This is a genomic window from Acinetobacter sp. V102_4, from assembly GCF_031799005.1.
Taxonomy (GTDB): domain Bacteria; phylum Pseudomonadota; class Gammaproteobacteria; order Pseudomonadales; family Moraxellaceae; genus Acinetobacter; species Acinetobacter calcoaceticus.
Genome location: NZ_JAVQNR010000051.1, coordinates 230685 through 346027, shown reverse-complemented (window position 1 = coordinate 346027; position 115343 = coordinate 230685). Strand labels below are relative to the sequence as shown.

Here is a 115343-nt window from a genome sequence, read left to right as displayed (position 1 = left end):
GAATGGATATCGAACAACAAACCCTTTTCTGTAAATTGAACATAAAAGTCAAAAAAAGGAAGGTAGCTATTGATGCGAATAGTTGTTTTGTTTGAAATAAACTTTTTCGCTTGCAAGCGAAGGACACCATCGTGGGTGAGAATAAATGAAAAGAAAGTTTCTAAAATAATTAGAACAATATTCAGCAACAGACGGGGATGTTTTTGTCTTTGTTGCGTTTCACTCATAAAAGTTTATCCTTACAAATAGCAGTTAACCGAAGAATGGGACATCCTATCCCAAACTTTAATAAATGTCCTGTTAAATATATTTACACGACTTAATTGCTTTGTAGAACAGTTTTGTAAATGGATCAAGTCTTTACTTTGATATTATAGAAATATTTTGTGGTCAAATCAGTCATCATCTCTCTCATCTGATTAGGAGCTTAGATCAATGGATAATGCAAATATAGATACCCCGACAGAAGAGTCAGAAGAAAAAAACAAATTAAAATCAAGAAGTTCAAGAAAGTCGGCTTTGGATTTTAGAAAGTATACCAAGCAAATTTGGTTAGCAGGGCTAGGGGCTTTTTCACGCGCAGAAGAAGAAGGTAATAAGCTATTTGACTCTTTGGTTAAGGTAGGTGAAGAGCTAGAATCTAAAACAGGAGACTTAGCAGACACTACTGTTGGTAAGGTCACAGAAAAAGCAAAAGAATCTGTATCTGAAACAAAAGATAAAGTAGAAAAAATTCTTGATACGAGTGTTAACCATTCTTTAAACCGGATTGGACTGGTGACTCCGAAGGATTTACAGCACATTGAACAGCTCTTGGTACAGCTTCATATTAAGGTGGATGCTTTAATAGAAGAAAACCAGCAATTGAAAGAAAAATTGAATAAAAAGTAAAAAATGTTGGGATTTAGCAAATATATAACAGTTTTTTAGCATTTATTTTCGCTAAAAGCCCTGCTCTAGTATTGCGTTTTCCCCCAAAGCATTGCTATAAAGGCGTCATGGCCTTTTAAACTATAGCCTTGGACCTTAAACAAACGATATTAAGAGGATGTTTTATTCATGAATAAATCAGAATTAATCGATGCAATTGCTGAAAAAGGGGGAGTATCTAAGACTGATGCAGGCAAGGCACTCGATGCGACAATTGCGTCAATTACTGAAGCACTTAAAAAAGGTGACACAGTAACTTTAGTTGGTTTTGGTACTTTCAGTGTTAAAGAACGTGCTGCACGTACTGGTCGTAACCCTAAAACTGGTGAAGAGCTTCAAATTAAAGCAACAAAAGTACCTAGCTTCAAAGCTGGTAAAGGTCTTAAAGATTCAGTAGCTTAATCTTTTAAGATGATTAAACGCGCCAATATAGGCGCGTTTTTTATTAAAAATCTGAATTGACCAATATTGCTCATTCATTGATTGTGGTTTTTCAGTTAAAATTCGCCTCGAAATAAAATATTGGAATACTTATGGAATCGTTTCGTACAGTCATTAAGGGTTGGCTCGGCAAAGTCCTTCTAATTTTGTTTTTGACCCCTTTAGCACTTGTAGGTATTGAAGGATATTTTAATAGGGGAAACAAGGCTGATGTTGCAAAGACAGTAAATGGCCAAGAAATATCTAAAAAAGACCTTGAAACTTTAACTCAGTCTTACAAAGAACAATACTTAGCTGCTGTTAAAGGTGATGAGAGTTTACTTAATTTGCCTGTTATTCAGGCTAAGGCACTCGATATTTTAGTGTCGCGTAATTTACTAATTCAACAAGCTGAAAAACTAGGTATTTCACTGAGCGATACTCAAATTGAGCAGATGTTAGCTCAGCAGCCTAGTTTGCAAGAGAATGGGCAATTCTCGCAAAAACTCTATGAAAATTATTTACGTTCTATTGGTATGACAAGTCAGGGCTTAATATCTAGCCTTCGTCAAGATCATGCTTTAAAAATGCTAACATCAACTTTTTCTGATTATTCTTTAGTAAGTAAAGTTGATTTAATGCAAATTGCGAATTTGCAAACTGAACAACGTACATTACATTTGGCTAGTATTAAATTAGATGGTTATAAAACTGGTTTAACTGCCTCTAATCAAGAAGCTACAGATTATTACAACAAACACCAAAATGAGTTTAAGCAACAAGCTTCTGTTGACGTGGATTATGTTGTTGTGTCTCCATCACTGATGGCTAAACCAGCTCCTGCAACTGAAGCTGAACTTCAGCAAGCATATAGCAAGTTCGTTGAAACTCAGAAAAAAGATGCTAAACGGACTGTGAAGCATATTTTAATTACTACAGATGCTCGTGATGATGCAGCAGCTCAAAAACTTGCTAAAGAAGTATATGCGAAAATTCAAGGCGGCCTTACATTTGCACAAGCTGCATCTCAGTTCTCTGAAGATCCAAGTTCGAAAGCAAAAGGCGGTTTAGTTGAAGCATATGCACCGGGTGTTTTTTCCGATGCGTTTGATAAAACTGTAGTGAGCTTAAAAAATGGACAAATTTCTCAACCAGTAAAAACTCAATATGGTTATCATATTATTGAGGCAGAAACTCAAGCTAATCAAATCCCTTCATTCGAAGCAGAGAAGGCGCGTTTAACAGCTGAGGTTGAAAAGAATAAAGTTGCGACTGTTTATTCAGATACTGTAAATAGTCTAAATGAAACGATTGTTGGTAATGATTCTTTAGAAGCTGTTGTGCAAGAAGTAAAAGGTACAAAAGTTGAATCATTAAATGGCGTAACTTTAGCTACACAAAATCCGTATTTAAGTGATCCAAACGTTAAAATTAAATTGTTTAATGATGACGTGAAAAATGGTGACCGTAATGCATCATCTAATATTCAATTAGCGAATGGTGATACGGTATGGGTTAAAGTACGTGATTATCATGCTGCTGGTGTAAAACCTTTAGCACAAGCGATGAATGAAGCGAAAGCAAAAGTTATCGATGAAAAAGCGCGTAAAGCTGTTCAAGCAAAAATTGCTACAATGTTGGCTGAATTTAAAACTCAACCAGCAGATCAAGTTGTTGCTAAAAATAAAGTAGCATTTGAATCGGCTGGCGTATTTAGTCGTTCACAAGGATTAAAGCGTGAAATTGAGCGCGCAGCATTTAGTGCAGCTACACCTAAGCCAGGTATGTGGTCTGTTTCAACAGCGAATTTACCAAATGAGCTGGTTGTTGTTGCAGTTTCAAATGTAAATTCATCTGCTGCGAATGCTATTCCTGCTGATCAGTTACAGCAGTTAAAGCAACTTTATCGTCAATCGCGTGGTCAACAAATATTAGAAGATTACAGTCAATATTTAAAATCACATGCGAAAATTAAATAATAATTTGATTCAATAAAAAAAGCGCCGAGGCGCTTTTTTTATTGGTAGTTAATCTAAGCTATGTCCAATATATTGCTGTCTATATTGTTTAGGAGATAAATCAAAAATTCGTTTAAATGCCTGACTAAATGCTGTTTCGGAAGAATAGCCGACCTTATTTGATATTTGTTGAATTGATAAGTTGCTTGTACGTAAATACTGACTTGCTAAACGGAAACGATAATGCTGTAAGTAAGTTAGAGGTGGTTCACCAATAATACTGCTAAATAAGTTTGCAAATTTAGAACGTGACATACAGCATTGTTCAGCTAAAGATTCAACTGTCCATGTGACTTCAGGTTGGCTATGAATAGCAGATAGGGCATTGCTCAGTTCAGGATGAGTTAAGGCACTTAACCAGTTTTGTTGATCTGTCATTTGTTGAATATGATCACGGATGCATTCAATGAGTAAAATACTGACTAAATGATCAATAATTTTGTCATGACCCGGCCTGATTTTTTGAGTTTCAATGGCTAGAAAATAAAGCCCAATTTGTAGCCATTCAGGTGGATTGGTTTGATTTTCATGCTGAATATGCATGATGGACGGCAGTGCATTAATGAGTGGGCCAGCCATATGAGTATCGATTTGGCAGCGTAAACATAGCAATAATGTATTATCTGGAGATGAAGTGCCAAACTCGATTGCGTCTTGTCTGTGACCGTTAAAAAGCGAAGTGATATCCAGAGAATCTACCAACTTACTCGCTGTTGATTTTGAGTCAGTTGCACTATGTGCTTTCCCCGAAGGAATTAAAATAATATCACCAGCAGTTGCTGTTATTTTTTCTGAAGGATTAAGTTGTATATATACTGAACCAGTTAAAACAATATAAGCAAGTAGGGCAGATTGATCTTGTGTTTTAAAAGCCCATTCTCCTTGCGCTTTTAAATAGATGTATTCAGACTTATTAAGGTGAATATCATCAAAAAATTTACTTAGTGCATCCATATTTAAATGATCAATCATTATTTTAATAAAATTATAGTGAGCTATAAGAATAGATCAACATGTGTTTTTAGGACAAAAAAGTGGAAGAAAATGCCAAAGACTTTAACATAGGTTTTTTGGACGGTTACTACTGTTAACTAAACACTATTTCTTTAACTATATAGACATATAGAAAAAGGAAATATAGCTATGAATGCACCAGTAAATGTTCAGCAAGAACTTATGCCAGTGCCTGCGTCTATGCGTGAAATAGATCGCAAACGCTTTTTATGGATGATTAGTCCTGCTTTACCTGCTATCGGTTTAGCAATTTTAGCAGGTTATCAGTTTGGTCCACGCCCATTAAAGAAAGTCTTTGCTTTAGGTGGTCCACTTTTATTACATGTCGTGATTCCGGCAATTGATACTATTATTGGGAAAGATGCTCGCAATCCAACAGATGAAGAAATTAAGCTTTTAGAAAAAGATCCATATTATTCTCGTCTTGTGAAGAGCTTTATTCCTCTTCAGTACGCTGCAAATGTTTATGCATGTTATTTAACAAGTCGTAAAACGACATCTTTTATTGATAAGATTTTACTTGGTATCTCAATGGGTGCAATCAATGGTATTGCGATTAATACAGCCCATGAGTTAAGTCATAAGCATGATCGTATAGACCATATTCTATCTCATCTTGCGCTAGTGCCTACAGGTTATAACCATTTCCGTATTGAACATCCTTACGGTCACCATAAGCGTGCAGCAACACCAGAAGATCCAGCTTCATCACGTATGGGTGAAACATTCTATGAGTTCTGGCCACGTACAGTTATTGGTTCTTTTAAATCTGCAATAGAAATTGAAAAAAATCGTTTAAAACGCAAAGGTAAAGAATTCTGGTCTTCAGATAATGAATTATTACAAGGCTGGGGAATGACCGCTGCTTTTCATGGCTCCATGATTGGAATCTTTGGTAAAGCTACAATTCCATATTTAGCGACTCAAGCTTTTTATGGTATTAGTCTTTTCGAAATTATTAATTATATTGAGCACTATGGTTTATTACGTCAGAAAAAAGCTGATGGTAATTATGAGCGTACAATGCCTGAGCATAGCTGGAACAACAATAACGTAGTAACAAACTTATTCTTGTACCAATTGCAGCGTCATTCAGACCATCATGCTTATCCGACTCGTCCATTTCAGGCATTGCGTCATTTTGATGAGGCACCAGAGCTACCAAGCGGTTACGCAAGTATGCTACTACCGGCATTAATCCCTTCATTGTGGTTTAAAATAATGGATAAGCGAGTTTTTGATCACTATAAAGGTGATTTAAACAAAGCGAATATTTCATCAAAGCGTCGTACAAAAATCTTTAAGAAATTTGGTGTAGTTGATAAAACGTTAGATAGTACAACTACCCAATAAATAAAAATATTAATTCCTGAAATACGAAGCCCTCTAGTTTAATAGCTAGAGGGCTTTTTAAGTTTTGACATAGATAGCTAATAAAAGAAGGGAAAAATTTCCCTTAATTATTATTTTAGTTCGCTAGAAGATTTACCAAGTTCTCGGCGGGCAATAATCAATTGCTGGATTTGTTGAGTGCCTTCAAAGATATCGAGAATTTTTGAATCGCGTGCCCATTTCTCAAGTAACTCATCTTCGTTATAGCCCATGCTTGCAGCTAGTTCGACACATTTTAAAGTAATCTCGTTACCCACACGGCCAGCTTTGGCTTTCGCAATAGAAGCCTCTTTAGAGTTTGGCTTTCTGTTATCTGCCATCCAACAGGCTTTTAGCGTTAGCAAACGTGCAGCTTCCCATTCAGCTTCCATACGATAGATTTGAGCAGCAAGATTAGAAGCTTGTAAATACGGTGTTTTATAGTCAGCATCAAGTTGATCTTTAAAAATCTCTTTAATACGTTCTAAAGAGGCTTTCGCACAACCAACCGCCATCGCTGCAACCAATGGACGAGTGTTGTCAAAAGTTTCCATCACGCCTGCAAAACCTTTAGCCACATCAATTTCAGGATTACCTAGAAGGTTGGCAGCAGGAACACGACAGTCAATAAAACTGATCACGGCAGTATCTGATACTTTAATGCCCAATTTATATTCTAAGCGTTCAACTTTCATGCCAGGTGTACCTTTAGGTACAACAAAAGATTTGATCGCAGCACGACCCAGTTTTTTATCTAAAGTCGCCCAAACGACAACAGAGTCAGCACGCTCACCACAAGTTACAAAGATTTTTTCGCCATTGATGACATATTCATCGCCATCTTTGGTTGCTGTAGTACGAATCGCTGCAGAGTCAGAACCACAACCTGGTTCTGTGATTGCCATTGCCGCCCAAGTGTTTTTGAAGCGCTCAAGCTGTTCATCATTGGCAACAGCGGCAATGGCTGAGTTTCCAAGTCCTTGGCGTGGCATTGTTAGCATCATGCCTGCATCGCCATAACACATTTCAATTACACCAAGTGCAGTTGAAATGTTATTACCATTTTTATTGCCTGTTTCAACTTCACCACGTTTTTTACCAACGGCAGCGCCTGCATTAATGCCTTCGCCACCTTCGTTCATACCATCAATGAGTGAAGCTAACATATCGAGCTCTTTTGGATAAGCATGCTCAGCTTTATCATATTTACGAGAAATAGGGCGTAAAACATTGATCGCAACATCATGTGCCTGATCAATCATCATTTTGAATTTTTTAGGATTTTGTAAGTTCATTGTATTATCCTCTGATCATCAGTTATGCATGTAAGCCAGAATGTAAAATTGCAGTAGCTCGTAAATCACGATACCAACGTTCAACAGGGTGTTCTTTTGTGAAACCGTGTCCCCCAAGAATTTGCACACCATCTGTACCAATTTTCATGGATTTTTCAGCACAAAGTAAACGAGCAAGGTAGGCTTCACGATGGAATGATTGACCTGCTTCAGCACGGCTTGCAGCATTTAAGATCAACATACGCATTGCATCAATTTCAATTGCCATATCTGCAATCATGAAAGCGACACTTTGACGGTGAGAAATCGGCTCTCCGAAAGCAGTTCGTTCATTGGCATATTTAATACAATAGGCTTTTACAGCGTCACAAGTACCAACAGCCATTGCACACCACATTAAATTTCCCAGATCTAAGAAAGCAGTGTAATCAAAGTCTGTTGCACCTAAGCGTAGAGCAGGAGTGTGATTAAAGCGTAAAGTTGCTGTTTCTGTCGCTTTAAGGCCCATAGCAGGCGTATTTTTGATAGAAATGCTATCGTTGCATTGCACTACAAATATATCTGGTTTGCCATTAAAGTCCGCACTTACTAAAAAGATATCGGCCAGATCACCTAAAATAACAAGCGTTTTTTCACCCTCGATATAGAATTGATCATTTTCAAGTGATGCTTTGGTTTTTAATACATAAGGATTAAATGCTGGAGTTGCTTCTTGTACAGCAAAGGTTGCTGTAATGTCTGAGTCTTCTGCAAAACAAGGTAAGTACATCGACTGAACTTCGGCAGAACCCCAACGCGTAATTGCATTAATGACACTAAATGTGCTGAGTAATCCGGCTGTAAGGCTAAAATCGCCTTCAGCCAATTTTTCAGCAATCAATAAATTACTTACAATATTTTGTTCAGTTGCTACACCGCCTAATGCTTCTGGAAGTGCATAGTAGTTAAGGCCTAGATCTTCTACATATTGCCAAAGACTTTCTGGAAACTGAGCAGTCTGATCTGCATCATGAGCTAACCCCAATAGAACTTCTTGAGCAAATTGAGACATTGCTTCGGAAGTCATTTGTTGTTCTTCGGTTAGGTTTAAATCAAACAGATTCTTGTTCTGCTGTGGTAGACGTTGTTGAGATATTGGCTTAGGTTTAAATGCTTTTTGAGTCTGGCTTAATGCTCTAAAACCAGCTTTAGAACCTTGATAAAGGGATTTTTCTAAAAATTTACGTAACTTGAGTTGATCAAGTACATCGCTTCCAGCCAATTTTGTGATCAGCGATAAACCCAAACCCTGAGCTTTATTGATCATACTTGTCATGATTATGGTGTCCTAACACGTTGTTATTGTTTTATGCTGACACGCATTATAGTAAAAGACTATGTCGTTACTGACATTCAAAAAATGAGTGGATAAATGGTAGGTAAAAAATAAACATATTTTAAGTGTGTGATTTTATTTATTTAAAATAACTTTTTTGTGATGTATTTAGAGGGGTATTGGCTAGAATGACATGGAACCATTCTAGCCGTTCATAAAATTAACCGAAGTTACGAATCATACGACGTACATTTGTTTTAGCATCAATGACCGTCATAAACGTATATGCCCCAATAAATTTACGACTAATAAACATAAATTCTTTGGGAGGGACAGAGAAATAACGTGATGCCATTGATTTACTTGCTTGCTGCATAACACGGCTATGTAACTGGCTTTTCTTCCAGTCATAACGTTCATGTTCATCCATTAGACCAGCAGGCATATCTGGATTATTTGATGGGGTGCTAAATGCTTCTGTCGCTAATAGAAAAACATCGGCCATACCTGGCTTAATGCTTTCCGGCATTGCATCAAAAAATTCATAACCAGTCATGGCTTGTATCATTAATTGTTTATCATGTTGATAACCTGCCTGAATTAGATTGCGGGCAACCGATAACAAGTGGTCATCAAACTGACGGATTGCACCAAAGTCTAATAATACAATCTTATCCTGAACATCTTGGCCATTACCTAAACGGACAAGGTAGTTACCGAAGTTAGGATCGGTTTGCATTTCGCCCCATTCAAAAATTTCACGAACAGCAATTTCTAATGAAGCTTCACCAAGCTGATTACGACGCTCTTGAGGCAAAGACAACATAACAGGGCTATTGATTGGAACACCGCGTTCGAAAGTCATGCAGAGTACTTGGTTGGTACAATACTCATCTACAATTGTAGGAACAATATAACGCTCGTCATCTTTTAAGCGTTCACCAAAGCGACGAGTAGTGGCAGCTTCAACATCATAGTCAACTTCACGATGCATCATTTCACGCACTTCATCAAACCACTGATCAAATTCACGGGTTTGTGGCACCATACGTGTCAGTTTAAGCATGTTTTTAAACAAGCTCATATCTGAATCAATTGCGTTCGCAACACCTGGATATTGAATTTTTAGAACTAATTCCAAACCATCTGATTTACGTGTTGCACGGTGTACTTGTGCGAGAGAGGCAGTACCAATTGGCTCATGATCAATTGTTAAATCATTTAACTTAGCGCCCAGTTGTTCTTGTAGATGTGGCTTAATTGCAGGCCAATCTAAAGCAACGGTTTGGTTATTTAGGGTATTTAATGCTTGTGTAATCTCTTCTGGTAAAAAATGTTCACCATAAAGAGCCATCATTTGCCCAATTTTAACAATAGAACCCTTAAGTTTACCTATTTCAGAAACCAGATAATTAGCTTGTTCGCTCATCGCTTTTTTACGTTTCTTTTCTTTGTCTTCCTCGTTAGAAAAAATAGAAGAAGCACTTGCAGTTGCCCAACGTGTTCCTGCAAGTAAAGAAGCTTTCGCGATTGATAAGCGTCGATCCATGGAAGAAGTTTTTAAACTCTTAAGCTTATCTTTCTGATTTGACATGAAAATAGAATCCTATGCGCATCATGCAGCCAAACGCTGTGATCTAAAATTGTAACGAATATTACATGTTTTGAGCGTATTAAAATAGTTCTCTCAGACTGAATGATAGGTCGAAATCGCCATCTTTATTTCATTAACTATTAAATAGCCTAAGTAATTTATAAATTTAAGAAATTAAGAGTATTCAGATGAGTAAAACTAAGATAAAACGGACCTTTGATAACAAAATGGATTACATTTTAAATTGAATCTTTAATTCAGATTTCTGCATCAAATGCAGGCGATTGGTCTGAATATGTTGCAATAACATCTGTTTGACTGAATCATGCATAAAACCAAGTGCATGAGCTTTTACAATGATGATGCTAGGAAGGGTGTAAAAGAAGTACTTAACATCATCAAGAGTTGCGTTATTAAAAATACCTTGTTCAATTAACGTCTGCTGCAAAAATTGCTTTTCATTTAATACAGAATCTGAAGATTCATCCCAAAAACGGTGACGCATCGCCATCAGATTGTTGTGTTTATAACTCATAAAATTGTCAGCTCAGACTTCAAATCTAAATAAAATATATGGAGTCGAGCAACGAATATCAAGTTGAGATTATTTTTTCTTCAGTTGCTGTTTGAATTTTTATGTAACTCTTTTAAATAGCCTAAGCAAATTTAAATTTTTTTTAAAAAAACTATAATCGAAACAATTTCATCTATAACACTACTTATCATGACTCCTGCATGTAGATTGTTAAAAAGTAATAAAATCGAATTTTCTATTCATGAATATGAACATGATTCAAATGCCAAAAGTTTTGGATTAGAAGCAGCTGAAAAATTAGATTTAGATGTAAACGAAGTATTTAAAACTCTAATGGTAAGTGATGATAAAAATTATTTCGTTGCTGTCTTGCCGGTTAATCACCAATTAAATTTAAAAAAAGTAGCTACGGTGTTTGGATGTAAAAAGTTACAAATGGCTAATCCTAAAGATGCTGAACGTTTAACGGGATATTTGGTAGGAGGGATTAGCCCTTTAGGCCAAAAGAAACGTTTAAAAACTGTCATTGATGCATCAGCACAAAACTTTAGCAAAATTTATGTCAGCGGCGGAAAAAGAGGGCTGGATATTGGTTTAAATCCTAAAGATTTAGCACAGCTTTTAAATGCTCAATTTGTTGATGTGCTTGATCAGTAAGAAAAGTTTAGAGGAATACTCTAAGAACTAATCATTATTTTTATCTACATTGAGAAAATACTTTGTTGAGAGGTATAGCTCATTGCAGATACTTCTTTATTTTTCAAAAAAGAGATAAGCATAAATAATTGCAAAAAAGCTTGAACCATTAAATGAAAATGATTATCATTACTGTTAATGGCGATGTAGTCCTAGTCCCGATAAGGGGGAGGAGATTGATTGTAATATAAAGCTCACGTTCTAAGTTTATGCTCATTTTCTAATGAATTTAGAGTTATACCAGAAGCTCAAACAAGAAGAACAGCAAAAGGCGAGTTGATATCTGGTATGTGACACCTGCGAGACATTATAAAAATATGCGGGTTCAAGCAGCGGTAAATGGAACTAAGAAAAATAAATACTATCAGCGCAATAAAAAGAATAAACCAAGAGTAGCAAGCGAGGATGGCTTGCTACTCTTGTATTTAAAGTTAGTTTCATACTTATTTATATTGTTCAACCTTTTTAGAGTTTTAGCTCTGCTCAGTAACAGATTACTTATATTTTTGATTAAAAAATGATCACTAGTGTTTCATTTATTAACATCCTGCCTTTTTAGCCAATTTTTTGTATACCCTGAATAAAACATGATCAAAAAAGAGGTAAAAGCGTGCTTATTTTTCATGGAAAACCTGTTCATGGAGCAATTTTTGATATGGATGGGACAATGTTTGATACTGAGAGGTTACGGTTTCAAACATTGCAACAAGCATCTCAAGAACTCATTGGACAGGAATTTTCACACGAATATTTAATGCAATGTTTAGGTTTAAGTGCAACTACTGCTGAACAATTGGCTCAACGTTTGTATGGTGTGAATGTTCCATATAAAGAGATACGAAAAAGAGCCGATGAGATGGAGCTTGAACATATACGAAAACACGGCGTACCTATTAAGAAAGGTTTGGTTCAAGTTTTAGAACGTTTAAGAAAATCAGGTTTAAGAATGGCTGTGGCGACTTCAAGTCGTAGAGCAATTGCCGAAGAATATTTAATTAACGCGAATGTTTATAAATTTTTTGATGTAATTACTTGTGGGGATGAAGTACAAAATGGAAAGCCTCATCCTGAAATATTTCTTAAAGCAGCAAGTCAGCTTCATTTAGATGCTAACCAATGTTTAATGTTTGAAGATTCTGAAAATGGCTTAACGTCAGCTCACTCATCGGAAGGTCTAACAATTTTATTAAAAGATATTAAAGAACCGAATGATGAAATGTTGGCAAAAGCCGATTTTTATTACGATCAGATGTATGACTTCTTAACAGATCTCGACCAATTTATTCCTGTTATGGATATGCCACAAGGACAAGAGTCTTTTCCGCAAAGCCTAAATCAACTTACCGTTGGCATACACGGTTTTGGTGCTATTGGCGGCGGATATATAGCGCAAATCTTGTCACACTGGGATGGATACACAAAACCAAGACGTATTATTGCCTCTACACGTAATAGTCTATTCCGTGAAGCTGTAAATGCGTTTGGAACTTATAGCATTCGCTATGGACAGTTTTCGTATGATGAACGTATTGAAAATATGACAATTGTTGATTCTGACAATGAACAGCAAATGTTAGAGATGTATACTCATTCAAGTTTGATTGCACTATGTTTGCCTGAACAAGCTATTGAAGTTGAGTCAAAAACGATTGCAAAAGGTTTATACGCTCGTTTTAACTCGGCACTCGAAACATGTATAGAACCGTTAACTTTTTTAATTATTTTAAATAAAGTTGGCGCAAAATATTTGGTGATGAAGCATCTTAGAGAAGCACTTTTAGAACTAACTAATGATGAGGACGTGACGGAGCATATTTTAAAAGAACATTACTTCTGTGACACCGTTGTAAACCGTATGGTTTCAAAATTGTCTAATCAAAATCTATATCGTCAGCTTCGCATTAAGCATCATTTTCTTGAACAGCATTTATCTGATGTAGAGCATGAAGAGCAGGTCGAAATTGAAGATTGCAATAAACTGACTCAAGATCAGCAAAATCAGGCCTCTTTATATGTAGATAACATGCGTCGTAATTTTCAGCCAGGACATATACTACAAAGCATGGATCTAATCTTGTTCCATAGCGAAACTGATATGCCAATTTATGTAGAAAAAGGTAGCCCTTTACTCGAAAAATTGCGCCAAGTTGTGTTGGTTGAGCAAATTACAGATATTCAATTAATCAAAAACCGACTGTGGAACGGCGTACATGCGATGCTTGCTTGGTATGCATCTTTACTAGGTTATGATTCTATTGGTGTTGCCATGGGCGATAGCTCTGTTAAAGCATTTGCAGAGAATTTAATTACAGAAGTAAAGCAAGGACTTGCAATCGTATTACCTAACTATGCAAAAGATCTAGATCGACTCGCACAGAGTTTTCTAGATTCATGTGAATATGCATTTAAAGATCCGTGTCAGCGTGTGGCGCGAGATCCGCTACGTAAACTGGGTCACAATGAACGGGTAATAGCTTCAATTGTGGTGAATATAGGTCATGATTTACCCTATAAAAACTTATTAAAAGGTGCTGCTTTAGGTTATGCCTATGCAATTCAATTTTTAGAAATTGATGAGACTGATGTGTTTAAACATTTACAGCAGCAAATTCAGAACTTGGACATGAGTACAGTTCAGAAAAGACAGCTGGAAGTTGAGTTGACACAATTAATTCAATATTTATTTTCTGAACAAGGTAAGCAACCTTGGGACATGAATATTATTAACTCCAAAACTACACATACTCAATATGCTTAAATTCGTTCAATGAATTAAGACTCTACAACTAAAAGGCAAACATGCTTTAATACAAAAATTGAATCATTTTGAATTAAAGCTGTGCTGCTAAAACCTTCGACATCCATGGTGCCAACTTCTTTACGGGACTATCCGGAATGGCACCTTGGGCGTCAAAATTATGCCTTATGGTATCTGGAAATTAATGATCAAAAATTAGTTGATTATTTAGATGGATTGCGCGCGCATTTTTCAGATTTTATGTTAGAACCCAATAGCCGCCAATATCATGTCACATTGTTTATATGTGGTTTTTTGACTGATGAATCTAAACTTTATAAAGATGATTTTAGTTTTAGTAAGTTTGAGCAACAGAGAGAAATTTTAAGAAAAAAGAATTTTGCATCATTTGAATTAAAAATTGGTTCAGTTGATAGCTTTAGTAGTGCTTTATTTGTAGAAATCCAAGATACCGAAAATATCTTATCTCTAATACGACAAGAGTTAGGCACGGTTTCTAATGAAATTGCAGCTTTAGATTATTGCCCACACATTACCTTAGGTCTATATAGAGAAAATTATAATAGTGATTTGATTTTACAAAAAATTTCTGAATTACCTGTACAATATAAGCACGCTGAATTTGAACTTAAAATTGAGCATTTGACGTTTGGTTATTACTAGGCTCAAACTTTACAAGGTAAGTTATATCCATATCAGCATTTATTTTTAGGTGATTCATGTTGCAACTAATTTTGGGTGGTGCTCGTTCTGGTAAAAGTCGACTGGCTGAACAAACGGCAATAGCTACGCAATTAGCTGTGACTTATGTCGCGACGGCGCAAGCGCTTGATCCAGAAATGCAAAACCGAATTGCACACCATCAAAATCAGCGTCCAGCTCACTGGTCGTTGATCGAAGAGCCATTATTTTTGGCAAAAACTTTGCAAAAAATTGATCGACCTAATCAAATCATTCTGGTGGATTGTTTAACGCTCTGGCTAACGAATTTATTACTTTTAGATGATCAGAACGTTCAAGAGTTTGAATGTGAGCAACTAATAGACGTTTTACCTAAGCTCCAATCAGAAATAATTTTAGTCAGTAATGAAACTGGTCTGGGTGTTGTGCCGTTAGGCGAGATTAGCCGTCGTTTTGTAGATGAAGCAGGAAGACTGCATCAAGCTCTAGGACAAATTGCAGATAAAGTTATGTTTTGTGTGGCTGGTTTTCCAATGATTTTAAAAGGTGAGAAATAAAATGAACTGGTGGATAGAATCTGTACAGCAACCTAATCTGGAAGCAAAACAACATGCTGAGCAACATCAACTCCAACTCACAAAACCTACAGGTGCCTTAGGTGATTTAGAGCAGATTGCAATTACACTTGCCAGTTTACAGTCCAACGCTCATCCTCAAGTTAACTATCCGTGGATCACAGTTTTTGCTGGCGATCATGGCGTGGTTGAAGAAAATATCTCTGCATATCCTCAAGCTGTCACACGCCAAATGTTGCAAAACTTCACAACTGGTGGTGCAGCAATTAGTGTAATTGCTAAATATCATCAAGCTCATTTGCAAGTCATTGATTGTGGCACAGTAGGCGAAGCATACGAATATGTCGGTGTTGAACGTCATTGTATTCGTGCTGGGACGGCAAATTTTGCCAAACAAGTGGCAATGAATGCTGAAGAATGTCGTGCTGCTTTAGAGTTGGGGAAAAAGAGCGTAGATACAGCCAAAGCCGACGGCGCAGATATTTATATTGCGGGTGAAATGGGAATTGGAAATACCTGTTCTGCTTCTGCCTTAGCATGTCTTTTATTAAATGATACGGCTGAGCAATTAACTGGCGTAGGTACAGGAATTGGTGCCGATCAGTTAAGACATAAAATTGAAGTGATTGAGCAGGCAATAGAGCGTCACTACCAACATGTGATTGGGGATGCCTTTAAAACCCTAAGTGCTGTAGGCGGTCTGGAAATTGCGGCTATAACCGGTGCTTATATTCGATGTGCTCAAATTGGCTTACCTGTAATTGTGGATGGCTTTATTAGTTCGGTAGCTGCTTTATGTGCGGTACGAATGAACCCTAAAGTACGTGACTGGATGTTATTTGGTCATCAATCGGCAGAATATGGTCACCGACGTATCTTGCAAGAACTCAATGCCGAGCCAATTTTAAAGATGAATTTGCGTTTAGGTGAAGGTAGTGGAGCAGCAGCTGCTTTGGCATTAGTTAAAATGGCGTGCGCATTACATAATCAAATGGCTACCTTTGCTCAAGCTGCTGTAAGTGGAGACAAAATTGAGTAAATTGAAAATTGATTTACTCAGACATGGAGAAAGTCAGTTTAGCCATACTTTACGTGGCCATTTAGATGATGACCTAACACCAAAAGGTTGGCAGCAAATGCAGTCAACCATTGAGCAAGACACAAACCAGACATGGAATGTGATTGTAAGTTCTTCGTTAAAACGCTGTGCATGTTTTGCAGAGCAACTTGCTAAAACAACTGAACTGCCTTTGCTTTTAAATCATGATTTAAAAGAAATGTTCTTTGGAGACTGGGAAGGAATTTCAACTCAGCAAATTTATGAAACTTCACCAGAATTACTGGCAAATTTTTGGCAAAAACCGAGTCAATATTGCCCGCCTGGGGCAGAAACATTAATGCAATTTCAAACAAGGGTTCTTAAAGGCTTTCAGGAACTACTTGTAGAGATGCAAAAACAAAACTGGCAACATGCTTTAGTTGTTACCCATGGGGGCGTAATTAAATTATTAGCTTGTTTAGCCCAACAACAGCCTTTAGATGATTTACTTAAAATGCCAGCGGAGCTTGGGAAATTATATTCCCTCGAATTTTCTGAAATGGATGGTCAATTAACTTTTATGCTGAGATAGCAAATTTATATTTTTATACACTTGTAAGTTATTATTTTTATAAAGATATTTGAAGTCATGTAATCGTACTGTCATTGCTAAAAATTAAGCTATGGGCATTTCTTATTAATAAATTATCAGACTTATGAATATTTTATTTAAAACGACGATGCTTGCTGCGTCATTATTGCTTGTGGCCTGCAACAATAATGACGATCAAGATGATCAACCAACGACACCACCTACAACTCAATCAAAGTATTATCAAACCAAAACGCCTTACCAACCACAACAAGATTTAAAAAGCTATGAACAGGCACCAAATGGATTCCAGCCAGTTTTTACAGAGTTAGTGGCGCGTCATGGTTCAAGAGGTTTATCAAGTCTCAAATATGATTTAGCACTTTATAATTTATGGAAGCAGGCAAAAGCAGAAAATGCCTTAACGCCGTTAGGTGAACAATTAGGTGCTGATTTAGAAGCAATGATGAAAGCCAATATTCTGTTAGGTTATGGAGTCGAAGGCATTCGCCAGTATGGTTATGGGAATGAAACCATGACGGGTATTTTGGAGCACCGTGGTATTGCAGATCGGTTATTACAACGCTTACCCAATCTTTTAAATCCGCAAGCGGGTATATTGGTTCAAAGTTCAGGTGTCGATCGTGCGGTAGATAGTGCTAAATTTTTCACTACTGAACTTATTAAACAACAACCACAACTTAAAGATAAAATTGTTCCAACTTCTTATACCAGTTTATCGAGTGCAAGCATTCCAAGTGTTATAGATGGCGGAGTTGACCGTTTTAAACTTTATTTCCATAGCTTGAATGCAGATGAAGACTTAACACAGCCACTCAGTACTAGTCAGCAGAAAATTTATGATGCAAGTCAGGCCTATCAAGATTTTGAAGAAAATAATAATGACTTAGCCCAAAAGTTAGATGAGTTATCAAAAAATACTCAAGCTGAAAAAACTGCTCAGACTGTACTCAACCCGATTTTTAAAGCAGACTTTATTAAAAAATTGGGTACAGCGGGTTATAGCTTTAGTAATACAGGGTCTTTTACCGTAACTTCGCCAAAAGGTGAGCAAATTACAGAAAAAGGTAAGGGTAAAAACACTATCGCCAGTGCAGTTGATGCAGCAGCTTATGTGTATGAGCTCTATTCGATTTCTGGTGGTATGAAAGATGAGCTAAAAGGTATCGATTTTGATAAGTATATGCCTGTTGAAGCCGCAAAATTCTATGCTGAATTTAATGATGCCAATGATTTTTACGAAAAAGGCCCAAGTTTCACAGAGTCAAATCTAGTCACGAGTGAAATTGCACAAGGCTTAAAACAAGATATGTTCCAACAAGTTGATGCTGTTGTGAATAAAGCCCAACCTTACAAAGCGGTTTTACGTTTTGCCCATGCTGAAATTATTATTCCTCTAGCGACCAGCTTAGATCTGCATAATATGATGCAGCCTCTACCTCTACGCCAGACTTATAACTATTCAACAAGCACATGGCGTGGAGAAGTGGTTTCACCTATGGCTGCCAATGTACAGTGGGATATTTATCAAAATGGCCAAGGCAATACTTTGGTAAAAATGCTTTATAACGAAAAAGAAACTTTGTTTAAGTCTGCATGTAACTATGCGCGCTATAGCCCAACCAGTTTCTACTACGACTACATAAAATTGAAACAGTGCTATCAAATACAATAGATTTTCAGTTTTCTGAAGTCTTTAATGGGAATAGGGATTGCTATTCCCATTTTTATTTCTTCATAATTCAAACTGTTTTTTAAATATAGATCAGTTAGAGATTTGGACATGACACCATTTTGGATCGCATTGCAATTTTTAACTGTTCTGCCGATCGACTTAAAGACAATGCCTACGGCGCAACAAAATGGTCGAGCTATTTTGTTTTATCCATTGATTGGACTCATTATTGGTGGCATCCTTTTTCTTATTGCATGTTTGTTCGCAAAATTACCAATTCTTCTACTTGCCGCCATCATAATGACTTTATGGATTTGGCTAACAGGCGGTTTGCATTTGGATGGGCTGGCAGATACGGCAGATGCGTGGGTAGGTGGTTTTGGAGACAAGCTACGTACTTTACAAATTATGAAGGATCCAAGTTGTGGCCCAATTGGAGTACTGAGTTTAGTTCTTATATGTCTGCTCAAGTTCGCACTGGTCTATGTACTGATTGAACAACATCAAACGCTATTTTTAATATTGGTTCCTGCTCTTGGGCGCCTTGTGCCATCAATTTTATTTTTAACTACGCCGTATGTCCGTGAAAAAGGTTTAGGTCGTTCTTTGACTGATCATTTACCTAAAACAGCGTCTTGGATAATAACTGGGTTAGTTTTGCTGCTACCTTTATATTGGGGATGGCAAGGTCTAATTGCCGTGATTGGCTTTTTAATGAGCCTTGTTTATTTAAGACATCTGTTTATAAAACGTATTGATGGTATTACAGGGGACACTGTAGGGGCTGCGATTGAGCTTAGTGAAACTGTGCTGCTTTTTGCTTTTATCGTAAGCTATTTTTATTTATAAATAATAAAACTTTTAAACCCTATTACGGCTTATCTAGAAATTTCATTAAAATAAAAAGCCCTCAAAAATGAGGGCTTTTTATTTTAATGCTTAAAAGATGGATTAACGATTTGGTAAAACGTCTTTTAAAGCTTCATGCATTTCAAGCAATGTTTTTTCAGTGGTTTCCCAGTCAATACAGCCATCAGTCACTGATTTACCATATTCTAGGTCACAAAGGTTTTCAGGAATATCTTGGCGGCCGCCTTTTAAATGACTTTCAACCATAAGACCAACAATTGACTTATTACCATCTAAAATTTGTTCAGTAATATTTTTAAGAACAAGTGGCTGTAAGTACGGGTCTTTATTTGAGTTCGCGTGACTCGCATCAATCATGATTTTATTGCTAACTTTTGCTTTCGCTAAAGCATTTTCTGCTTCTTCAACAGAGCCAGCATCATAGTTAGGCTTACCATTACCACCACGTAATACAACGTGTGCATAAGGGTTACCATTTGTATTAATAATTGAAACTTGACCGTCTTCGTTAAGGCCTAAGAAGCTATGACCATATTTAACAGACTGCATGGCATTGGTGGCAACAGTTAAACCGCCGTCTGTACCATTTTTAAAACCAACTGGTGATGATAGACCAGAAGACATTTCACGGTGAGTTTGGCTCTCGGTTGTACGTGCACCAATTGCAGACCATGAAATTAAGTCTTGGTAGTATTGTGGAGAGTTAGGGTCAAGTGCTTCAGTTGCACATGGCAAACCTTTTTCATTTAACTCAAGCAAGAGTTTACGACCAATACGTAAACCTTTTTCAATATTAAAAGAGTCATTCATATCAGGGTCATTGATTAGACCTTTCCAACCAATTGTCGTACGTGGTTTTTCAAAATAAACACGCATAACTAAATACAATGAATCTTTAACTTTTTCGCTTAGCACTTTTAAGCGATCGGCATATTCGTGAGCAGCTTTCGGGTCGTGAATAGAGCAAGGACCAATAACGACAAACAAACGTTTATCTGAACCATCTAAGATATTACGAATAGTTTCGCGACCTTTTAGAACGGTTTGTGAAGCAACATCAGATAAAGGCAACTCTGATTTAAGCTCAGCTGGTGTTACAAGAGTTTGAATGCTTTTAATATTAACGTCGTCGATATCGGGCTTGGAAACGGATTTTGAATTTGTATTCATTGCTGTCACTGGTTCGATCATACTAAAGGTTGTTTTGTGTACTGAATATACCATGAAATAATTATGAAAATCCTACATCTCATGGTATTTCAGTTTGGAAAAATCTTATTGATTTTGCTATCTTTCAGTTGGATTGCTTGTTTTTTCAGCAATAACTGCTTGTTGTTGTACCACAGGGGCTTTTGGTTTTGCTTTGACCGGGTTAACCATAAAATTAACACCGAGAGCAAATAGGGTAATCCCTAAAATTTTTCGGATTAAACGTTCAGGCATGCGGGAACTAATGAGCGTACCTACAATAATTGCTGGAATCGAACCCACCAATAACCACATAAGAAGCGTAAAGTCGACGTTACCAGCACTCATGTGTCCGAGGCCGGCCACTAAAGTAAGCAATACCGCATGTACCACATCTGAACCAATAATTCGAATCATTGGCAAGTTAGGGAACATGATCACGAGTGCCATAATGCCAAATGCACCAGCGCCGACAGATGAAAGCGTTACGAATACGCCTAAAATAATACCCATAATAATGATGTAGAGGCGTTTGTGGTGAATAGCCAATTGCTCATTTTCTGTTTGGGTTACTTCTTTATTTCTGAATTTATTGAAGAATTTTTCAATACGTGAACGAAAGATAATTGAAACACCAGTCAGAGTTAGCATAAAACCTAAAACCATGGTTAACACAGCTTTATAATGAGTTGACTGACTTAAATAATGTTCAAGTACCCAAGTTGTAGCGAAAGATGCTGGAATACTACCCACTGCAAGCCATAAAACAATAGGCCAGACAATATTTAATTTTCTAGCGTGAACCATTGATCCACAAAATTTTGAGATTGCGGCATAAAGTAAATCGGTACCAATTGCTATATGAGGTTCAATTCTAAAAAGGCCAATTAAAATTGGTGTCATTAATGATCCACCACCAACTCCTGTAATCCCTACACAGAAACCAACTAACATACCCGCTAAGATAAATTCAAAAGCACCAGACATCTTTATCGCCACTTATCACGAAACGCCCATATCTTATTCCTTTTAGAGATAAACAGTTGTCATGAATAATGATTTACTTATGCAAAAAAAAGCTAAGCAATCAAAATATTGCTTAGCTTGAGCTATTTTTCATCAAATTATTAGGATCTAAGATTATTTTGATGGTTTTAATGGGTTAAGTAGAAGTATGAGACCAAAAGTTAACGGCGTTGCAAAGATCCACCAACTGACAAAACCAATTGAAAAATTATAATGTTGAATCAGAAGATATGCGCATAAAACAAACAATATGAATGCAGCTATCTTAAAGTGCTGGTAATATTTTTGAGCTAATGATTTGAAATGGCCTGTTGATTTTGGCGATCGATATTTTTCACTCGCCATAAATAACAAATACATTCCTAATAAAATTAAGATGAAAGCTATAAAGATCATGAGCTCACCTCAGTATTTAATTTATTCAGCTTCTTTTGAATTTTTTCTACAGCTTTATGCTGAATAGGCTGAATTTTGCAAAATATAAAAATCGCTAAGCCCGCAAATATCCACAAAAATACATCTATACGGGCAAATGCCCAATAGTTATTGAAGCTTTCAACATAATCATGCTTGAGCAAATAAATTAAATTTAAGATTGGAAGCGCCATACAAAGCAGAATAAAAATACTCAGTTGAGTTCGCCATAAATATTGTTTTTTAGTGACTAAAGCAATGATTAAGCTGATTAGCCAAACTAAGAAAAAACTATAAATTTCATAATTGATCGTGGTTGAAGTGACTGTAAATAATCGATTCGCACTTAAATAGGCGACAGTTGCACACGGCAGTCCTACAAAAGTTGCGACATTTAAACGGTCAACTAAATAGTGTCCAAAGTGAAACTTACTGTTCTTATTTTGAATTTGGCGTTTAAGGCTCCAGAGTAGCAAACCAGAGGCAATCATGACACAACCTAAAATGCCAGAGAAGAACAAACCTAAGCGAAGTAAAGGTTGGGCAAATGTTGCCATGTGTAGACCGTAAACTCCCGCATTCAGTGTTGCAATAGCACTATTATTACGTGTGTCTGCTAAGACTTTGCCTGTTGAAGCATTCAATGTAATTTGAGCCTGATTCCGGGTAATTGAATGATCTTCATTTTGAATAAAGGTAATTTGTGCCTGATTGGTATTTGGATTTTTTACACTAATTGTCGATAAAGTTTGATTTCCCCAATTTTGTTGCACTTGGCTTAATAACTTTTCGATAGATAAGTTCTGAGCTGGCTGTATCGATTGGTTCTCAAGCACATTCTTTGTACGTATTTCGGTAAAATATTGATATGGATTTTCAGGATAGAGCTTTTGCATTCCCCAAGGCAGATATAAATAAAAGAAAATAGCTAAGCCTGTAAATGTAATGGTTAAAAAGAAAGGCAGGGCAATCACCGAAGAAATATTATGAAAGTCTAACCATGAACGCTGAGACTTAAATGTACGCAAAGTAAAAAAGTCGGTGAATATTTTTTTATGGGTAATAATGCCTGAAACCAAAGCAATCAACATAATAAATGCCGCGATACAGACTAATAATCGCCCGATGAATATTGGAATACCAAAAAGTTGGTAGTGGAATCGGTAAAAAAAATCGCCGCCTAGCGTTGCCGAAAGTTTAAGCTCTTGGCCTGTGTTTGCATCCAGAGTTGCATTTCCATAACCCCCGTCTGGTTTTTCCCAATACATGGTATTTACCGGACTCTCAGGTGTTGCAACATTTAAATACCAAGATTTGGCATCTGGAGCATGGTCTTGTAAGTATTGATAGGCTGTTTTAATAGCAATATCTTGCTTTACTTCATATTGCGCAAGTGGAGGTTGCATCCATAAATTAATTTCGTGGCGGTAATAGGACAAACTTCCCATTAAGAAAATGGCAAATACGAGCCATCCAAAAATTAAGCCAGTCCATGAGTGTAGCCATGCCATAGATTGACGTATACCTTTATGCATAACCCACCATACGCGTTGCAAAAAAGAAAAGGGCACATAGAACGACTGATAGCCCAGTGAGTTTCAAAAGTGATTGAATGCAAAAACCTATAATCACGAACACTACGTAAAATAGAATTGCTATAAATGATGCGAGATAGATAGCTTCAGCTTTGTCTAAGGTCAAAAGGAGAATTCCAGTGAGTCCAAGACTTAAATACACCATACAGGCAAAACCTATACCGAAAACCAGCAAGAATCGATAGAAAACTTTTATGCGATATGACACAGGGAGATTTACAGTTTTGGACATCTTTAATGACACATAAACAAAGAGTAATAAGAAAAGCCAATCCCTAAATTAGGATTGGCTACGATATTAATATTTAAACTTTACAGCAACTGTATAGTTGGCAGAAGGACCATAAAATCCTTGGCCATCAGGGAAGCTATATAGATACTTCTTATCGAAAATGTTATTGCCATTTGCTTGAAGCGTAATATGTTTATTTACTTCATAGCTCGCCATTAAGTTGACTAAGGCATAAGCATCTTGTGTGATAGTACTGTTTACAGTTGAGTCATATAGCTTTACACCATCTTGCCATTGTAAGCCTGCCCCAACTTTCAGCTTAGGTAAAACTGACGGCGTATAGGTCGTTAGCAAATTAAGTGTCTGGTTCGGATTATAAGTTCTTGCCTCACCACCATTCTTAATATCTTTAATACTAAATTGAGCGTAGCCGAAAGAAAGATTCACATTATCTGTGATTTGACCTGATAGGCCGACTTCTACACCTTGTGACTCTAAATCACTGGTTGGTACTTTTCTGTTAAGTGGATTTCCATCAGAGTTACGTAATGGATAATTATTCTGCTCAGTTTTAAAGACTGAAAGTGTGCCTGTTAAACGGTCATCTAGCCACGAGCTTTTTACACCCATTTCATAGCTTTTACCGTCAATAGGTTTTAAAGCCTGATTCGTGTCTTTATCAATACCGGTTTGCGGGCGGAAAATAGAGGTATAACTCATATAACCTGTATATTCAGGTGTGAAGTTATAGGTGAGTCCAACATAGGGTGAGACTTTACTTTCGCTATATGACATTGGTGAGCCATAGCTTTCACCTTTACTCTCAGCTCTGACATAGTTTGCACCAAGTAAAACTTTTAAATCTTCATTGAGGTGTAAGCGCGTCGCGGCATAGATCGAGTCAATGTTTTGCGTATAGTTAGCCGCTTCTGTGAAATCTGACCAAGTTATAGATTGAGGTGTCCAGCTTGCCCAGTCTGTAGTTGTCGAATTGATAACATTACTATCGTTAATCGTTCCTGTAGATTGTTTATCTTGCTGACGACTTCGCACATAGCTATAACCGAGAGTTGCTTCATGTTCTCTGTTAAAAAGTTTATAGGTTCCTTCGAGGTTAAAATCTACTGCATGTTTCTCTTGATGTTCTTGACCTCCCCAAGGAGTTAAAGATACCCCTGAACCATCAGCTTTTGGATAACCATAATAGTAAAGGAGGCGACTATTGTGCTTAGTATCAAGATAGTTATAGGTTAGCTTCGCTGCCCATTGCTCATTAATTTTTTGCTTTAATTCGACAAAAGCATTTTGTGTTTCATTATCCCAATGTGCCCAATCGGGGTTAGGGTTATATGAGCGGTCGTACGAAATTTGCTTGCCATTTGCATCGAGTAAGGGCAGAGCACCCCAGTTATTTGCATTCGGTTTATTTTGTTCTTGGCTATAGCCTGCGGTGAGTAAAGTAGTATCTGTTAAGTCAGCTTCAACAATACCTGCGAAACCATTTTTTTCTGAAGAATATCGGTCAATGTAAGAATCGCCAGTTTGCTCATAGCCCATGATACGGCCACGTACTTTTCCACTAGGGGTAATTGAGCCTGATACTTCAGCTTCATAACGCTGCGTATCCCAAGAACCATAACTTACACCGCCACTTGCTTGGAACTCTTGAGTTGGTCGCTTACGAATATTGTTGATCGTTGCACTTGGGTCACCAAATGCGTTAGTCAAAGAGTCTGCACCTTTAACTATTTCTACACGATCGTAAAAGTAGGTATCAGGGTTAGTGTTGTTGTAGTTATAACCTGAGAGGGGAAAGCCTACGCCGTCAGTCAAAATATTTGAAATCTCAAAACCACGAGCCATGTACGAAGTACGTTCGGTTTCCTGATTGCTTACAGTTACTCCTGGAGTATTTTTTAGAACATCTCTCGTACTGGTAAGCCCAAAATCTTCCATTTGCTGACGAGTGACTACGTTAATAGTTTGAGGAGTTTCTTTAGCCTCAATATTAAGCTTGGTTGCGCTACTTGAGTTTTTAACATTGTATGCTTTGGTCTGTTCAGAAGACTGCTCAGCACTTGTGGCTTTAACTTGAATGGTCTGTAAAGCTTGCACAGCAGCTGTATCTTGAGCATAAGTGAGGTTTGCATAACAAATCGCGCAGGCGATGACTGATAGCTTAAATGGTCGAGGTGGGATATTCATAAGAGTAAAGATAATGTAAATAATTCTCATTTATTTTATTGTTTGTGAATGTAAGCTACAATTCAAATTGCATTGTTAATTTAGATTAAAAAATAGTAAGTGAATGTAATTTTAGATAGCCAAGCACCTTAGCTACTTTCCGTGAGTATGTATCGATCAAGTTCAAGATTGATAAACCTCTATGCTAGAATGTATTATTTCAAATTCTTGGGTAAATCGCCTTGGCAAACCGAAAACTTAAAATAGGCATTGTAGTTGGGGAAGTTTCAGGAGATACGCTTGGTGTTAAGCTCATGCGTAGTTTTCGTGAGCAGGGAATCGATGCTGAATTTGAGGGAATAGGTGGACCTCAAATGATTGCTGAAGGTTTTAAAAGCTATTACCCGATGGAAACTTTGTCGGTAATGGGGATTGTTGAAGTATTAAAAGACCTAAAAAAACTATTTGCGGTACGTGATGGCTTAATTAACCAATGGACTGAGCATCCCGTTGATATTTTTATTGGTATTGATGCGCCAGATTTTAACCTCAGACTTTCAAAAAGTATTAAAGAAAAAAATCTTCCAATAAAAACAGTTCAATATGTGAGTCCTTCGGTTTGGGCATGGCGTCAGGGGCGTGTTCATGGCATTAAACAGAGTATAGATCTAGTTCTTTGCTTATTTCCTTTTGAAAAAGTCTTCTATGAGCGATATGAAGTTCCGGCGGCATTTGTAGGCCATCCATTAGCGAAACAATTACCACTTGAAAATCCAATTCAAATTGCAAAAGGGCAATTAGGTCTTGATGAGAATCAAAAACATATTGCTTTGTTGCCAGGTAGCCGTAAAGGTGAAGTAGAGCGACTTCTTCCTATGTTGCTGGGCGCTGCCAATATTTTGCATACCAAATATCCAGATATTCAATTTTTGATTCCTGCAATTAACGATGCACGTAAACAACAGATTGAGCAGGGTGTTGAACAATTAGCACCTCATTTAAAAGCTGCAATTCATATTTTAGAAAATACAGACGCTGAATCAAAAGTTGGCCGTATGGTCATGAATGCAAGTGACATCATTGCTTTAGCTTCTGGAACTGCAACATTAGAAGCAATGTTAATGCATAGACCTATGGTCACTTTTTATAAGTTGCATTGGTTAACTTATTTAATTGCTAAGTTTTTGGTGAAAATTCCTTATTATTCTTTACCAAATATTATTGCTGGTAAAAAAGTGATTGAAGAGTTGATTCAAGCAGATGCAACGCCAGAAAATTTAGCAGCTGAAATAGAAAAATTGATGAATGTTGAAAGGGCACAAATTCAAGTGATGCAACATTTAACCATGCATAAACAGCTTATTTCTGGAAATACAGAAGATCCAGTACAGGCAATTTTAAAAATTTTAGAAAAGTAATTAAAAAAATAGGCATTCTTCTGAATGCCTATTTCTATTTTAGTTTAAGCACGCACAATGATCTCGTAACCCGTATATTTACGAACATTAATAACACCAATATCAAAGATTAAATATTGACCTTTAATACCCTGTAATACGCCGCGAATTTTTGGAGTTTTATCCAAATTTAGAGACTTAATTTTTTCAGGGTACTGCTCAACAGGGTAAACAAACTCACGTGGTAGCTCATCTTCTAATAACTCAACGGTTTCGTTAAATTCAAGATTTTGGCTAAATTCCTCACGAATCGTTTGAATTTTGGGCGCAAACTCTTCGATTAACTGATCACGTTGCTCAGTTAGTTTTAGAGGTTCAGCTTCCCCTTTAAGGAGTTTACGCCAATCAGTTTTGTCAGCAACTAAAGGACCAAACATTGTTTCAAGCTGACCCGATAAACGACGTGATCCAACTTTCATAATTGGTAAGGCCTGAGTTGCACCTTGATCTAACCAACGACCTGGCATATGACTAACACGGGTAATACCAACTTTCAAAGCGCTAGAATTTGCTAAATAAACAATATGAGGTTGAAAACAAACATTGTGGGCAAAGTCATCTTCACGACATGTACCTAAGTGGTAATGGCATGTTTCTGGTTTCATAATGCAGAGGTCACATTCCGCTTTCGTTTTAAAACATTTAAAGCAGTGACCTTGAGAATAAGATTTTGGTGTTTTAGTGCCACAAGAGGTGCAATAAATATTACCTGTCCATTCGATCTCTAGTTCTTGTCCTAAATTAAAAGGAAGATCAATTTCTGAACGGTCTAATACAAATTTGTATTCAACATTTGCCTTGGTTGTCTGTTGATCAGTTACACTAGCATCTTTTAGGCCTGCATGCATTTTATGGCAAATGCCTTGTAGTTCCATAAAGTTTAAACTCACATCTTTCAATTAAGGGTTGCAGTCATGGCTGAACAAAATGTCATCGCTTCTATGCTAGACGATTTATCAAAAGAACAGCCCATTCATACTGCACTTTGTATTGGCCAAAAAATTGACCGGAATCACGCAATTCAATGGCACTATTTTACCGTAACTGAGCTTTTAAGTCTGCCTTTTACTCAGCGTTATGATTTGGGTTTTGTATTATTTGATACTGATGAAATGCAGAACATAACTGAAGTACAAAAATCACAATTATTAGTAAAGCTACGAGATTTATTAGCAAAACGAATTGTTGTGGTGAGCAAACGAAGTGATGAACAGTTATTACGTTCCCTAGGCTTCACACAACTGATTGATAAGACTTCGCATGATAGTGATTTTGCTTTATGGCAATTTAATATATTGACCTATAAACATGTTCCAGATTGGTTTAATTCAAAGTTTTGGGCAAACCCAGAAAACTGGAATAAATTCCGTTGGTAAAAGAGCATTAAATCTCTTTCAAAATTTAACAATTTGGTTTTTGCTGTCTGAACAAGAATCCGCGTATGCTCATGTATAAACCATACATAAGAGTTACATATGACAAATTTAAGCAGCATTGTTGAAGTTTTGGCTAAGCAGGCATTAGGTGGGAACCAGCAAGCATCAGGTCAAGGCGGTTTGGGCGGAATTTTAGGTTCAGTACTTGGACAAATGGGTGGTAATACTTCTTCTGGCACTCAAGGGGGCCTTGGTGGAGTATTAGATTCTGTATTAGGCCAAGTGACTGGCAATAATAATGCACCTCAAGCAGGTGGTGGTGTACAAAGTTTATTAATTGCGGTTGTGCCTTTAATTTTAGGTTGGGTTCAGCAACAAGGTGGTTTGCAAGCTGCTTTAGAAAAGTTAAAAGGAGCAGGTCTAGGTAGCCAAGTTCAAAGCTGGGTTGACCCAAATCAAAGCAATAGTGAGGTTCCTACTCAGCAATTACAAAGTCTATTTAATCCAGCCGACATTGAACAAGTTGCAGAGCAAGCTCAAGCTCCAAAAGAACAAGTTTACGGTGCAATTGCTTCAGTCTTACCTCAAGTCATTGACTCATTAACACCTCAGGGTGATAGTACAAATCCTCAAGAAGCAAATCAGGACATTCAAAATGTGATGAATCTTGTGAGTGGTTTCTTGAAATAAGATATAGGTTGTTAAAAAAGCCGATAAAATTGATATCGGCTTTTTTATTTTTATAATTAAATCAGAGATGACTGATTAGAAATTATATTCGATACCTGTACCAACAACAGTTTGCTTGTCGTCATCATTTAGCCAGTCGCGTTTTTGCTGAGCAACAATGCCGTAGAAGCGAGCTTGTTTGTTGATTTGGTAATCAAGACCTAAGCCATACAAATCAATTTTACGATCTGCTTGACCACTTACTTGTGTTTCAGCAGAAGCGTATTCAGCTTTCACTTTAAGTTTAGTATTTGGAATTTTATAAGCCGCTGTAACAGCATAAGCTTCTTCTTCTAAACCGCGGTATGCTTTACCAGCTTTGTCAACTGCACCATCTGATTTATATGTTTGACCATATGCAGTCAAGTCATCAGTAGGTTCAGCATGTTGCCATAAAGCACCTACAACAAAGCCTGATTTTGCGATGTCATAAGAACCCGTTACACGGTAAGCATCTGTATAAACATCTTTCAGACCGTAAGCAGCATATTTACCTTTAATACCGAAGTCACCAGCAGCAGCCACTGCTAAGCCAAGGTCTTTGTTTTCATAACCAAGCGCAGTTGACACAGAGTCAAAGCTGTCATTTTTGCTGTCTTTACCAGTTTCACCTTGTTTGCTATCTGAGGTGCTTTCACCAGTTTGAGCCATGATATTGAAAGTTAAACCCGCTAATAATTTAGGGTCTAATTCAAAACCAATCACGTTGTCTAAGCGGTTTTCGCCGTACATGATGTTGGTAATATCTAAACGTGTATCGTCATTAAAGATGTCTTGGTTACCACCAGCAGCAGTTTTGAAGTAAGAATCGTACTTACCTACTTTTAATGTACCAACACCATCAGTTTTTAAACCGATAAAACGGTTACGAGCGCTAAGATCAGTATCTGAACCTGAACCATCAGTAGAAATTGCCCATTCAGCTAAATAAACAGCAGATAGCTTGTCAGTTAATTTCTCTTCGCCTTTTACCCCAATGCGAGAAGAGTTTGAGTTAACTTCAGTAACGTCACTTTTTCCATCGAAATTTTTATTGTCAACTTGGTTAATAGAAACATTCAGTTTGCCATACAAAGTTGGCGCTGCTTGCACCGCGTTTATGCTCAAAGTTGCAACTGCGGCAGCGAGTAGCAATTTCTTCATTGAGATTTCTCCAAAAAGTATTTAAAAATGGCGTATGCCTAGTTAACTATTTATTTTGTAGTTGACTTATGTACAAAAAGTTACAAAAGCTCACCAACTTGCTAAGCAGTATCGGCAAACTTTGTGACAGGGGCGTGAAAAATAAATGACAGTTTTATGACGGTTAAAATTTAGAAATAAATTAATTATTTTAATTTTTTATAGTTTTTAGACGAAAAAAAGCGGAGTCAAAACTCCGCTTTAATGAATTAAAAATCAAAGAGCTGCTTTAATTTTTTCAGCTAATCCTTTAATTTTTTCTTGGTCACCTAACTCTACAGCATGGCGTCCAAGTTGATGCACATTTGTAGGAATAAGGTGAAAATGAACGTGCGGAACAGTTTGTCCTGCCGCTGCTCCAGAAAGTTGCATCAAGACAATACCTTCTAAATTGAGGGCTTTTTCCATTGCTTTGGCAATTTTCTGAACAATTTGTATGGTATATGCGGCTGCTTCTGGAGGTAAATCAAGGAGCGTGACAGCAGGTGTTTTTGGAATAACTAATGTATGACCATCGGCTTGAGGCATAATATCCATAAAAGCTAGAACTTGATCATCTTCATAGATTTTTATCGCTGGAAGTTCATCACGTAAAATTTTTGCGAAGATATTTTGATCATCGTATGCCATGTATTATTCCTTTAAAAATTATTTACATTTCAATTCTTTCTGACGCTCTTTAATAGCATCAAGACGTTGTTGCTCTTTGTCAGAAAACTTTGGTTTTGTCGTATGACAGTTTTCATTACCATATTTTTCTTTTGCATCAGGATCTTTAAAACAAAAGCCTTTTGATGCATAAATCAAATTATAATCGTCTTGCAATTTCTGACATTCTTGCTCAGGCGTTGCAGCTTGAACATTTAAACCAGCAATGCTCACCATGCCAGTAAAGACTGCAACCATAAATTTATTCATGAGCGTTTCCTCAGTTAAAGGTATGAACCTGTACTCAATATAAGGTTTATTACCAATATTTCAATGACTATTAATTACTCAAGTGTCATTTTGGTTGATAATTTGTTCACAATATAAATAAAAACTTTATATATCAACTATTTATAAAAATCAAATAAAAACATAAACTTAAGAAAAATTATATATATTTTTTCAGAATTTGATTCTCGTTTTAATCTACTTTAACTGTTATTTATAAGAGAAAAATATACTTCTGGTTCGGTTGATAATATATAAAAAATTGTAGGAAAAGATGAGATTTTATAGCTTTTTCATTTGCTAAATAGACGGCTTAAGTTTGAAATTGGGTCAATGAAAAAGAAATATATCAATGACATTATAAAAATACAAAGCGTGATAATTATCACATTTTTGTATTTTAGGATTAAGTGGAATTCACAGGGCCCATTTTAATTTAGACGGAAATGGGCTTTTTCTTTTGATATCTAAAATATAAATAAACCAAAATTGATCTTAGTTTACAATTCAACTGAAAGATGTATTGATTTTACATGTTTTAGCTTCTATTATGTGATCCTTAATTGCTGCGTTTGATAGTTTTTTGTTTTTGTAACCCATTTCTAAAATTGAAATGGGTTTTTTTTTTAGTCTTTTTAATATTCATTATGCAGCTTATTAAAATTAAGCATCTTTAATAAGCTGCTATCTAAAAGATTAAATTTATTGCAATGTGATTTTGGTCCATGCTTCATACATTTTAACTGCCGCAGAGAAGTCACTATTGTCTTCAGCAGTTAAATGAGCAGCTTGGATTAAACTTTGTGTTAATGACAAAAGTGGAGCAGGTAGCTTTGCTTGATGGACTAAATCCAAAGCAATTCCTGTATCTTTGGCAAGAAGCGGTAAGCCAAAAGTCACTGGAAATTCACGACTCAATACACGCTGCGGGAATATAGTCTCTGTTACCAGACTTTTACCACTTGAAGCATTAATGCACTCTAATGCTTCGTTCAAACTTACCCCATGTGCTTTGAGTGCACTAAAACCTTCTGCAACAGACCAAAGGTTGACCGCGAGTAGCATATTATTAACTGCTTTTACTGCAAATCCAGCACCAGACTCACCAACATTTTTAATTAATTTACCTACTGCTTGCAGTGCCGGTAACGCGCGTTCGAAAGCTGCTACATCACCGCCCACCATTACAGTTAAAGTTGCATTTTCAGCACCTATTGTTTGACCACTTACTGGAGCATCAAGAAAATCAACATTCAATTGTTTTAATGAGCTTGCTAATGCGCGGGCAGAGTCAGGAACCCCACTTGTACAGTCTATCCAGATTGCCCCAGATTTAATTTGTACATTATTAATAAGTGCTTCTACATCAGTGCTTGTCGGTAAACATGAAAAGATAATATCTGCTTGTACCGCTTGCTCTAGTGGGGCAGCCTTTGTGCCATATGCTATTGCATGTTGTTTGGCTTTTTCGAAATTTCGATTCCATACATAGACAGTATCGAAGTGTTTCGGTAAATGTGCTGCCATACGGTAGCCCATTGCACCCAAACCAATAAATGCAACAGATTGACTCATGACCTTGTCCTTAAATTTGTGTTGAACGTTCGGTCAGCCATTTTGCCAGTTGTGGCCAAAACTCCAGAGCACTGGCCTGACTCGACATTAGGCCTAAATGACCGCCAGGGATGAGAGTAAACGTGACATCTTGGCTGCTTGTCAATTGACTTAATGGAGAAGCAGCATCAGCAGTCACCAACTGATCACTACGACCCGCGCCAACTAAGAGAGAGCAATCTATATTTTTTAATTCGATTTTCTTATCTTCTAATTGAATAAAGCCACGTTTTAGTGGATTTTGCAGCCAGACATTAAACAACATGTCCTGATTAATCCCACCTGGGTAATCAATCATATTATTTAAAAAGCTACTTAAGGTTGCATGCTCTTGTACAAATTGCAGGTCATCAAGATTTTTTAGCAATTGAACATGCCCATCAAACCAGCCTTTAGGATCAAGAATTTTAAAGCCTAATGAATTTAAAATTCCGGGACTATGAATCAGACGTTTTGGCAATCCAGAATAAATACGGTCCTGAATTTTTTTGTTACGACCAATAAGATGATTCATGTTTCGGTAGAGTTTGCCAATATAGCCAGATGCATAACTATCAATTGGACTACCAAGAACAATCAGGTTTTTAATATAGTTAGGTTGGTTAAGCGCAGTATATAAAGTGACAAATATGCCAGCCATACTCCATCCATGCAGTGAGATTTGTTCACTTCCTGAATGAGTGCGGACAATTTCTATCGCTTTAGGAATGAAATCTTCAATAAATGATAAAAAGTTAAGATGTCTATCTTTAAACTTTAAACTTCCCCAATCGACCAAATAGACATCGAAACCAGTATTTTGGAAATATTTAATAAGAGAGCGGTAAGGATATAAATCATATATCGCCATATTAATGGCGAGTGGAGCAATAAATACTAAAGGCTCTTTAAATCTTTTTTGTGTTGCTGCGTAATAGCGAATACGGGTTTGATTGAACTCTCCAATGACTTCATAGGGAGTGCTTTGTGACAGAACTAATGTTTTTGGGTGAAATAGTCGGGCAGAAAGATGCTTCATTTGACTTTGTTCAGAGACAAGGGACTTTAAGCGTTTCATCTTGCTTTACCAACTATTTACTAAAGATTGAATAAAGTCTAAGCGATAATTTTAAGGTTTACCTTGACCTTAAATACATTAGACACTCAAAATGATGATAGTTTTTAGTACATGACCAGTAAAGGCGAACATTTAATGAACCAGTCTGATGATTTAGAATACCAACTTGATACCTTAGCCATTCGTACCGGACATACTCGTAGTTTTGAAGGTGAACATGGCGAACCAATTTTTTTGACATCATCTTTTGTATATGAAAATGCAGAAGAAGCTGCAGCAAAATTTTCTGGTCAAGTTCAAGGAAATATCTATTCTCGTTTTACCAATCCGACTGTATCGATGTTCGAAAAACGTTTAGCAGCTTTAGATGGTGCTGAACGTGCTGTTGCGACAAGCTCTGGAATGGGCGCGATTTTGTCAGTTACTATGGCATATCTCAAAGCGGGTGATCATGTTATTTGCTCAAGAGCAGTTTTTGGTTCAGTTGTTGCCTTATTTGAAAAATATATTGCCAAGTTTGGTGTAGATATTACATTTGTCGATTTATGTGATTTAGACGATTGGAAAAAGGCAGTACGTCCAGAAACTAAACTTTTATTTGTTGAGTCACCGTCTAATCCTTTAGCTGAGATCGCAGATATTCAAGCGCTTGCAGATATTGCACATGCGAATGGCGCATTACTTGCAGTTGATAACAGTTTCTGTACGCCTGTTTTGCAGCAACCATTAAAATTTGGTGCAGATCTTGTCATTTACTCGGCAACTAAATATTTAGATGGGCAAGGGCGCGCATTAGGCGGTGCCGTTGTTGGTAATCATCAGTTGTTAGAAGAGGTTTTTGGTGTTGTCCGTACGCTTGGACCATCAATGAGTCCATTTAATGCATGGATTTTCTTAAAAGGCTTAGAGACTTTACGTTTGCGTATGAAAGCACACTGTGAAAGTGCTCAAATTCTTGCAGAATGGTTATCTACTCATGAAAAAGTAGAAAAAGTTTACTACGCTGGTTTACCAGCTCAAGAAGGTCATGAACTTGCTGCCAAACAGCAAAATGGTTTTGGCGGGATCGTTTCTTTCGTAGTTAAAGGCGAACGCGAAGGTGCTTGGAAGGTTATTGATAATACTAAGTTTATTTCAATTACGGGCAACTTGGGCGATGTGAAGTCAACAATTACACATCCTGCAACGACTACACATGGCAAACTTTCTGCTGAAGCAAAAGCTGCTGCGGGTATCCAAGAGGGTCTAATACGCGTATCGGTAGGCTTAGAAGATATTAATGATATTATTCGTGATATCTCACGTGGTCTGGATTTAATCTAATTATCTCGATCGAAATAATTCTCTTTTGTTGTTTTGTTTATCAAACCATCTCTTTAATCGAGATGGTTTTTTATATTTAAATGTTACTCAAATTTCAGAATTGCAATAAAAAACCTACATTTTTGTTTAAATGAGGGCTAAGAGCACAAGGTATAAAGACTTTAAATTTAATTAAAAGAAATGCGAGTTTTAAAATGCTTAAGCCTATTGCTATTGTTGTTGTGGTGGGGGTAATCGGGGTAGTTGGATACAAATTGCTGACCAAACCGAATCAGAACCCAGTAAATGAAACAACCTTATTGATTAACAACGCAGAGAAGTCGGTGCAAGAAGCAGATAAATCTATTCAAGAAGCAAATACTTCCTTTAAGAAAGTCCCTTTAAGTGAATATAAAACAATTGATAAAGGGTTACAGGCATCTCAATAGTGAAATAAATTTTTATAAGTCTTTAATGTATAACTTTTAAGCGTTTATGAAGAGGATCTAAGTTTAATCATGCCACTCATGTAGCTACTTGAAATAGAGCTAGAGATACTGATAGAAAACATTAGTCTATTGTGTCAGAATTACGGATTAATTTGAGTTCAATGCGCTAATCTGTATGGATTTTAATCACATGGGTTGGTTCAATGAGATTAAGTTTTTATAAAGTATTACCAGATAACCAATAATACTTTAAAGATTTGATAGAGATACGGAGTAAAGTTATGAATATCAATATGCTCATGCAGCAAGCGCAGCGCATGCAAAAAGATATGGAAACAAATATAAAAAAGGCGAAAGAAGAGCTTGCCCAAACTGAAGTCCAAGCAGAAGCTGGTGGTGGTTTGGTTAAAGTAACCATGAATGGTCGCTATCTTGTAAAACGTATCGAAATTAACCCTGAATTACTTCAAGATGAACCAGATATGATTGAAGATTTGATTGCTGCAGCGGTAAACGATGCTGTGCGTCAAGCAGAAGTTATTTCAGAAGAAAAAATGCAAAAAGCGAATTCTGGTATGGGCTTGCCACCTGGCTTAGCGGGCATGTTCTAAGGAAGTTCTGTGTTTAGTGATAGATTTGAACAACTCGTTCAAGCTTTACGTATATTGCCTAGCGTTGGTCCGAAGTCGGCTCAACGTATGGCATTACATCTTTTGATGAAAAATCGAGAAGGTGCGTTCGCATTAGCTCATGCTTTACATGAAGCTTCAAGTTATATTCATGAGTGCAGCGTGTGTCATTCTCTAACTGAAAATGAAATTTGTGATATTTGTGCCTCAACTGAGCGAGAAGATCAACTATTGTGTGTAGTTGAATCACCAGCAGATGTAATGGCGATTGAGCAAAGTGGTAGTTTTCGAGGTAAATACCATGTTTTAGGGGGACATCTTTCTCCTTTGGATGGTATTGGTCCAGAAGAAATTGGTATTCCTTATCTGATTCAGCGCTTAAGTCAAGGCACTATTGAAGAAGTGATTTTGGCAACTAATGCGACTGTAGAGGGGCAGGCAACCGCTCATTATTTGGTAGAGGCGACTAAGCACTTACCTATACACATGACGCGTATTGCTCAAGGTGTACCGCAAGGTGGTGAACTTGAGTATGTTGATAGCCATACCTTAAGTCAGGCAGTTCATAACCGTATGAGAATGAAATAAGCATTCCGATGCTTATTTCATTGATGCGATATAAAATTGAATTAAATTTATTAATTTAGCTATTAAAGGCAAATATTATTTTGTCTTTAATTACAAAAGATCTTTTAAATAAAATATGAAAGCACATAAGAATGAAAAAGATCTTAGAGATTTTAAAGAATGAATATTTGGAGTTAACTTTAAAAGTATAAATAAAAGATCAAAAAATTATCTATTTTCGAAAAATTGTTCAAAAATAGAGTATTCATAAAGGTTTAAGTGGTAATTTCCTACTTCTATGTTATATATACCAGAGTTCTAAGCACTCTTTGCATTTACTTGAGAAAGCATGTTTCAGTTTATCCAACAGCAAACCGAATTGGTTGATGTTCTTCAAAAAATGGATCAATGTTCGATATATGGACTTGATACAGAATTTATTAAGGTTGACACACTCTGGCCTAAACTTGGGGTATGCCAAGTCAATGTAAATGGTAATGTCTATCTGTTGGATGGTGTTTCATTAGATCTAAGTCAGTTTTGGAAAAAGATATTTCTCGCACAGCAAAATATTTTTCATGCATGTGGGGAAGACATCGATCTAATCTATCATTACGCTGATCAAGAAGATCTTCTTAATGTGTTTGATACTCAAGTAGGTCTTTCTTTCTTAGGTCACGGACTACAAGTGAGTTACCAAGGCGCTTTAAAGCTTTGTCTTGATATTGACATTGAAAAAGATCAAACAAGATCCGATTGGTTGGCTCGGCCTTTATCGCCTCAGCAACTCTGTTATGCAGCCAATGATGTTCTATATATAATGAAGTTAGCTCATCATATTCAAGAACAACTTAAGCAAAAAGGGCTTTATGACTATGTTCTTGAAGATTGTAGTAGTTTAACTAAAGAAATTATTAGTGAAACGCCTACAGAGTTACTCTATACCGATGTTGGTAATTATCGTCATTCGCGCCGTCAATTGATGCAATTGCAAAATTTAAGTGAATGGCGTGATTACATTGTTAAAGCGACGAATCAGCCACGTAGTTTTATTCTTAGAAACTCAACCATGATTGATATGGTTGAAAAGAATCCACGTAATAGTTTTCAACTCTCGCAAGTTAAAGATATTCGCCCAAATGTAGTTCGTGAATATGGAAAAACGATTCTAGAATTACTTAAAGATTTACCTAATGAAAGTGAATGGCCAACAAGAATTGCCAAACCTTTTAAAGTAACATCTAAAGAAACTTTAAATAAAATGGATATGGTACTTGCCCATGCAATAAGTGAAACTTCTATTCCTAAAGAAGTATTACTTAGAAAAAAATGGCTAAATGCAATTCATCAACATGTTCTTTCTCAAGGGGATGAACAAGATTTACCTGATTATCTTTTGGGTTGGCGATATGAATTGTTAACTCAACCATTAATTCATTTATTTCAAGAAGAAAAAGAAAGTCTATCCATTTAAAATGGGTTGATAGTTAAAATTTAAAGGGCTCATCTTCGTGATGGGCCCTTTTAATTAAGGATAGTGAATGGCTTAAAGTTTAAATTGAGTAGTTTTTATTTAAAATAATAGATATTTAACGTTAATAGTTAATAAAATAAATAATTATATTAGTTATATTAAATAATTAACTTATTTTAAAAGTTAGTAAAGTGATGAATTGAATGGGGTTTAATTTGTAAAAGTGATAATGAATTAAATTAACTGATTCAATGAGAAAAATTCAATTGATTAAACATACAGGTCTGTATATTCTTGGATACAAGAAAAACAATTTCAATATGAATAATATATAACTATAAGTTTGTTTCAGTGCAGAAATAAGAAAGCCGACCCAATTGGGTCGGCTTTTTATTTTTTAATGATATAGCTCAGTTAAAATGTCAGTAGGTTATTAAATTTTAAAAATTAAGTATTAATCTTCTACGGATTTTTTGTGAATGAAGCAGCAAGTTCAGCTACAAGTTCTTCAGCTTTTTGAAAAGCATTTTCTAATGACTTTATATGTCGTTCATCTGCAAACTCTTGATATTCTGAGGCAATTTCATAAATTTTCTCTACACCTAAATATTTACTGAGTGTACGCAGGTGAGGTACAAGATGATTCATATTGTGGCGAATTCCATCTTTCTCAAAACCAAACTCTCCACTAGACGTGATAATGATTAAAATTTTTCCAGATAAAAGAGGTTGTAAAGGGAAGTCTCCTCGAGCAAGGTCAAAATCAAATGTTTTATTAATCCGAATAATTTGGTCAAACCATGCTTTGAGTTGAGCAGGCATACCGTAATTGTACATAGGAGAAGAAATTAGAATGATATCTGAACTCGAAACCTCCGCTATTAACTGATCGGATATTGATAAGACATCACATTGAGTTTGTGTTCTTTTATTTTCAGGTGTGAATACGGCATCAATCCAGTCCTGAGTAATAAATGGAGGCGAATTCATTCCTACATCCCGATAAATATACTCATCCATAGGCCTTTTATTTTTCCATAAACTGACCAATCGGCTGGCAATACTTTTTGAAATAGAATTATGATTTGGATTGGGGTTAATTGCAGCTCGTACGCTGGCATCTATATGTAACATTTTGCTCATCATAAATTCCATAAGGGTTAGGAGTTAATTTATTCTGAGTTTTAAATGAGAAGTAGACAAACGAGAAAATTACAGCTATAGATGATTTTAAATCACCTATAACTGTGATTCAGGAGAAAGCATGCAAGTCTCATTGCAAGCACTTAGGGCATTTGAATCAGCTGCTCGACTAGGCAGTTTTAAATTGGCTGCTGAAGAGCTTTCGCTAACACCGACTGCAATTTCACATCATATTGCCAATCTTGAAAGCAGGTTAAATGTTGACTTATTTCATCGACAGGTAAGAAAAATAACGCTTACAACCACAGGTGATAGGCTAGCAGTAGCGATTTCTGAAGGATTTCGTAAAATTGAAGATGCGCTAGATGAAATAACAGTAAATGGAAATACACTCAGAGTAGCTACCACATCCTCATTGGCAGCAATGTTGTTAATTCCCTCAATAAATGAATTTTATCAATTACATCCTGATATTTCAGTTGAATTTTCTACAGGCGAAGCGTTAGAAAGTCACTTATATACATTACCTATTCGATATGGTGATGTATCTTTAGTACCTTCTAGCGATATTCTTAAATATGAGTCTTTTAATGTATTTGGTACATCTAAACTTGATCCACTAGAACATTCTAATGAGCCAATAACGTTATTCACCACAGAATTGAAAAATAAAGCATTACCAAGTCCGCCACTAGAGACTTGGCTTGAGCTGAATGGATGGGACCGAACGCAAATAACAATTAAGAAGTTTGATCAGGAAATTTTTGGAATACATGAGGCATTAGCGGCCAATGGACTCGTGTTTTGTTCTTCTACACTTGCCCAGAGATTTATTAAAGCGAATCTTATACAACCTCTTAAGACTAAATCAGTTCAATCTGAGCTGTGCTATTACATTCCAAATAAAGAAGATTTTAAAAATAGAAATGCCAGAAAATTTATTGAATGGATAGAAAGATTATTTAATCAATAAGCTTATATTTCTGATCGGAATTAACTACACAACACCAAAACTATATAAGCTTTTTATGCTATAAAATTAGATAAATTAATAATTAGAGAGATAAATATGCTTAATAACTTTAGTGCTGAACAAGCGCGTCAAAATGCTAAAAATTTTAAAATCAATCAAGAGGCCATGCTGGAAAAAATTTTAACAGGCACTGAAACTGATTCTAAAGCAGGGAAGCGAAAAGCAACTTTCCTGTTTCCGATTGATGCTGTAAGTCCTGATCACCTCACACAAGTAGAAGAGGAACTTAGGGGTAGAGGCTTCAATGTATCAACCAATATCGAACACTCTGGTACTACCATAACGATAGAAATAAGCTTTTAAATATCGATTTTTTGTTAGACCGCTCTTTTAAAGGCGGTCTTTTATATCGTATTAAAAAGGAAGATAAATTTATTTACATTTAAACGTATGTTAATCATGATTTTATTTGACAGGTTCTACCATCTTCTGTAGCTTTACTTTTTAAGTGGAATATGGATATGAACTTCCAAACAATACTTTTATCTTTCAAAAATCAATCTACTGGTACAGATGCATTTAAAGATTTAAAAAATGCTTGTGAACAGTCTCTTAAAGAATCTCAAAATACAAAAGAAAAGGCAGCAGTCTATTTGATCTATGGTTTTGCACGTAGCTACGTGATTTTATATGAAGATGAAGCAGTCACAACTGAATTTGCTAACGCATCTAAGACTACACTCATAGGTTACATGGAATGCCTCAATGAAGCTCTATTAAGTCAAGATGATAGTGCTATTTTGAATGCCCTAAATCAAGTAACTGATAACTATATAAAGAGTTCTCGAGTCTTTTAAATATCATTAACTTGTTTGGTAAAAATACTTCTTTAGCTTGGGCTAAAGAAGTATTCAAAGTTTGTATTAGTGAGACTTTTTCTTACCGCCGCCATCTTGTTTATTGACGGTAGACCATGCGATTCGTTCAGCTTCTTCTTGAGAATGACCTCTGTCTACTTCACTCTCAACAATATGTTTAGCCTGACGTTTTTGCTTTGCTGTGTAAGCTGTTTTATCGCCACGAGGCATAAGTTCATCCTCCACATCTATTATTAAGATACTTATTATTGAAACATATTGAGAATTTAAACCAGTTAAGTAATGTCTGCTAATGTTTATTAAGTGGTTAGAAGTTTTACTTAAATGTGAATTTAAAAAGGTAATAGCTAATTTTAATATGATAAATTTCATAGTATTAAAGGGTAAAAATATTAAAAACAGATCACAAAAAGTACTTAGTAACGAACGATTTCTTATTTTTTTCTAAAATTGTTTTTATTTTATTAAAATGAATAATTATATTTAATGTTTGAAATCATATATTTACTTATTTTTTATGAAAGCTGGCTTTTGTCTAGAACAAAGTTATTATCGACCTTAATCAACGTTGTGGGTTAATATTTCCCAAGAATTAAAAAAACGACTGATGCGTAAACAAACCTGCGTGGGTGAGTCGTTTTTTTTCATGTATGCTGTCCTTAGTTCAAGAGTTGATTTGAAATGCACTGTGATATTTATAGATCGAGCAAAAAAGATGAAATGTACATTTATATTGCTCCTCCAAACTATCCTGACGATGCGGAACAAGCTGATCCGTTTGAAAATGTTCCTGAAGCTGTTTTACAAGCGTTTGGTCGTGCAACGTTTGTCATGCATTTAGAATTAGCTCCAACACGTAAATTGGCGCGTGCTAATGTTTTACATGTTTTAGACTCATTACAAACAAAAGGTTTCTTTATTCAGATGCCACCAGAAGGGTTAATTAACCCGAATGCGGTTGAACCAGAGGGCTTACGTGGTGCGTGAAAATCAAACTGGAATAATGAATCAATTATTCTCTTTTTTGGATTTTATTCCTGAAGATGCTATTGCTTTAACAGCTTATGGAATAGGCGCTATTATTGCTTTGTGGTGTTGGTGGCGATTAATGCGCCGTCTTCCTACAACTTTTGGTGCGATTAGCTGGCTTATTGTATTTGCTATTTTAGTCACCCCAACCGTGTCTGAAGGTCCGAATGCATCGGTAGCACCTGCTATTTTTGGACTACTTTTTGGTGTTTTAACCAAAGATAGTCCTCTAATCTGGTCAAATTTATCTTTAATTCTGTTTGTAGTTGGTCTAGGTTTGGTTATTGGCTATTGTTGGTCAAAATATTCAACAAACAAAAGCATGCGTTCCATCTAACCATTGAAATAGAAAAATAAGGTCTTCACATGTCTGCTGATACCCAACATTTTACCGGTACAGATCAATATATCGCGACTGACAGTCTTAAGCTCGCTGTAAAAGCAGCCCGTGCTTTACAAAAGCCTTTACTGGTTAAAGGTGAACCTGGTACGGGTAAAACTTTACTTGCTGAACAAGTAGCAGAAAGTTTGGGCTTAAAACTCATTACTTGGCATATCAAATCGACAACCAAAGCACAGCAAGGGTTGTATGAATATGATGCTGTTTCTCGTTTACGAGACAGCCAGTTAGGTGATGACCGTGTTTACGATATCAAGAACTATATTAAACCCGGCAAATTGTGGGAAGCTTTCACCAGTGAAGAGCGTTGTGTCTTGTTAATTGATGAAATTGACAAAGCCGATATTGAGTTTCCAAATGACTTGTTGCATGAACTCGATAAAATGTCTTTTTATGTTTATGAAACAAGTGAAACCATTACGGCAACACAACGCCCAATTGTAATTATTACCTCGAATAATGAAAAAGAGTTACCAGATGCTTTCTTGCGTCGTTGTTTCTTTCATTACATTGAGTTTCCAGATGAAGTGACCATGCGAGAGATTATCGATGTTCATTTCCCGAATATTTCTGCAACACTCGTCAACGAAGCTTTACAGGTTTTCTTTAAATTACGTGAAATTCCTAATTTGAAGAAACCACCATCAACATCTGAGTTAATTGATTGGTTAAGCTTGCTCATGGCAGATGATATGCCTGAAGATGTATTGCGTAATCGAGATACATCTAAAGCTATTCCACCGTTATATGGTGCTCTCATCAAAAACGAGCAGGATGTGCAACTCCTCGAACGTTTGGCTTTCATGTCTCGACGTTAAAGGAGGGAATAACCCATGTTTGTGCGGTTATTTTACACCCTACGTAAATACGGTGTTCCAGTTACAACTCGTGAGCTCATTGACTTAAACCGTGCAGTAAGTGAAGGTTTAGTTTTTGCCGATCAAGAAGAGTTCTATCAACTTGCTAAAACTATTTTAGTTAAAGATGAACGCTTTTTTGACAAGTTTGACCGTGCCATAAAAGACTACTTTGACGGTATCGAAACCTTTGATCTGGATGAGTTACTCAAGCAAGTTCATAAATTACCAAAAGACTGGTTTGATTTAGAACTTCTAGAAAAGCATTTAACTCCAGAACAAAGAGCAGAACTCCAAAAAGCAGGTTCCTTAGAAGAACTGATGAAAATGCTAGAAGAGCGGTTACGCGAACAGCATAAGAAACATCAAGGCGGCAACCGCATGGTGGGTACAGGTGGTACTTCACCTTTTGGGGCTTTTGGTGATCATCCTGAGGGAGTGCGGATTGGTGGGCCGGGTCGTAAACGTTCGGCTGTTAAAGTATGGGAACAGCGTAAATATCAAAATCTAGATGACGACCAAGTTCTTGGTACTCGTCAGATGCAAATTGCTTTGCGCCGTTTGCGTAAATTTGCACGTCAAGGTGCAGCTGAAGAGTTGGATGTTGACGGTACAATCCGTGAAACAGCCAAGCAAGGTATTCTTGATGTTCAAATGGTACCAGAGCGTCGAAATCGAATAAAAGTGCTTATGTTGTTCGATGTAGGCGGTTCTATGGATGCTCATATTGCCCAATGCGAGAAACTCTTTAGTGCCGCTAAAACTGAGTTTAAGACACTTGAGTACTTTTATTTCCATAACTGTCTCTATGACTATGTTTGGAAAGATAATCATCGCCGCACAGCTACCCGTATGAATACATGGGATCTCTTTCACACTTATGGACGCGACTATCGTGTAATTGTAGTGGGTGATGCCAGTATGGCACCGTATGAGCTGAAATCGGTGGGTGGCTCGGTTGAATATATGAATGATGAGACTGGTGAGGTTTGGTTACGCCGCTTACGTCAACATTTTGATAAAACAGCTTGGTTAAATCCTGAAACTGAAGGGTATTGGCATTACACTCAAACCATTGGCTGGATTAAAGAAATTTTTGAAAATCATATGTATCCAATGACGCTAAAGGGCATTGAAGATATGACTCGCTACCTTTCTCGATAAGCTTAATAACTTTAATAATTTAAAAAGAGAGATGACATGCAACATCAAATTAACGGTATTGCTTTGCCGAATGAACAAGGATTTTTTGGTGAATATGGCGGACAGTTCATTCCTCCACATTTAAAAGAGGCAATGGATGAGATTAATGTTGCTTATGAAGAGATTCGTCATACCCCTGAATTTAAAAATGAATTGGCAGATCTATTTACGAATTATGTAGGCCGTCCAAGTCCTTTATTTCATGCGAAGCGTCTTTCTGAACAGTTAGGCGGTGCACAAATTTATTTAAAGCGTGAAGACTTAAATCATACGGGTGCACATAAAATCAATCACTGTTTAGGTGAGGCTTTACTTGCCAAGTATATGGGCAAAAAGAAAGTAATTGCTGAAACGGGTGCTGGTCAGCATGGAGTTGCTTTGGCAACAGCTTGCGCCTTAGTGGGCATTCCATGTGAAATTCATATGGGGCAAGTAGATATTGAAAAAGAACATCCAAATGTCGTCAAAATGAAAATTTTGGGTGCTCATTTGGTGGCAGTAACACGTGGTACAGCAACATTAAAAGATGCTGTAGATAGTGCATTTGAAGAATATTTAAAAGATCCAAAAAACTTTATCTATGCGATTGGTTCTGTTGTGGGGCCACATCCATTCCCTAAAATGGTTCGTGATTTTCAATCGATTATTGGTACTGAAATTAAAGAACAAACGCACCAGCGATTTGGAAAAAATCCGGATTATGTTGTGGCATGCGTTGGCGGCGGTTCAAATGCAATAGGCGCATTTACCGCATTCTTAAATGATCCCGATGTAAAGCTGGTAGGAGTTGAACCAGCTGGACATGGTTTAGACACCAATATGCATTCAGCAACATTAACTTTAGGTAAGCCAAGTCAAATTCATGGTATGGCCTGTTATGTCCTTGAAAATGAGGATGGTGAGCCTTTACCGGTACATTCTATTGCTTCAGGACTTGACTACCCAGGTGTTGGCCCACAACACAGTTTTTTAAAAGATTTGGGTCGTGTTGAATATAGCACTGCAACTGACCAAGAGTGCTTAGATGCTTTTATGACACTTTCTCGTGTTGAAGGCATTGTTCCTGCGCTTGAAAGCTCACATGCTGTCGCATGGGCAATTCGTGAAGCTCCTAAATTAGCAAAAGAAACCATGATTGTAGTAAATCTATCTGGGCGTGGAGATAAAGATTCTGATTATGTTGCTGAAAAGCTTAAGCTTTAAAACTCATTAAACTTTAGAAGCGGTCCATCATTTAAGGGCCGCTTTTTATTTTGAATATCTAAATTAAAGTTTAATTAAAGTTCATCATTTTATAATTAAAACAAAGTATTCTGATTTTAACGTGTGATTGTTCGAGATAGGCATGTAAAACTCCGGTTCACAAGGCAAAGCGTTGCTTTGCTGTACCTCACTCAGTAGAATAGTCACTTTGCAAAATTTGCCTTTGGAGACGCCTAAGTGGAGCGACCGACGATTAGCCCTGAAAATTTACAGGAAGCGGCTGAAAATTTATCAACAATTCGAGATTTTATTCGTTTTGGGGTATCAGCATTACGTCAACATGATGCACATTTAGGACAAGGTACTGAAGATTATTTTGCAGAAAGCTCGGCATTAGTTTTACAAACCTTATCTCTTGAATGGTCAGCAGACGCAGAAATTCTAGATGCGAAGTTATTACCAAGCGAGAAAGCAGAATTTTTAAGCTTATTGGAACGCCGTATCAATGATCGTATTCCAACATCTTATTTATTAAACCTTGCTTATTTCTTTAATAAACCATTCTATGTAGATGAGCGTGTATTGATTCCACGTTCACCAATTGCAGAATTAATTGAGCAACGTTTTGCACCATATTGTTTAGATGAAAATGGTCAAATGCGCGAAGCTCTCAATAATTTGCCAGAAAATGCAAAGCCTAAAACCCCGCACCGTATTTTAGATATGTGTACAGGTTCTGGATGTATTGCAGTCGCTTTGGCTTATGCTTATCCAGATGCCGAAATAGATGCAACTGACATCTCTAAAGAAGCTTTAGAAGTTGCTTCAATTAATACTGAGCACCACAATAAGCAATATCAAGTTGCATTGCTTGAGTCGGATCTATTCGCCAAGATTCCAGCTGAAAATCAGTATGATTTGATTGTAAGTAATCCACCGTACGTTGATGCTGAAGATATGGCCGACTTACCAGAAGAATTTTTACATGAACCTGAACTTGCATTGGCAGCGGGCCAAGATGGTTTAGACTTAGTTCGTAAAATGCTTGCACAAGCGGCAGATTACTTAACTGAAGATGGCCTCATTGTCATTGAAGTAGGTAATTCTGAATGGTCAATGCGTCAGAACTTTAATACGATTGATTTCAACTGGCTCACTTTCCAAAAAGGTGGCTCAGGTATTTTTGCTTTGACTGCTGAACAATGTCGCCGTTATAGAAAACTATTTGAAGAGCAAATATAAGGAGTTGGGCATATGGCAGGGAATAGTATTGGACAACTCTTTCGTGTAACTACTTGTGGTGAGTCTCATGGCGTTGGCTTAATGGCAATTGTTGATGGTGTGCCACCAGGCATTGCATTAACCGAAGAAGATCTACAAAAAGATCTAGACCGTCGTAAACCAGGTACATCAAAATTTGCGACACAACGCAAAGAGCCTGATCAGGTTGAAATTATTTCAGGTGTATTTGAGGGAAAGACTACCGGCACATCAATCGGTTTACTCATTCGTAATACTGACCAAAAATCGAAAGATTATGGCAATATTGCGCAAACTTTTAGACCCGGTCACGCAGATTATACCTATACACAAAAGTACGGTTTCCGTGATTACCGTGGTGGCGGACGTTCAAGTGCTCGTGAAACTGCTATGCGTGTTGCAGCAGGTGCAATAGCTAAAAAATATTTAGCAGAAAAATTTGGCGTTTTGATTCGTGGTCATGTAACACAAATTGGTAATGAAGTTGCCGAAAAACTGGATTGGAATGAAGTTCCGAATAATCCATTTTTCTGTGGTGATGTAGATGCTGTTTCACGTTTTGAAGCTTTGGTGACTTCTTTACGTGAACAAGGAACAAGCTGCGGCGCAAAGCTAGAAATTTTAGCTGAAAAAGTTCCTGTGGGTTGGGGCGAACCTGTTTTTGACCGTTTAGATGCTGACATTGCTCATGCGATGATGAGTATTAATGCTGTTAAAGGTGTTGAAATTGGTGATGGCTTTGCAGTTGCTGGACAGTTTGGTCATGAAACACGTGATGAAATGACCAGTAATGGCTTTTTAGCGAATCATGCAGGTGGTATTTTGGGCGGTATCTCAAGTGGTCAGACCATTCGAGTCGCTATTGCACTAAAACCAACGGCAAGCATTACGACACTAGGTAAAACGATTAATTTAAATCGTGAAGATACAGATGTGTTAACTAAAGGCCGTCATGATCCTTGCGTAGGTGTTCGAGCAACTCCAATTGCTGAAGCAATGTTAGCAATTGTTTTGATGGATCACTTCTTACGCCATCGCGCACAAAATGCAGATGTTATTCCACCATTTGCTCCAATCGAACCATAGTCATAATTTTTGACTAAAGTAAATAAAACCCCATATTTAAATTAAATATGGGGTTTTAAATTTTTATTCCATTGAGTTTGATTAAATTTTAAATTATTTTCTTGTCTTATAATATTTATATAAATATAATATTCTGCAAATTATTTTTGAGTATATTCATCTGTAGAATTTGGCAATTAAATCTTGTTAATTTTTTACTGTACTCGATATTTATATTTATCACTGAAAGTTAATTTACTCAAATTGCTTTTATATATATTACATATTTAAATTTTTATTACTTTTAACAAAGAATTTTCAAAGTCATCATTGAAATTGGGGAAATATCAATGAATCAGTGCACATATAGAATTGGCTGTATGTCAAAGGATAGGCTATTGCCTAAAAATTTAGAGGCAATGATAAAAGTTATTCATGACTTATCTTTGTCATCTCATCTTGTAGGGAATTGGATATATAGTGAAGACAATCCTGATATACATATTATTGATTTAGATAGTGGTTATACCAATATTCTTATTCCAAAAAAAATTAAGATCGTATTGAGTAATAATCCTGAGCTTTTAAAGGGCTATCAGTATGGTTTGAAGAGACCAATAAGATATCAGGAACTTCTCAATATTTTACAAGATATTGAGAAGAATGAATATTTTAAAACAAGTCATCAAGAACGTATAATAAATAACGAGAATATAGTGTCTAAAGATCATTTAGAGACAAAAATTCTTTATAAGCTTGTCTGTTATCCAAACTTTAAAAACATTCATGCCGAGCAGATTGTTAATGTCACTAGAGTTTGTGCTTTATTATCTATTGAGTCAAAAACAGCCCAAGAAATTAAGAGATTTTTGAATTTATCTATTGATGAAATACAAAAAATTATAGAAATAATAAAAAAAGAAGCCTATCCAAATTATGAAACAATACATGAGAATATTGTTTCGATTTTACCATTTTCAACTGAAGCTATTTCCACAGTACCGCAAAGAATAGAACAAAATTCACTATTTTATTTTTTAATTAAATTTTGGAAGAGGTTGAGAGGTGAGCTCTAATGAAATGGAATTTTTTCTATATTAGATTATCTGAATCTAGTAATGTTCATTATATAAAAACAGGATGTTGATGTGTTGAAGGTGGCTAAATTTATTAAGTTTATATAAGTCATTTTTAACAGATGGTTTAAATTTAAATAAAAAGAGGTTTTGGTACGTACTGGTTCTAAATTACATTTTAGCTTTACCACGGATGGAAAAGCTAATTGTTTATTTTGAGTCATTTTAATTGGGAAAGGAGCTATAAAAAAGTTAAGAGAGATAATACTTAGTCAACAGTCATTTTGAATGGAAGTCTGACTTTAAGTTAAATCTACAATTTGTTCTTCGTTTACAGCAATCTTATATTGGTTACGACCATTGGTTTTTGCTTTATACAAAGCATGGTCAGCACGAGCTACAAAAGCAGAAATTGAATCGTTTAGACGTGGAATTGTGGTTGCGACTCCAACACTAATGGTGACATGTGGTGAAACATCACTACATGGGTGTTTAATTGCAATTTTATCAATAGCATTCATTAAACGTTCAACTTGGATCAAGGCTTGTTGAGCATTTGTCATTGGGAATAAGAGTAAAAATTCTTCGCCGCCATAACGGGCAACTAAATCACCACTGCGTGCAGCAATAGAAGAAATAGCAATTGCGATTTCTTTTAAGCATTCATCTCCCTTTAGATGTCCTAAAGTGTCGTTGTATGCTTTAAAATAGTCGATATCGACCATCATGATGGTCAGGGGCATTTCATGTCGTAAAGCACGGCGCCATTCATTATCAAGTGTTTCATCTAGATAGCGTCGATTGGCTAAACCGGTGAGTGCGTCTTGTTGTGAAAGTAAAGATAATTGCTGTGCTTGCTGCATCAGTTCAATACGATTCAGCTCAATCATGCAGTTTTGTAAATAGTTTTCTCTATGTTGACGGTCAGTTGCATAGGCAAGGGTCATTCCTAAAAAACTACTGAAGGTGTAAGTCCGGTTCAAGAAGGTCCAGTCGATCACCCCATTTAAGTAATTACTTGCCAAAATTCCAACAAGTCCACCCATCCATCCAGCAAATATGGCAGTATAAAAGCGCATACCTACCGCACCATAGATAATCACAATCGCATACATCATCGCTGCATGAAAAAGAACATTATCTTGGCCATTCTCAATTACGTTGATTAAAATAAAGGTAATTGCCACAGCTAAAGCTGAACCGACTCCTACATAATAATCAAAATACTGATTTAATTTTTTAATAAATGATAAAATCCAGGCGATAAGAATGATTATACCTACCCAAGAATAATAGCTAAACCAGGGTAAAACTTGCTCAGTTGGTAAAACTTGATATATACCAAAGCTTAAAAATATATATAATATTAAAATAATAGGCGCTCTGTAGCGGAACTCATAGGCAGCACCATTTTGGTATTGAAAACGATAAATCGTTTCAAGCTGCTTTGGAAACCATACGAAATTTAATCCTCGTGTGGTTAATAAATCTATTTGTTCCTGTCCCAATATATTGGAACCCTGCAACTTCATAATTAATGCTCACTATATTGGAAGTTGTCATAAAATGAGACTTATTTTAGTAAAGTTCCATCTAAAAATATTGATTATATAATGTGTGATTTATTCAAAATAATAATACAGTTTTTTTAAAAAAGTAATGATTTTTATCTAAGTTAAATGTGATAAAAATCACGACATTTCAACGATTAGCGTAACAATTATCTAAAGATTCACAATCCATCGAAAAAAGTTACAAATGGTCGATTAACGATTGTATCTTTATCATTTTCGGATAGACTTATACCGTGAAATACAGATGATTGCTGTCATATAAATAGGAAAATTAGCAATGACTGCTCTAAATCAATATGGAATGCATTTAGAAATTACACCGCATAATGGATGGTCACAGCAGTTCTGGGATGACCTGCTACCAGCGAAAGAACGGGTGAGTAAACATCCGTTTTTTTCGGAAATGGCCAATGGGGGATTGAGCCTAGATAGTTTCCGTTATGCTTTACTTAATTTCTATCCATTAGTCGCGCATTTCCCGTCATATATGGCAGGGGCGTTAGGCAAAGCAACGGGGTTTTCTGAACCTGGCGTTACAGAAGCACGAGATTGGTTAATCCAGAATATTAAGGTAGAAGAGCGACACTTAAAATGGTATCGCGACTGGGCTGGAGGTTTTGGCTTAACTGTTGATGAGCTTGATCGTGTACGACCGCCAGCTGCGATGAATGCGGTGAACCATTTCTTATGGAATATGAGTCATCGCGGTAATTTAGCAGAGTGCCTTGCTGCAACAAATCTGGCAATTGAGTGGGCAACTGGGGATTGGTCGATTCAGGTCTATAAGGGTATTCATACCTATACTGATCATCCTGAAGTAACGATTGATAAACGTTCTTTAGCTTGGTTGCGTGCGCATGCTCACTATGATGATCTTCATCCTTATGAAGCCATGGAGCTGATTAAGCGTTTATGTAATGATCGCCCCGACTGGCAGCAAAAAGCTTTTCATGCTGCGGAAGAAGGGCTGCGGTATTATGAATTAGCCTTAGACGATTGTTATAAGGTACAGCTTCAAGCCTCTGCTTGATCTTATCTTAAAAAGGGAGGATATCGTATGGATATTCTCCCTTTTATTTTATTCGAGTAGCTTTAACAGTTTGGTTCGATAAGGCGTATCTTCAGGCAATAATTCAAGCAAACGCTCAACAGCGTCTACACGGTCAGGAACACGGCTTACGACTCGTAATAATTGATCAACATCTTCAATCTGATAAATCACATGACTTAAGCGAGCATCAAAACAATCTCTCCATGCACACAAAAATGGACTTTCCGATTTAGCTAAAAAACTCCCTCTATAAAGCGTTAGTGTTGTCGATGTGAAACCCAAATTTAATGCTTGTTCTGCCATTAAAAAATCACATTGAATTTCACAGTTCAGTCGGTAAGGACGAGACTCGATCACATCGGGAATTAAGTTTCTGAGTTGAGATAGTTCTGCTTTTAAAGTGGTCGTACTTACAGGCCGATCGCCATATAAAGAATAGTGAAGCTCTTCAAGATTAATACCTTCAGGGCACAGTGTCAGAATGCACAGAATCTCAATTTGACGTTGAGTTAAAGTAAGGCTGCGTTGGTTATATTGAACTTTTGGAGTTCCAAAGGCCTTAATGTATAAAATATTTTTTTGGTGAAGCTGAATTGCTTGTTTAACAATGTCCGCACATCTCTCAACGGCTAAAAGACCTAACGAGTTATGCTTTTGATATTTAGTCGATAAATTCATAATCCCATAAAACTGGCCTGTGTTTGCATCGGTAATCGGCGCTGCATAGCAGACCCAATCTCTTACACTATTCATTTGGTTTTCGTGTGAGTAAACGCAGTTAGCTGAATGAGTATTTAATGCTAAACCAATTGCATTTTGTCCTACTGCCTGAGTAGACCATTGACCGCCTTCAACAAAATGAACTTGCTCTGCCGAAGAGCGCATTGGATGACTGCTCCATGTCCAAAGTAGAGTGCCATGTGGGTCGGTCACACCAATTGCCATATCGGCATCTTCGGCAATGTGCATTAAGTTTCGGTGACACTCGTGAATCGAACGTCCGAATAATGAATGTTCCCATTCTTCGGTTAGGTCAAATAACGGAGCCGCTTCCAGGTCAACTGATGGCTTTTTTCCTAAATATTGAGAATGAGATGACTTTTCTGGCCGAAATAAAGACGGCGTAGTATCTATAAGAGGCGATGATAATTGTTCTAACATATCCATATCGAAATTCCTTTATCATTGAAATGGCGTATCCGTAGCCGCTCAACCGTTATAACTTTTTTATTGTGACTATTTCCTCGTTATCTCCTTACCTTAAATACTTTTATAAGTCTTGACCATTAGCCTATTGGATAAGTTTTGTTAATTACATCATCTTTAAGATAAGACATCTTTTCGACTAAAAGGTTTTGGTACGTCTTCTCCAAAATATTGTCGATCAGCAAAATAACTGGAACGGACCATAGGAGCACTCCAGATATTTTTAAAACCTAGCCTTTTGCCATGGCGCGTATATCTTTCAAATTCTTGTAAATTTACAAATCGATGAATCGGTGCATGTGACTTTGAAGGCTGCAAGTACTGTCCAATGGTAATAAGGTCTACCTGATAATCTTTTAAGTCGTTCAATAGGGCAAGCACTTCTGCTTCAATTTCTCCTAATCCAACCATTAAACCAGATTTGGTTTTGATATCGGGACAATATGCTTTAAAGCGTTTTAGTAACTCTAGTGAATGTTGATAGTCTGAGCCTGGACGCATTGCTTTATATAAACGCGGAACAGTTTCAATATTGTGATTAAAGACATCGGGAGGAGATAAGCTCAAAGTCGAAAGAGCTGTCTCCAAACGACCGCGAAAATCGGGTACCAAAATTTCAATCAAAGTTTCTGGGCAGTGTTTTCTGATCTCTTCAATGCACTTTACAAAATGAGCAGCGCCACCATCGTGTAAATCATCACGGTCTACAGAGGTAATCACTACATATTTTAAGTTTAAGTTTGCTACTGTTTCGGCCAAATGTTTAGGTTCATCTTCGTCTAGGGGTTTTGGGCGACCATGAGCAACATCACAGAATGGGCAACGTCTGGTGCAGATATCACCCATAATCATAAACGTTGCTGTACCTCCACCAAAGCATTCCGGTAAATTTGGACATGCCGCTTCTTCGCAAACGCTATGTAATTTTTGCTGACGTAAAAGGTTTTTTATACGTTTAATTTCTTCAAAATCTGTAATTTTTGCTCTAATCCACTCAGGTTTAGTTGGCAACTCTTCTGTTGGTAAAACCTTAATTGGAATACGGGCGACTTTATCAGCTCCCCGTAATTTAATACCAGTTTCCACTTGTCTTTTAAAATCCATATTAATAATTCCATTTTATTTAAAACTTACTTAAACTCCTGCCTATTTAATTTAAAGACTAATTTAAATTTCCTTAATAAGTCACAATTAATTATAAACACAGGGTGTGGCGAGTATTATAAAATAACAAAGGTTGGTTAAAGGTTTGTTTTGCAAGCTAGTGAAAATTATAAAATTTTTTTAAATTTATTTTGAGTTGTTAAGTTTTTGAAATTAATAATTTAATTGGAAATATTTTGAATAAAAACTTTTTAGTCTAATAGATCAATTATTGAATTTAAGTTTAAGTATTTATAGCGAACTAGCATTTTCGCTTGAAACTTGGTTGATTTTTAAAATCAAGATAATAAAGGAAAAGGATATGCAATTAACGGAAGAGCAATTACTCGCAGCATATAAAAGCATGCGTGATATTCGTGAATTTGAAGATCGACTTCACGAAGAAAATACCAATGGTGATATTCCCGGCTTTATTCACTTATATAGTGGTGAAGAGGCTGTAGCAGTCGGTATTTGTGAGAATTTAACAGATAAAGACTACATCACTTCAACCCATCGTGGCCATGGACACTGTATTGCAAAAGGCTGTGATATTCACGGCATGATGCTGGAAATTTTCGGTAAAGATGATGGGCTGTGCCGAGGAAAAGGCGGTTCTATGCATATTGCCGATTTAGACAAAGGCATGCTTGGCGCCAACGGGATTGTGGGTGGTGGACCTCCTTTGGCAATTGGCGCTGCGCTAACGGCAAAAACCTTAAAGACAGGTGGTGTAGGGCTTTCTTTTACAGGTGATGGCGGTTCAAATCAGGGCCTTACCTTTGAAGCGATGAACATGGCTGTCGTACTTAAACTTCCTGTGATTTTTGTCTTTGAGAATAATGGGTTTGGTGAGGGTACAGGTCATGACTACGCGGTAGGAAGTAAAGACATTGCAGGGCGTGCGGCAGGTTTTGGTTTGCCAGCAGTTAAAGTCGATGGTACTGATTTCTTTGCTGTATATGAAGCGGCCCAAACTGCCATTGAACGTGCACGCCGTGGTGAGGGGCCAAGTGTTATTGAAACGATTACTAACCGTTTTTATGGACATTTTGAAGGTGACCCAGGGCTCATTCGCTCAAAAGAGGAAGTCGACTTTGTTAAAGAAAATAAAGACCCTTTGAAAATTTTCCGAGAAAAAGTTAAAGGCAAAATTGATGAAGCTAAATTAGACAAGATTGATGCAGTGTCTAAGGCAAACGTTGATGATGCAGTTGCTAAAGCTCGTGCAGCGGCATATCCAAAACCAGAACAACTCCTTACCGACGTCTATGTCTCTTACTAAAGGAATAGTAAAGATGCCAAATAAAAGTTTTCGTAATGCAATTAAAGAAGCCATTGAATCAGAAATGCGCCGTGACCCAACTGTGTTTGTTGTTGGGGAAGATGTGCGCGGTGGACATGGCGGTAAGAATACCGAAGATAACCAGCTTGAAGGTTTCGGTGGTGTGCTCGGTGTAACTAAAGGTTTGTGGACAGAGTTTGGTTCGGAACGTGTTATTGATACACCAATTACTGAATCTGCAATTATTGGTATGGCGGCTGGCGCGGCTGCGACTGGTTTGAGACCAGTTGCCGATCTAATGTTTATGGATTTCTATGGCGTGTGTCATGACATGCTCTATAACCAGGCCGCTAAATTCCGTTATATGTTCGGTGGAAAAGCAAAAGCGCCAATGGTTGTACGCGGTATGATTGGTGCGGGTTTTTCTGCAGCAGCTCAGCACTCTCAGTCACCATATAACGTATTTGCCGCGGTTCCAGGCTTAAAAGTTGTAGTTCCATCAAGTCCATACGACGTGAAAGGACTTTTAATTCAAGCAATTCGAGATGACGATCCTGTCGTGTTCTGTGAGCACAAAATGCTCTATGACATTAAAGGTGACGTTCCTGATGAAGCCTATACCATTCCTTTTGGGGTAGCGAATTACACCCGAGAAGGTACGGACGTGACCATTATTGCTTTAGGTTTGATGGTACACCGCGCTAATGAAGTAGCAGATAAGCTAGCAAAAGATGGTATTTCGGTTGAAGTTGTAGACCCTCGAACAATTTCTCCTCTTGATGAAGAAGGAATTTTAGAGTCTGTGGCATCAACTGGGCGTGTTGTGATTGTGGATGAATCGGCGGCACGCTGTGGTTTCGGTCATGATGTTGCTGCATTGGTTGCACAGAAAGGTTTCCATTATTTGAAAGCATCTGTTGAACTCGTAACGCCACCACATACACCTGTTCCATTCTCTCCAGTTTTAGAAAAAGAATGGATTCCAAGTGTAGAGCGTATTGAGCAAGCTGTGCGAAAAACATTGGAGGCTTAGGATGAGCGAAATTAAAACGCTGGAGATCCCGAAATGGGGATTATCCATGGAAGAAGGCACGATTGCCCAATGGTTGATTAAAGAAGGCGATAGCTTTAATAAAGGCGATGAAATTTGTGAAATTGAAACCACGAAAATCGTCAATGTATTAGAAGCACCTTTTGCGGGAACACTGCGTAAAATCTTAGCAAAAGACGGTGATACTTTACCTGTAGGCGGTCTTATTGCTGTATGTGCTGAAAGCCAAGTTTCTGATGCAGAAATTGAGAAGTTTATTGCATCACTAGGTGGTTCAGCAGCTAAAGCACCTGAAACATCTTCAGAACAAAGTAAAGCGGAAACATCTGCACCTGCTGTTGTTGAAAAAAATGCTCAATCTCAGTCTATTGCTGCAAGTACTTCAGCTCCAGTAAAAGCAGCTAAAGGTGATTACGCTGTACCCGAGTCGTTACAAGGCTATCAAGCATCTAATGAGCTTTTTGCAACCCCGCATGCATTAAAGCTTGCAGAAAAGCACAATGTGAACTTAGCAAAAGTCACAGGTTCTGGTCGTGAAGGACGTATTAGTGTTCAAGACATCCAGAAAGCTGTACAAGCTGCTGGAGGTCAGTGGTCTGATGTTAAGCAGCAACATCAAGCTAAAGTAGTTAAATCTACTGCCGATGATAGCCGTGTTTTGGCAACACCTGTTGCGCGCCGTTTGGCAAAACAATGGGGTATTAATCTCAATGATTGCCGTGTTTCAGGTACCAGAGGCCGCGTTTGCAAAGAAGATGTTGAAGCGGTTTACAACCGTAATAACCCAACGGTGGGAAGTGAACAGTCTACTCAGTGTGCTGTTGCTCAACCACAATCGACAATCATCACAGTCGCGATGAATGGTATGCGTAAAGCGATTGCCTCACGCTTGCAAGCGGCAAAACGTAATGCGCCACATTTCCGTCTTGTAGTCGATCTAAACGTGGAAGCACTTCAAAATTTACGTAAGCAGATTAATGAGACTGTTCCACATGTGAAACTTTCTATTAATGACATGCTCATTAAAGCAGCTGCTGCTGCACTGATTAAAGTACCTGAGGTAAACGTTCAATTTGATGAAGCTACACAATCGATTCTGCAATTTTCACAAGCCGATATTTCAGTGGCTGTGGCGATTCCAAACGGTTTAATTACACCAATTGTGAAAGCCGCCAATCAGAAGTCTTTAGCACAGATTTCCGATGACATGCGTGATTTGGCAACGCGTGCCAAGACTGGAAAGTTACAACCTGACGAATTTCAGGGAGGCAGCTTCAGCATTTCAAATTTAGGAATGCTAGGCGTTAAACAGTTCGATGCCATCATAAATCCACCGCAAGGCGCAATTATGGCATTGGGTGCTTCAGAACCACGTGCTGTCGTTGAAAATGGAAATGTTGTGGTTCGTGAGATTGTCACAGCGACATTGTCATGTGATCACCGAGTCATTGACGGTGCTGTAGGTGCAAAGTTCTTGGCCAGCTTTAAGCAGTATGTTGAAAACCCTGCTTTAATTTTGGTGTAGGAGAACCCGCATGTCAGAAACTCAATTCGATTTGATTGTGATTGGTGCGGGACCGGGTGGATATGTGGCTGCAATTCGTGCAGCCCAGCTCGGGCTAAAAACCGCAATTGTAGAAGAGCAACATTTGGGCGGAATATGCCTGAATTGGGGGTGTATTCCAACCAAAGCTCTATTGGCTGGCGCAGAGTTGGCAACTCAATTTAAAAATGCAGCACAGTTTGGTTTTCAGGTATCTCAACTCGATTTTGATATTCAAAAGCTTGTGCAACATAGCCGCCAAGTGTCAGCTCAGTTGGTACAAGGCATTGATTACTTGCTTAAAAAGAATCAGGTGACTGTATTTAATGGTCGTGCTCAACTTACGGCTAAAGAAAAAATTGAAGTGACCGATGCTCAAGGTAAAAGTCAGGCTTTGAGTGCCCCACATATTATTTTGGCAACTGGAGCTAAAGCCCGACATATTCCTCAACTTCCTGTCGATGGAACTTATGTCTGGAGCTATAAAGAAGCACTTATTCCAGAAGAACTGCCAAAAAGCTTACTCGTCGTTGGTTCGGGTGCAATTGGTAGTGAGTTTGCCAGCCTCTATCAAGACTTGGGGTGTCAGGTCACACTTATTGATTTAGCTAAACAAATTTTACCGACTGAAGATGCAGAAGTTGCTCAATACGTTAGAAAACAATTTGAACAAAAAGGAATGAGGGTCCTAACGGATGCTGTTGTTCAAAGTATTCAAATTGAAAATGGGCAAGTTCACTGTGTAATTGAAACGGCAAATGACGTTCGAACAATCGTTTTTGACCGTGTCCTTTCAGCAATTGGTGTACAGCCTAATACCACAGGGCTAGGACTGGACCGTTTAAGTATAGAACTGAATCCACAAGGTTTTGTAGCAATTGATGCCTATTGTAAAACCAATGTTGTAGGCCTCTACGCAATTGGTGATGTGGCAGGTGCGCCGTGTCTTGCCCACAAAGCAAGCCATGAAGCCATGATATGTGTTGAAAAAATTGCTGGCGTAGCAAACGTGCATTCACTCGACCGTAGCCAAATTCCGGGTTGCATTTTTACTCATCCACAAGTGGCGAGTATTGGTCTGACTGAAAGTGCAGCAAAAGCTCAGAACTTACCTGTACGAATCGGCAAGTTTTCTTTAACTGCGAATGGCAAAGCTTTGGCAATTGGAGATGCGTCAGGTTTCGTTAAAACTGTCATACATGCAGAAACGGGCGAGCTACTTGGTGCACATATGGTGGGCCATGAAGTGACCGAGCACATTCAAGGTTTCGCAATTGCTAAATATCTAGAAGCAACTGATGAAAGTCTAGTTCAAGTAATTTTCCCACATCCAACTTTATCAGAAGCAATGCATGAATCCATTTTGGCTTCAATGCAACGAGCGATTCATATGTAGAAATTCTGCATTTACAGGAGTTGAAAATGGTTAAGGGATTAAAAGATAGGGTCGCTTTAGTGACAGGGGCAGCTCAAGGCATTGGCCGTGGGATTGCCCTGCGCTTGGCGCAAGATGGTGTTCACATTGCATTGGTCGATATGAAACAAGATCGACTCAATGCTGTACAGCAAGAGATTCAAGCTCTAGGTGTAAATGCCAATACGTTTATTGCCGATGTCAGTGACCGCGAACAAGTGTATGCCGCTATAAATCATGCTGAGCAGACGCTTGGTGGCTTTGACATCATGATTAATAATGCTGGAATTGCTCAGGTTCAGGCTATTGCAGATACGACACCAGATGAATTTCACAAAATCGTTGATATCAATATTGGCGGTGTACTGTGGGGCATACAGGCTGCTGCTGCAAAATTTAAGCAACGCCAACATAAAGGTAAAATCATTAATGCTTGTTCAATTGCAGGCCATGATGGGTTTGCTTTGCTGGGTGTTTATTCGGCAACCAAGTTTGCAGTGCGTGCGCTTACACAAGCCGCAGCAAAAGAATATGCAAGTCACGGTATTACGGTAAACGGATATTGTCCCGGAATTGTCGGAACCGACATGTGGGTTGAAATTGATAAACGGTTTGCTGAAATTACTGGTGCGGCTATAGGTGAGACCTATAAAAAATATGTAGAAGGCATTGCTTTAGGTCGAGCCCAAACGCCAGAGGATGTCGCTGCATTAGTTGCTTTTCTGGCAAGTGAAGATTCAGATTACATTACGGGTCAATCGATTTTAACGGACGGCGGAATTGTCTATCGTTAAAACAGCATCCTGATTTGAGGGAGATAATAATGAAAGCAGCGCGTTTTTATGACAGAGGCGATATCCGTATTGAGGATATCCCAGAACCAGAAGTCACTCCCGGCACTGTAGGCATTAAGGTTGCTTGGTGTGGAATTTGTGGTACAGATTTGCATGAATTTATGGAAGGACCGATTTTTAATCCACCGTGTGGACATCCTCATCCTATTTCAGGCGAATCTGCGCCAATCACCATGGGACATGAGTTTTCTGGTGTAGTCTATGCCGTAGGTGAAGGTGTTGATGATATTGAAGTCGGTCAGCATGTGGTCGTAGAGCCTTATATTGTGGCCGATGGTGTCCCGACTGGGCCGGGAGATAATTATCATCTTTCCAAAAATATGAACTTTATTGGTTTAGGTGGTCGTGGTGGCGGGTTGTCGGAAAAAATTGCGGTTAAACGCCGTTGGGTACATCCAATCTCTAATAAAATTCCACTTGATCAAGCTGCATTAATTGAACCGTTATCGGTTGGTCATCATGCTTATGTCCGCAGTGGCGCGAAGGCTGGTGATATTGCTCTGGTTGGTGGTGCGGGCCCAATTGGTTTATTGCTTTCGGCAATTTTAAAAGCGAAAGGGCTTAAAGTCATTATTACCGAGTTGAGTGCAAAGCGTAAAGAAAAAGCCAAAGAGTCAGGAGTCGCAGATTATATTTTAGATCCATCAGAGGTTGATGTGGTTTCTGAGGTCATGAAAATCACCAATGGTGATGGCGTCGATGTTGCATTTGAATGTAGTAGCGTTAACAAAGTTTTAGATACTTTGGTTGCGGCAGTGAAACCAACAGGCGTGATAGTGATTGTTTCGATTTGGAGCCATCCAGCATCAATTAATGTGCATAGTGTGGTGATGAAAGAACTGGATGTACGAGGTACAATTGCCTATGTAAATGACCATCAGGAAACCATTAAACTGGTCGAAGAAGGCAAAATCAATCTGGAACCTTTTATTACCCAGCGCATTCAACTTGATGATTTGATTTCACAAGGTTTTGAAACCTTAATTCATAACAATGAGTCAGCCGTTAAGATTATTGTACAGCCATAAATAAACCTTAAATCTAAAAAGAGCGATAATTCGCTCTTTTTTATTGGTTGAATAAAGTAGGTTATTATCTTTAGCTTCTTAGAAAGTTTCATTGCAACAAACTGCTATAGAAGAAGTTATTCGTGATGAGGTTTTAAGTCTTAATAAACCGACACAAAAAGAATTAGCATTGGTCAAGTTCAAGCACGACGAAGTATTGTCGGTGCTGAAGAAAGAATGGCAATTGCTAAAGTTAATATGAGGAAGAAAAAGGCAGTTGCATTTGCAAGGAAACTTGCCATTATTGAGGCTGATGAAGAATAGTCTGAAGACGACTTTAACGATTAATTTGTAAAATTATAGACTTTTTTCGAAGTTATTAGCAGGCGCTTACTATAATGTAGAGAACACTAACACTTTAGGAGAATGTTCACTATGTCATCTAATTTATCAGTTCAAGATATTATTAATCAGATTAATGATCAAATTATTAATGATGCTAGGGTTGGTAATAGATTGAGCAGCTTAACTTATCAAAAACAAGCAGTTGATATCTCAAAGTTAGAAGAAGCAAAAATTGTAATTGAAGAATTAGGGTATCAAGTGAAAATTATTACAGATAACCCAACTGTAAACACAATTCAAGTTCACTTCTAAAGTTGAGAAACTTACTAATATTTTATATTTTTAGAGTTGCCTAAATGCCCTATATCAGTACGGGGCATTTTTTATGGCTATTAAAGAAAGCGGCATTGAGTACAACTACACCAGAACGTGATGAAAAAGGGCATTTTGTATTTAGCCAAGATGATGCTCAAAACCACTCATTCATTAAAAAGCTGCTTAAACAATTACCATGGCGATAAAAGGGGTAACAACACCAAGAGATTGCCTAACTAAAGTTTAAACGAGCTTATGTTTTTGTCTATATCGCCAAAGCGTAGTGCGGCTAATTCCAAAAATATTAGCGACCATATTCAGGTTGTGGTTATATTTTTCCAAAGCTGCTTGCACATTTTCAGGATTAAGCTCTGTATTTGTCTCTGGTAATTTAACGTAATCCTCAGCATTTAAGAGTTCATTCGGTAAGTCTTCGACTTCAATTTCATCTTTACCATTTGCCATTGTTAAAGCATAAAGCAATGTGTTTTTAAGCTCGCGAACATTCCCCGGCCAATCATAGTTAAGCAAAACTTGCATGGCTTTTTGATTGACTTGATGAGGCATTGTGTCCAGTTGCGTGGAGCTTTCTTTTAAAATCTGATCGACAATGAGTGGAATATCGACTTTACGTTCTCTAAGAGGCGGTATAAAAATTGGAATCACGCGCAAACGATAGAGTAGATCGTGGCGGAAACGCCCAGCCTTAGCTTCTTCACGTAAAGCTTTGTGCGTTGCTGTAATAATGCGAACATTGGCTTGAATAGGTTTTTCACCACCGACTGGAGTAAATTCACCAGTTTCTAAAACTCGTAATAATTTAGCTTGAAGCTCTAAAGGAATCTCGGCAATTTCATCCAGAAAAAGAGTTCCGCCTGCGGCACGTTCAAATACGCCTTTATGGTCGCGAATTGCTCCAGTAAAAGCACCTTTAACATGCCCAAACAATTCGCTTTCTAAAATATTTGCATTTAGAGCAGCACAATTAATGGCAACAAAGATCTTGTTTTTACGTTGGCTATAATCATGAATAGCCTTTGCCACCAGTTCTTTACCACTACCAGATTCACCTCGGACGAGCACTGGAAACTCAGTAATTGCCACTCTTTGAATAATTGAAAACATGCGGGCCATTTCTGGTGAGCAACTATTAAAAACCTTGGCTAAGTCTTGTAACTGCTCTGTTAATTGCACTTGATCAGCAATATCATTTTCTGTTCCAACTGGCTGTAAAATATGTAGCTTCCCAATAAAATGGTTTTCGCTAATATAAATGTCATGCTCTTGATAGATAAATCGCTTTTTAATTTTATGCGTATTGATTTCAAGATATTGATTGTGATGATCCTGAACCAGAGCTGCCATACTCTCGACAGAAATATCATCTGTATTAAATTTATAGTGAATTGCTTGAGTTGTTATATCTGCTAAAAACAGACTAGCACTTGGGAATAAAGCCTTTAATTGCTCAAATAGAATAAAAAAATCCTGTTCTGACTCAAAATTTAATTTTGCCATTGTTTGTGTTTCATCATCGTTTCATTGAAACATACTAAAGTTGCATAGAAACATCAAGTAGTGCTTGTTTTCTCAAGTTGAATTTAATTATTAATTTAAATATTTGATTTTTATACTTATTATTTAATTTTAAATAATTGGCATCTTGTTTGCAAAATATAGGAAAGAAATAAATTATTGGGGTATAAATCATGTTCTTTAAGCAGTTTTTTGAAAAAGAAAGTTCGACTTATACATATATGCTTGGGTGTAAAGAAACACAAGAGGCTGTTTTAATTGACCCAGTTGCATCAGATATAGAGATTTATACAAAAGAATTAGAGCAGCATCAATTTACGCTTATCTATACCTTAGATACACATGTTCATGCAGACCATATTACCGCTGCGAATTTGCTTCGGGAACGTTTCGATTGCAAATCGGTTTTACACCGTAATTCAGATGTAAGTTGCGGAGATATTTTAATTACAGATGGTTGCATACTTAAAGTTGGCAACCTCAGTATAGAAGCGCGCTATACACCAGGTCATACCAATGCTTGTACAAGTTACCTAGTTGGAAACATGGTTTTCACGGGCGATGCATTATTAATTGATGGTTGTGGTCGAACTGACTTCCAAGAGGGCAATGCTGGAACGCTCTATGACAGTATTCATAAACAACTTTTCAGTTTGCCGGACGATACAATTGTTTATCCGGGACATGATTACAAAGGTCGCCTATCTTCGACTATTGCTAATGAACGTTTATATAACTCACGTTTAGGCCAAAAACGCTCCCGTGAAGATTTTATTAAATTAATGAATGATTTAAATCTGCCATATCCAAAACAGATCGATAAAGCATTACCAGCTAATCAAGCCTGTGGCTCAACTTCGCAATCTTAAGGTGGCAATATGGAACTCAAACGAATTAATCAAGATTTTTATGTTGCTGGTCAAATCACTGCCGATGAAGTCGCAAAAATTGCAGATCAGGGGATAAAAACTCTGATCTGTAACCGCCCAGATGGAGAAGGTCCGGATCAGCCGAATGTGATTGAAATTGAAGAAGTAGCTCAGCGACATGGCCTAAATGTAATTTATCAGCCTGTTACGAGTGGCAAAATTACCGATCAACAAGTTACAGAGTTTAAGCAGTTTTACCACAATACTCAGAAACCTGTTTTAGCGTATTGCCGCTCTGGCATGCGTGCCATCAGTTTGTGGGCTTTAGCGGAAGTTGCCCCAAAAGATGCAGCCCTTTTAGTCGAAACAGGTAACAAACTTGGTTTTAACTTGAAAGGCTTAGTGCCACGTATTTTAAAACGTGATCATGAACCAGCAACGATTCCTTGCTATAGCGTTGTGATTGTGGGTGCTGGTGCAGCTGGAATTTCTGTAGCGTCTAGTCTCTTATGCCGTGAACCGAACTTAGATATTGTTATTATTGATCCGGCAGATACGCATTATTATCAACCCGGCTGGACCATGGTAGGGGCTGGAATTTTTAAGCCACAAGTAACAGCACGCTCAATGGCAAGTGTAATTCCATCCAAAGTTAAATGGATGAAAGCTGCTGTTGCCGGATTCGACCCTGAGCATAATCAGGTTATTTTGGAAGGATGCCAACCGATTCAATATAAAGCGTTGGTCGTATGCCCCGGTTTAAAACTGAATTGGCATGGGATTGAAGGTTTAGTCGAAACCCTTGGTAAAAATGGGGTGACCTCTAACTATCGCTATGACTTGGCACCTTATACATGGCAACTCGTACAACAGCTAAACGGTGGAAAGGCAATCTTTACCCAGCCACCTATGCCGATTAAATGTGCTGGTGCTCCTCAAAAAGCAATGTACCTTTCAGCCGACTATTGGTTAAAGCAAGGCAAACTTAAAGATATTTCTATCCATTTTTATAACAGCGGCGGTGTTTTATTTGGTGTGAAGGAATATGTACCTGCACTGATGCAATATGTCGAAAAATATGGTTCTGAACTGCACTTTAACCATCAACTTGTCAAAGTAGATGGACCAGCAAAAAAAGCATGGTTTAAGGTAGTGAACGATGAAAATGCGGAACTGGTCGAAACCGATTTTGATATGTTGCATGTTGTTCCACCGCAACAAGCGCCTGATTTCATTCGTGCAAGTACTCTCACAGATGAAGCTGGATGGGTGAACGTTAACCCGCAAACCTTACAACACATCGAACATGCCAATATTTTTGCTCTAGGTGATGTGATGAATGCACCTAATGCCAAAACTGCTGCTGCGGCACGGGCACAAGCTCCAATTGTCGCTGTGAATATTCTTGCGAAATTAAAAGGTGAGCAGAACTTTTGTGAATATAACGGCTATGGCTCGTGTCCACTGACTGTAGAGCGTGGAAAAATCGTTCTGGCTGAGTTTGGCTACGGTGGCAAATTACTTCCAAGTTTTCCCAAATGGGTGATTGATGGGCAGCAACCATCTCGCTTGGCATGGTTACTTAAAGAGCAAATTTTGCCACCGATTTATTGGCAAGGCATGCTCAAAGGCCGCGAATGGATGGTCAAACCTGAGCGAGGATAAGTAAAGCAACGCTTTACCCTGAGAAGCGATTGAAGCTTCGCGAGAAGACGAAAGCTGTGCTTGAGCGGAAGAGGTTAAGCAAAGCAACGCTTTGTACGAGCGCAAGACGAGAGCTGTTCTCGAGTGGAAGAGGATACCCTGAGAAGCGGCTAAAGCTTCGCAAGAAGACGAGAATTTACTCACTCATTCAATAGCAGTTCACTGCAAATGAAAAACATGCAATTTTAGGCTTCTGATATGTTATTACTTGTCGTTGAAGGCATTGTGATTGGCTTTTTACTTGGTCTAACTGGCGCTGGTGGCGGTATTCTTGCTGTACCTGCACTAATGACCAGTCAAGGTTGGAGCGTAGCTCAAGCAGCACCGATTGGTTTATTGGCAGTTGCCCTGTCTACACTGATTGGAACCATTGAAGGACTATTTAAAAAGATGGTTCGTTATCGCGCTGCAATCTGGATTGCCATTATTGGCGCACCTATGGCACATATCGGAATTTTAATAGCCAACACGATTTCTCCTATTTGGCTCATGCTCATGTTTAGCTTAGTTATGTTTACAGTGGGCTATCGGCTCATCAGTAACCGAGTTTCGGATTTCCACAACCCGCCGTGTCAGGTCAACCCAAGTACTGGGCGTTTCATCTGGAATTTTAAAACGGGAAGCGTTCTTGCGAGCATCGGGATTATTGCTGGGCTTTTAACGGGAATGTTAGGGGTTGGCGGTGGTTTTGTGATCGTACCTGCACTTAGAAAAGTCACTAATCTCGACATGCATAGTATTGTTGCAACCTCACTCATGATTATTTTTCTTATTAGTGGAATGAGTATTGTGATGCATATTGCAGAGGGTTTTCACTATCCTGTAGGCATTACCAGTACATTTGCTGTCGCATGTGCTGCTGGAATGTTATTAGGACGTCGAGCCATTCGTTTTATTCCGGCTGCAATTGTACAAAAAGTCTTTGCATTAATGGTGTTTGCTGTCGCAATTTATATGGTAATTAAGATTGTTAATCTGACAAATATCTAAGTGATATAGTATTTTAACTTATCTTTATAAATACAAAGTTTCCAAAAATGAAATGCTAAAATTATCTTTGGAAATTTTATATTTAAGCCCTTTAAGTTTTTTGAGAAAACGATATGAAGCGAGTCAACGTGGCAATTTGTGGTTTTGGACGGATTGGGCAACAAATTGCAGAGCTTCTTTTAAATCGATCGGCATACTATAAACAAAAATATCAAATTGATGCCCGTTTAGTGGGGGTATGTAATTCATCATCAGGCTTAATTGATCAAGATGGTTTACAAGCTGCCAAGTGGCTAGATAAAACTCAATATCAAGCAGATTTCACTGAACAAAAGTTTTTAGAACAGGTACAAGCGGATGTCATTATTGAGACTGGGCCAAGTGATTATGTGACAGGAGGCAAAGGCCTGTTTTATTTAAATTATGCTTTAACACATAACATGAATGCGATAGCAGTATCTAAAGGTGCTTTAGTAGTAGAAGGTAAAAAATTAATTAACTTGGCGCATCAACACAATAAAAAATTATTTTTTAGCGGCGCGACGGCTGCGGCTTTACCGACAGTTGATTTGTTTGAATATAACTTGGCTGGCTGTCAGATTTTAGAAATAGAAGGTGTTTTTACTGGAACCACAAATTTTATTTTAAATGATATGTTGCAACATGAATGTGCGTTTGCAGAATCTCTTGAAAAAGCCCAAGCAAAAGGTATTGCCGAACCTAATAGTTCTTTTGATGTAGATGGATGGGATACTGCTGCTAAAATTACGATATTGGCAAATACCATTTTGGGAGCTGAATTAAAAATTCAGGATATTCCAAAACAAGGAATCAGTTATGTTACAGCCGACCATATACGTGATTGGAAAAAAGAAAATGTAGTTCCTCGTCTGGTCGGTTTTATTCATATTAAGAATCAGCAAATTCAAACAGGTGTTGAATTAAGATTAGTTCCAGCAAATCATTCTTTTGCTCATCTGCAAGGTTCTAATAAATGCATTCGCGTGTTAACGCAAGAAATGGGTGAACTTGTTGTAAGTGGAGGAGCCTCTGCGCCTTTAGCCACAGCAGCCGCAGCTTTAAAAGGTTTCGAGTTGATACTAAAAACGGGCTACTAAAATTAATCATGATTTATAAAAAAAGCAGGCTTTTAGGCCTGCTTCTCACAACTTTTTTGAGTATTAAATAACTTTTTTCCAATTTCAAACTTACTAAACATTAAGTAGTTGCCAAGTAAGATGAATAAAATTCCGAATAGAGCGTTTAGGGTCCATACATATCCTTCAAAGAATGTAGAAACAGAAAGCGCGACTAAAGGGAAAAGTAAGGTGCTATATGCTGCTTTTGAAGCGCCAATTCGCCCAACCAATGAAAAATAAGCAGAGAAGCCAATTACTGTACCAAATACAGCTAAGTAAAGTACCGAACTTAAAAATGGAAAATTCATTGGAGGCATTAAATCTTGTCCAGCAAATAAAGCCAGACTTAACATCACCAATGCACCATAGGTCATGGCATAACAGTTTGTTGAAAAAATATTTAGGCCACGTTTCTGATGTCTAACACTAATCATGTTCCCTAAAGAAAAACCATAAGTGCCTATTGCACACAGCCCAATACCCATCAATAACTGTGCATTAAACTGACTACTGATGAGGTCATGCCAAAAGAGCAAGACAATACCCATTAGGCCTAAAAGTGCAGCTGGGGCAAAGTTTGGGGAAGGTTTTTGCTTAAAAAAGATAAGGGCATTAATGGCATTAAAGAAAACAGCCATAGAAAAAATAACAGACTCTAAACCGCTATTTACATATTTAACAGCAGTATAAAAACAAATAAAGTTCAGGCCGAAAACACAAAGGCCTTGCAGCATACAGAACAAGTGATCTTTTAAAGCAATTCGCTGTAATTTTCCTGAAAATAGTAAAACAACCCAAAGTAATAAGGCTGAAATGGCAAAACGCCATAAAATTGCGACGACGGGTGTTGCATAATGGCTCTGAACGGCAATTCCAATCCATGTTGTTCCCCAAATCAACACCACCGCAACATAGAGTAAAATATTCATAAATTCATCCTCGATTACCAAGCTTAAGTATTGAGGAATGCTTCATTTTTCACGTATATATTCTTGTGTTATACATGCAAGATCTTGCGTTTTTTATATGTCAGAACTAGCTCAATTTTGCTGAATATGGTTAACTTAAGCTCAATAATATTCGTTTTAATTTTGCATGGCCTATCAAACTTTAGAACAGCTACAGCAATCTAAAGCCAAGCTTCACGAAACCGTGGTGCTTGATGAAAATATGCAACTTGCATTTTGGTCTAATCAGCAAGATCGTGTAAGTGTCTGTAGCGATCACCACACTTTAAGTCTCTATATTCAAGATGGCTATGAAAGCTATCAAAAAACACCTGTGGGTTGGAAAAATGGCGGTGGGCCGGGTCGTTTTTGTTTATTACCTGAACATCAGGAGTCGACTTGGGATATACGAGGTGGGCTTAAATTTGTTCATTTGTATTATACCGACCAACATTTGCGTGATGTTGCTGAAAAAATATGGGACAAAGAGCCTAATCAAATTGAACTAAACGAAGTTGTCTTTAATGACGACGAACGGATTCGAGCACTTTATCAGTTCTTCTTACTCGACTGTGACTGGCAAGATTCATCTAATCATTTGCAAATGAGTACAACCGCCAGTTTATTGCTAAATCATTTAATTCGAAGATATAGCAATGTTAAATGGCAACAGCCTGCTATTAAAGGCGGGCTTGCGCCTCATAAGCTCAAATATATTCAAGAATGGATTGAAGATCATCTAGATCAAGCTCTGACTTTGTCAGATTTGGCAAATGTTGTGAATTTAAGCGAATACCATTTTGCCCATATGTTTAAACAATCTATGAATATGGCACCTCACCAATACGTCATGCAAAGACGTTTAACTAAGGCAAAAGGACTAATTCAGTCTTCACACTTTTCTTTACAAGACATTGCATTGGTATGTGGCTTTAGTTCAGCAAGCCATTTGAGCCATCGTTTTAAACAGTTTTATGGCATGAGTCCTTCACAGTTGCGTTAAAGGACTCATGGTTAATTTTCTATAAAAGATAAACCAACAGGCCAATAAGGGCAGATGCAAAAATGACATACAGCACATTAATTTCAAAACGGAATAAGGCAATAAATGCTGCGACTGTAATTAAAGCTGCCGTAATATCAAAGTGACCAGAAAAACCGTGTGGCCATAGCACGTGATAACTAAAAAATAATGCCAGATTTAAAATTACACCGACCACAGCGGCGGTAATCGCAGTGAGTGGCGCCGTAAACTTAATTTCATTGTGTGTAGATTCAATGATGGGCGCACCAGCAAAAATAAATACAAATGAAAAGAGAAAAGTAAACCAAGTGACAATGACTGCACCTAATGCACCAGCAAAGAATAGATGCTCAGAGCCAAGTAGTGCCTGATTCACACCCCCTAAAAAACCAACAAAAGCAACAACCATAATCAGTGGACCCGGTGTGGTTTCACCTAAAGCGAGTCCATCAATCATTTGAGTAGGTGAAAGCCACCCAAAGTTATTAACGGCACCTTGATACACATAAGGTAAAACGGCGTATGCACCACCAAAAGTAAGTAAAGCTGCTTTAGTAAAAAACCATGCCATTTGAGTATAAGAGTGATGCCATCCAAAATATGAACCTAAAGCTAAGATGGGTAATAACCATAAGCCGATGGCAATTAAGACGAGTTTTAGTAAGCCTAACCAGTGAAATTTAGCATGCTCTGGTGTCGGGGTCTCATCATCAATAAATGCTCGACCATAATCTTTTTGACTGGCTTTATGTCCAGCTACTGAAGAAAAAAGTTCTGGGTACTTTTTACTCGCTAAATAGCCGGCAATACCTGCAGATAAAACAATAAGAGGGAATGGAAGTTTTAAAACAAAAATGGCAAAGAAAGCAGCAATTGCAACGCCCCATAAAAACTTATTTTTAAGTGAGCGACTACCTATACGGTAAGTTGCATGGAAAACAATTGCGGTTACGGCAGGTTTAATCCCATAAAAAATTCCCGCAATAACCGGAACATCTCCAAATTTTATATAAACCCAAGACAGTCCAATTAAAATAAATAATGAAGGCAATACAAATAGAATACCTGCAACTAATCCTCCAGCCGTTCTGTGCATAAGCCAACCAATATAAGTCGCCAATTGCTGTGCTTCAGGACCGGGCAATAACATGCAGTAGTTAAGCGCGTGTAAAAATCTTTTCTCAGAAATCCAGCGTTTTTGTTCAACTAGTTCCTGATGCATGACTGCGATTTGTCCCGCTGGCCCCCCAAAACTAATAAAACCTAACTTCAACCAAAATAAAAAAGCTTGCCAGAAACTGACATTTTTTACTGGCCCATCCGTGATGGTTTGTTCTTTTTCTTGCATATCCATCTCTTAAAAAATAGAACTTAATTTATAAAAATATCTGCTTTAGAAAGGCCAAATTATTTTTAACAGCATAGCAAAGCCAGATGTACTTTTGATGATAATTTTTTCAATCTTACGGTTTTGTATATATCAATACTTTGAAATTAATAGAAATTATTTTTTAAACTAAAGTTATCGCTTTAAATTATTTCCAAAGAGGAAACATTTTAAACATTATTTGCTCAAGTTGTTATAACAGGTTGCAAGTTGTGAGCCAGCTACCCCAAGATCAAAAAAATCATAAGCCTCTTTACGATCAATTAAGGGAACTCATTCTCAATAAAATCGTAAATGGTGAATATGCTGTTCTTAGCCAAATTCCATCTGAAAATGAGTTTGCTGAACAGTTCGGTGTGAGTCGAATTACAGTTCGCCAAGCGCTCAATCAATTACAGTTAGAAGGTTATATTTTTAAAGTTCCGGGTAAAGGAACTTTTGTAAGTAAGCCAAAAACCTTCCAGAACATTTCAAATTTACAAGGCTTTGCTGAAGCAATGTCATCTGCTGGTCACGAAATTTTAAACCGTGTCATCTCGGCTGAGCTTAAGCAAATTCCTGTGCATGTTGTACCGAAATTGAAATTACCAGTTAAAGCCAATGTGTATGAAATTCAACGGGTACGCTTACTTAACCGACAACCCGTTTCTTATGAATTGACCTATTTACCAGAACATATTGGTTTGAAACTCAAAGAAAAAGCTGTTGATTTACGTACTACCGATATTTTTAAAGCCCTAGAAGAAGAGTGCGACATCCCTTTGGGACATGCGGATTTAAGTATTGATGCAACCATAGCAGATGAAGAATTATCGGCTTTATTACAAGTCGAAATCGGAACTCCGGTATTACGGGTCGAACGTTTGACCCACGATGCAAACGGGCAACCGATTGACTATGAATATCTCTATTTTTCAGGCGATACCTTCCAGTACCGTTTACGTATTCATCGCTAATAATAGAAATAAAAATAAGGAATATACAATGGAAACTAAATATCTTGAGTTTGATATTGTGGTTATTGGTGGTGGAACTGCTGGGCCAATGGCAGCAATTAAAGCGAAACAAGAAAACCCTAATTTAAAAGTCTTATTGATCGAAAAAGCGAATGTAAAACGTAGCGGGGCTATTTCAATGGGTATGGATGGGCTTAATAATGCCATCATTCCAGGGTACGCAACACCAGAGCAATACACCAAAGAAATTACGATTGCCAACGATGGCGTTGTGAACCAAACAACTATATATGCATATGCAAAGCACAGCTTTAAAACGATCCAACAGCTTGATCAATGGGGAATTAAATTTGAAAAAGATGAGACAGGTGAGTTTGCAGTAAAAAAAGTACATCACATGGGGGCATATGTTTTACCAATGCCTGAAGGCCATGATGTAAAAAAGGTTTTATATCGTCAGTTAAAGCGTGCTCAAGTTAAAATTAACAACCGAATTGTGACGACAAAGCTTTTAAAAAATGAGCAAGGTGCAATCAATGGCGTACTTGGCTTTGACTGCCGTAGTGGCGATTTTTATGTCATTAAAACTAAAGCTGCCATTTTATGCTGTGGTGCAGCAGGGCGTTTAGGTCTGCCAGCTTCAGGCTACTTAATGGGAACTTATGAAAACCCAACTAATGCAGGCGATGGTTATGCCATGGCATACCATGCAGGTGCAGAACTTGCCAATTTAGAATGCTTTCAGATTAATCCGCTGATTAAAGACTATAACGGTCCGGCTTGTGCCTATGTCACAGGCCCATTGGGTGGATATACCGCCAACAGTAAAGGTGAGCGTTTCATTGAGTGCGACTACTGGAGTGGTCAAATGATGTGGGAATTTTACCAAGAGCTGGAAAGTGGTAATGGTCCTGTTTATTTAAAGGTAGATCATCTGGCTGAAGAAACGATTCAGACCATTGAAGAGATTTTACATACCAATGAGCGCCCAAGTCGTGGACGTTTTCATGAAGGCCGAGGAACCAATTATCGTCAAGATATGGTGGAAATGCATATTTCAGAAATTGGTTTTTGCAGTGGTCACAGTGCTTCTGGTGTATGGGTAAATGAAAAAGCAGAAACTTCAGTTAAAGGTTTATATAGCGCTGGCGATATGGCAGCTGTACCCCATAACTATATGCTTGGTGCATTTACCTATGGCTGGTTCGCTGGAGTAAATGCCGCGCACTATGTGAGTGAAATTGTAGAGAGTGAATTGAACCAAACTGAAATAGAAGCAGAAAAAGCACGAATCTTTGCACCACTTGACTGTTCTGAGGGCTTACCCGCCGAACAAGTGGAATATAAGCTGCGCCGTTTTGTAAATGACTATTTGCAGCCACCCAAAACTCGCCAAAAAATGGAAATTGGCCTGAAACGTTTTGAAGAAATTAAACAGGATATCGCTCGAATCTCTGCAAGAAATCCACATGAATTGATGCGCGCTGCCGAAGTTTCTTTCATTCGAGACTGTGCAGAAATGGCAGCTAGAGCCTCACTTTTTAGAGAGGAAAGTCGTTGGGGACTGTATCACTACCGAGCAGATTTCCCTCAAAAAAATAACTCGGATTGGTTCTGTCACGCACATTTGAAAAAAGATGAACAGGGCAACATGACCAGCTTCAAAAAAACAATCGAACCTTATGTGGTTCCAATTAATCAAGATGAAGCTGTGTCTTATGACCGTTTACGCATTCAAAAAGATGTTGCACTTGCAGACTAAATAAATCAGGAATTCAAACAATGGCTTTTATTTTTAAAGAAGTTCAGCACCGTACCATCGCGCCCGTCATTATTGATGAAGATAAATGCATTGCAGATAAAGGATGCACAGTCTGTGTGGATGTTTGTCCAATGGACTTATTGGCAATCGATCCAACCACTCAAAAAGCTTATATGCAATTTGATGAGTGTTGGTACTGCATGCCATGTGAAAAGGACTGCCCAACAGATGCAGTCAAAGTAAATATCCCATACCTACTCAAATAATTAATTTGGAATACTCAACATGAGACAAAATAAATTGATCAATAGAAAACTATTACTCAGTAGCTTAATTGGTGCCATTGTACTTGGCACTTTGGGGTGTGGCAGTAAAACAGAAACTGTTCGTGTAGCGATTGGTACACAAGACACAACCATTAACTGTGCAACGGGTGGATTACTTGTTCGTGAGTTGAATTTATTACCAAAATATTTACCCAAAGATGGTGAATACAAGCACGTTAAATACGATATTCAATGGAAAAACTTTACGTCTGGTGCTCCTCTAACCAGTGAGATGGTAGCTGGGCGTCTAGATTTGGGAGCAATGGCTGACTTTCCTGCTGTTAATAATTTAGCGGCATTTAAAAAAGCTGGAAGAGAAAGCATATTTTTAGCGCCATTGTCAGGCAGTATTAATGGTAGCGGTAATGCGATTGTTGTTCCAATTGACTCAAAAGTCACCTCACTGAAAGAACTAAAGGGACAGACTATTTCTGTACCTTTTGCTTCAACTGCTCATGGATTGTTACTTCGTGCCATTCAAGCTGAGGGCTGGCAACTTGATAAAGATATTAAAGTGATTGCTCAGGCTCCAGAAGTGGCAGGGCCTGCATTAAAAAGTCATAAGATTACTGCGCATGCTGACTTTGTACCCTTTGGAGAGTTATTTGCCTACCAAGGTTTTGCCAAAAAAATCTATGATGGTTCGCAAGCAAAATCACCGACATTTCATGGTTCACTTGCCAGTAAGGATTATGCACAACAACATCCAGAAGTCATAAAAGCTTATTTACAAGCAACCATTGAAGCAAATCGTCTGATTCGGGAACAACCTGAAAAATATAGTGAATTTATTTCTGAAAAAACAGGTATTCCTGCCGAGGTGGTCTATCTGTTTCATGGTCCATTAGGTCTACAAACCCGTGACTTGACTTGGAAACCTGAATATCGAAAAGCAACTCAAATCGCAGTTGATACTTTAAAAGCTCTAGGCAAAAACGACGGTACGCTTGATGTAAATAAATTTATTGATGATCAATATATTAAAGATGCATTTCAGGCTTCTGGGCTAAATTACAGCCAGCAACTCGCTGACTATGCAAAATCACCTTTGGTTGCAAATGATGCTTTAACGGGCCAACCCATCAAAACATTTAATCGTGTGACTCAAATTTGGGTAAAGGGTGAAGAAAAGGTTCGTAGCTATGAAACACCTGAACATGCATTTTCCGATTTAAAGAAAATTCAAGCGGCAGGAAAAACGGTGCGTGTGGTTTATAGCCAAGATCATCAGTCCGACATTAAGTTGCTTGCCAATCTAGCATGGTATGCCACAGATAAAGCAGGACAAATTCAGGCCTTTTTATTAAAAGATGATGCTGAAAAATGGGCTAAACAACAAGGCGGAAAAGTATATGACTTTAAAGCTGTTCAGCTTGTAACACAGAGCTGATGTGTTGTCTTAGCTAATGATTAGGAGGTGACAAATGAGTAGTTTAGTCCAAACAAAACCTAAAAACCAAAGTACATTTTTAATTAAATTTTTTCAGCAGTTGGGAGCATATAAGACACATTTTAAAAACTATGTCATCGCTTTTACATCTATAGCTTTTTGGATAGTAATTTGGCAAGGACTTGCTCAGTTTAAAATAAATTTAGGCATTGTGAACTTTAGCAATGTACCGACACCTTTGGATGTCGTACATGCATTGTGGTCATTTTTTCAACTCAGCACCGCATTTGAACATGTTGAATCTAGTATTTTTCGAGTTGTAATTGGTTTTTTATTGGCTGCACTGATTGGCGTAGGCATTGGATTGTTAGCTGGACGTTATCAAAAACTCGCTGCATTTTTAATGCCGCCATTAGAGGTTTTACGTCCAATTCCAGCAGTTGCATGGATTCCTTTAGCGATCCTGATTTTTCCATCGTCAGAGGCATCCATGATTTTTATTACTTTTATTGGTGCATTATTTCCGATTTTACTAAACACCGTCCACGGTGTCGGAGCGGTCGACCCAAGATTAATTGCATCGGCAAAAAGTTTAGGCGCTTCCGATCTCGCTATCATTTATGAAGTCATTATTCCGGGGGCATTACCGAACATTATTACTGGTTTATCCATTGGAATGGGCACGTGCTGGTTCTGTTTAGTGACTGCCGAAATGATTTCTGGTCAACATGGAATTGGATATTTCACTTGGGAATCTTTCACCTTGCAAAACTATAGCAATATTGTGGTTGGCATGGTGCTGATTGGAGCGTTGGGTATGTTCAGTAGTACCTTAGTTCGTGTGATTGGAAGCCGATTTACACCATGGTATCAACTGAGGAAGTCTTAAAATGTCGATTAAACATGGCCATGTGCGCATTCAAAATCTATCTCTACATTTAGGACAAGGCAAAAATCGCTTTCAAGCATTAGATCGGGTTAATTTCGAAATACAACCTGGTGAGTTTATTTGTCTACTTGGCCCATCAGGTTGCGGAAAATCAACATTACTAGGTGCTTTGGCAGGGCACTTACCCATTAGTTCAGGGGCTTTAACGGTCGATAATGAAACTATTCTGGAACCGCATCCAGACAGAGGGTTAGTGTTCCAGCAACATACGTTATTCCCATGGAAAAGTGTGCTTGAAAATATTGCTTTCGGTTTAAAAATGAAGGGTGTTGGTAAACAAAACCGTATAGATCAGGCAAAGAAAATGATTGATCTGGTGGGGCTCAAAGGTTTTGAGCAGAAATTTCCAGCTGAACTTTCAGGTGGTATGCAGCAAAGAGTTGAAATTGCACGAGTACTTATTAATGAGCCTCGCATCTTATTAATGGATGAACCTTTTGGTGCGTTAGATGCGCAAACCCGTTTAAAGATGCAAATGCTATTGCTCGACATTTGGCAAGAAATTCAAACTTCGGTTTTATTTATTACCCACGATATTGATGAAGCACTTTTTCTGGCAGATCGAGTACTGATTATGAGCCATAGGCCGGGCCGAATTATTGAGGAAATCAACCTTGATTTTGAACGTCCACGTGATATCGAACTTGTTACGAGTAGTGAATTTACAACCATTAAAAAACATTGCATGCAAACTTTAAAGGAAGCCACTCAACAAGAAGAGTTAAGCCGCTTAAACCCTTTAGGGCTTGGAAAGAAAGCACAAATCAAGGAATACGAATGAGTTTTTATCAAACTTTAGATGACCAAGATGAATGTAATCAAGAATTTCTCGGGCAGTTGAACCATCCAGATGATAAGGTTCGTTTTGTTACTTTAATGAACATCGGTGACGAAGAAAATCCAGATCTACTACCTTGGTTACATACAGCACTGCAACATGACTCATCAGCCTTAGTGCGTGAAGAGGCCGCAAAAAAACTAGAAAGCTGGGAGGATCACGTCAGCTTGGAGGCATTGGCTCAGGCTTTAAGTGATTCGGATCTTAATGTGCGTCTCGCAGCGAGCCAGAGTTTAAGTGAAATCAAAGAAGCTGCATCAGCCGATGTACTTGCACCATATTTACAACATCAAGACACTTTTGTACTAAGTGCAATCTTACGAGCTTTAAAACCTTTACGAGCGCAGCAATTCTTTGTAGAAATATCAGCTTTGGTACAGCATCAAGATATTCTTGTACGCCGTGAAGCTGTGAGTGCTTTAAGCTGGTTGCAACAAGACCAAGCCATTACCATATTGGCAAAAATTGTTGAAACAGATATAGATGACGAAGTACGACGTATTGCAACAGGTGGTTTGGCTTATAGTAAAAAATTATCAATTGATGTGATTCAAGCACTTAATCATTCACTAAATGCTGAAAGTTGGCAGTTAAGAGTGGAGTCTGCATTAACTATTGGGAAATTACGTATTTCCGAATTGGAAGCACCCTTAATTAAGGCATTAGTTGATCCTTACTGGCAAGTACAAATAACAGCTGTACGCAGTTTGGGATTGTTAAAATCGAGTTTGGCAGTTGCAGATTTAGCCGTTAATTTTAAACATGATATTAGCAATTTACGTAAAGAGGTAGCTTTAGCACTTGGGGAAATTGGCACACGAGAAGCTCAAATGCTATTAGAGCAGCATCAACATGATTCTGATCCTGAAGTCCGAAAAGCAATTCGTATTGGATTAAATCAAATTGGTGAGGTGAAGTATGCAAACCAGACCTGATATCCGTGTAGATATTTTAAATAAACAAGTTCATTTTATATGGAATGATGGTTCAAGCCTATGCTTGAGCCACCAACATCTTAGAGAAATTTGTCCTTGCGGTTTTTGCAGATCAAAACGAATAAAACAAATAGAAATTGAGCAGCAGGAAGTTGAAATTACCGCAATGTTTGATCAAGGATATGGCGCCCAAATCTGCTTTAGTGATGGGCATGACAAAGGAATTTATCCTTGGGTTTTCTTAAAAGATTTTGTTAAGTGTTAAAGATGCCTTTTGCTTGGGACAAAAGGCATCTCATTTATTTAATGGTCATGTTCTAAATAATCTGGTTTTTTCGGAAGCGCAAGGCTACATAAGAAACAGATAATAAGCATAACAATGACATAGATGAAGAAGGTATTTTCAATTCCAGCAGCTTTAAACTGCAATGCAACCGAAGGTGCCGATCCACCAAAAATGGCATTACCTACCGCATAAGAGAACCCTACACCTAGTGCACGCACATGAGGAGGGAACATCTCTGCTTTGACTAAGCCACTAATTGATGTATAGAAGCTCAAGATCATCATCATAAAAATGAGTAGCAAGGTAATGATAATCGGAGAATCTATATAATTAGGCATGCCGATCGCCATAATTGGATAGATAAAAATTGCGGATAATAAGCTAAATGCCAGCATTGAAGAACGTCGCCCAATGCGGTCGGAAATTGAACCAAATACAGGTTGAGCACACATATAGACAAATAACGCGAAGGTCATAATATAACCAACGGTTTTTCCATCCATACCTAAGTTAGTTAAATAGGTTTTTGAATAAACAGTTTCAACATAAAAAGTTAATGAACCAGCAGATGTATAACCAACCACCAATAAAAAGGTTTTCCAATGTTTTTTAAAGAGCTCTCTTAAGCTACCAGACTCTTCACGTTCACTATCTTGATGAGAAAGGGTTTCTTCCAAACGACTACGAGCAAGTAAAGATAAAATTGCAGCAAAACCACCGATAACAAACGGAATACGCCAACCGCCGTCATGTAATTGTTGCTCACTTAAAAATGCTAATAAAATTACGCCGAGCAAACTTGCCAGTAATTGACCACCAGAGAGTGTGACGTATTGAAAAGAGGAGTAAAAACCACGTTGGCCTTTTAATCCTAATTCACTCATGTAGGTTGCTACGGCGCCATATTCACCACCTACAGATAAACCTTGAAGTAAGCGCACAACGAGTAAAAGAAAAGGAGCAAATAATCCGACTTGATCGTAGGTAGGCAAGGCAGCAAATAAGAAGGAACTCAATGCCATTAAGCAAATAGAAATGACCATTGATTTTTTTCGACCATGTCGATCTGCAATGCGCCCGAATATCCAACTACCAATAGGACGCATGAAAAAACTTGCAGCAAATACACCCCAGACATAAATAGCTTTGGTCGAACTATCCATATCGGGTGCAGTTAAGGCTTGTGTAAAATAAGCAGCAAAGACTGCATAGATATAAAAGTCAAACCATTCAACAAGGTTACCAGACGCCGCACCAACAATACCGCGTATTCTGCTACGTTTTTCTTCCTTAGTGTATGTCATATATATTCCGTCAGTTAGCAGAAAAAAATAGAAATTTTTAGGTGTACTGAACAGGAAATCGCATGAGTTTTTAAATATCACTCAATCCTGAGTACTTACCTTAGAATTCCTCTCCATGCATTTTTTATAATTTTAAATTTCCATTCTAGTGATTGTATGATCTTTTGTTCGATTTAAAGATATTTTTATCGATTATCGAACATTTCCTTAATTTGGTTAGAAGATCATGCACCACAAACTTTATTTAAAATCAAATATGTAATTCATCAACCATATTCTTTATTGTATTCCTCCTTGGTTTTAAGCTTATTTTGAGCTTAGTTTTATTTTGACTATTTGGTAATACTTAAAAAGTTATAGTACCAATTTCAAAGAAAATAAATGAAATTCATATAATGATGACGCTTTATTACATAAAATTTACTTGATCTGAAAATTACATAATTTGTTGTTTCTCGATATGTGTCACTGTATTCTTTCGAGGCTAAAAAATATGGAAGATCTCCGACTTTTAGCATACTTATATTATGCACGGTATGGGCAGGTAGTTATTCAATGGACAGACACTCGTTAAATCTTCACTTCATTACATGTTCTAAAACAGCATTAGCATCATCTATTGCACTGATGACGTCTGTTGTCTATGCAAATGAAGCGGAGGTTTCTCAACTACCTACAATTACCGTGAACGCTACCCAAAACACTGACGATTTGTATTCCTCAAAAAAAGTTAATTTATCTGGTTTTCAAACAGGCGATATAAAAAAGATTCCTGCATCTATCACAACAATTACATCTGAACGCATGGCCGATCAGCACGCAAAAACACTGACCGATGTTGTTAAGAATGATTCATCGTTAGGAGATGGCTATGCTGCAATTGGTTATTACCCTAATTTCGTAGCTCGTGGTTTTTCGCTCGATTTAGGTTCAAGTTATCTTATTAATGGCCATAACATTCGTGGTGAACAAAACGTTGCTTTAGAAAACAAAGAGCGAGTAGAAATTTTAAAAGGGATTTCTGCAATTCAAAGTGGAATGTCGACTCCAGGCGGTGTTGTCAACTATGTAACCAAACGACCTGTCGATGTTAAGAGCGTTACCGTCGATGCAAATTCAGAAGGTGGTTATACACTTGCAACGGATGTAGGCGGCTTTTTGAATGATAAATTTGGATATCGAATTAATTTAGCCCATGAAAGTATTCACCCAAATGTTGATCATGCAAATGGTAAACGTGAGTTTGGTTCAGTTGCTTTAGATTGGAAAATTAATGATCGCTCTAAACTACTGTTTGATATTGAAGCTCAGCATCAAAGCCAACGCTCAGTTCCGGGGTATCAACTGCTTGATGGGCAAGTACCAACAAATGTTGATGAAGACCGTTTATTGGGTTATCAGTCTTGGAGTAAACCTGTTGTTAATAACAGCGTAAATGCAAGTTTGAAATATCAATATGCTTTTAACGATCAATGGAACGGCAGCTTAAGTGCCTCGCAAAGCCGTGTTGTAATTGATGATTATATTGTGTTTCCTTATGGAAGTTATTACTCATCGGGTAATCCACTCGCGGTATTCGATAAAGATGGCAACTATGATCTTTATGACTATCGTAGTCCAGATGACACACGTATTACCAACCAATTTGCTGCTGGGTTAAATGGTCAATTCAATACTGGCAATATTCAGCATCAGGTAGCTTTTGAATTGCAAAATACACGTAAAAACCTGAAGCGTTATGATCCGAGTAATCAACTTATTGAGAATGAAATTGGCAATATTTATACTGATTCATCAGATTTTAAAATGCCACCTGAAAAATTAGGCAATCGCTTTAAAGCTATAGAAAGCAAGCAGACTGCTTTCACCATATCTGACCGAGTTCAATTTAATGATCAATGGTCAACTTTATTGGGTGGAAAACTTATTCATCTTGACGAGCAAGCCTATAAGCCAGATGGTCAGCAAAGCCGAGATACCGATTTAAATAAGTTTTTACCGCAATTAGCGCTTATGTATAGCCCAACTGCTAAGACTAATCTTTATGCTTCATATGCCAAAGGATTATCAGATGGTGGTGAAGCACCTTGGTATACAAACAATGTCATGTATGACACTGGTCCCCAGATATTATCACCTAGAAATTCTGAACAATATGAAATTGGTGTTAAGCAACAAATACGCAACTTCTTGGTAACAGCAGCTATTTTTGATTTAAAACAAGACAATCAATATAGCAAAGTAAATACTGATGGAACTTTCGATTTTATTGAACAGGGCGAACAACACAACCAAGGTATTGAATTAGGCCTGACCGGTGCCTTAACAGATACACTCGACGTAAGCTCAGGTATTACCTATACCAAATCTCGCCTTGTTGATGTTGATACTGACAGTTATAAAGGCCACCAAACTCAAAATATACCAAAATTACGGGCAACTGCTCAGTTATCTTATAAAGTACCTTCAGTTGAAGGTTTAAGACTGTTAAGTGGCATACAATATAGTAGTAAATATGCAAACAAAGAGGCAACTGCAAAAGTAGGCGGATATAGCGTCTTTAATATTGGTGCTGCCTATAAAACAAATTTTGCTGGGCATGACACGACGTTTAGATTCAATATTGACAACTTATTTAATAAGAAATATTGGCGTGATGTTGGGGCATTTATGGGGGATGACTATCTATTCTTGGGTAATCCTCGTACAGCTCAATTCTCTACAACTTTTAATTTTTAAAATTTATAAGACAAATAAAAAAGGAGCTTATAAAAGCTCCTTTTTTATTTCAGGAATTAAGCCGACATTTTTGGTTTAACCATATTATTAATCGACAAGATATCATCAAGCACTTGTGCCGATAATAAGCCTTCGTTCTGAACTAATGCCAATACACTTTGTCCAGTTTCGTTTGCAGTTTTAGCAATACGAGTTGTAGTTTCATAACCTAAATATGGGTTAAGTGCAGTCACAATCCCAATTGAGTTTTCAACTAAAGCTTTACAATGTTCAGGGTTCGCCGTAATCGTATCAATACATTTACTTTGGAACATTGCCATTGCGTTACCAAGCAAATCCATAGATTCAAATAGTTTGAATGCAATAAGTGGTTCCATTGCATTCAATTGTAGTTGACCTGCTTCAGCAGCTAAAGTTACAGCCAAATCATTTGCAATAATCTGGAAGCAAGCGAGGTTCATTGCTTCAGGAATAACTGGGTTTACTTTACCCGGCATGATCGAACTACCAGGTTGACGTGCTTCTAAATTAATTTCATTGATACCAGTACGTGGACCACTTGAAAGTAAACGCAAGTCGTTAGCAATTTTTGAAAGTTTAGTTGCCGTGCGTTTTAATAAACCAGATAAAAGAACAAAGTCACCCATATCTGAAGTTGCTTCGATTAAGTCAGGAGCAGACTTAATTTTCTTACCAGAAATTTTTTCAAGCGCTTGAATCGCAAGTTCACGGTAACTATATTCAGTGGTAATGCCCGTACCAATCGCTGTACCACCAAGGTTCATATAAGCCAGAACATTTGGAATAAGCGTATTAATTTGCTCAAGATCTTTTTGTAAGGTTACTGCAAAAGCTCCAAACTCTTGACCCAATGTCATTGGTACAGCATCTTGCAACTGAGTACGACCCATTTTTAAGATGTGAGCAAATTCTTGAGACTTATTACGGAAACTTAAAATTAAGTTATTAAAAGGGAGATTCAATTCGTCTAAATTTAATAATAAGCCTAAACGAATTGCAGTAGGGTACACGTCATTTGTAGACTGTGACATGTTGATATCATTATTAGGGTGTAAATATTGATATTGGCCTTTTGCATGCCCCATATATTCTAAAGCAACATTCGCCAATACTTCATTTGCATTCATGTTGGTTGAAGTGCCAGCACCACCTTGCAACATATCGATCGGGAATTGATCGTGAAAATTACCACGAATAAGTTGATTACAACTATATTCAATTGCTTCAAATTTAGTTTGATCTAAGCTTTTAAGATTATGATTCGCTTCAGCACAAGCAAGCTTTACCATTGCTAATGCTTTAATTAAATGAGGGAAATTTCCCACTTTGCTTTGGGTTAAGTTAAAGTTTTCTAGAGCACGTAATGTTTGAACTCCGTAATAATCATTATTGTTGATTTCTCTATAACCAATAAGATCCTTCTCAATACGGGTGGTAATTTCAGCGTTCATCATTAAACTTCGAATTAGTAGAGTAGATAATTCATATTAGATTTCGAAATGCTTCACTTCTAATGCATTTATCAAGTTAATTATGCATTTTTTGCATATCAGTTTTCTTTTTTTCCAAATCTAAAAATAAAAAATTCTTTTTCCTGCACTAATTAAATGTGAATTTTATTTTTTAAATTAACAGTTTACTGTTTAGATAAATTTAATATGCAAAAATTCTCTGATGACCCAAATGGTCATATAATTAAAAAATAATTGAATGCAAAATTCTATACTCATTAATTTAAATGAAATATCAAGTAAATTAACGAGGCTAATAGCACAAAGAGTGTAGCTTATCTAACAAATTTATATAAAAATGTGATGCATTTCACATAAAAAGCACTATAATACGAAAAAATCTTAGTTTTAAGTTTATGTTAAAAGTCACAGCTGCATTAATTATTTTGGGTAGTTTTACATACTATGTACTTTTTCAGGGTGAAGTGAAGAGAGAGTCAAAAACTTCTCGTCTGCTTAAAGAAGCCGAGCAATCTATTGCTTCTGCGGAAACCTCTGTAAACAAGGCAAATAGTATCGTAGCAATATCTTATAAATAGCCACGGTTACTCAGCCTAACTATTTTACATTATCCATCAAAATATTGTTTTACCTAAATTTTATTAAACTTTAGGTAAAAGACCGTATGTATAGAGACAAAATTCATGAGAATGAAGTTTATCGCCTATGATCCCAATTCTGGGGAAAAAGTAAGCTTAAAAGAGCATATCCATCAAATGGACAAATACACCACTTATATCTTTTTTAGCGATGAAAAAGATAATATGGTGTTTAACCCACAGAAAAAGCAAGTTTTTGAAATCACTCAATATACTTCTAATATGATGGTTGAAATTTCAAGAAAGCTATATTATCTCATTGGTGAATATTAGAAATTTGTTTCAGCTCAATCTCGGATAGATACTTTAGTAGAATAGTCAGGTTTATTTAGTTGAATTATACTGCAAATATATCTTCTGATTTGAATGATTTTATTAGGTCAGAAAGCTTAAATCCTGAAATAATCAAAATAGTAACATTTTAGTTTTACAGTCCGTATTCTTCCCCAAGGTACGGACTTTTTTTATCAAAATTAAAAACATGATGAAAACATAAGATTATTTTTATTTTTTATTAAGATTGAAGTGTTCATTTACTTAGGTTATGTTTAAATTAATTATTGATTTTAAATAATTTTTACCGCAATAATTTTATATTTGTATGAGTTGATGAGTTAAATCAAAGTCTTTTATTCTCTTACACTCTTTTCTATGTCAGAATTATTAAATACATACTTTTATCGTTTGGCCTTGCCATTCTTCCATCGCATTTTTGCAGGTACTCCCATGTTTTATATTTTTCATTCATCTATTCAGCTATTTATCAAGCTTCCCAACAAGACAAATTAAGGACATAAATATAAAAAGGGAATGCATAAAATGAACTTAGAAGTACGTTGGGTAGAAGATCTTTTGACATTAGAGCGTGAGCGTTCTATTTCAAAGGCAGCCGAAAAGCGATTTATTAGTCAATCTGCTTTTACGCGTAGAATTCAGCAATTAGAAGAGATGATAGGAGCTGAAGTTATTATTAGAAATAATAAAAATAATATTGAATTTACAGACATCGGGCGAATTATGCTGGTTATGTCTAAAAATATTGAAAAGCAGGTGGAAGAGACCGCTAAGCTGATTAAAAATATTAAAAATGAAACCGAATCTACTATTCGTTTTTGTGTTGTTCATTCATTAGCTTCTGGTTTTTTAACGACTTTTTTGAAAAAATTTCCAACGTTTATGCGTGATTTAAAAATCGAAATTGTAGCGACCAATAGTGGTGAGGGTTTATCTCTTTTAAAAGAGGGTGCCTGTGATTTTATGATTTGTTATGCAGACCGATCTCATATTAATCGTGTTGGCGATGATATTTTAAGCGGAATCAAGATTGCGGAAACAGAGATTGTTCCTGTATCAGCTACCGAAGCCGACCATACGCCTAAGCATACAATTCAGAATAATTTTTCATTGCTTGCTTACAGTAAACATGCGTATTTGCGAAAATTGGTGGACCAACTGATCGAAGGTAAACTAATTTATAAAACCTTATACGAGACTGATAATGCAACTAATTTGAAAGAGCTGGTGTTGCAAGGCCTAGGGGTGGCATGGATTCCAAAAATTAATGTAGAGGAAGATCTTGCTAACGGAAAACTGGTCATGTTGGATCATCATGAATATTGTCTTCCTCAAGATATTTACATTTTTAAAAATAATTTGAGTGATAACAAAGCAGTCCAGCAAATCTGGAAGGGCTTCCAAACTCAGCCTGATTAAAATTTATAAAAACTTATAAGGATATGTATTGTATTCAACATATTTACATACAAAGTAATCAATTAAAGTGCCCATCCCTTTGTCTTTATGACGAAAGGCTTTATAAAGCATTGCTCATGGTCTAGATTCTTTGTTAATTTAGACCATATATCAATAATTCAGAAATCTAGTGAGCATTTTTATATATGCTGTACCTGCTTTCATTCCTTTTGAATGGATTATTTGATCCAGACGGAGACAATTTTGTTTGATCTAGATAGTAGATTACTAAATATTTTTTATCATATTTATCGGTTTAAAAGCGTTTCAATGGCTGCTGATGCTATTGGTCTTACCCAACCGAGTGTTAGTAATGGACTGAACAAAATCCGTCAGCATTTTAATGATCCACTTTTTATTCGTGTTGGGAATGAGATGATTCCAACCGAATTAGCTAAAGAAATTTTTCCGCTCATTAGTGAAGTGATTGATAAAGTTGAAAGTATTAACAACTTTAGTGTGAACTTTGACCCACTTACTTCGGATCAACTTTTTACTATTGCGATGACCGATGTATCTCATCTGGTCTTATTGCCGCAATTAACAAACTATTTAAAAGAGAAAGCTCCTTTAATTCGTTTGAATATTCGGCCGATTACACCAGAAACTAGCTATCAAATGGCAAATGGTGAAATTGACCTCGCAATTGGCTTTTTACCTCAATTAGAAGAAGGCTTTTATCAACAAAAGTTTTTCAAACAACATTATGTGGTGATTAGCTCAAAGAGCCATCCTCGGTTAGACCCAAATAATTTTACTTTAGATGATTATATGCGGGAATATCATATCGATATTGATGCAGGAATCGGTCACTACCACATTAAAAATGAATTACAGAACAAAGGATTGGATAGAAATATTCTAATCCGCTTACCAAGTTATCTAGGGGTGGGTTTAGTCGTTCAAGAGACAGATGCGATTGCAACCGTACCGTATTATTTGAGCCAAGTCTTATTAGTCAGAGAAAATTTACAGATTTTACCGGCACCTCTCGACTTCCCAACTTATGATGTTAAACAACATTGGCATATGTCTTGTCATCATAAAAGTAGCCATAAATGGTTCCGCCAAACCTGTTATGAACTTTTTAAAGTCTAAAAAAGAAGATGTAAGAAAAACTCCTACATCTTCTGTGTGGTTTGATTTTTAGATTTCAATTGCGACCGCTGTAGCTTCACCGCCACCAATACATAGTGCAGCAACACCTTTCTTTTTACCTAGGCGTTTTAAAGCATAGATAAGAGAAAGGATAATTCTTGAACCAGTTGCGCCAATTGGGTGTCCTAAAGCACACGCACCGCCATGTACATTTACTTTTGCTTCATCAATGCTGAGCTCATGAATTGGCGCCATTGCGACCATTGCAAAAGCTTCATTAATTTCCCAAGCATCTACCTCGTCAACAGACCAACCAGCACGCTCAAGTACTTTTTGAATTGCGCTAATTGGAGCAATTGTAAACTCGCTTGGATGCTGTGAATGACTAGAAGTCGCCACAATTTTTGCTAAAGTATTTAAACCATGAGATTGAGCATATTCTTCAGTGGTGAGTACTAATGCAGCAGCACCATCAGAAATTGAGCTTGAGTTAGCCGCTGTAATTGTACCGTCTTTACTAAAAGCAGGGCGTAAAGTTGGGATTTTCTCAAGATTCGCTTTTAATGGTTGTTCATCTTGATCAACAACTTCAACACCTTTACGTGTTTTTACTTCAACAGGAACAATTTCTTCTTTGAAGTAACCTTCTGTAATCGCAGTTTGCGCTTTTTTAAGTGAAGAAATCGCGAAATTATCCATTTGCTCACGTGTAAAGCCTTTGGTATTCGCCATGTCTTGAGCAAAAGAACCCATTAAGCGGCCAGTTTCAGCATCTTCAAGACCATCTAAAAACATATGGTCTTTAATTTCGCCATGTCCCATACGGTAACCACCACGAGCTTTGGGCAAAATATATGGAGCATTACTCATAGACTCCATGCCACCCGCAACAATAATGTTAGCACTGCCTGCTTTTAAGGTATCTGATGCCATTAATACAGCTTTCATTGCAGAGCCACACAGTTTATTAATGGTGACTGCACCTACATGATCGGGTACACCAGCTTTACGCATAGCTTGACGAGCTGGTCCTTGGCCTATACCTGCGCTCAGTACGCAACCAAAAATAACTTCATCTACTTGGTCTGGTGCAACACCTGCACGTTTAATCGATTCACGGATTACTGCTGCACCAAGCTCTGGAGCTGTTAAAGAGGATAAACTGCCCTGAAAACCGCCCATTGCAGTACGACTACCTGAAACTATAACAATTGAACTCATCTTAATATCTCTTATTGGTGTATTTGCTAAATTTGCCTCTAGCCGAAACTAAAGGCGCCAGTAAATTAAAAAGTAGGTGGGGTGTAACTAAGCGTTCTTCCAAAAAACCACAATAAAAATAAAACTAAAGGAAAATGCACGACGAGCTGAGTGACTGTAAAACCAATCACATCTTTTGCTTTTAGTTTCAAAATACCCAACATTGGAAGCATGAAGAATGGATTGATTAAATTTGGTAAAGCTTCAGCTGCGTTATAAATTTGTACTGACCAGCCCAAATGAACTTTTAAATCATTTGCCGCTTGCATGACATATGGGGCTTCAATGATCCATTTTCCACCGCCAGAAGGTACAAAGAACCCGAGTATGGCAGAGTAAATTCCCATCACAATTGCAAAAGTTTCTTTTGAAGCGATTGAAACGAAAAATTCGGCAACATAATGCGACAGCGATAAATCTTGACTGTTTAAAGCTTGCGTCATAATAAACGCGATACTTCCGTACAACGGGAACTGGATTAAAATGCCTGATACAGCTGGAACTGCCTTTGCAACAGCATTTAAAAAGTTTCGTGGCGTTCCATGTAATGCTAGACCTAGCATTAAAAAGACAAAGTTGTAGGTGTTTAGACTTGAAATGGCAATGATAGGATTACTTTTTGAAAATTCAAAAAACATCCAGATTAAACCTAAAGCCACCACAATAATCGTTAAAATAGGCGAGTTTTCTAACCAGTCACCCGGACGGGTAGATTTGTCTTCATGTGGCTTTTCTTCTTCAAATTGCACATTAAAACTATCAATCGTTTTAACGTTATTACCTTTTGGAGCTGACCAATATGCGATTGCGATTGAAACAATCACTAAAATAATGGTCATCGCAATTGATTGCCAAAGAAAGATCGTTTCGGTAAATGGAATAACACCAGTCAAATTATAAATCGACTCAGGCAAACTGCTTTTATTCGCTTGAAGTTGTGCTGCTGACGAACTAATTCCCAACGCCCAAGTTGCACCCATACCAATAATCGCAGCTGCGGCGGCAGCACGATAATCCATATTGAGTTCTTTACGTTTCGCTAATGCGATCACTAGAAGCGCAGTAAGAATCGTACTTACTGCCCAATTAACCAGTGAAATTAATAAGCTGACGGTCGCAACTAAAACAATAGCACCACGCCCAGAATTTGGAATACGTGCCATTTTTTGAATCAGAAATTTGATGGGCTTAGATACGGAAACGACATAACCCACAATAATTAGCATGGTCATTTGCAGAGTAAATGGAATAAGACTCCAAAAACCATTACCAAATGAGGTCGCTACATCTTGAATTGGGGCACCAATACCCAAAGCGGCAATAGAGACAATAATGACGCCGAGTAGTGCAAAAATATATGAATCTGGAAACCACTTTTCAGACCAGTCACTAATCCGAAGGGCAAATCTTTCAAAAATTCCTTGCTGTTTTTGCATAGCTGAAAAAATCCTTCTCGTTCTTATTCGTTGACAGCACATCCGGTGCTTAAAAGGGCTAAGACTTAAGCTCACTCTCTAGCTTAAGTCTTGTCTGGCTAACTAAAAATTAAAATTTAAGCAACTAAGGTTTTATAGAATTCGACGCCTGTAACAGTTTGAATCTGTTCTAGAGTGACATCTTTAGCAAGTTCAATCAGTTCAACACCTTGCGGGGTAATGTCCATTACACCTAAGTCAGTAATTACGCGGTGGACCACGCCTTTACCTGTTAAAGGTAAACTACAGTTTTTTACAATTTTTGGCGTACCGTCTTTTGCACAATGTTCCATAAGAACAACAACTTTTTGGACACCAACAACCAAGTCCATTGCACCGCCCATACCTTTGACTTTCTTACCCGGAATCATCCAGTTAGCCAAATCACCATTTTCGGAAACTTCCATTGCACCTAAAATTGCAATGTTTACATGGCCGCCACGGATCATGGCAAATGACGCTGAGCTTGAGAAAAAAGCAGCGCCAGGGCGAGCAGTAACCGTTTGTTTACCAGCATTAATTAAGTCGGCATCAACAGTTTCTTCAGTTGGAAACTCGCCAATACCCAATAAACCGTTTTCAGATTGAAGCCAAACATTAATATTTTCAGGAATATAGTTGGCAACTAGGGTAGGTAAGCCAATACCCAAATTGACATAAAAACCATCTTCAAGTTCTTTTGCAGCACGTTGTGCCATTTCATTGCGTGACCAAGCCATTTTATACTGCCTCCGTGCTTAAAGTTTTATGCTCAATGCGTTTTTCAGGTGATGCATTAAGTACAATGCGATTTACATAGATACCCGCCAAATGGATTTCATCCGGATCCAATTCACCAATTTCAACAACCTGTTCAACTTCAGCAATTGTAATTTTTCCAGCCATTGCACATTCAGGGTTAAAGTTCTGAGCAGTTTTACGGAAAACTAAATTACCCGCTTTATCGGCTTTATATGCTTTAACAAGTGCTATATCGGCTGTTAAAGATTCTTCTAAAATGTAGTTTTTGCCTTTAAAGGTACGTTCTTCTTTACCTTCAGCAATCAGTGTACCTACGCCAGTTTGAGTATAAAATGCAGGAATTCCCGCACCACCAGCACGTAACTTTTCAGCTAAAGTACCTTGTGGGGTGAGTTCTACATCAAGTTCACCATTTAAATACTGACGCTCAAATTCTTTATTTTCACCAACATAAGACGAGATCATTTTTTTAATCTGTTTGGTTTGTAGCAAAATACCTAAGCCAAAGTCATCTATACCTGCGTTATTAGAAATACAAGTGAGACCAGTCACACCACTTTGCTTAACTGCAACAATCAGTTTTTCTGGAATTCCGCATAAACCAAAACCGCCAACGGCAAGTGTTTGATTATCTGCAATAACATCTTTCAGTGCTGCCTCTGCATTGGCATAAACTTTATTCATTCTATTGTTATCCTATATCCCTTAGTGGTTTTAGTTTTAGCATCTAGTTTTATGTTATAGAAGTTAATTTTTTAAAAGGATTAATAAGTATAATCAATGAATCGCATCAAATTAACAACAAAAGATAAGAAGCACAAAAGTAAAAAATCTTAAAAAAATCATTTCATAGCATTGAAATTTATAATAATTAAGAAATTCACCTTAGCCGTAAGCTTAGCTCATCCTAAAATACAGTATTTAATTTTTTAAAATTTATATTGAAGCAATACCTCAATAAATTGAGCTGAAATATTTGAAATTTCAAAGTTCTTTTTGTAGACAATTCCAACTGTTTTATGAATAGCTTCGTCTTGTAGCTCAATTAATACATTGTGTTCTTTATCAATGTGAGACGCAAAATGTCTTGGAATTGCACTTACTCCAATTCCATAAGCAACAAAACTTGAAAGTGATGAAATTTGATGACATTCAACTTTCAAATCGAGAGTTATATTATTTCGTAAACAATTTTGCTCAACTAAATAACGAACAATCGAAGGTTTTTGCAAAGTGACAAATGGGTTAGAACAAAGCTGTTGCCAAGTAATTGACGAAGCATGTGCAAGGGGATGAGTCTTTGGTAATAGAGCTAAAAAATCTTCTTCAAAAAGCGGTTTAAACTCTAAACCTTCAGTGAGATCTGGCTCAAAACATAGGCCAAGCTCAAAAATACCATCCTGTACTTTTTCGATGATGGTTTCATTAGGAATATCATGAATTGAAAAATTAAGGTTTGGGTGGAGGCTCAAAAACTCATGAATGACTTTAGGCAAAATTGCATGAGTCACAAATGGCATAGAGGCAATACTTAAGGTTCCACGATTAAGCTTAAACCTTTGTTTAACATCATTTTCCATTTCATCCCAATTGGCAATTAATTTTTTTGCATAGGGAATAAGTGATTTACCTTCCTGAGTAAGTTCAACACGGCGTGTATTACGGTTAAATAGTTTCCCACCTAATTCTTCTTCTAGACTTTTGATAGTGAGACTTAAAGCGGACTGGCTAAGATGTAAATCTAAAGAGGCATTGGCATAGTTGAGCGTACGAGCAAGAGCCAAAAAAGCTTTTAGTTGTTTAAGCGTCATTTCGTTCCTTTAGATTACTGTTCCCGCCTAGTGCTGTAATTTATACGAAAATTTGTCTAATAAGATGTTTTTTGACAAAAAATTAAGAAAAAGAAATGAGCGGACAAGCGACTCAACTACTTTAGTAAATTTTCCCAACAAAATTCATCTCTGTTGTTTGCAAAGTATAGAGCCATCCCAACTCCATGGAAAAATAAATGACCTAACCAAATTACTTGAGGCGCAACTTTTAAACCTTCTAATAAAATAGTTGTTGAATAAATTGCTAATAGAAAGGTGAAGATGATGATGTATGTAACACTCGCTACAAATTTATATTTCGGTGCTAATTGAGGAATTTTATATCCAATCAAAATTTGCATACCGCAATTTATGATCAATGAAAGTATAGCTACAAGGACTTGTGGCATATTTAGATATGTTAAAGAGAGTTGCGTAATTATGAAAATAATTTGCCACAGTAGAAACATGCCCAGAGGGTACAATACAAATTTAACCCACATCATATTTTGTTTTCTTATCAAGCCTTTATAAGGGTATTCTATTGAATAACAAAGATTAAATAAATACTGTTTTTCAAAAAAAACTATATCTCAATATAAAGCTAGTCTTAATTTAATAGTAAAAACTGAAATGTGAGAGTAATAAATACTAAGTAAATTACTTAGACCACCTTCGGGTGGTTTTTCATTTTTAGAACTGATAAATTTTAATTATTATTAAAGTGGGTAATTTAATGAAAAAGATAATTTTATTAGGAGTAGTGATTTTATTTGGTGGGTGTGTAACTCCCTCTACTCAAATGATTAATAATAAATTTAGTGAAGTACAACCTTCAACACCTTCAGTGTCAGGTATATGGACGATTTCGATCGGCCCAAGCATATCAACAATAAAACTTGATTCAGATGGCAATGGAATACTTTGTGACGATACTAATGGGCATGTTGTATTCAACAAAGTTAAGTATGCAAATAATATGATTTACATTCAAAATGGTATGACTCTAGAAGTGAAGCTTCTAAACAAAGATATACTCGAATCTAGAATAACGTTAAGTGCCTCCAATTCAAATATGGTCTACAAAGCCGATAATGACTTAAAGGCAGCATCATTGAAGTGTGCCAAAGAATTATAGATAACTATCTTGTAAGTAAACAGAGGTGTTGACATGATGAAATGTTAGGAATGCTGGTGCAGAAGTTGATAGGTATTTCATATTTCACGAAGTCAAATTTTCTACTTGTAGCTTTTGAAATGATTTTTCCGCATTTGTAATTATATTTTCTTCTCTCTTAGATTGGACTTCATCTAAATATTATATTTATTTGTATAATATTGTTGATATATAATTGTTTTTTAATATCTTTAAAACTTAAAAAAATGAACTTAAAATATATTTTGATTGCTTTTGGTCTAGTATTCTTTGTACAAACTATCGTTAGTGCATTGATTGGCGGGTTAGCGAGGATGATATTTCCACGTAACATTGCTATGGCAATTTTCTACGCAGCAGCCATCCTTATAGTCATTTGGATCGGTTACTATAATACTAAGACCGCTGTAGGTTTTAAGGTGAAAACAGCCTTAAAGTTACATTTACTTATAGCCTTTTTTCCTCTTATTAGTTTATTCACAGAACCTGTAGAGAAAGTTGTATTAAATATTGTGACTCTATTTATAAGTCTTAATATTGGAACAGCTATCTAAGGATCAAGCTAAGAATACGACTCCTGATCAAATCATAGGAGCAATGGACAGTGAATAACAAATACAACAATGTCTTTAGTGATGGTGAAGAATTACAATTATTGAATGAGCTAATAGAGCTATTCCATACTAAGCTTCCTTTCAATAAAGACTCACCAACACAGACAGCCTTCAATCTAGGGCAACAAGACGTAATTAACTACATCTTGAGCCGTATAAAAGAAGCTGAAATGGATTAGGCAGATACTAGATTCTTACCTTTAAAGTATTAGACCTGTAAAACCTACTTACTGCATCATCATTTGTTAAAGGTAATTATTGGTAACGTATTGGAGTAGTCTATTTAGTAAGTTTGATAGAATACATTTTTGAGATAGCGAAAATTTTATGAATAATAAGAAAATAAGTCTATTAAGATAGCCTTCTTAAATTAATTGAGTTGTTTGCAAAATTTGTACTGTTGGATAGCTTTTAAGCTATTTAAATGTGGTTTATATTTTCTAGTTAAAATATATGGACCTAGATTAATTAGGATTAAATGAAATTAATTATGAAAATTTTAATAAAATTTATCTTAAGTTTTTTGTTCTGCTTTGCACTAAATGTATATGCGCAAAACACTACAAATACTAAAGAATTACCTTATCAAAAGATTAAATGGATTCAACCACCAAGTATTATGATCAGCAATAATGACTTACAAGGATATGATAGAAATGTTGTGATAGCGGCAGAAACTAATATAGGGGGTAACATTACAGCAGTTAAATTATTGCAAAGTAGTGGAATTAAGAGTTTAGATTTAAAGTTAATAATCGCAGTGGAAAATGCTAGATTTTCACCTTATCAAGAAAATGGAGTTTTCTATCCAGTCAGATTTGTACAACCCTTCCACTTAGAAGCATCTAGAGAACCTGAATTCGAGGTCTATCCGGAAATAAAAGTAAATGACGAAGATCTGTATGGTCAAAATAGATCAGTATCTATTTTTACAGAAGCTGATGTGAACGGAACTCTAACTAGAGCTGAAATTCAAAAAAGTAGTGGGCTTATTAAATTAGATAATTTCGTGCTTGATGAATTTCGTGAACATGCAAAATTTTTTCCATTAAATGTTAATGGAAAACCTTATCCTATTCGTAAAACTGTTGCTTATAATTTTCCCTCATCTATTACCTCAAGTGAAGCTGAAAGATATAAAAAGGAGTACCAGTTAAAAATTTTTAAAGCTTGGGATGTTCCTCCTAACTCAGCGGGAACTAGTGCAAGAGTTAGGATTTTATTAACGGATAAAGGTGAGATAAATCAAATAATATTTTTGAATGAAGTCTCTAAAGAATTTAAGTTAAGTATTGAGCGAGCGATTAAAAAATCAATTCCGTTTACTTTGCCTGAAAATACTGATATTAGAAAAATAGCAAGAAACTTATCAATTAGCTTTAAGGCAACATAGTTATTTGATATTAATTTAAAATAAAGAACTCATTAGTGTTTTTTTTGAGCTGTTAAATTTTACTTATTATTAAATTGGTTACTTTTATGAAAAAGATTATTTTAACTAGCTTGTTCTTTATTTTATTGGGGTGTGCAAGTAAACCTGTAGAAAGTTTAAATAGAAACTTAGATTTAGATGTTAAAATTCCTCCAAATTTTGATTCAAAAAATTCTTACCATAAGGTTCCTGAATCATTTAAAGTTTATTGGTTCAAAGCCCCATCGCTTACTATTTCGGGAGCAGAGCTTGCAGGAAGAAATAGACTTGTGGTTTTAGATGTTAAAGCTGATGAACGGGGAGTAATTACAGAGGTTGTTTTAAATCGAAGCTCTGGATTAGCAGAGATCGATCAAAAATCAATCAATTCTGTCAAGTTAGCTAGATTGAAGCCTTATAAAATAAATGGAAAACATGTTCGTTTCGATGTAACTCTACCTCTGCTATTTACACTTGAGAACTAGTCTAATATTAATAAGTTTTCATAAAAAAATAATTTATTTGTTTAATAGAAGGAAAGGCTATTCACATGTCTTTAAATAATTATATAAATTTTTAAACCATGTAGCTGAGTATTTCTTTATGTGACATTTAGTAAATAATTTGTTAAATTGTGTGAACTTTATAACAAACGGTTAAAAACTCATGATGAAAATATTGGCTACAAGTTTAATTGCTTTAAGTTTAGTTGGGTGTGCAACATCAAGGGGCTTAATTGAAATACCTCAAGGTCAAAAACTAAATCAATCCCAAAGTATAGTAGCACAAGGCAAATCGATTATAGTGAAGGTTGAGGATGATCGAAAATTTCAAGATAAACCCGCATCAGCTGATATTCCATCTTTAAAAGGTGAGCAATCTAATGCAACAGCAGAAGAAAAAGCCCGAGCTGTTGCTCGTAAAAGAAATGGATATGGAAAGGCTTTAGGGGATATCCTTTTAAAGGATGAGACTGTATCGCATTTGGTTGATAAACGTGTTTCTGAAGCATTGCAGCAGTCGGGATACAAAGTTCTTGCTAATAACACCACTAATGAAGCCAATGCCGATCTGATACTCAATATTAAAATTAATAAATTTTGGTCATGGTTCCAGCCTGGATTTGCCTCAATCAAAATCAATTCTGAAATTGATACCGAAATTTTAGATGCCAAACACCCTAATCGCCCACCATTTAAAATCTATAGCAAGGTAACTAGATCAGCACAGGTAGCGAACGAGTCGAAATGGGTAGAGAATATTGACAAAGTGCTCAATGACTACGAGGAAAAGTTGATTATTGAGCTTTCTAAGCAAAGTCAGTAGTTTTTATTTAAATCCTTGAATATATTTAAGTTTAAAAAGCACCCTAGGGTGCTTTTTATGTCTTATTGTTGTTGATTCGCTAATTGCATTGCCATTAAGTATTACTAACAGCTTTTGTAATAAATTGTGGTAGATTCTTAACAATTAAGGTTTTGATAGTATTTTCATGTACCATTTCGAGATTAAAAAAATTAAAATCATTTAAGGCAAAATGAAATGAATAAGATCACCCTAATTTTGATAGTCGCTCTGCTTTTTTGTATTTTGGCTAACTATGAAAGTTTCAACTTATTAAAAATTCATGAAACTGCCAGTAGCGAAATTAACAAAACTCTTCCTAAAAACTAATCCACCTAAGGGTGGTTTTTTTTTATACCTTAAGCTCTTAAATTTTAATTATTAATAATAAAGGGTAATTTTATGAGAAAAACTTTAATTGGAGCTTTATTCTTAACGTTTGGAACCTCTGTAAGCGCAGCATCTAAAATTGAAAAAGAGGAAACAAAAAAGTTTTCAACAATGAAGCAATGTATTGAATGGTTAGATTCTAAATATCCAAATAGCAAATGGCATAAAGACAAAGGTGCCTCGTGGAATTTAGAAAATGATAATTCAAATTTTTTATCTGGAATTACACATGTTCCTAGTGACGAAAATAAAAAACTGACACATCCAATTGCGATTTATTGCAAATTAAAAGAAACAGGTACCGAAGCCATCTTCTATGAAGGAAAATACATCCTCATAGAGGCTATTTAATCTCAAAATTTAATTGAACAAACCTACTCAATGAGTGGGTTTCTTATTGCCTCGAGGAAAGTAAAGATGGTGCGAGAATCACATCTGGTCTTGTTATTGATTCACAGAATGCTGCACACGAAGGTGAATATCCTTATAAGTGTAGAAATCTTTAAATACTAAATAAATTACTTAGACCACCTTTGGGTAGTTTTTCATTTTCTGAACTGTTAAATTTTACTCACTATTAAAATGGATAATTTCATGAAAAAGATTATTTTTTTAGGACTAGTTCTGGGTTTAATTGGGTGTTCAACAGCTCCAGTTGCTTCAAATACAGCCAAGCCAGTACCTAATGAGAGAGTATACGATCAGAACTATTTAAAGAAACACACTCCTGAACAAGCAAAAGTTACTTTTTTAAGAGATAAAGGTTTTTTAGGTTCTGGCTGTAGTCATGATATTTATATTAATAACGAAAAAGTATTCTCAATTCGTTCAAATGAAATAGCTACTATTTATCTTGAGCCTAAATATTATATCTTTAGGTTAGAAACAGGTGGAGGGATGTGCCCAAATATTTCAACTTCACAAGAAACTGAAGTTAAACCTGAGGCTGAGATAGAGTATCGAATTTTACTCCCATCTGACTTTAATTTAAGACTGACTCGAATGAAATAAAAGCGTAAGAGCCTGTGTCTAAGGCAGTCGAGTAATATTAAATTTTAATTAAACCCACTCGTCATTAGGTGGGTTTTTTATTACTTATAAAAGATTACTGATCTTAGCTGAGAAATATTTATTAAATTATTTTAAAAAATATATTATTTAATTGCCTTTCTTAAATAATGTAGAGATATTAATTTAATTTACTCAATAATTAATAAGTTTTATAAAATAATAGCATTTTTAAATAATTAAATTTTACCAATTGGATTTAATAACTATATGTAATTTATGGTTATTTAAATATTTAAATAAATTACATTGTTTTTAAATATTTTAGTGATATTTTATTTTTAGGCACATTTACCTATTACCACGCATAGATATTTTGATTTTTATCATTATAGGTTTGGGATAACCTAAATATCTTTTGGTAATTTTAAACCTAATATTTATTCTTTAAGGAGCAAAGAATATATGTGGGAATTATTTGTAATTCTACTTTCGCTTGGGCTGTTAATGTACACAGCTTACAAGGGCTTTTCTGTCATTCTCATGGCACCAATTTGTGCCTTACTCGCGGTTTTACTCATTAACCCAGCCAATGTTTTACCGTTTTATTCGGGTGTTTTCATGCCCAAAATGGTGAACTTTATTAAAGATTACTTTCTTGTATTTTTGCTCGGGGCAATTTTCGGTAAAGTCGTTGAAATGTCTGGAATTGCCGAATCTATCGCTCGAACTATTGTGAGATGGATTGGGGCAAAAAAAGCGATTTTAACCGTTGTGTTATTAGGTGCAATTTTAACATATAGCGGTGTCAGCTTATTTGTTGCAGTCTTTGCAATTTATCCTTTTGCAAACCAGCTTTTTAGACAAGCTAATATTCCAAAACGCTTAATTCCTGGAACCATCGCGCTTGGTGCATTCACATTTACCATGGATGCATTGCCAGGTACGCCGCAAATCCAAAACGTTATTCCAACTACATTCTTTGGTACCAATATTTATGCCGCACCATTTTTAGGGATTATTGGCGCTATTTTTGTTTTATGTGCAGGTTTAGCTTATTTGGAGTGGCGCCGTCGTGCTGCTGCAAAAGCGGGTGAAGGCTTTTCTGGTTTTGGAGTAGACAATACGTCGTCTCAAGAAATTGAAGCCGATATATCTATGCAAAATAATGGAAGTACAGCTCGTCAGTTTTTAGCATTTGTACCTCTCATTCTTGTTGCAGTAATGAACAAATATTTGTCTAAAGCAATTAAAGAGTGGTATCCAAATGGCTTTGATTTTGCCACTGTAGGTTTAGCCGATTACACCGTTGATGTTGCAAAAACTGGGGCAATCTGGGCTGTTGGTTTAGCACTTATTGTCGGAATTATTGCTGCAATTTTATTTGATTATCAACGCGTAGTGACCAACTTTAAAGAGGGGATTAATGCCAGTATTGGCGGCTCCCTTTTAGCAGTGATGAATACAGCTTCTGAATATGGTTTCGGTGCAATTATTGCATCATTACCGGGCTTTGCCCTGATTAGTCATGCAATGAGCAGTACCTTCACAAATCCATTGGTAAATGGTGCGGTAACCACGACAGTTTTAGCGGGTATTACTGGTTCAGCTTCTGGTGGTATGAGTATCGCTCTAAGTGCGATGGCTGAACACTATAACGCCGCGATTTTAGTAGCAGGTATTCCACCAGAAGTCATGCACCGTGTGGTTGCTATGGCATCGGGCGGTATGGATACACTTCCGCATAATGGTGCTGTGATTACCTTACTTGCTGTTACAGGTTTAACCCATAAACAGTCGTATAAGGATATTTTTGCAGTCACAGTAATTAAAACGTTAGCGGTATTTGTGGTGATTACGGTCTTTACAGTGACTGGTATTGTTTAATACCAATAAGTTAAAAATATTAAGGAGTAAATAGATGACTAAACTTTTAGACGGAAAAGTAGCCTTTATTACAGGCTCTGCAAGCGGGATCGGTCTAGAGATTGCTAAGAAATTTGCTCAAGAAGGTGCAAAAGTTGTCATTTCTGATATGAATGCTGAAAAGTGCCAAGAAACGGCAAAGTTGCTAACAGAACAAGGCTTTGAAGCATTATCTGCACCATGTGACGTAACTGATGAAGAAGCTTATAAACAAGCAATTGAGTTAACTCAACAGACCTTTGGCACTGTAGATATCTTAATTAATAATGCTGGTTTTCAACACGTTGCACCTATTGAAGAGTTTCCAACCGCTGTTTTTCAAAAGCTAGTTCAAGTCATGCTTACTGGTTCGTTTATTGGTATTAAACATGTTTTCCCAATCATGAAAGCTCAAAAATCGGGCCGTATTATTAATATGGCTTCAATTAATGGCTTGATTGGCTTTGCAGGTAAAGCAGGCTATAACAGCGCAAAGCATGGTTTAATCGGTTTGACAAAAGTTGCCGCATTAGAATGTGCACGTGACGGTATTACGGTAAATGCCTTATGCCCAGGTTATGTAGATACACCATTGGTTCGCGGTCAAATTGCAGATTTGGCTAAAACCCGTAATGTGAGTCTAGACAGCGCACTTGAAGATGTAATTCTGGCAATGGTTCCTCAAAAACGTTTGTTATCTGTTGAAGAAATTGCTGATTATGCAATTTTCCTTGCGAGTGACAAAGCAGGTGGGGTAACGGGTCAGGCTGTGGTTATGGATGGTGGTTATACCGCACAATAATTTAGAGTTTTATAAAAGCCGCTTATTCTTTAATAAGCGGTTTTTTATAAATAAAAGATATGTAAGTTTAGTGTTCAAAACGATGATTTATCTCAACTATAGTTGCTTATAAAAAATCCAATAAAATAAGTTTGTTAAGGTATGAAATTATACTTTAAAGGTATTTAACTTATTTCCAATTTTAAAATTTAATAGAGTATGAGAAAGTAATCTTTACTCTCTTTCTTGATTAGATATTTTTCAGGAAAATTCGTCAATTAAAGGATATTAATTGGCATACAAGTTGCTTTTTTAGCAATTAGTTATTAGCTAGGTGAAAAGGATATGATATCACTCAGCCAACAGATGGAACTCAATCATTATTCACGTAAAGCTGAATTTGCGCAGAATTTGATGTCTACAATTTGTGGTGAACACCGTCTAGACACAATTTACAAAGACACGCTCGATTTTCACTATGATGGAATGCGTCTGCCTAATAAAAAAATGGCAATTGGCACAATCAGTTATGGTGCAAATGTTGCCATTAACATCTCTAATCTAAAAGCTTATAGCATTAGTTTGCCTATACAAGGTCGACAAGCTCTCAACATTCGTGGTGCTCATTATCAATCTGATGAAAACAGAGGACTTATTGTTTCAAATAACGATCAGCAAGATTTGATTATTGATAAAGATTGCCGAAAATTTCAGGTGGTTATTCCTGAGCGAAGTATGCAAATTGTTCTTGCAGATCTACTGAATAAACCGATAGATGCACCCATTATTTTTAATCCAGAAATGCATCTGGACTCGGAACAACTGATTGGTGCATGGTGGAAAAATATTCAGAATTTTTTACAGTTAAAATCTCAATATAGCAATTTTTATGGTTTGCAGATGCTGTCTGAAGACTATGAAAATTTTGTAATTAAAGCCTTACTTTTATCTCAAGAAAATAATTATTCCGAAAGTTTAAAGTTACTTTCGCATCAGGATGAACCAGCCTATATCCGAAAGGTGCGGAATTTCATTATTGAACACGCCCATGAAGAAATCTGTGCAGAAGATTTGCAACGTCTAGCTGGGGTTTCAAAATCCAAGTTGTACGATGAGTTTCAGCAGTACTACGGTACAAGCCCAATGTCCTATTTGAAAAAGTATCGTCTACAACAAATTTATAAGATTTTGAGTACAACTGGCGCTGATAGAAAAGTATCTATTTCTAAGCTTGCATATGACTGGGGCTTTAACCATTTAAGTCGTTTTTCTCAAGAATATCGCGAAGAGTTTGGTGAAAAACCAAGTGAAACGAGGGGCAAAATTTTTTAAATATTTAATCTTTTAAGCAATAAAAACCTGATTGAATTAACCCAATCAGGTTTTTTATTTATCTATATATTTTAAATACTATTTTCAAGATTCAATACTTGCTTACTTTTCGATTTTTCATAAATGACTTTAAGACTAAGGGCAATAAATGAAATGAAGGTCGGTAATGCAAGAATAAAGAATATACCGCTTAAACTTAAGTTAAAAGTGAAAATGAGTGAGCCAAAGAAAGCGCCTAAAATTGCACCGATACGACCAATACCATGCATCCACGAAACGCCAACTGCGCGGCACACAGCTGGATAGAAAATAGCTGCAAGTGGAAGTAAAGAAGATTGAGCACCAGCAAGTAATGCACCAATTAAGAAAATGGTAATACCCAATAAGAAAATATTTGAACTGACTAAGCCTGCGACAATGAATAGCCCAAAAGCAATTAAATAAGAATATTTAATGACTGTGGTTGGGTTCAGTTTATCCATGTACCAACCCATAATGGTTGCACCAATTACACCACCAAAAGGGAAAATAGCTGCAATTAAACTAAATTGTTGGGTACTAAAACCAGCTGTTTTTAAAATTGTTGGCATCCAGCTTGTTAAAAGATAAAACACTAATAGGCTGGTAAAGCAGCACAGCCAAAGCATGCTTGAACCCCAAAGGTATTTTCCTAAAACGATTTTAACCGGATTTTCCTCTGATGCCGTTTCTGTTTGGGCTAAGACAAGTTTTACTGGTTCTTGGAATGGATGCCCTTGAATATCTTCTAAAATTCGTTGTGCTTTATCTTCTTGCTGGCGCGTAATTAAATATTGAGTTGATTCAGGTAATTTAAGTAATAAGGCAACCACTAAAATTAGGGGAATACTTCCACCAATAATAATGACTTTGGCCCAGCCATAACTTTCTAACAGATAAGCTGACAACACACCGCCACAAGAAATACCAAGCATAAAACCGCAACCAGCTAATCCTGTTAGGAATGCCTTACGTTTTACAGGCATATATTCAGAGACAATAGTACTGATGTTTGGCATGGCTGCCCCTAAACCCACACCTGTAATAAATCGGTAAATCATTAAATTTTGGGTCGAGTCGGCAAAACCACACAAAATCGTAAATATCGAAAACAAAAGGCTCGTAAAAACAATGACGCCTTTACGCCCAAACTTATCGGACATAGGGCCTGAAATAATGGCACCGATTGACATGCCGACTAAAGCGGCACTTAAAACAGGCGCAAGCTGAGGCTTGGTAATTCCCCAGTCATCCAGTAATGCAGGAGCAATAAAACCAATAATTCCTGTGTCTAAGCCATCGCAGAAGAAGACAAAAAATCCTAGGATAAAAACCATCCACTGCAATGGGGACAGTTTTTCGCGGTTGATTACCGAATTTGCATCTATCGTTTTCATATGTATTCCTTAACTCATTAAAATTTTCTGCTGTAATTAACAAAGAAACGGTTTTCAGAAAAATCGTTTCCATGCTTAACGTCGTAATTGATAAAGATGTATTGAAGGGCTAAACCTTTGAGAAAAGGCTGTTGAAGGGCATAATTGACAATAACGTTTGCTTCACTTTCTTTGTTTTTTAAGCCATCTACTGTTTTAAAGTGATTGCCATATACATATTTGAAGGTCGTATTTAAGCCAGGCACATGATCTTTAAAATCATAGCCATAGATGAAGTGATAAGACTTTTCATCTTGTTTGAAGAAGCCAGTGGTGTTCCAGTTAATGAAATAAGTTTCAGGCAAGAAACCATCTGGTAACGGGTAAGCAGACTCACCAATAATTTGCTGATAACCCAAACCAAAGCTGTGATTTTTTACTTTGAGCGTTTCTAATAAACCTACATTTTGCGCATCGATGTCGAAAAGATTTCCATTATCTTTGGCATTGAAATATTTGAATTTTGAATTGATCGAAAAATTGGAGTTTTTCCATACGTGGTCCATTCCCACATAATGTTTATTATATAAATCCTCCATATTTCCGAAGTAATATTCGCCTTTCAAAGTAGGAGTGATTTGATAGCGCAGGTCTATGTAGTTAAGGCCATCAGAGTAGCCAGTCACGCCCTTTGAAGTAAAAGAAAATCGATGAAAATCTTCTTCATTTCGTGGCGATACTTTTTCAATTCGACCAATTTCAGCAAAAAGCTTATCGCTCAATTGAGACTTAAGATTGGTTCCCCAATAAGAGGTCAGTAGCTGACGACTTGCATCTACAGTGGTTACGGGTAAATCTAGCCATAATTCACCAATGCTTAGTAGCGTTTTGTTATAGCCTAACTTTAAGGTCGCACCATATTTTAAATAATCGGGTGCTTGGGACTGAGTTGCTTTATCAAAAGGTAATACCGTATCTGCAACGTGTTTATCTTGGCTTAGTCGAACCGCATATTGTGCTGAAGCATTTGCGCCAATTTGAATCGGAGTGCCGCCAATTTCTAACGGCGTGTCGTGCATATTTGAGGTGTAAAATAGAGAAACTGATTGCGACCAGCTACCCGTGTCTTTTACAGCGGAATTGTCATAGTTTCTATCTATATATGCATTTTTTAATGTAAATTTCCATTCTTCATCCGCTGAATAAGCCTGATTAGAAAATGCACTACAACATAAAATGTTGATGAGCATTAACGTTTTGTTGTGTCCATAAATTGGCTTTGGTCGATGCATAAATAAAGTGCCTTAATTTAGAAAAATGACTGAGCTTTTCTTATGTAATCAAACTAATTACATGACTTTGATTGAACTATTTTTAGCCAGTAGTCACTATCCAATAAGTCCTAATCTTCATCCATTTTTTCCAAATTAGATAAAAAGTATTAATTTCATTTTTTGATTTAAAGTTATGAAATATAGATGGTTCTTGTTTTTTAAATTTTTATTCAGTTTGATGAGTTTTGATAATTGCGCAGAGATTGGATAGTGCTTGCAGCTTTTGGACAGCCTAAAAAAATATTCGGATAGAAGATAAAGCCATAACAATGTCAGGAGTTGACACTATGGCTGGTCAAACCGTTCAAATTAAAACTGCATCTGGAAAACAGTTCAGTGCGTATCTAGCGACACCAGAAACAGGAAAAGGACCTGGGGTAGTGCTTTGTCAGGAAATTTTTGGGGTTAATGCAGCAATGCGAGAAAAAGCAGAATTTCTTGCAGAAGAAGGCTATACCGTTTTAGTTCCTGATTTATTTTGGCGTGTAGCACCTAATATTGAACTGAGTTATACACCAGAAGATTTTCAAAAAGCTTTTGAACTTTATCAGCAATATGATGAAAACCTCGGTGTTGAAGATATTCAAGACAGCTTATCTTTTTTAAAGACTCGACCAGAATGTGACACCTCTACAGGCCTCGGTGTGGTGGGCTATTGTTTAGGTGGAAAGCTTGCTTATCTTGCAGGCTGTCGACTTTCGGAAGTGGCATGTGCTGTAGGTTATTACGGTGTAGGTATTGAAAAAGCGTTAGATGAGTTAGCCAACGTAAAAGGACGCTTGGTTTTACATATTGCAGAACTGGACCAATTTACACCGCCAGATGCGAGACAAGCGATTGTAGATGCAGCCAACCAATATTCAAATGTACAAGCTTATGTTTACGAAGGTGTTGATCATGCATTTGCACGTCCAAAAAGTAATCATTATCACAAACCTTCAGCACGTTTTGCTCATGAGCGCACAGTAACAGCTCTACATGAAACGATTGGGCCGAAATATGACCTAGTTGCGCTATGGGAAGAGCATATTCGTCATGAGTTTGATACGCGTGATGTATCAGCAACTATGGCAACGATGGTCGCAGAACCGTATGTCAACCATATTCCTACCTTAACGGGTGGTGTAGGCCACAGTCAGCTTGCCCGTTTTTATCAGTATCATTTTGTTCATCAAAACCCGAAAGATATGAAGATCACCTCGATCTCTCGTACCGTTGGTTCAACGCAAGTGGTGGACGAGTTCATTATGAGCTTTACCCACGATGCCGAAATTGACTGGTTATTACCGGGGGTAAAACCGACTGGCAAATATGTCGAGATTCCAATGTTGGGTGTGATTCAGTTTCGAGGTTCAAAGCTTTGTCATGAGCATATTTACTGGGACCAAGCATCGGTGCTGGTACAAATTGGTTTATTAGATCCGACGGGACTACCAGTTGCAGGTGTTGAAACAGCGCGAAAACTTCTTGATGAAGATCTTCCTTCAAATACCTTGATGCTATCTTGGGCAAGTAGTGAAGGCAAGCCAGTCAATTAAGGAGTATCTGCAATGAATATAGATTTAACAGGAAAAGTCGCAGTTGTGAGCGGTGGAGCAACACTCATTGGTAAAGCCGTTGTGCAAGCCTTAGTTAGTGCAGGTGCTCATGTCGCTATTTTAGATATTGATGCCAAAGGCAAAGCGATTGCGGAAAGCTTTAACCATGATGTGATGTTTATTCAAACCGATTTAACCAGTGATGTGGCTATTCAACAAGCTGTAGCGGATATTCACCAACATTTAGGTGAAGTGAGCTACTTGGTCAACCTAGCATGTACATACCTAGATGACGGTTTTAAATCTTCACGTCAGGACTGGTTACAAGCACTCGATATTAATTTGGTCTCTACAGTTGAACTGAGCCGTGCTTTCTACAATGACCTAAAAAAGCAGCAAGGTTCAATCGTTAACTTTACTTCCATTTCTGCCAAAGTGGCTCAAACAGGGCGCTGGTTATATCCAGTTTCAAAAGCCGCAATACGTCAACTCACACAAAGCATGGCAATGGATTTTGCCGGCGATGGCATTCGCGTCAACTCTGTTTCACCGGGTTGGACATGGTCTCGTGTAATTGCAGAAGTTAGTGGCAATAACCGTGAAAAAGCCGATAGTGTGGCAGCCGATTATCACTTGCTAGGCCGATTGGGTCACCCAGAAGAAGTCGCCAATGTTGTTTTGTTTTTATTGTCACCCGCTGCGAGTTTTGTCACCGGAGCAGATTATGCGGTCGACGGTGGATATTCCGTGATGGGCCCTGAAGGATCACAGCCCGCTATTCCACGTTTAGCCGAATAGCACAGCGTTTTAAAAGCACATTTAGAAAATTATGGAGAAGATTATGCGCCGTATTGCAATTGTTGGAGCAGGACAGTCTGGTTTACAGCTTGGTTTGGGCTTACTCGATACAGGTTACGACGTGACAATGATCACCAACCGAACTGCCGATGAAATCCGTCAAGGTAAAGTCATGTCAAGCCAGTGTATGTTTCATACCGCTTTACAAACTGAACGTGACTTAGGTTTAAATTTTTGGGAAGAACAATGTCCAGCAGTGGAAGGCATTGGGCTGGCTTTAGTTAACCCTGAAAATGGTGGTAAAGCATTTGAATGGAGTGCTCGTCTTGAGCGCTACGCTCAATCGGTCGATCAACGCGTCAAAATGCCATATTGGATGGAAGAGTTTGAACGCCGTGGCGGTCGATTAGTGATTCAAGATGTGGGTATAGAAGAGTTAGAACAACTCGCGAACGACTACGAGCTTGTATTACTCGCGGCTGGTAAAGGTGAAGTTGTTAAACAGTTTGAGCGTGATGATGCACGTAGCGTTTTTGATAAGCCTCAACGTGCTTTGGCATTGACCTACGTCAAAAACATGAAGCCAATTTCACCTTATTCACGTGTGACTTTTAATATTATTCCCGAAGTTGGCGAGTACTTTTCATTTCCTGCGCTTACCGTTAATGGACCTTGCGACATTATGGTGTTTGAAGGTATTCCAAACGGGCCAATGGACTGCTGGCAAGATATCAAAACACCTGAACAGCACCTGCAATGCAGTTTGGACTTACTCAAGAAATTTGTGCCTTGGGAATATGAACGTTGCGCAAATGTTGAGTTAACCGATACAGGTGGATATTTGGCAGGACGTTTCCCACCGACCGTACGCAAACCAATTTTGACATTACCCTCTGGCAAGCAAATTTTTGGTATGGCAGATGCCTTAGTGGTTAATGATCCAATTACTGGTCAAGGTTCAAACAATGCTGCCAAATGTAGCAAGATCTATTTCGATGCCATTTTAGCCAATGATAATCAAAGCTTTAGCGAACAATGGATGGTTCAAACTTTTGAGCGTTATTGGGCTTATGCAGAAAAAGTCGTGGCTTGGACCAATAGCTTGCTCGTACCGCCACAACCCCATGTGGTTGAGCTATTGGCAGCGGCAAGCCAAAACCAGAGCATTGCTTCAGTTATGGCCAATAACTTTGATGACCCACGTGCTTTCGCCCCTTGGTGGTTTGATGCGGATCAGGCTCAAGCATTCATGGCTTTAAAAACCACAGCAAAAGTGGCTTAAGGGCAAAACATCAAAGGGAGATATGAAAATGGATACAATTGAAACTCAAGGTTTACAAACCATCAATGCTGAAAACCCAAGAGAGATCCGTAATTTACTTGGACAGTTCGCAACTGGCGTTACCGTGATTACAACCCGTGGTAAAGATGGTCGCAAAATAGGAATGACAGCAAACTCTTTTTCCTCATTGTCTTTAGATCCACCATTAATTTTATGGAGCCTTTCAAAAACAGCTCCAAGTTTGTCTGATTTTGTAGAAGCTGAATATTTTGCCATTCACATGTTGGCACAAGAGCATCATCAGTTATCCGGACATTTCGCTCGAGGTGCTAAAGATAAATTTGCAGGCGTTGCACATCAACAATGTAATGCTGGTGTTCCAATTTTGACCGATGCACTCGCAACCTTGGTTTGCCGCAATGTAAATCAGTATGAAGGTGGGGATCATTTGATTTTTATTGGTCAAATTGAACAATACCAACAACGCCAAGGTGAACCATTGGTATTCCACGCAGGAAAGTATCGGATTGCCGCTGAGCATCCAGAATTAGCACATTAATTCACCACAATCACGATCAATCCGGTCGTGATTTTTTTATAGGAAATAAGAAGATGAAAAGCACTTTAATTAAACATGGCTTTTTAGCAGGGACATTGTTGGGTTTGCCCTTGGTTACACATGCCTATGATTTACCGACCGTAAACTTAGGCATGACCAGCTTTCTCGATGGCGGATTACCAGCAGGGCCCGGCTGGTATGCTCAAACTTACTTTCAAAATTACGATAGCAATAAACTGGTCGATGCCAATGGACAAAAATTAGGTTTGCCTAAAACAGATTTAAATTATCAAGTACTGGTTGAACAGATTAGTTATTTATCGAATGTCCGAGTAAAAGATAAAGCCAGTCTCGGCATGAATTTTTTAATTCCCTTTGTCAGCAAAATGGACATGGATGATGGTTTGAATAATGCTGCAATTAAAGCCCAAAGTGGCTTTGGGGACATTATGATTGGGCCGTTTATTCAGTTCGATCCAGTTATGGGCGCACAAGGGCCGAAGTTTGTACATCGTTTTGAGTTTCAGGTAAATTTACCTACTGGCGAATACGATCAACAAAAAGATATTAATCCAAGTAATAACGCCGTTTCATTTGATCCTTATTGGGCTGCAACATATTGGTTTAATCCAAAGTGGACAGCTTCAACGCGTATTCATTATCTCTATAACTTTAAAAATGATGACCCAAGCTATGCGTTTGCTGGAGCAAATGATATGCAGGCAGGACAAGCTCTTCATGCAAACTTCGCAACGGACTATGCTATTACTGAACAGTTCCGTTTGGGACTAAATGGCTATTGGCTAAAACAAATCACCGACACCGAAGTTGATGGTGAAAAAGTCAAAGGTAGACGTGAGCAAGTCTGGGCAATTGGCCCAGGTGCAATGTATAGCTTTTCTAAAAATGATCATTTGGTCGCAAATGCTTATTTTGAGCAAGATGCTAAAAACCGCCCAGAGGGAACACGACTGCAAGTTCGCTATGTTCACCATTTCTAATCTATAAACAATTTATAAAAAAGCCTTTTATATGAATCAATATAAAAGGCTCTTATCTATTTTTAGTTTAAGAAAAAATTGAAGTAATTAAGCCTTCACTTTGACCAGAACGGCGAGTAGAAGAGGGTAACTCACCATAACGACGTTTGTACTCTTGAGAAAAACGGCCTAAATGGCTAAATCCCCATTTAAATGCAACGTCTGTGACCGATAGATTTTCATTGTGCATGAGCTCTAAATGAGCTTGTTCAAAGCGTAATTCTTTTAGGTAAGACATTGGGGTCGTCCCCAAATAATTTTTAAAACCGGTAAATAAGGTTCTCACACTCACGCCTGCATGCTCGGCCAAAATTTCGACATTAAGCGGTTCATGTAAATGTTCTTTAATATAGGCTTCTGTGCGTTTCACGAAATAAGGAGAGACCGTTTTTTCTTTATAATGATCAATTTTATGTAATGCATTATTAGGTTGACCATAAATCAGTGCATTAAACAGGTTTGACTCAAATTGTTTAAAGGCTAGAGGATGATGAAGCGGATGTTGCTCGCATGCTAAGGCATCCATCAAGGTTCTAACGAGCTGTAAAAAATAGGCTCCACTTTGTGTAGAAAAGTCTAATTTTGGGTCAAAAATGAGTAAGTTGTTATCTGAATCGGCAATGTGCTGACGGCAATGATAAGTAAAATCATCCTTTGAAACTTTTAGAATGAGCTGCGGTGAGTTCGCATGCCAGCGCATACGTAAAGATTGCTGAGGAGAAATAAGAGAGGCAACTTGAGAATAAGAAATAAACTTTTGCGAACCAAACTCGATTTCTGCATAGCCTTGAGTTGGAATTTGAATTAAGTAAAAGTTATCAAGATGATCTGGTTCAATAATGACATCCGCACCATATTCAAGGCGGCTAATAGACAAGGCACCTGTTTTAACATGGTGCATAGTTGCACTGAAATCACGCTTCTGTTGAGAGATTTTAAGATCATGCGGTTTAAAAATTTGCCCTACATTTCGGCAGGTTTCGCTTAAATCGTGATGATCAAACACCAAATTATGATCAGTAAAGATAGACTCATTATGAAAATGACGTCCACTGAGTTCTGGGGAGTTGGCTTGGTTCATATATATCCCTTCTGGCTCACTCCTGTATTTACTTGTGTTGCAGAAGCCTTAAAACTTCGCTGGGCAGCAAGTAAATACGGCACTTAAAAAATTAAGTTACTCGCAAATTACAATGAGATATAAGCAAAATACAGACCAATTTAACCGCTAATTAATGTGATTTTCTCAAATTTTTAATTCGGATTTCATCCATCAATTTAGTAAATTCGAGAAATAGAATAGGGGGATATAAAAGGTGCTATAAGTTAATCTCATCATGATCTTATTCCTTAAGATCTATCAAATTTATAGCAAATCCGAGTGAACTGGTCAATTTATTTTGTCGGAATTTATTATTTTATACTGTTGAATATAAAGGTTTTTTAATTTTTTAAATAAAAATTCAATATACCCCTTACAGAGTATATTGAATCATTTAAGGTTTAGTGGTTTTTAAATTATTTGCACTTAAGCTATTTATATTTTCAACGTGATGTATTGCTCTGTAAAAACTTCTCGCTGTAGATCCGGTAGTTTTGCAGAGCTTGTTCATCTAACCAATTTTTTACGGCTTCAATCATCGGTGGTGGACCACATAAATACATATCAAAAGCTTGCTCAGCCAGTTGATCTTTATTTAAGTGCTCATGAATATAGCCCGCTTTACCTTGCCAAGCTTCGGTTGCTTTAGCCACAATCGGGTGATAACTAAAGTTTGGAAGCTGTTCTGCGTAGGCATGTAAACGCTGTTGTTCACATAAATCAGTTTCATTATTTACGCCGTAGTACAACTGAACTGCAGGTGAGTTTGGTTGCTCAACTAAGTTATCAAGCATTCCCAAGAAAGCTGATAATCCTGTTCCACCAGCAACAAAAACCAATGGTCGCTGTACTTCGCGTAAATAGAAACTACCAAGTGGCGCTTCGATGAATAGGCTTTGTCCAACCTGACAGCGATCACGCAAGTAATTGCTCATAACACCGTCTGGCAATAGACGAATTAAGAATTGCAATTGATTGGTTGCGTTTGGTCTGTTTGCAAAAGAATAAGAACGCCAATCTTCAGTATCTGGAATTTGCAAACGAGCATATTGACCCGGCAAAAACTGAAGTTGCTCAGCGTGGCTGCTTGCATCAAGATGTAAGATTGCTGTTGTTTCAGAAACCAGCTCAACTGCAGTCACTTTGGTTTCAATTTTTAAAGTATCGCCAGCATTGCAAATAGCTGAATCATGATCGAAATAAAAAGCTGCATCCGATTTTACCCGTGTCTGGCAAGCCAACATTTTACGCTCAGCCAAATCACGCTCACTTAATGCATCTTCATCGACATATTCTTGTTCATAAATGCCTGTTTCACACTGTCCCTGACAGGTACCACAAACACCTTCACGGCAGTCGAGAGGCAGGTTAATTCCTTGGCGAACTGCTGCATCGAGCAACAATTCGTCGTTATTTACCGAAATGAAAAAGGTTTTGCCATCGGCAAAGTTAAGTGCAACTGAATGTCCCATTTTCATTCCCCTTAAACGTGATAGAAGTCTAAAACGGAATCAATCTTGTCATTGAGCAAAATGCTGTGCTGACGACGTATGCGGAAACCATCTGCTGTTTGACGTAAAAGATAAGTAGCGTGTCCGTAAAAACAGCCTTCTAGACCTTGACGGTTATACAGTGTTTGCCATGCAACTTTTGCTTCAATTAGGCCATCATCAAGTGTTTTAACTCGAATGTTATTCATGCTGTGTAACGTACGTGGTAATGGCGTTGCAGAAGCTGCTTTTCCTGTACGAATACGGAATACACGGTCTTCGAGTCCAGTGCGGTCTGCGTAATAAATATATGACAAGCCCTGATTTGGATCTTGAACATAGTTATGGTCATCAATCCATTGCGGAATATGATATTCACTATCTTCATCATAAAGTTCTAAATAGGCATCCCAGTCATAAGCATCACAAAGTTCTGCTTTTTTGTACAAAAACTGAGATACAGCAAAATATAGTTCTTGTGACATGGTTACACCTCATCCATTACGGCATTGTTTTCGAAAGTAATATCCTGCATTTTCAGCGCTTTCTTATTTAAGCCATCGAGCATTAGACGTTGCCAGTGTCCATGTTGATTTACATAGAGTCCTTCATGGGTAAACTCACGGCCAGTAATGACAGGTTGAATGCCTAAGTCTTGTGAGTTTTTGGTCGCTCCATATTCCCAAGACTGACAACCACGAGAAATATCGCTCCAGCGTTCAAGTCGTGCCTGAAAACCTTTTTGTTGTTCACGGAATTCGACTAAATCGTCTGGTGTACCAAGGCCTGATACGTTAAAGAAATCTTCGAACTGGCGAATACGGTTACGGC

112 protein-coding genes and 2 pseudogenes (2 of these 114 cut by a window edge) are annotated in these 115343 nt (G+C 37.2%); 74 read left to right on the top strand and 40 right to left on the bottom strand.

All coding sequences use genetic code 11. The annotated features are described in order from the left end of the window. A protein-coding gene (locus RMB13_RS17410) for a hypothetical protein (protein WP_005041007.1) crosses the window boundary here: on the bottom strand, positions 1 to 227 show its start. Its footprint begins 421 nt before the window's first position; only the first 227 of its 648 coding nucleotides appear in the window; its start codon is at positions 225 to 227; its stop codon lies beyond the left edge, outside the window. A 208-nt stretch (positions 228 to 435) separates the two neighbouring features. Here RMB13_RS17410 and RMB13_RS17405 point away from each other — a divergent pair, with 208 nt between their 5' ends. The 3 genes from RMB13_RS17405 (at position 436) to RMB13_RS17395 (ending at position 3329) form a co-directional block, all read left to right on the top strand. Beyond that, complete coding sequence (locus RMB13_RS17405) at positions 436 to 891, top strand: phasin family protein (RefSeq protein ID WP_045432641.1); 456 nt, start codon at positions 436 to 438, stop codon at positions 889 to 891. Between the two features lie 168 nt (positions 892 to 1059). Then, the gene (locus RMB13_RS17400) at positions 1060 to 1332 is read left to right on the top strand and encodes an HU family DNA-binding protein (protein WP_001043034.1); all 273 of its coding nucleotides are present in this window, start codon (positions 1060 to 1062) and stop codon (positions 1330 to 1332) included. A gap of 131 nt (positions 1333 to 1463) precedes the next feature. Then, positions 1464 to 3329 (top strand): SurA N-terminal domain-containing protein, encoded by a 1866-nt coding sequence (locus RMB13_RS17395; protein ID WP_281833602.1) that lies wholly within the window; start codon positions 1464 to 1466, stop codon positions 3327 to 3329. 48 nt (positions 3330 to 3377) lie between these two features. Here RMB13_RS17395 and RMB13_RS17390 read toward each other — a convergent pair whose 3' ends face one another. After that, positions 3378 to 4340 carry an AraC family transcriptional regulator gene (locus tag RMB13_RS17390; protein WP_035359986.1) on the bottom strand — a complete coding sequence of 321 codons (963 nt, stop codon included), beginning with the start codon at positions 4338 to 4340 and terminating at the stop codon, positions 3378 to 3380. Positions 4341 to 4511: 171 nt separating this feature from the next. On the opposite strand from RMB13_RS17390, the gene RMB13_RS17385 reads away from it, so the two are divergent. Further along, positions 4512 to 5735, top strand: coding sequence for an alkane 1-monooxygenase (locus tag RMB13_RS17385; protein ID WP_311085916.1), 1224 nt, complete (start codon positions 4512 to 4514; stop codon positions 5733 to 5735). 110 nt (positions 5736 to 5845) lie between these two features. Here RMB13_RS17385 and RMB13_RS17380 read toward each other — a convergent pair whose 3' ends face one another. From RMB13_RS17380 to RMB13_RS17365, 4 genes are all read right to left on the bottom strand, one after another. Next, positions 5846 to 7048 carry an acyl-CoA dehydrogenase family protein gene (locus RMB13_RS17380; RefSeq protein ID WP_005047405.1) on the bottom strand — a complete coding sequence of 401 codons (1203 nt, stop codon included), beginning with the start codon at positions 7046 to 7048 and terminating at the stop codon, positions 5846 to 5848. Positions 7049 to 7070: 22 nt separating this feature from the next. Beyond that, positions 7071 to 8354: an acyl-CoA dehydrogenase family protein gene (locus tag RMB13_RS17375; protein WP_171066183.1), complete on the bottom strand. Its 1284-nt coding sequence runs from the start codon at positions 8352 to 8354 to the stop codon at positions 7071 to 7073. A 229-nt stretch (positions 8355 to 8583) separates the two neighbouring features. Continuing rightward, a complete protein-coding gene (locus RMB13_RS17370) occupies positions 8584 to 9957 on the bottom strand; it encodes an AarF/ABC1/UbiB kinase family protein (protein WP_311085915.1) in 1374 nt (457 codons plus the stop codon). A gap of 232 nt (positions 9958 to 10189) precedes the next feature. Further along, positions 10190 to 10492: a hypothetical protein gene (locus RMB13_RS17365; RefSeq protein WP_004792622.1), complete on the bottom strand. Its 303-nt coding sequence runs from the start codon at positions 10490 to 10492 to the stop codon at positions 10190 to 10192. A 189-nt stretch (positions 10493 to 10681) separates the two neighbouring features. On the opposite strand from RMB13_RS17365, the gene ybaK reads away from it, so the two are divergent. The 8 genes and pseudogenes from ybaK (at position 10682) to RMB13_RS17325 (ending at position 19378) form a co-directional block, all read left to right on the top strand. Next, positions 10682 to 11149 carry a Cys-tRNA(Pro) deacylase gene (gene ybaK, locus RMB13_RS17360; RefSeq protein ID WP_270902583.1) on the top strand — a complete coding sequence of 156 codons (468 nt, stop codon included), beginning with the start codon at positions 10682 to 10684 and terminating at the stop codon, positions 11147 to 11149. Positions 11150 to 11798: 649 nt separating this feature from the next. After that, complete coding sequence (gene mtlD / locus RMB13_RS17355; RefSeq protein ID WP_311076976.1) at positions 11799 to 13946, top strand: bifunctional mannitol-1-phosphate dehydrogenase/phosphatase; 2148 nt, start codon at positions 11799 to 11801, stop codon at positions 13944 to 13946. A 105-nt stretch (positions 13947 to 14051) separates the two neighbouring features. Further along, a pseudogene (locus RMB13_RS17350) lies at positions 14052 to 14678 on the top strand (2'-5' RNA ligase family protein). Further along, on the top strand, positions 14666 to 15184 hold the full coding sequence (cobU, locus tag RMB13_RS17345) for a bifunctional adenosylcobinamide kinase/adenosylcobinamide-phosphate guanylyltransferase (RefSeq protein ID WP_311076974.1): 519 nt from the start codon (positions 14666 to 14668) through the stop codon (positions 15182 to 15184). Before RMB13_RS17350 ends, cobU begins: the two are co-directional and overlap by 13 nt. Position 15185: 1 nt before the next feature. Then, on the top strand, positions 15186 to 16241 hold the full coding sequence (gene cobT / locus RMB13_RS17340; RefSeq protein ID WP_311076973.1) for a nicotinate-nucleotide--dimethylbenzimidazole phosphoribosyltransferase: 1056 nt from the start codon (positions 15186 to 15188) through the stop codon (positions 16239 to 16241). After that, positions 16234 to 16833, top strand: coding sequence for a histidine phosphatase family protein (locus tag RMB13_RS17335; protein ID WP_311076972.1), 600 nt, complete (start codon positions 16234 to 16236; stop codon positions 16831 to 16833). Before cobT ends, RMB13_RS17335 begins: the two co-directional genes overlap by 8 nt. Before the next feature lie 124 nt (positions 16834 to 16957). Continuing rightward, positions 16958 to 18529 (top strand): histidine-type phosphatase, encoded by a 1572-nt coding sequence (locus RMB13_RS17330; RefSeq protein WP_311076971.1) that lies wholly within the window; start codon positions 16958 to 16960, stop codon positions 18527 to 18529. A 108-nt stretch (positions 18530 to 18637) separates the two neighbouring features. Beyond that, positions 18638 to 19378, top strand: coding sequence for an adenosylcobinamide-GDP ribazoletransferase (locus tag RMB13_RS17325; RefSeq protein WP_311076970.1), 741 nt, complete (start codon positions 18638 to 18640; stop codon positions 19376 to 19378). 102 nt (positions 19379 to 19480) lie between these two features. On the opposite strand, the gene RMB13_RS17320 is transcribed toward RMB13_RS17325, so the two are convergent. The 6 genes from RMB13_RS17320 to RMB13_RS17295 all read right to left on the bottom strand — a co-directional run bounded on the left by RMB13_RS17320 (position 19481) and on the right by RMB13_RS17295 (position 26059). After that, positions 19481 to 20569 (bottom strand): 3-deoxy-7-phosphoheptulonate synthase, encoded by a 1089-nt coding sequence (locus RMB13_RS17320; RefSeq protein WP_045432956.1) that lies wholly within the window; start codon positions 20567 to 20569, stop codon positions 19481 to 19483. A gap of 117 nt (positions 20570 to 20686) precedes the next feature. Then, positions 20687 to 21574 (bottom strand): sulfite exporter TauE/SafE family protein, encoded by an 888-nt coding sequence (locus RMB13_RS17315; protein ID WP_151744028.1) that lies wholly within the window; start codon positions 21572 to 21574, stop codon positions 20687 to 20689. Positions 21575 to 21727: 153 nt separating this feature from the next. Then, complete coding sequence (locus tag RMB13_RS17310) at positions 21728 to 22009, bottom strand: DUF1634 domain-containing protein (RefSeq protein ID WP_311085914.1); 282 nt, start codon at positions 22007 to 22009, stop codon at positions 21728 to 21730. Then, the gene (locus RMB13_RS17305; RefSeq protein WP_311085913.1) at positions 22006 to 23562 is read right to left on the bottom strand and encodes a PepSY-associated TM helix domain-containing protein; all 1557 of its coding nucleotides are present in this window, start codon (positions 23560 to 23562) and stop codon (positions 22006 to 22008) included. The genes RMB13_RS17310 and RMB13_RS17305 overlap by 4 nt, the downstream gene beginning before the upstream one ends. Next, positions 23555 to 23854 carry a hypothetical protein gene (locus RMB13_RS17300; RefSeq protein ID WP_311076968.1) on the bottom strand — a complete coding sequence of 100 codons (300 nt, stop codon included), beginning with the start codon at positions 23852 to 23854 and terminating at the stop codon, positions 23555 to 23557. Before RMB13_RS17300 ends, RMB13_RS17305 begins: the two co-directional genes overlap by 8 nt. A 66-nt stretch (positions 23855 to 23920) precedes the next feature. Continuing rightward, a complete protein-coding gene (locus RMB13_RS17295) occupies positions 23921 to 26059 on the bottom strand; it encodes a TonB-dependent siderophore receptor (RefSeq protein ID WP_205469327.1) in 2139 nt (712 codons plus the stop codon). Between the two features lie 221 nt (positions 26060 to 26280). Between RMB13_RS17295 and lpxB the strand changes: the two genes are divergently transcribed. After that, positions 26281 to 27456, top strand: coding sequence for a lipid-A-disaccharide synthase (gene lpxB, locus RMB13_RS17290; protein WP_311076967.1), 1176 nt, complete (start codon positions 26281 to 26283; stop codon positions 27454 to 27456). Between the two features lie 44 nt (positions 27457 to 27500). On the opposite strand, the gene RMB13_RS17285 is transcribed toward lpxB, so the two are convergent. Continuing rightward, complete coding sequence (locus tag RMB13_RS17285; RefSeq protein WP_311085912.1) at positions 27501 to 28370, bottom strand: DUF2797 domain-containing protein; 870 nt, start codon at positions 28368 to 28370, stop codon at positions 27501 to 27503. Between the two features lie 39 nt (positions 28371 to 28409). Here RMB13_RS17285 and RMB13_RS17280 point away from each other — a divergent pair, with 39 nt between their 5' ends. Continuing rightward, the gene (locus tag RMB13_RS17280; RefSeq protein WP_311076966.1) at positions 28410 to 28871 is read left to right on the top strand and encodes a DUF6231 family protein; all 462 of its coding nucleotides are present in this window, start codon (positions 28410 to 28412) and stop codon (positions 28869 to 28871) included. 99 nt (positions 28872 to 28970) lie between these two features. Next, the gene (locus tag RMB13_RS17275; protein ID WP_311085911.1) at positions 28971 to 29561 is read left to right on the top strand and encodes a YidB family protein; all 591 of its coding nucleotides are present in this window, start codon (positions 28971 to 28973) and stop codon (positions 29559 to 29561) included. A 75-nt stretch (positions 29562 to 29636) separates the two neighbouring features. Here the strand turns inward: RMB13_RS17275 and RMB13_RS17270 are convergent, their stop codons facing one another. From RMB13_RS17270 to RMB13_RS17250, 5 genes are all read right to left on the bottom strand, one after another. Next, positions 29637 to 30743 carry a porin gene (locus RMB13_RS17270; RefSeq protein ID WP_281833634.1) on the bottom strand — a complete coding sequence of 369 codons (1107 nt, stop codon included), beginning with the start codon at positions 30741 to 30743 and terminating at the stop codon, positions 29637 to 29639. Positions 30744 to 30998: 255 nt separating this feature from the next. After that, positions 30999 to 31412, bottom strand: a complete 414-nt coding sequence (locus RMB13_RS17265) for an HIT family protein (RefSeq protein WP_004642705.1) — start codon at positions 31410 to 31412, stop codon at positions 30999 to 31001. Positions 31413 to 31430: 18 nt separating this feature from the next. Next, positions 31431 to 31700 carry a YARHG domain-containing protein gene (locus RMB13_RS17260; RefSeq protein WP_003651599.1) on the bottom strand — a complete coding sequence of 90 codons (270 nt, stop codon included), beginning with the start codon at positions 31698 to 31700 and terminating at the stop codon, positions 31431 to 31433. A gap of 720 nt (positions 31701 to 32420) precedes the next feature. Continuing rightward, positions 32421 to 33293: an NAD(P)-dependent oxidoreductase gene (locus RMB13_RS17255; RefSeq protein WP_311085910.1), complete on the bottom strand. Its 873-nt coding sequence runs from the start codon at positions 33291 to 33293 to the stop codon at positions 32421 to 32423. 10 nt (positions 33294 to 33303) lie between these two features. Next, positions 33304 to 34389, bottom strand: a complete 1086-nt coding sequence (locus RMB13_RS17250) for an alpha/beta fold hydrolase (RefSeq protein WP_311085909.1) — start codon at positions 34387 to 34389, stop codon at positions 33304 to 33306. 135 nt (positions 34390 to 34524) lie between these two features. On the opposite strand from RMB13_RS17250, the gene RMB13_RS17245 reads away from it, so the two are divergent. From RMB13_RS17245 to RMB13_RS17225, 5 genes are all read left to right on the top strand, one after another. Further along, positions 34525 to 35712 carry an O-succinylhomoserine sulfhydrylase gene (locus RMB13_RS17245; protein WP_026056107.1) on the top strand — a complete coding sequence of 396 codons (1188 nt, stop codon included), beginning with the start codon at positions 34525 to 34527 and terminating at the stop codon, positions 35710 to 35712. Between the two features lie 194 nt (positions 35713 to 35906). Then, on the top strand, positions 35907 to 36140 hold the full coding sequence (locus tag RMB13_RS17240; protein WP_005040939.1) for a hypothetical protein: 234 nt from the start codon (positions 35907 to 35909) through the stop codon (positions 36138 to 36140). A 281-nt stretch (positions 36141 to 36421) separates the two neighbouring features. Next, entirely contained in the window at positions 36422 to 36751 is a 330-nt protein-coding gene (locus RMB13_RS17235; protein ID WP_004642711.1) for a YbaB/EbfC family nucleoid-associated protein, read from the top strand. Positions 36752 to 36760: 9 nt separating this feature from the next. Then, positions 36761 to 37357: a recombination mediator RecR gene (gene recR, locus RMB13_RS17230; RefSeq protein ID WP_017390620.1), complete on the top strand. Its 597-nt coding sequence runs from the start codon at positions 36761 to 36763 to the stop codon at positions 37355 to 37357. Positions 37358 to 37685: 328 nt separating this feature from the next. Then, positions 37686 to 38810 (top strand): HRDC domain-containing protein, encoded by a 1125-nt coding sequence (locus RMB13_RS17225; protein ID WP_017390621.1) that lies wholly within the window; start codon positions 37686 to 37688, stop codon positions 38808 to 38810. Between the two features lie 462 nt (positions 38811 to 39272). On the opposite strand, the gene RMB13_RS17220 is transcribed toward RMB13_RS17225, so the two are convergent. Beyond that, a complete protein-coding gene (locus RMB13_RS17220; protein ID WP_311085908.1) occupies positions 39273 to 39956 on the bottom strand; it encodes an NAD(P)H-dependent oxidoreductase in 684 nt (227 codons plus the stop codon). A 118-nt stretch (positions 39957 to 40074) separates the two neighbouring features. Here RMB13_RS17220 and RMB13_RS17215 point away from each other — a divergent pair, with 118 nt between their 5' ends. The 3 genes from RMB13_RS17215 to RMB13_RS17205 all read left to right on the top strand — a co-directional run bounded on the left by RMB13_RS17215 (position 40075) and on the right by RMB13_RS17205 (position 41783). Continuing rightward, the gene (locus RMB13_RS17215) at positions 40075 to 40926 is read left to right on the top strand and encodes a LysR family transcriptional regulator (RefSeq protein WP_311085907.1); all 852 of its coding nucleotides are present in this window, start codon (positions 40075 to 40077) and stop codon (positions 40924 to 40926) included. Between the two features lie 96 nt (positions 40927 to 41022). Then, positions 41023 to 41289 (top strand): hypothetical protein, encoded by a 267-nt coding sequence (locus RMB13_RS17210; RefSeq protein ID WP_004642715.1) that lies wholly within the window; start codon positions 41023 to 41025, stop codon positions 41287 to 41289. Positions 41290 to 41447: 158 nt separating this feature from the next. After that, positions 41448 to 41783 (top strand): hypothetical protein, encoded by a 336-nt coding sequence (locus RMB13_RS17205; RefSeq protein ID WP_017390624.1) that lies wholly within the window; start codon positions 41448 to 41450, stop codon positions 41781 to 41783. 66 nt (positions 41784 to 41849) lie between these two features. Here the strand turns inward: RMB13_RS17205 and RMB13_RS17200 are convergent, their stop codons facing one another. After that, positions 41850 to 42014 carry a hypothetical protein gene (locus RMB13_RS17200; protein ID WP_002113596.1) on the bottom strand — a complete coding sequence of 55 codons (165 nt, stop codon included), beginning with the start codon at positions 42012 to 42014 and terminating at the stop codon, positions 41850 to 41852. A 471-nt stretch (positions 42015 to 42485) separates the two neighbouring features. On the opposite strand from RMB13_RS17200, the gene RMB13_RS17195 reads away from it, so the two are divergent. The 8 genes from RMB13_RS17195 (at position 42486) to RMB13_RS17160 (ending at position 49897) form a co-directional block, all read left to right on the top strand. Then, the gene (locus RMB13_RS17195; protein ID WP_311085906.1) at positions 42486 to 42791 is read left to right on the top strand and encodes a YcgL domain-containing protein; all 306 of its coding nucleotides are present in this window, start codon (positions 42486 to 42488) and stop codon (positions 42789 to 42791) included. Further along, positions 42784 to 43170, top strand: coding sequence for a hypothetical protein (locus RMB13_RS17190; protein WP_003651617.1), 387 nt, complete (start codon positions 42784 to 42786; stop codon positions 43168 to 43170). The genes RMB13_RS17195 and RMB13_RS17190 overlap by 8 nt, the downstream gene beginning before the upstream one ends. Before the next feature lie 29 nt (positions 43171 to 43199). Beyond that, positions 43200 to 44051, top strand: a complete 852-nt coding sequence (locus RMB13_RS17185; protein ID WP_004642719.1) for a MoxR family ATPase — start codon at positions 43200 to 43202, stop codon at positions 44049 to 44051. 15 nt (positions 44052 to 44066) lie between these two features. Beyond that, positions 44067 to 45254, top strand: a complete 1188-nt coding sequence (locus tag RMB13_RS17180; protein ID WP_045432574.1) for a VWA domain-containing protein — start codon at positions 44067 to 44069, stop codon at positions 45252 to 45254. Between the two features lie 36 nt (positions 45255 to 45290). Next, on the top strand, positions 45291 to 46496 hold the full coding sequence (trpB, locus tag RMB13_RS17175; RefSeq protein ID WP_311085905.1) for a tryptophan synthase subunit beta: 1206 nt from the start codon (positions 45291 to 45293) through the stop codon (positions 46494 to 46496). 237 nt (positions 46497 to 46733) lie between these two features. Next, a complete protein-coding gene (gene prmB, locus RMB13_RS17170; protein WP_003651622.1) occupies positions 46734 to 47738 on the top strand; it encodes a 50S ribosomal protein L3 N(5)-glutamine methyltransferase in 1005 nt (334 codons plus the stop codon). Positions 47739 to 47750: 12 nt separating this feature from the next. Continuing rightward, entirely contained in the window at positions 47751 to 48842 is a 1092-nt protein-coding gene (aroC, locus tag RMB13_RS17165; RefSeq protein WP_311085904.1) for a chorismate synthase, read from the top strand. A 329-nt stretch (positions 48843 to 49171) separates the two neighbouring features. Continuing rightward, complete coding sequence (locus RMB13_RS17160; protein ID WP_311085903.1) at positions 49172 to 49897, top strand: hypothetical protein; 726 nt, start codon at positions 49172 to 49174, stop codon at positions 49895 to 49897. Positions 49898 to 50199: 302 nt separating this feature from the next. Here RMB13_RS17160 and RMB13_RS17155 read toward each other — a convergent pair whose 3' ends face one another. After that, positions 50200 to 51429, bottom strand: coding sequence for a diguanylate cyclase (locus tag RMB13_RS17155; protein WP_017390631.1), 1230 nt, complete (start codon positions 51427 to 51429; stop codon positions 50200 to 50202). Positions 51430 to 51748: 319 nt separating this feature from the next. On the opposite strand from RMB13_RS17155, the gene RMB13_RS17150 reads away from it, so the two are divergent. Then, positions 51749 to 52501 (top strand): TenA family transcriptional regulator, encoded by a 753-nt coding sequence (locus RMB13_RS17150; protein ID WP_017390632.1) that lies wholly within the window; start codon positions 51749 to 51751, stop codon positions 52499 to 52501. A gap of 48 nt (positions 52502 to 52549) precedes the next feature. Here the strand turns inward: RMB13_RS17150 and RMB13_RS17145 are convergent, their stop codons facing one another. Next, positions 52550 to 53689 carry a transcriptional regulator gene (locus RMB13_RS17145; RefSeq protein WP_311085902.1) on the bottom strand — a complete coding sequence of 380 codons (1140 nt, stop codon included), beginning with the start codon at positions 53687 to 53689 and terminating at the stop codon, positions 52550 to 52552. Between the two features lie 156 nt (positions 53690 to 53845). Next, positions 53846 to 54832 carry a lipoyl synthase gene (gene lipA / locus RMB13_RS17140; RefSeq protein ID WP_311085901.1) on the bottom strand — a complete coding sequence of 329 codons (987 nt, stop codon included), beginning with the start codon at positions 54830 to 54832 and terminating at the stop codon, positions 53846 to 53848. Positions 54833 to 55193: 361 nt separating this feature from the next. Here lipA and RMB13_RS17135 point away from each other — a divergent pair, with 361 nt between their 5' ends. The 8 genes from RMB13_RS17135 to RMB13_RS17095 all read left to right on the top strand — a co-directional run bounded on the left by RMB13_RS17135 (position 55194) and on the right by RMB13_RS17095 (position 62891). Next, positions 55194 to 56156, top strand: coding sequence for a thiamine pyrophosphate-dependent dehydrogenase E1 component subunit alpha (locus tag RMB13_RS17135; RefSeq protein WP_311085900.1), 963 nt, complete (start codon positions 55194 to 55196; stop codon positions 56154 to 56156). A 13-nt stretch (positions 56157 to 56169) separates the two neighbouring features. Then, positions 56170 to 57189, top strand: coding sequence for an alpha-ketoacid dehydrogenase subunit beta (locus RMB13_RS17130; RefSeq protein WP_311085899.1), 1020 nt, complete (start codon positions 56170 to 56172; stop codon positions 57187 to 57189). Between the two features lies 1 nt (position 57190). After that, positions 57191 to 58732: a 2-oxo acid dehydrogenase subunit E2 gene (locus RMB13_RS17125; RefSeq protein WP_311085898.1), complete on the top strand. Its 1542-nt coding sequence runs from the start codon at positions 57191 to 57193 to the stop codon at positions 58730 to 58732. A 10-nt stretch (positions 58733 to 58742) separates the two neighbouring features. Continuing rightward, on the top strand, positions 58743 to 60146 hold the full coding sequence (gene lpdA, locus RMB13_RS17120; RefSeq protein WP_311085897.1) for a dihydrolipoyl dehydrogenase: 1404 nt from the start codon (positions 58743 to 58745) through the stop codon (positions 60144 to 60146). A gap of 26 nt (positions 60147 to 60172) precedes the next feature. Next, positions 60173 to 60958, top strand: a complete 786-nt coding sequence (locus RMB13_RS17115; RefSeq protein ID WP_311085896.1) for an acetoin reductase — start codon at positions 60173 to 60175, stop codon at positions 60956 to 60958. Between the two features lie 29 nt (positions 60959 to 60987). Further along, on the top strand, positions 60988 to 62046 hold the full coding sequence (locus RMB13_RS17110; protein WP_311085895.1) for a 2,3-butanediol dehydrogenase: 1059 nt from the start codon (positions 60988 to 60990) through the stop codon (positions 62044 to 62046). Between the two features lie 414 nt (positions 62047 to 62460). Beyond that, positions 62461 to 62682: a hypothetical protein gene (locus tag RMB13_RS17100; protein ID WP_311076951.1), complete on the top strand. Its 222-nt coding sequence runs from the start codon at positions 62461 to 62463 to the stop codon at positions 62680 to 62682. A 44-nt stretch (positions 62683 to 62726) separates the two neighbouring features. Beyond that, entirely contained in the window at positions 62727 to 62891 is a 165-nt protein-coding gene (locus tag RMB13_RS17095) for a hypothetical protein (protein WP_311085894.1), read from the top strand. 37 nt (positions 62892 to 62928) lie between these two features. Here RMB13_RS17095 and RMB13_RS17090 read toward each other — a convergent pair whose 3' ends face one another. After that, entirely contained in the window at positions 62929 to 64203 is a 1275-nt protein-coding gene (locus RMB13_RS17090; protein WP_311085893.1) for a sigma-54 dependent transcriptional regulator, read from the bottom strand. A 191-nt stretch (positions 64204 to 64394) separates the two neighbouring features. Here RMB13_RS17090 and RMB13_RS17085 point away from each other — a divergent pair, with 191 nt between their 5' ends. The 4 genes from RMB13_RS17085 to RMB13_RS17065 all read left to right on the top strand — a co-directional run bounded on the left by RMB13_RS17085 (position 64395) and on the right by RMB13_RS17065 (position 68902). Continuing rightward, positions 64395 to 65090 (top strand): MBL fold metallo-hydrolase, encoded by a 696-nt coding sequence (locus tag RMB13_RS17085; protein WP_311085892.1) that lies wholly within the window; start codon positions 64395 to 64397, stop codon positions 65088 to 65090. A gap of 9 nt (positions 65091 to 65099) precedes the next feature. Next, on the top strand, positions 65100 to 66755 hold the full coding sequence (locus RMB13_RS17075; protein WP_336622898.1) for a TIGR01244 family sulfur transferase: 1656 nt from the start codon (positions 65100 to 65102) through the stop codon (positions 66753 to 66755). A gap of 237 nt (positions 66756 to 66992) precedes the next feature. After that, on the top strand, positions 66993 to 67784 hold the full coding sequence (locus RMB13_RS17070) for a sulfite exporter TauE/SafE family protein (protein ID WP_311085891.1): 792 nt from the start codon (positions 66993 to 66995) through the stop codon (positions 67782 to 67784). A gap of 113 nt (positions 67785 to 67897) precedes the next feature. Continuing rightward, positions 67898 to 68902: a homoserine dehydrogenase gene (locus RMB13_RS17065; RefSeq protein WP_311085890.1), complete on the top strand. Its 1005-nt coding sequence runs from the start codon at positions 67898 to 67900 to the stop codon at positions 68900 to 68902. Between the two features lie 32 nt (positions 68903 to 68934). Here the strand turns inward: RMB13_RS17065 and RMB13_RS17060 are convergent, their stop codons facing one another. Further along, positions 68935 to 69852, bottom strand: coding sequence for a DMT family transporter (locus RMB13_RS17060; protein WP_311085889.1), 918 nt, complete (start codon positions 69850 to 69852; stop codon positions 68935 to 68937). Positions 69853 to 70018: 166 nt separating this feature from the next. Here RMB13_RS17060 and RMB13_RS17055 point away from each other — a divergent pair, with 166 nt between their 5' ends. After that, on the top strand, positions 70019 to 70873 hold the full coding sequence (locus RMB13_RS17055) for a helix-turn-helix domain-containing protein (RefSeq protein ID WP_004642748.1): 855 nt from the start codon (positions 70019 to 70021) through the stop codon (positions 70871 to 70873). Between the two features lie 19 nt (positions 70874 to 70892). Here the strand turns inward: RMB13_RS17055 and chrA are convergent, their stop codons facing one another. Further along, positions 70893 to 72242 (bottom strand): chromate efflux transporter, encoded by a 1350-nt coding sequence (gene chrA, locus RMB13_RS17050; RefSeq protein ID WP_311085888.1) that lies wholly within the window; start codon positions 72240 to 72242, stop codon positions 70893 to 70895. Positions 72243 to 72493: 251 nt separating this feature from the next. Here chrA and RMB13_RS17045 point away from each other — a divergent pair, with 251 nt between their 5' ends. The 8 genes from RMB13_RS17045 to RMB13_RS17010 are packed head-to-tail and all read left to right on the top strand — an operon-like array spanning position 72494 to position 79702. After that, positions 72494 to 73237: a GntR family transcriptional regulator gene (locus RMB13_RS17045; protein WP_311085887.1), complete on the top strand. Its 744-nt coding sequence runs from the start codon at positions 72494 to 72496 to the stop codon at positions 73235 to 73237. A 28-nt stretch (positions 73238 to 73265) separates the two neighbouring features. After that, complete coding sequence (locus tag RMB13_RS17040) at positions 73266 to 74999, top strand: fumarate reductase/succinate dehydrogenase flavoprotein subunit (protein WP_311085886.1); 1734 nt, start codon at positions 73266 to 73268, stop codon at positions 74997 to 74999. Positions 75000 to 75019: 20 nt separating this feature from the next. Beyond that, entirely contained in the window at positions 75020 to 75265 is a 246-nt protein-coding gene (locus RMB13_RS17035; RefSeq protein WP_311085885.1) for a ferredoxin family protein, read from the top strand. Between the two features lie 19 nt (positions 75266 to 75284). Next, positions 75285 to 76715: an ABC transporter substrate-binding protein gene (locus tag RMB13_RS17030; protein ID WP_311085884.1), complete on the top strand. Its 1431-nt coding sequence runs from the start codon at positions 75285 to 75287 to the stop codon at positions 76713 to 76715. Positions 76716 to 76749: 34 nt separating this feature from the next. Next, positions 76750 to 77604 carry an ABC transporter permease gene (locus RMB13_RS17025; protein ID WP_311085883.1) on the top strand — a complete coding sequence of 285 codons (855 nt, stop codon included), beginning with the start codon at positions 76750 to 76752 and terminating at the stop codon, positions 77602 to 77604. A 1-nt stretch (position 77605) separates the two neighbouring features. Then, positions 77606 to 78445 (top strand): ABC transporter ATP-binding protein, encoded by an 840-nt coding sequence (locus RMB13_RS17020; protein ID WP_311085882.1) that lies wholly within the window; start codon positions 77606 to 77608, stop codon positions 78443 to 78445. Continuing rightward, positions 78442 to 79437: a HEAT repeat domain-containing protein gene (locus RMB13_RS17015; protein WP_311085881.1), complete on the top strand. Its 996-nt coding sequence runs from the start codon at positions 78442 to 78444 to the stop codon at positions 79435 to 79437. The genes RMB13_RS17020 and RMB13_RS17015 overlap by 4 nt, the downstream gene beginning before the upstream one ends. Further along, a complete protein-coding gene (locus RMB13_RS17010; RefSeq protein ID WP_311085880.1) occupies positions 79421 to 79702 on the top strand; it encodes a gamma-butyrobetaine hydroxylase-like domain-containing protein in 282 nt (93 codons plus the stop codon). Before RMB13_RS17015 ends, RMB13_RS17010 begins: the two co-directional genes overlap by 17 nt. A gap of 38 nt (positions 79703 to 79740) precedes the next feature. On the opposite strand, the gene RMB13_RS17005 is transcribed toward RMB13_RS17010, so the two are convergent. Next, positions 79741 to 81027, bottom strand: a complete 1287-nt coding sequence (locus RMB13_RS17005) for an MFS transporter (RefSeq protein WP_004642750.1) — start codon at positions 81025 to 81027, stop codon at positions 79741 to 79743. A gap of 527 nt (positions 81028 to 81554) precedes the next feature. On the opposite strand from RMB13_RS17005, the pseudogene RMB13_RS17000 reads away from it, so the two are divergent. After that, positions 81555 to 83766 (top strand): annotated as a pseudogene (locus RMB13_RS17000) (TonB-dependent siderophore receptor). A gap of 56 nt (positions 83767 to 83822) precedes the next feature. On the opposite strand, the gene RMB13_RS16995 reads toward RMB13_RS17000, so the two are convergent. Further along, positions 83823 to 85241 (bottom strand): aspartate ammonia-lyase, encoded by a 1419-nt coding sequence (locus RMB13_RS16995; RefSeq protein ID WP_081407550.1) that lies wholly within the window; start codon positions 85239 to 85241, stop codon positions 83823 to 83825. A 413-nt stretch (positions 85242 to 85654) separates the two neighbouring features. On the opposite strand from RMB13_RS16995, the gene RMB13_RS16990 reads away from it, so the two are divergent. The 4 genes from RMB13_RS16990 (at position 85655) to RMB13_RS16975 (ending at position 88747) form a co-directional block, all read left to right on the top strand. Next, positions 85655 to 85837 carry a hypothetical protein gene (locus RMB13_RS16990; RefSeq protein ID WP_311085879.1) on the top strand — a complete coding sequence of 61 codons (183 nt, stop codon included), beginning with the start codon at positions 85655 to 85657 and terminating at the stop codon, positions 85835 to 85837. A 111-nt stretch (positions 85838 to 85948) separates the two neighbouring features. Continuing rightward, complete coding sequence (locus RMB13_RS16985; protein ID WP_080028261.1) at positions 85949 to 86170, top strand: hypothetical protein; 222 nt, start codon at positions 85949 to 85951, stop codon at positions 86168 to 86170. A gap of 546 nt (positions 86171 to 86716) precedes the next feature. Then, entirely contained in the window at positions 86717 to 87610 is an 894-nt protein-coding gene (locus tag RMB13_RS16980; protein WP_004642755.1) for a LysR substrate-binding domain-containing protein, read from the top strand. Between the two features lie 243 nt (positions 87611 to 87853). Further along, positions 87854 to 88747: a LysR family transcriptional regulator gene (locus RMB13_RS16975; RefSeq protein ID WP_003651675.1), complete on the top strand. Its 894-nt coding sequence runs from the start codon at positions 87854 to 87856 to the stop codon at positions 88745 to 88747. Positions 88748 to 88795: 48 nt separating this feature from the next. Here the strand turns inward: RMB13_RS16975 and RMB13_RS16970 are convergent, their stop codons facing one another. From RMB13_RS16970 to RMB13_RS16945, 6 genes are all read right to left on the bottom strand, one after another. Beyond that, a complete protein-coding gene (locus RMB13_RS16970) occupies positions 88796 to 89968 on the bottom strand; it encodes a thiolase family protein (RefSeq protein WP_311085878.1) in 1173 nt (390 codons plus the stop codon). A gap of 65 nt (positions 89969 to 90033) precedes the next feature. Continuing rightward, on the bottom strand, positions 90034 to 91443 hold the full coding sequence (locus tag RMB13_RS16965; protein WP_311085877.1) for a TIGR00366 family protein: 1410 nt from the start codon (positions 91441 to 91443) through the stop codon (positions 90034 to 90036). Between the two features lie 116 nt (positions 91444 to 91559). Continuing rightward, positions 91560 to 92201, bottom strand: a complete 642-nt coding sequence (locus RMB13_RS16960) for a 3-oxoacid CoA-transferase subunit B (RefSeq protein WP_311085876.1) — start codon at positions 92199 to 92201, stop codon at positions 91560 to 91562. Position 92202: 1 nt separating this feature from the next. Further along, positions 92203 to 92907: a CoA transferase subunit A gene (locus RMB13_RS16955; RefSeq protein WP_045432483.1), complete on the bottom strand. Its 705-nt coding sequence runs from the start codon at positions 92905 to 92907 to the stop codon at positions 92203 to 92205. A gap of 245 nt (positions 92908 to 93152) precedes the next feature. Further along, positions 93153 to 94034 (bottom strand): LysR family transcriptional regulator, encoded by an 882-nt coding sequence (locus RMB13_RS16950; protein ID WP_311085875.1) that lies wholly within the window; start codon positions 94032 to 94034, stop codon positions 93153 to 93155. 116 nt (positions 94035 to 94150) lie between these two features. After that, positions 94151 to 94540, bottom strand: coding sequence for a hypothetical protein (locus RMB13_RS16945; RefSeq protein ID WP_311085874.1), 390 nt, complete (start codon positions 94538 to 94540; stop codon positions 94151 to 94153). A 230-nt stretch (positions 94541 to 94770) separates the two neighbouring features. On the opposite strand from RMB13_RS16945, the gene RMB13_RS16940 reads away from it, so the two are divergent. The 11 genes from RMB13_RS16940 (at position 94771) to RMB13_RS16890 (ending at position 103975) form a co-directional block, all read left to right on the top strand. After that, a complete protein-coding gene (locus RMB13_RS16940; RefSeq protein ID WP_311085873.1) occupies positions 94771 to 95172 on the top strand; it encodes a J517_1871 family lipoprotein in 402 nt (133 codons plus the stop codon). 245 nt (positions 95173 to 95417) lie between these two features. Further along, positions 95418 to 95744, top strand: a complete 327-nt coding sequence (locus RMB13_RS16935) for a hypothetical protein (RefSeq protein ID WP_311085872.1) — start codon at positions 95418 to 95420, stop codon at positions 95742 to 95744. A 50-nt stretch (positions 95745 to 95794) separates the two neighbouring features. Then, the gene (locus RMB13_RS16930; protein WP_311085871.1) at positions 95795 to 95983 is read left to right on the top strand and encodes a hypothetical protein; all 189 of its coding nucleotides are present in this window, start codon (positions 95795 to 95797) and stop codon (positions 95981 to 95983) included. A 299-nt stretch (positions 95984 to 96282) separates the two neighbouring features. Further along, on the top strand, positions 96283 to 97197 hold the full coding sequence (locus RMB13_RS16925; protein WP_311085870.1) for a TonB family protein: 915 nt from the start codon (positions 96283 to 96285) through the stop codon (positions 97195 to 97197). Positions 97198 to 97283: 86 nt separating this feature from the next. Beyond that, the gene (locus RMB13_RS16920; protein WP_311085869.1) at positions 97284 to 97700 is read left to right on the top strand and encodes a TonB family protein; all 417 of its coding nucleotides are present in this window, start codon (positions 97284 to 97286) and stop codon (positions 97698 to 97700) included. 181 nt (positions 97701 to 97881) lie between these two features. After that, positions 97882 to 98541, top strand: a complete 660-nt coding sequence (locus RMB13_RS16915; protein WP_311085868.1) for a YajG family lipoprotein — start codon at positions 97882 to 97884, stop codon at positions 98539 to 98541. Between the two features lie 420 nt (positions 98542 to 98961). Then, positions 98962 to 99300, top strand: coding sequence for a hypothetical protein (locus RMB13_RS16910; protein ID WP_311085867.1), 339 nt, complete (start codon positions 98962 to 98964; stop codon positions 99298 to 99300). 243 nt (positions 99301 to 99543) lie between these two features. After that, complete coding sequence (locus tag RMB13_RS16905) at positions 99544 to 99960, top strand: hypothetical protein (RefSeq protein ID WP_311085866.1); 417 nt, start codon at positions 99544 to 99546, stop codon at positions 99958 to 99960. Positions 99961 to 100422: 462 nt separating this feature from the next. Further along, complete coding sequence (locus tag RMB13_RS16900; RefSeq protein ID WP_311085865.1) at positions 100423 to 101844, top strand: GntP family permease; 1422 nt, start codon at positions 100423 to 100425, stop codon at positions 101842 to 101844. A 34-nt stretch (positions 101845 to 101878) separates the two neighbouring features. Next, positions 101879 to 102664, top strand: a complete 786-nt coding sequence (locus RMB13_RS16895; RefSeq protein WP_311085864.1) for a 3-hydroxybutyrate dehydrogenase — start codon at positions 101879 to 101881, stop codon at positions 102662 to 102664. A 324-nt stretch (positions 102665 to 102988) separates the two neighbouring features. Continuing rightward, complete coding sequence (locus RMB13_RS16890; RefSeq protein ID WP_311085863.1) at positions 102989 to 103975, top strand: AraC family transcriptional regulator; 987 nt, start codon at positions 102989 to 102991, stop codon at positions 103973 to 103975. Positions 103976 to 104046: 71 nt separating this feature from the next. Here the strand turns inward: RMB13_RS16890 and RMB13_RS16885 are convergent, their stop codons facing one another. Further along, positions 104047 to 105390 carry an MFS transporter gene (locus tag RMB13_RS16885; protein ID WP_311085862.1) on the bottom strand — a complete coding sequence of 448 codons (1344 nt, stop codon included), beginning with the start codon at positions 105388 to 105390 and terminating at the stop codon, positions 104047 to 104049. A gap of 17 nt (positions 105391 to 105407) precedes the next feature. Continuing rightward, positions 105408 to 106661, bottom strand: coding sequence for an OprD family outer membrane porin (locus RMB13_RS16880; RefSeq protein WP_311085861.1), 1254 nt, complete (start codon positions 106659 to 106661; stop codon positions 105408 to 105410). A gap of 329 nt (positions 106662 to 106990) precedes the next feature. Between RMB13_RS16880 and RMB13_RS16875 the strand changes: the two genes are divergently transcribed. Genes RMB13_RS16875 through RMB13_RS16855 form a run of 5 tightly spaced genes read left to right on the top strand, consistent with a single transcriptional unit; the run spans position 106991 to position 111881 of the window. Then, positions 106991 to 108241, top strand: coding sequence for a dienelactone hydrolase family protein (locus RMB13_RS16875; RefSeq protein WP_311085860.1), 1251 nt, complete (start codon positions 106991 to 106993; stop codon positions 108239 to 108241). A gap of 12 nt (positions 108242 to 108253) precedes the next feature. Continuing rightward, positions 108254 to 109039 carry an SDR family oxidoreductase gene (locus RMB13_RS16870; RefSeq protein ID WP_311085859.1) on the top strand — a complete coding sequence of 262 codons (786 nt, stop codon included), beginning with the start codon at positions 108254 to 108256 and terminating at the stop codon, positions 109037 to 109039. A gap of 43 nt (positions 109040 to 109082) precedes the next feature. Next, complete coding sequence (locus RMB13_RS16865; RefSeq protein ID WP_311085858.1) at positions 109083 to 110321, top strand: styrene monooxygenase/indole monooxygenase family protein; 1239 nt, start codon at positions 109083 to 109085, stop codon at positions 110319 to 110321. Positions 110322 to 110349: 28 nt separating this feature from the next. Continuing rightward, positions 110350 to 110880 carry a flavin reductase family protein gene (locus tag RMB13_RS16860; RefSeq protein WP_311085857.1) on the top strand — a complete coding sequence of 177 codons (531 nt, stop codon included), beginning with the start codon at positions 110350 to 110352 and terminating at the stop codon, positions 110878 to 110880. A 53-nt stretch (positions 110881 to 110933) separates the two neighbouring features. Beyond that, a complete protein-coding gene (locus RMB13_RS16855) occupies positions 110934 to 111881 on the top strand; it encodes a transporter (protein ID WP_311085856.1) in 948 nt (315 codons plus the stop codon). Positions 111882 to 111948: 67 nt separating this feature from the next. Here the strand turns inward: RMB13_RS16855 and RMB13_RS16850 are convergent, their stop codons facing one another. The 4 genes from RMB13_RS16850 to antA all read right to left on the bottom strand — a co-directional run. Then, a complete protein-coding gene (locus RMB13_RS16850; RefSeq protein WP_311085855.1) occupies positions 111949 to 113001 on the bottom strand; it encodes an AraC family transcriptional regulator in 1053 nt (350 codons plus the stop codon). A 464-nt stretch (positions 113002 to 113465) separates the two neighbouring features. Then, complete coding sequence (gene antC, locus RMB13_RS16845; RefSeq protein WP_311085854.1) at positions 113466 to 114500, bottom strand: anthranilate 1,2-dioxygenase electron transfer component AntC; 1035 nt, start codon at positions 114498 to 114500, stop codon at positions 113466 to 113468. Positions 114501 to 114505: 5 nt separating this feature from the next. Further along, positions 114506 to 114997 (bottom strand): anthranilate 1,2-dioxygenase small subunit, encoded by a 492-nt coding sequence (gene antB / locus RMB13_RS16840; RefSeq protein ID WP_003651713.1) that lies wholly within the window; start codon positions 114995 to 114997, stop codon positions 114506 to 114508. A gap of 2 nt (positions 114998 to 114999) precedes the next feature. Then, on the bottom strand, positions 115000 to 115343 hold the end of the coding sequence (gene antA, locus RMB13_RS16835) for an anthranilate 1,2-dioxygenase large subunit (protein WP_056479954.1). Its footprint extends 1072 nt past the window's final position; the window shows 344 of its 1416 coding nt (coding positions 1073-1416); its start codon lies beyond the right edge, outside the window; it ends in the stop codon at positions 115000 to 115002.

Bases quoted from the DNA above. Each gene is read 5' to 3' on its own strand.
- RMB13_RS17405 (WP_045432641.1), top strand. From the start codon at position 436: ATGGATAATGCAAATATAGATACCCCGACAGAAGAGTCAGAAGAAAAA.
- RMB13_RS17400 (WP_001043034.1), top strand. From the start codon at position 1,060: ATGAATAAATCAGAATTAATCGATGCAATTGCTGAAAAAGGGGGAGTA.
- RMB13_RS17395 (WP_281833602.1), top strand. From the start codon at position 1,464: ATGGAATCGTTTCGTACAGTCATTAAGGGTTGGCTCGGCAAAGTCCTT.
- RMB13_RS17390 (WP_035359986.1), bottom strand. From the start codon at position 4,340: ATGATTGATCATTTAAATATGGATGCACTAAGTAAATTTTTTGATGAT.
- RMB13_RS17385 (WP_311085916.1), top strand. From the start codon at position 4,512: ATGAATGCACCAGTAAATGTTCAGCAAGAACTTATGCCAGTGCCTGCG.
- RMB13_RS17380 (WP_005047405.1), bottom strand. From the start codon at position 7,048: ATGAACTTACAAAATCCTAAAAAATTCAAAATGATGATTGATCAGGCA.
- RMB13_RS17375 (WP_171066183.1), bottom strand. From the start codon at position 8,354: ATGATCAATAAAGCTCAGGGTTTGGGTTTATCGCTGATCACAAAATTG.
- RMB13_RS17370 (WP_311085915.1), bottom strand. From the start codon at position 9,957: ATGTCAAATCAGAAAGATAAGCTTAAGAGTTTAAAAACTTCTTCCATG.
- RMB13_RS17365 (WP_004792622.1), bottom strand. From the start codon at position 10,492: ATGAGTTATAAACACAACAATCTGATGGCGATGCGTCACCGTTTTTGG.
- ybaK (WP_270902583.1), top strand. From the start codon at position 10,682: ATGACTCCTGCATGTAGATTGTTAAAAAGTAATAAAATCGAATTTTCT.
- cobU (WP_311076974.1), top strand. From the start codon at position 14,666: ATGTTGCAACTAATTTTGGGTGGTGCTCGTTCTGGTAAAAGTCGACTG.
- cobT (WP_311076973.1), top strand. From the start codon at position 15,186: ATGAACTGGTGGATAGAATCTGTACAGCAACCTAATCTGGAAGCAAAA.
- RMB13_RS17330 (WP_311076971.1), top strand. From the start codon at position 16,958: ATGAATATTTTATTTAAAACGACGATGCTTGCTGCGTCATTATTGCTT.
- RMB13_RS17325 (WP_311076970.1), top strand. From the start codon at position 18,638: ATGACACCATTTTGGATCGCATTGCAATTTTTAACTGTTCTGCCGATC.
- RMB13_RS17320 (WP_045432956.1), bottom strand. From the start codon at position 20,569: ATGAATACAAATTCAAAATCCGTTTCCAAGCCCGATATCGACGACGTT.
- RMB13_RS17315 (WP_151744028.1), bottom strand. From the start codon at position 21,574: ATGTCTGGTGCTTTTGAATTTATCTTAGCGGGTATGTTAGTTGGTTTC.
- RMB13_RS17310 (WP_311085914.1), bottom strand. From the start codon at position 22,009: ATGATCTTTATAGCTTTCATCTTAATTTTATTAGGAATGTATTTGTTA.
- RMB13_RS17305 (WP_311085913.1), bottom strand. From the start codon at position 23,562: ATGCATAAAGGTATACGTCAATCTATGGCATGGCTACACTCATGGACT.
- RMB13_RS17300 (WP_311076968.1), bottom strand. From the start codon at position 23,854: ATGTCCAAAACTGTAAATCTCCCTGTGTCATATCGCATAAAAGTTTTC.
- RMB13_RS17295 (WP_205469327.1), bottom strand. From the start codon at position 26,059: ATGAATATCCCACCTCGACCATTTAAGCTATCAGTCATCGCCTGCGCG.
- RMB13_RS17285 (WP_311085912.1), bottom strand. From the start codon at position 28,370: ATGGAACTACAAGGCATTTGCCATAAAATGCATGCAGGCCTAAAAGAT.
- RMB13_RS17280 (WP_311076966.1), top strand. From the start codon at position 28,410: ATGGCTGAACAAAATGTCATCGCTTCTATGCTAGACGATTTATCAAAA.
- RMB13_RS17275 (WP_311085911.1), top strand. From the start codon at position 28,971: ATGACAAATTTAAGCAGCATTGTTGAAGTTTTGGCTAAGCAGGCATTA.
- RMB13_RS17270 (WP_281833634.1), bottom strand. From the start codon at position 30,743: ATGAAGAAATTGCTACTCGCTGCCGCAGTTGCAACTTTGAGCATAAAC.
- RMB13_RS17265 (WP_004642705.1), bottom strand. From the start codon at position 31,412: ATGGCATACGATGATCAAAATATCTTCGCAAAAATTTTACGTGATGAA.
- RMB13_RS17260 (WP_003651599.1), bottom strand. From the start codon at position 31,700: ATGAATAAATTTATGGTTGCAGTCTTTACTGGCATGGTGAGCATTGCT.
- RMB13_RS17255 (WP_311085910.1), bottom strand. From the start codon at position 33,293: ATGAGTCAATCTGTTGCATTTATTGGTTTGGGTGCAATGGGCTACCGT.
- RMB13_RS17250 (WP_311085909.1), bottom strand. From the start codon at position 34,389: ATGAAACGCTTAAAGTCCCTTGTCTCTGAACAAAGTCAAATGAAGCAT.
- RMB13_RS17245 (WP_026056107.1), top strand. From the start codon at position 34,525: ATGAACCAGTCTGATGATTTAGAATACCAACTTGATACCTTAGCCATT.
- RMB13_RS17240 (WP_005040939.1), top strand. From the start codon at position 35,907: ATGCTTAAGCCTATTGCTATTGTTGTTGTGGTGGGGGTAATCGGGGTA.
- RMB13_RS17235 (WP_004642711.1), top strand. From the start codon at position 36,422: ATGAATATCAATATGCTCATGCAGCAAGCGCAGCGCATGCAAAAAGAT.
- RMB13_RS17225 (WP_017390621.1), top strand. From the start codon at position 37,686: ATGTTTCAGTTTATCCAACAGCAAACCGAATTGGTTGATGTTCTTCAA.
- RMB13_RS17220 (WP_311085908.1), bottom strand. From the start codon at position 39,956: ATGATGAGCAAAATGTTACATATAGATGCCAGCGTACGAGCTGCAATT.
- RMB13_RS17215 (WP_311085907.1), top strand. From the start codon at position 40,075: ATGCAAGTCTCATTGCAAGCACTTAGGGCATTTGAATCAGCTGCTCGA.
- RMB13_RS17210 (WP_004642715.1), top strand. From the start codon at position 41,023: ATGCTTAATAACTTTAGTGCTGAACAAGCGCGTCAAAATGCTAAAAAT.
- RMB13_RS17205 (WP_017390624.1), top strand. From the start codon at position 41,448: ATGAACTTCCAAACAATACTTTTATCTTTCAAAAATCAATCTACTGGT.
- RMB13_RS17200 (WP_002113596.1), bottom strand. From the start codon at position 42,014: ATGCCTCGTGGCGATAAAACAGCTTACACAGCAAAGCAAAAACGTCAG.
- RMB13_RS17195 (WP_311085906.1), top strand. From the start codon at position 42,486: ATGCACTGTGATATTTATAGATCGAGCAAAAAAGATGAAATGTACATT.
- RMB13_RS17185 (WP_004642719.1), top strand. From the start codon at position 43,200: ATGTCTGCTGATACCCAACATTTTACCGGTACAGATCAATATATCGCG.
- RMB13_RS17180 (WP_045432574.1), top strand. From the start codon at position 44,067: ATGTTTGTGCGGTTATTTTACACCCTACGTAAATACGGTGTTCCAGTT.
- trpB (WP_311085905.1), top strand. From the start codon at position 45,291: ATGCAACATCAAATTAACGGTATTGCTTTGCCGAATGAACAAGGATTT.
- aroC (WP_311085904.1), top strand. From the start codon at position 47,751: ATGGCAGGGAATAGTATTGGACAACTCTTTCGTGTAACTACTTGTGGT.
- RMB13_RS17160 (WP_311085903.1), top strand. From the start codon at position 49,172: ATGAATCAGTGCACATATAGAATTGGCTGTATGTCAAAGGATAGGCTA.
- RMB13_RS17155 (WP_017390631.1), bottom strand. From the start codon at position 51,429: ATGAAGTTGCAGGGTTCCAATATATTGGGACAGGAACAAATAGATTTA.
- RMB13_RS17150 (WP_017390632.1), top strand. From the start codon at position 51,749: ATGACTGCTCTAAATCAATATGGAATGCATTTAGAAATTACACCGCAT.
- RMB13_RS17145 (WP_311085902.1), bottom strand. From the start codon at position 53,689: ATGGATATGTTAGAACAATTATCATCGCCTCTTATAGATACTACGCCG.
- lipA (WP_311085901.1), bottom strand. From the start codon at position 54,832: ATGGATTTTAAAAGACAAGTGGAAACTGGTATTAAATTACGGGGAGCT.
- RMB13_RS17135 (WP_311085900.1), top strand. From the start codon at position 55,194: ATGCAATTAACGGAAGAGCAATTACTCGCAGCATATAAAAGCATGCGT.
- RMB13_RS17130 (WP_311085899.1), top strand. From the start codon at position 56,170: ATGCCAAATAAAAGTTTTCGTAATGCAATTAAAGAAGCCATTGAATCA.
- RMB13_RS17125 (WP_311085898.1), top strand. From the start codon at position 57,191: ATGAGCGAAATTAAAACGCTGGAGATCCCGAAATGGGGATTATCCATG.
- lpdA (WP_311085897.1), top strand. From the start codon at position 58,743: ATGTCAGAAACTCAATTCGATTTGATTGTGATTGGTGCGGGACCGGGT.
- RMB13_RS17115 (WP_311085896.1), top strand. From the start codon at position 60,173: ATGGTTAAGGGATTAAAAGATAGGGTCGCTTTAGTGACAGGGGCAGCT.
- RMB13_RS17110 (WP_311085895.1), top strand. From the start codon at position 60,988: ATGAAAGCAGCGCGTTTTTATGACAGAGGCGATATCCGTATTGAGGAT.
- RMB13_RS17100 (WP_311076951.1), top strand. From the start codon at position 62,461: ATGTCATCTAATTTATCAGTTCAAGATATTATTAATCAGATTAATGAT.
- RMB13_RS17095 (WP_311085894.1), top strand. From the start codon at position 62,727: ATGCCCTATATCAGTACGGGGCATTTTTTATGGCTATTAAAGAAAGCG.
- RMB13_RS17090 (WP_311085893.1), bottom strand. From the start codon at position 64,203: ATGGCAAAATTAAATTTTGAGTCAGAACAGGATTTTTTTATTCTATTT.
- RMB13_RS17085 (WP_311085892.1), top strand. From the start codon at position 64,395: ATGTTCTTTAAGCAGTTTTTTGAAAAAGAAAGTTCGACTTATACATAT.
- RMB13_RS17075 (WP_336622898.1), top strand. From the start codon at position 65,100: ATGGAACTCAAACGAATTAATCAAGATTTTTATGTTGCTGGTCAAATC.
- RMB13_RS17070 (WP_311085891.1), top strand. From the start codon at position 66,993: ATGTTATTACTTGTCGTTGAAGGCATTGTGATTGGCTTTTTACTTGGT.
- RMB13_RS17065 (WP_311085890.1), top strand. From the start codon at position 67,898: ATGAAGCGAGTCAACGTGGCAATTTGTGGTTTTGGACGGATTGGGCAA.
- RMB13_RS17060 (WP_311085889.1), bottom strand. From the start codon at position 69,852: ATGAATATTTTACTCTATGTTGCGGTGGTGTTGATTTGGGGAACAACA.
- RMB13_RS17055 (WP_004642748.1), top strand. From the start codon at position 70,019: ATGGCCTATCAAACTTTAGAACAGCTACAGCAATCTAAAGCCAAGCTT.
- chrA (WP_311085888.1), bottom strand. From the start codon at position 72,242: ATGCAAGAAAAAGAACAAACCATCACGGATGGGCCAGTAAAAAATGTC.
- RMB13_RS17040 (WP_311085886.1), top strand. From the start codon at position 73,266: ATGGAAACTAAATATCTTGAGTTTGATATTGTGGTTATTGGTGGTGGA.
- RMB13_RS17035 (WP_311085885.1), top strand. From the start codon at position 75,020: ATGGCTTTTATTTTTAAAGAAGTTCAGCACCGTACCATCGCGCCCGTC.
- RMB13_RS17030 (WP_311085884.1), top strand. From the start codon at position 75,285: ATGAGACAAAATAAATTGATCAATAGAAAACTATTACTCAGTAGCTTA.
- RMB13_RS17025 (WP_311085883.1), top strand. From the start codon at position 76,750: ATGAGTAGTTTAGTCCAAACAAAACCTAAAAACCAAAGTACATTTTTA.
- RMB13_RS17020 (WP_311085882.1), top strand. From the start codon at position 77,606: ATGTCGATTAAACATGGCCATGTGCGCATTCAAAATCTATCTCTACAT.
- RMB13_RS17015 (WP_311085881.1), top strand. From the start codon at position 78,442: ATGAGTTTTTATCAAACTTTAGATGACCAAGATGAATGTAATCAAGAA.
- RMB13_RS17010 (WP_311085880.1), top strand. From the start codon at position 79,421: ATGCAAACCAGACCTGATATCCGTGTAGATATTTTAAATAAACAAGTT.
- RMB13_RS17005 (WP_004642750.1), bottom strand. From the start codon at position 81,027: ATGACATACACTAAGGAAGAAAAACGTAGCAGAATACGCGGTATTGTT.
- RMB13_RS16995 (WP_081407550.1), bottom strand. From the start codon at position 85,241: ATGATGAACGCTGAAATTACCACCCGTATTGAGAAGGATCTTATTGGT.
- RMB13_RS16990 (WP_311085879.1), top strand. From the start codon at position 85,655: ATGTTAAAAGTCACAGCTGCATTAATTATTTTGGGTAGTTTTACATAC.
- RMB13_RS16985 (WP_080028261.1), top strand. From the start codon at position 85,949: ATGAAGTTTATCGCCTATGATCCCAATTCTGGGGAAAAAGTAAGCTTA.
- RMB13_RS16980 (WP_004642755.1), top strand. From the start codon at position 86,717: ATGAACTTAGAAGTACGTTGGGTAGAAGATCTTTTGACATTAGAGCGT.
- RMB13_RS16970 (WP_311085878.1), bottom strand. From the start codon at position 89,968: ATGAGTTCAATTGTTATAGTTTCAGGTAGTCGTACTGCAATGGGCGGT.
- RMB13_RS16965 (WP_311085877.1), bottom strand. From the start codon at position 91,443: ATGCAAAAACAGCAAGGAATTTTTGAAAGATTTGCCCTTCGGATTAGT.
- RMB13_RS16960 (WP_311085876.1), bottom strand. From the start codon at position 92,201: ATGGCTTGGTCACGCAATGAAATGGCACAACGTGCTGCAAAAGAACTT.
- RMB13_RS16955 (WP_045432483.1), bottom strand. From the start codon at position 92,907: ATGAATAAAGTTTATGCCAATGCAGAGGCAGCACTGAAAGATGTTATT.
- RMB13_RS16950 (WP_311085875.1), bottom strand. From the start codon at position 94,034: ATGACGCTTAAACAACTAAAAGCTTTTTTGGCTCTTGCTCGTACGCTC.
- RMB13_RS16945 (WP_311085874.1), bottom strand. From the start codon at position 94,540: ATGATGTGGGTTAAATTTGTATTGTACCCTCTGGGCATGTTTCTACTG.
- RMB13_RS16940 (WP_311085873.1), top strand. From the start codon at position 94,771: ATGAAAAAGATAATTTTATTAGGAGTAGTGATTTTATTTGGTGGGTGT.
- RMB13_RS16935 (WP_311085872.1), top strand. From the start codon at position 95,418: ATGAACTTAAAATATATTTTGATTGCTTTTGGTCTAGTATTCTTTGTA.
- RMB13_RS16925 (WP_311085870.1), top strand. From the start codon at position 96,283: ATGAAATTAATTATGAAAATTTTAATAAAATTTATCTTAAGTTTTTTG.
- RMB13_RS16920 (WP_311085869.1), top strand. From the start codon at position 97,284: ATGAAAAAGATTATTTTAACTAGCTTGTTCTTTATTTTATTGGGGTGT.
- RMB13_RS16915 (WP_311085868.1), top strand. From the start codon at position 97,882: ATGATGAAAATATTGGCTACAAGTTTAATTGCTTTAAGTTTAGTTGGG.
- RMB13_RS16910 (WP_311085867.1), top strand. From the start codon at position 98,962: ATGAGAAAAACTTTAATTGGAGCTTTATTCTTAACGTTTGGAACCTCT.
- RMB13_RS16905 (WP_311085866.1), top strand. From the start codon at position 99,544: ATGAAAAAGATTATTTTTTTAGGACTAGTTCTGGGTTTAATTGGGTGT.
- RMB13_RS16900 (WP_311085865.1), top strand. From the start codon at position 100,423: ATGTGGGAATTATTTGTAATTCTACTTTCGCTTGGGCTGTTAATGTAC.
- RMB13_RS16895 (WP_311085864.1), top strand. From the start codon at position 101,879: ATGACTAAACTTTTAGACGGAAAAGTAGCCTTTATTACAGGCTCTGCA.
- RMB13_RS16890 (WP_311085863.1), top strand. From the start codon at position 102,989: ATGATATCACTCAGCCAACAGATGGAACTCAATCATTATTCACGTAAA.
- RMB13_RS16885 (WP_311085862.1), bottom strand. From the start codon at position 105,390: ATGAAAACGATAGATGCAAATTCGGTAATCAACCGCGAAAAACTGTCC.
- RMB13_RS16880 (WP_311085861.1), bottom strand. From the start codon at position 106,661: ATGCATCGACCAAAGCCAATTTATGGACACAACAAAACGTTAATGCTC.
- RMB13_RS16875 (WP_311085860.1), top strand. From the start codon at position 106,991: ATGGCTGGTCAAACCGTTCAAATTAAAACTGCATCTGGAAAACAGTTC.
- RMB13_RS16870 (WP_311085859.1), top strand. From the start codon at position 108,254: ATGAATATAGATTTAACAGGAAAAGTCGCAGTTGTGAGCGGTGGAGCA.
- RMB13_RS16865 (WP_311085858.1), top strand. From the start codon at position 109,083: ATGCGCCGTATTGCAATTGTTGGAGCAGGACAGTCTGGTTTACAGCTT.
- RMB13_RS16860 (WP_311085857.1), top strand. From the start codon at position 110,350: ATGGATACAATTGAAACTCAAGGTTTACAAACCATCAATGCTGAAAAC.
- RMB13_RS16855 (WP_311085856.1), top strand. From the start codon at position 110,934: ATGAAAAGCACTTTAATTAAACATGGCTTTTTAGCAGGGACATTGTTG.
- RMB13_RS16850 (WP_311085855.1), bottom strand. From the start codon at position 113,001: ATGAACCAAGCCAACTCCCCAGAACTCAGTGGACGTCATTTTCATAAT.
- antC (WP_311085854.1), bottom strand. From the start codon at position 114,500: ATGAAAATGGGACATTCAGTTGCACTTAACTTTGCCGATGGCAAAACC.
- antB (WP_003651713.1), bottom strand. From the start codon at position 114,997: ATGTCACAAGAACTATATTTTGCTGTATCTCAGTTTTTGTACAAAAAA.